Source organism: Streptomyces roseolilacinus (assembly GCF_014649335.1).
GTDB lineage: Bacteria > Actinomycetota > Actinomycetes > Streptomycetales > Streptomycetaceae > Streptomyces > Streptomyces roseolilacinus.
This window is the reverse complement of sequence record NZ_BMSV01000006.1, coordinates 170935-284478: the sequence shown is the minus strand read 5'-3', so window position 1 is coordinate 284478 and position 113544 is coordinate 170935. Positions and strand designations below refer to the sequence as shown.

The window sequence follows — 113544 nt, the reverse complement described above, 5'->3', positions numbered from 1 at the left end:
TCAACGCGTCTTCCATGGCCGCGAGGTGCCCGTTCATCTGGTCGACCAGACCGGTGGCACCCATCTGCCGGTCCATGGTCCGCAGTAGTTCGGTCTGGTCGAAGAACGACTGGACCATGGACTTGCTCAGGCTCCCCGCCAAGTCGATTCGGCTCAGCAGGTCTTCGTACCCGTCCGCCTGCGGGGGCGTCGGCTCGGCCCCGCCCCGTAGCTCGGTGTCCGTGACGCCGAGAAGGGGTCGGAGGATCCCGGCGTACCGGTCAGTGATCGTGCGGCGCCCGTTCTCCCACTCGGAGATGTAGGTCTTCAGGCTCGCCGCCGAAGCGATGTCGAGCAGCCGCTGTTCTGCGAACCGCCCCATCTCGTAGACCAATCGGTCCTGCGACCAACCCCGCGCCGTCCTGGCTGCCCTTAACCCTGTCGCCACGCCGCCTCCATAAAGCCGCAGGTGAGAGCCGGTTAACACCCTTGAGGTTAACCCCCGTTGGCTACCGGAGCACCCCACTTCGGCCGTTCTCTGGACATGCACGCCGGCACCAGTCGCACCGAAGGGGTTGCATCTGGTGCGCACCAGATGCCATCCTTCTGGTGCGCACCAGATGGATCCCTCGGATCCGACCGGTGAGCTCTACAGGACGACGCCCATCAGCACTCGGTGAGTCTCGTCTCGACGGGAGCCCCCAGGGTTACCGCGCTCATTGAGTAGCTGCCGGTCATTGAGAACTGAACAGTGGACACAGGCATCTGCGACAAGCCGTAGGCCCTGCCGTGCGAGCAGCACGCACCTTCTCCCAGGCCGCCCTTGCGGGGCGGACAAGCGATCCATGCGCGCGGTGAAACAAGGGCAAAGATCGCGGGCCCCGCTGGGCCACAGAACGCTTCGCCATCCCCGCAGCTCTTGGCTGCGGCCGGTTGCCTCCTCCGCCCGTCCGGCCCCTCTCGCGGGGGCACCGTACGGGCGGGGTCGAGGGGAACCGGAGATCGGTTCCAACGGCGAGAGGCCCCGGTGCGGACACACCGGGGCCTCGGCTGGGCCGTTCCTGTCAGAGAGGAACACACCCAATGAAGTCCATCGAAGCACGTTCCGCGGCTGTTACGGCCGTGTCGTTCGACGGTGAGCCGTCGGCGGCGGACCTGGAGGCGATCGAGCAGGAGCTCCCGCTGATCCTGGCGGAGGTCGACCTGCTGGACGCCCAGATCATGGTCTTGGACCGGCCGGTCACGGAGCTGGACACCCGCCGGATCCGCCGGGCCCGCCACCGCGTCCTGACCGCCCGCCGCGACGCGGCCAACCGCGCCAGCGTGGCACAGGCGGGCGGTGCCGCGTGAGCACCCTGACCCTGGCGGAGCTGAACACGCCGCTGCTCGCGCTGCGCCTGTTCAGTGCCGAGTTCGCGCACCTGCCGGCGCCCTGCGTGTCGGTGTCGACGGTCTACCCGGACCGCCTGGACCTGACCTTCCACGACAACCTCGCCGCCTTCGAGGCGTGGCGCGCCGCGCTGGGCATCGCCCCGGAGGCGGTGAGCTACCGCGAGCAGGGCGACCACACCCGCGTCCTGACGACGGACACCACCTACGCCGGCGCCCACCTGCACCTGGTCGGCTTCGGACGCCTCACACCCGCCCCCGTGGACGGTGCGTGATGAGGAACCTCCGCCGCCGCCTGGCGCTGGCCGCGCACCACCTGGCCACCAGCGGCGAGACGCCCGCGTACCTGGCCGTCGCGGCGCTGGTCGCCGTCGCCTCCCGGCTCCTGGTCGTCGCCGTCGTGGTCGGCGCGCTCGCCCTGGTGCTGCTCGCCGCGCTGGCCACTGTCTCCCCGGCCCCGACCGGACAGGGGTGCCCGCTGTGCGCCCGCACCGTGCGGAAGGCGGCGGGCCGGTGAGCGACTACCGCGCAGAGCGCCGCCGGGACGCCGCGGCTGCGGCCCGGCAGCGCCGCCAGGACGCCGCCGCGGCCGAGGAGCTGCGGGCCGCCCGGCAGCGGGAGGCCGACGAACGCGCCGCCCGGCTGCGCGAACAGCAGCGCGCCGAAGCCGAGCAGCGCCGGCAGGACAAGGTACGGCTCCGTGCCGAGCGGGCCGCCCGCCGGGCAGAGACTCTGACCGCCGGGCGGGTGTACCGGACCGGGACGCTGGGCCTGGTCGGTTCGTCGGCCGCCGCTTCCCTGCCCGCGCAGATTCTCCACTTCGGTGCGATCCACCCGCTTCTCCTGCCGGTGCCGCTCGCCATCGAGGGCGCCGCGTGGGTGATGGCGGCCGGTGTCGCCTACGCCGACGAGCGCGGGCTGCCCGGGTGGGTGCGGTGGCTGCTGCGCGCCCTGGTCGCCACCTGCGCCGCGTTCGCCGCCGCCATCAACTGGAGCTACGGCCGCCACCTTGAGGGTTTGTCGGACGCGGACGCGACTGTGGCCGGGGCGGGGCTCGCTGCCGTGTCACTGCTGGGGCCGCTGGTCTTCGAGATCCGGCAGTGGGTGTCGACCCTGTCGGCCGCGACCGGGGACGAGCAGCAGGCGGAGCGCCGGCGTCACGCCCGGCGGCGCCGCCGGGACCACCGCAAGGTCGCCCAGCTCGCGGACCGACTCGTCTCCGCCGCGCCGTTCGGGACGCTGGACGCCGAGGAGGCGTGGGCGCGGGCGTGGGAGATCGTGCACGGCGCCGCCGAGCCCGGCATGACCCCGGATCTGCACCGCCGCGCGGTCCGCTCCACCACGGCGCTGGCCGCCGCCCGCCGGCCCACCGCCGCCGAGCTGCGCGAGCGCATCACCGCCGGTCTGCGGGCACAGGAGTGGGTGCTGCCCACCGGCGGTGACGTGGTGCCGATCCGGCGCGCATCGCCGCAGGTCGCGAACCAAATGCCCCCCACCTCCGGCACGCCGAAGAAGGCGCCGAAGAAGCGGCCCGCGCCGCCGCGCCGCCGCAAGGGCGACACCCCCCGCTACAGCACCGCCGCGCGGACTGCGGCCGCCGAAACCGCCCGCCGCACCACCGTCACCGCGATGGTCGGGAGCGCCCGGTGAGCACCATCCCCACCTACCGATGGCGCCTCGCCCCGGAAGGGCTGGCCACCCGCCGCCAACTGCGCGCCCGCGGTCTGCGGCCGGGCGGCCAGCCGGTGGCGGCGCAGCTTGAACGGCCGCGCCGCCGGCAGGGGCCGCTGGTCGCCTACCTCTACCGCATCGACCTCGCCGCGCCCGTTCGCCCGATGACGCCCGGCCGCGCCGCCGCCCTCAACCGGGCCATGGCGGCGCGGCGGACCTGCCCGTCCTGTAGGCGGGATGCCGGGTACTGCATCCCGCGGTCGCTCGGCATGTGCGTGCCCTGCGCCTACCCCAGTGAGGAGACCCCGTGATCCCCCAGCCCCATCCCGTCGACCGCGCGGCCGTCGAAGCTGCGGCCGCCGCCGAGCAGTCCGAGACCTACGCGCTGGTGCTCGCCGCGGTGCAGGCCGCCCAGCTCGCCCAGCAGCAGCCGCCGGCGGCGGCGCATGTCTGCCAGCACGTCCCGCGGCCGACCGTCCACCCCGGCCGGTGGCTGGCGCTGGGGGTGGGCGGCGGCTTCCTGGCCGTCTCGCTCGCCGTGTCGATCGCCGCCGTGGCCGTCTCCGCCGTGGCTCTGGTCGTGGCCCTGCTCGTCCTGCGCTCCGTCTGGCAGAGCACCGTCAGGAAGGGGGCCTGACATGTCCTTCCAGGCTGGTGACAAGGTCCTGATCGTGGCGTGTGAGGACGACCCGCGCGCGGTCGGCCGCACGGGCCGGATCGTGGATGAGGTCCCGCCCGGGCCGCTCACCGGCGGCCGGTGGACCGTCAACGGGATCAGTTGGCTGATCGCCCCCGTGCTGTGCCACCTGTGGGAGCTGCGGCCCGCCTGACGGCTGCCCGATCCGCCCCCGCCCGTCGGGGGTGGTGAGGGGAGCCGGACAGTCCGGCCCCGCCACGGAAAGGGGTCTGCATGACCCGCAAGCAGCAGCTCGCCGCCCTCGCCGTCCGCGCCGGACAGGACATGGTCCGCCTCGGCGCCGAGCACGGCATCGGCTCCGACGTCGCCCGGCAGGCCGCCCAGCTCGCGGACCGCGCGGCGGCCGCGGCGGAGGCCGCCGGGTGCACGGCCGCCGACTACGACCACGCCCGCCGCACCCACTGACCACCCACATCCGAAGGGACCCCGTGATGGGCCTGTTCTCCCGCAAGCAGAAGGCCGAGGCCACCGACACCGTGCTGATCACCGGCGCGGAGCTGGACCACGCCGCCCGCGCGCTGAACGCCGGCGACGACGGCCCCGCCAACGCCCTGGTCGACCGCGGCGACGACAAGACGACGCGCCAACTGATCACCATGCGCATCCTCGGCGCGTCCATCAACCAGCAGTGAGTTCGCCCCGGGGCGGCCGACACCCGGCCAAGGACCGCCGGCCGCCCCGGGCCCCCTTATCCGCCTGTGCAGACAGGAGAGTCCCAGCATGACGGACACGACCAGTCCGCCGACACACCTTCGCCCCGTACCCGCCCCGGCCGCCGACGCCCCCGACCCGGACGAGGTTCCGGCCGCGCCGCCGCCGGTCGACAATCCCGCCTTGCCCGCACCGGGTGTGGTCAGTGAGAAGCGCAAGCCGGTGCTGGCCGGGTGGCTGACCAACCGCCACGACTTCACCGCCACCGCCCGCCACACCGCCGCGAACATCGGCTACGCCGCCCTCTACCACGGCGTCCGCATCCCGGTGTACGCCGGACGGCTGGCCGTGATGGCGCCGCGCGGTGCGTGCCGGTTCGTCGCCTCTACCCACCGGTGGGTGTGGGATCGGGAGGCGGCCCCGCTGCGGGCGCACGCGGTGGCCCAGCAGGACGTCGAGGAGTACATGCGCCTGGCCAAGCTCCGGGCCGGCCGTGTCCGCCTGCGGGGTCTGGTGACCTTGGTGGCGGCCGTGTTCGGGGTGGGCTTCGCCCTGTGGCTGTACGTCCTGGCCCCGGCCTACCTGTACGCGTTCGCCGCGGGCGGGGTGCTGCTGCTCGGCCTCGCCGGGCAGCAGCCCGACGCGCCGGTTGTGGGTCCGGCGGTGCTGAAGACGGAGGTGCAGAAGCTCACCGGGTCGATCGTGCTGCGCGGTCTGGACTCGATCGGGAACGCGAAGATCTCCGCCGCCATCAAGAAGGGCGGCGACATGAACGGGCTGCGGTTCGTCTCGGAGATCGTGCGCGACGGGCCCGGCTACCGCGCCGACCTGGACCTTCCCTACGGCGTGACCCCCGAGGACATCATGGAGGCCCGCAAGCCGCTCGCCTCCGGTCTGCGCCGGAAGGTCGGCTGCGTGTGGCCCTCCCCCGACCCCGCCGAGCATGAGGGGCGGCTGGTGCTGTGGGTGGGGGACAAGCCGATGAACGAGACCACCAAACCGGCCTGGCCGCTGCTGAAGTCGGGCACGGTCGACCTGTTCAAGCCGGTCGTCTTCGGCAACGACCAGCGCATGCGCGACGTCGCGGTGACGCTGATGTTCGCCTCCGTCGTCGTCGGGTCCATCCCCCGCATGGGCAAGACCTTCCTCATGCGGCTGCTGCTGCTCATCGCCGCCCTCGACCCGCGCGCGGAGATCCACGCGTTCGACTTCAAGGGCACCGGAGACTTCGGCGCCCTGGAACCGGTCTGCCACCGCTACCGGGCCGGGGAGGAAGACGACGACATCGGATACGTGCTGGACGCGCTGCGGGAGCTGAAGGAGGAACTGCGGCGCCGCGCGAAGGTCATCAAGGGCCTGCCGGCGAGCCGCTGCCCGGAATCCAAAGTCACCCCCGAACTCGCCAGCGACAAGAGCCTGGGGCTGCATCCGATCGTGGTCGGCTTCGACGAGTGCCAGGTCCCCTTCGAGCACTCCGAACACGGCGGGGAGATCGAAGCGATCTGCACCGACCTGGTCAAGCGCGGCCCCGCACTCGGCATCGTCGCCCTCTTCGGCACCCAGCGCCCCGACGCCAAGTCCCTGCCCACCGGCATCAGCGCGAACGCGGTCCTGCGGTTCTGCCTGAAGGTCATGGGCCAGCCCGCCAACGACATGGTGCTGGGCACCTCGATGTACAAGTCCGGCTACCGGGCCACCATGTTCTCCCGCTCCGACCGCGGCATCTGCTGGATGGCCGGCGAGGGCGACGACCCCCGCATCGTGGCGTCGGCGTTCGTGGACGCGGTCGCTGCCCAGCAGGTCGTCGCCCGCGCCCGCCAGCTGCGCGAGGAGTACGGCAACGTCACCGGCCACGCCATCGGCAAGGGCCCCGACAAGACAAGCGGGTCGGACATCCTCGCGGACATCCTCGATGTGATCGCGGACGGCGAGAAGGCCGTGTGGTGCGAGCGGATCGCCACCCGCCTCACCGCCGCACACCCCCAGACGTACGCGGGGTGGCAAGGCGAGAACGTCACCGCCGCCCTCAAGCCCTGGGGCATCAAGCCGGGCCAGGTCTGGGGGCAGACCGACACCGGCGAAGGCGCCAACCGGCGCGGCATCAAACGCGCCGACGTGACCGCCGCCATCACACGCCGTAACGCCGACCGGGCCGCCGCCTGACCCGAGCAGGCTTGCTAGACCTAGCACCCGCGCCCGCTAGGTCTAGCAACCCCACTAGCGCCCTATAGGGCCGCTGATCAGCGAACTAGCGACTAGCGGCCCACCTGCGCAAACCCCCGAAACCCGCCCTGCGAAGGGATGTGAGCCCCGGTGGCTCTCGCTAGCCTCACCCTCCTGCTGATCCTCGCCGGTTACGCACTGTTGTGCGCGGCCTCCCCGTTCGGCATCTGCCGCAAGTGCCGCGGCTTCGGCTTCGCCACCCACACCGACCGCAAAGGCCGCCCCACCCGCGGCAAGCGCTGCCGCCGCTGCAAAGGCCACGGCAAGCGCGTCCGCGCCGGCCGCCGCCTGCTCACCACCGCCCGCGCCACCCACCACACCGGCACCCGCTGACCCCGGACGCAAAGCGGCCGACGGCACCCGTCATGAGACGTACCCCGCTCCTAGCTGGAGCCAGGCGGACGCGCCGTCGGCCATCCCCCGGGCTTGTCAGCACCCGAGGTGCCCGCAGCCTAACCAGCCGCCCCGGCCCACCGTCAAAGGAGTTCCCGCCATGGCCGTGACCATCTCCCTGGTCGCCCTCTTCGGCCTCGCCCTGTTCTTCCTCCTGCGCTCCAACAGCCTCAGCTACGGCTCCGCGTTCACCGCCGCCGGATTCGGGTTCTTCCTCGCCTCCACCGGCGCCGCCGAACCCATCAACCAGCTCACCGCCGCCATCGTCCAAGCCATCCCCGCCCTGTGAGCCGCACGAGCCCCGTGTTCGAGATCCGCATCATCTGCGCCCCCGACGACACCGACCGCATCCGCGCCGCGCTCGCGAAGGCGTTCACCGTCGGCCCGGCCCGCCAGTACCCCACCCGCACCCCCGGCCGCGTCCGGCTCTACCTCACCGCCACCCACCGCACCACCGACCAGTAGCAGCACGAGGGCGGCCCCTCTCACGCCAATGAATCGGGCCGCCCTCATCTCCCAGTCCGCTACAGACCTACGGAGGTCTTCCAGCATGACTCAACACGCCGACGCTCGTCGAGCGTCGCTGCTGAACGCCGCCCTGGACGCCGCCGCCCGCGGCTGGCACGTCTTCCCCCTCCGCCCCGGCAGCAAGCGCCCCGCCCTCCACGGCGAGACTGCCTGCCCCGGCACCGGCGCCTGCGCGGGCGGGCACGTGAAGTGGGAGCAGCGCGCCACCACCGACCCCGACCGCATCCGCGCCGCCTGGTCGGCCGGGGCGTTCAACATCGGGCTGGCCACCGGCCCGTCCGGGCTGGTCGTCGTCGACCTGGACGTGCCCAAGGGCAATGGGGACGCGCCTGGCGGCGCGGCGACTTTCGCAGCGCTCTGCGAGCGCGCCGGGCAGACCGTCCCGGCCACCCACCGGGTGCGGACTCCCAGTGGTGGTGAGCACCTGTACTTCACCGCCCCCACCGGGGTGCGGCTGGGCAACACCGCCGGGACCCTCGCCCCACTGATCGACACCCGCGCACGGGGCGGATACGTCGTCGCCGCGGGCAGCATCACCCCCGCCGGACGGTACGAGGCTCTGTGCGCCCCTGTGGCGGCCCCGGTGCCCGGATGGCTGCAAAGCATCCTGCGCCCGGCCCCCAAGCCCGCACAGCCAACCACAGGGCCCGTAGCGGGGCGATCCCGTCGATATGCGGATGTAGCTCTCGTCAACGAGGCCCGGAACGTGGCCACCGCTGCCGACGGCACCCGCAACGCCACCCTCCTGCGGGCCGCCCGCGCCCTGGGGCGCCTCGTCGCGTCGGGCGACCTGACCCGCGTTCAGGTTGAGCAGGCTCTTAGTGGGGCGGCGGCCGGGAACGCCACGCAGTCGCAGCGCTACTACGACGACGTGATCCGGCGCGGCCTGGACTGGTCTATCGCCCACAACCCGTCCCGGGGCAGGGCGGCATGACCAACCCCCCACCCTCTAAGAGCCTCACCCGCACCCCGGCCGACCCGCACCCCGCCAAACCGGCCCCCGCCCGCGGCGGCAGTGGTGCGCCGAAAGTCGCCGCCGAAGGCGTCCTCTTCAACTCTGGCCCGCGCCCGTCCACCGGGCCCCGCGTCGTCGGCATGCTCCACATCACGGCCCCCACATGGCGGGGCGGTGATCCGTCGGCCGTCTCGTTCTGTGCCTGCGGCCGGTACGAGACCGCCCGCGGCGAGCACGCGGTGGTCGCGTTGGCCGCGGCCCACACCGCTCACCGCGCCGCCTGCCTCCTCCAGGCCGAGGGGAGGGTGGCCGCGTGACCGGCATGGAGGAGATGCCCGCCCCGTCCAACCCGCTCGCCGTCGCCCGGCGCCTCGTCCCCGACTGGACCACCCAGGACGGGCACCTGCGGTTGCGGCGCTGGCGCGGGTCGTGGATGTGGTGGAACGGCACGTGCTGGCGCGAGCTGGACGAGCAGCAGATGCGTGCCGGTCTGTACAAGCGTCTGGAGCACGCCACCTTCACCGCGGGTGAGGGCAAGGACGGCGGGGTGGAGGCGCGGGAATGGGCACCGACGAAGACGAAGATCAGCAACCTGCTCGACGCGCTGGGGGCGATCACGCTGCTGCCGTCGGACGTGGACGCCCCGGCGTGGATTGACCACGAACGCGGCCGGCACGACGCCAGCCCGATCGTCGCGTGCGAGAACGGGCTGCTGCGGATCCGGGACCGCGAGCTGCTGCCGCACGGGCCCGGGTTCTTCAACCTCGTCTCCGTCCCCTACGCCTACGACCCCGGCGCCACCGCCCCCACCTGGGAGACCTTCCTCAACCAGGTGTGGCCGGACGATCCGGAAGCCATCGCCGCGTTGCAGGAGTGGTTCGGCTACGTCCTGTCCGGCCGGACCGACCAGCAAAAGATCCTGCTCATGGCCGGGCCCTCCCGCTCGGGGAAGGGCACCATCGCCCGCGTGCTCAAGGCGCTGGTCGGCAAGGAGAACCTGGCCGGCCCCACCCTGGCCGGGCTGGGCACGAACTTCGGGCTGTCCACGCTGATCGGCAAGCCGCTCGCCGTCATCGCTGACGCGCGTCTGTCCAGCAAGGACGGCGGCGGACAGGTCGTCGAGCGGCTGCTGACCATCTCGGGTGAGGACACCATCGACATCGACCGCAAGTACCGCGAGCCCTGGACGGGCAAGCTGCCCACCCGGTTGATGATCCTCAGCAACGAGTTGCCGAACTTCGGGGACTCCTCCGGCGTCATCGCCCGCCGGTTCATCGTGCTGAACATGACCGTCTCGTGGCTCGGCAAGGAAGACCCCGCCCTGCTCGACAAACTCCTCGCGGAGATGCCCGGCATCATCAACTGGGCCCTGGACGGACTCGCCCGCCTGGAGGTCACCGGCCGGATCACCGAACCCACCTCCAGCCGTGAAGCGGTCCTCACCATGCAGGACACCGCCTCCCCCACCAGCGCGTTCATCCGCGAGCGCTGCACCACCGGACCCACCCGCGAAGTCCCGGTGGACACCCTGTGGGCCGCGTGGCGGGAGTGGGCCGAGGACAACGGCGTGCGCGCCATCGGCACCAAACAGGTCTTCGGCCGCAACCTCCTCTCCGTCGTCCCCCAGCTCCGCCGCACCCGCCCCCGCGACGCCTACGGCCGACAGGTCGCCACCTACACAGGCATCACCCTCAACCTGTCCGACCCACATTCGTAAGAGACGCGACTCATCGCGACTCAAGCCCCCACAGCGGCCTCTGAGTCGCGATGAGTCACGACTCACAGCAATGTGCAGCCACCCGCCAGCGCCACCTCAGGAGTGCCATGGCCAGCGCCAAAATGCTCAAGCTCCCCGAAGTCCTCGAAGAGATCGGCATGAGCCGCGCCGCCTTCTACCGCCTGCGCGCCCACGGCAAGGCTCCCAAGCTCATCAAGCTCCCGAACGGCCAGCTCCGGTGCCGCCGCAGCGACCTGGACGCATGGATCGCTCGGTACGAGACCACCCAGACCGCCTGACCCGTCCAGCCTGACGGGGGGTCGCCTTCCGGTGGCCCCCCGTCGTCATGAAGGAGACAACACTGCTCACGTACGACGTGCGGATCTGGGGCATCCGCAGCCGCAACAGCAAGAAGGCCCCGTTCCAGCTCCGATGGGTGGTCGGTGGCGTACGGCACCAGCAGCCGTTCCTCACCAAGCCCCTGGCCGATGGGCGTCGCTCCCAGCTCATGGGCGCGGTGCGCGACGGCGAGCAGTTCGACACCGAAACCGGGCTTCCCGTCTCGGAGCTGCGGCTGATGAACAGCCCCACCTGGTATCAGCACGCGTGTGAGTACGCGCTGATGAAGTGGCCGAAGGCCGCGGCGAAGCACCGGGTGGGGATCGCTGAAGCGCTGGCCAACATCACTCCGGTGCTCGTCTCCTCCTCCACCAGCAAACCGGACCCCGAGGTGCTGCGGCTGGCGCTTCGCTCGTGGGCCTTTCAGGTGGTCCGGACGGATGACGGCGAGTACAAGGCCCGTAAGGATGCGGAGGCGCCGCCGGCCGACGTGGTGGAGGCGCTGGAGTGGGTCGCCAAGTACTCCATCAAGGTTACGGACGTGGCCGACTCCGCGCGGCTCCGTCTAGCTCTCACCGCTCTGTCGCGGAAGCTGGACGGGCGCCCCGCCGCCGACAACACGTTCCGGCGCAAGCGCACGGTGCTGAGCAACGCCCTGCGCTACGCCGTCGAACGCGGCCTGTTGCCGGCGAATCCCCTCCCGAGCGTCGACTGGGATCCTCCGGCGACGGACGACGAAGTGGACTTCGAGTTCGTCCCCGGGCCGGACCAGGCGCGCCGGTTGCTGGACGCGGTCCGCGCGCAAGGCACTCGTGGGGAACACCTGCACGCCTTCTTCGCCTGCATGTACTACGCCGCCATGCGGCCGTCGGAGGTGGCGGCGCTGATGAAGAGGCACTGCAAGCTGTCGGCCGCGGGCTGGGGGGAGCTGGTCCTTCGGAGCAGCCGTCCGGAGGTCGGCGCGGGTTGGACGGACGACGGGAAGTCCTACGAGGAGCGGGGCCTGAAGCGGCGGGCCCGGCGTGCGACGCGCCCGGTTCCCATCCCGCCGGTTCTCGTGGGCATCCTGCGCGCCCATGTGGAGCAGTTCGGCACGGCGCCGGACGGGCGCCTGTTCCGGGCCGTACAGGGCGGGCGGGTGCGGTCGACCGAGTACACGGAGGTCTGGCAGGAGGCCCGGGGGAAGGCCCTCGCCCCGGAGGAGGTCGACACGCCCCTCGCTGAGAAGCCCTACTCACTCAGGCACGCCGGCGTATCTCTGTGGATCAAGGCTGGGGTGGACCCCGTGGAGGTCGCCCGTCGGGCCGGTCACAGCCCGGCCGTGCTGTGGAAGTTCTACGCGAAGATCCTTCGGGGCCAGCAGCAGGCATCCAACCAGCTCATCGACAACGCCCTCGCCGCGTCGGAAGCGCCCGCCGAGCCGTGACGGGTTGGCCGCAGCTTGGCCACACACGCTGGTCACCAGCGGGATAGGTCCGGAACGAGGTGAGACAGGGTGAACGGGAAAGGGGCGCCCGATCTGATGGGCGCCCCTTCTCACCTGGTCTTTCGTGACCTGCAAGCGGTGGGTGTGGGATTTGAACCCACGGTGACTCGCGCCACGACGGTTTTCAAGACCGTTCCCTTAGGCCGCTCGGGCAACCCACCCGCGCTCCGGCCCGCCCGGGGCGGAGCGGGTACAGACTACCGGCCCCCGGCCGCGCCGTGGGGTGGTGGCCCGCAGGCCGTTCACGGGGATCCGCCGGCGACGTGCGGCGCCACGGCTCCCGGCGGCCGACCCGGTACCACGTCCCCGGGCCGTGGAGGTGCCGTCGTGGGGCGTTGCGGGGCGGGCACACGGGGCGATGCACACGTACGGGGTGGCGGCACACGAAGTAACATCACGCGTACGGGTGAGTGTCGAGTCCGGACGTCAGGGTACGGCCCTGCCGCCCCGGGAGCCGGGGGAAGCCGGGACCGGTGACGGCCCGAGGGACGAAAAGGCCCTGTGGCAAAGGCGTTTCCGAAAGGAAGCGGTTGCACGGAGGGCGTCTGCGGTTGTCTTCGGCCGGCAGCGTGCGCGTGTCTACGCCGGGGTAAACGTCCCGATTGTTCAGAATGTTGCTAACTGCCCCAGTTGAAACTACGAAGTTTCGTTGCCGAGGAGCATGACATGCAGGTTCGCAGGTGGCTCCCAGACCAGCCCACCCGTATCGGCCGGCACGACTGGCCGGACGAGGGGGACAACGGAACGCACATGCGACTGCGGGCCGGCTCCATCGTGGTACTCGACCGTCAGGCGTGGCGGATCCTGGAGATCAACGGCTATACGGGCGACCGGTGGCCGGACTCCTACGAGAAGGCGTGGCGCGACCACGTGGAGCTGTGGTGGCACGCCAACGAACTGCGGCGGGCCAACAACCAGGCGGTCAAACCGGCTCCCGAGCGGGCCGAGTTCTACAAGCGCCCGGTGGTCCTGGTCCTGCGCAACGAGAACCTGCCCCGGTCCACGCCGAAGCACTGGTGCGCCCCCGCCAGCCACGACTGGCAGGTCCTCCCCGAGCACTACGCCGTCTGCCGCGCCTGCGGCGAACTGCCGCCCTGCCGCCACGGGGAGTACCGCTGGGAGGGCGGCCCCCGCTGGCCGGAGCAGAACGGCGGCATCCCGCTCATGGTGCCGGAGGGCTGCTGCATGGGGTGCGCCGAGCCGATCGGGCCGCGGATGCGGACCGTGCGCTTCCCGGGCCCGAACCTCTGGTACCCGGACCTGGGGGAGGACACGGCCGTCTTCCACGCCCGCACCGCCTGCGCCGACCAGGTCGACTGCTACCGCATGCAGTGGCAGACCGAGTACCACCCGCGTTCCTCCACGCACTCCGCCACCCTGGCGTTCCCGGGCTTCGAGCACTTCGTGCTGCCCCGCACGCGCAACGCGCCGGACCTGACCCCGCACGTCCAGCCGACCGGTGCGGCCCCCGCCGGCCCGCCGTCCCCGGCCGCTCCCGAGCCGGCGCACCAGCCGGCCCCGGCGGCCCCCACGGCTCCCACGGCCCCCACGGCCTCCGGCGCGCCCGGTGCGCCCGTCGCGGACCCGGTCGTCCCGGTCCGGCCCGCCACGCCGGGGCCCGCCCCCGCGGCCGAGGCGCCCGCCACCGCACCGCCGCACCCCGTCGAGGGGGCCGGGATGGCCCTCCGGGCGGCGGAGGAACTGGGCCTGACCCTCGCCGAGCGCCCGGCCTTCCACAACGCGGAGCAGGCGGCCCGGGTGATCGAGGAACTCACCGCCGCGGTCCGGAACATCGCGCTCTGCCTGAATGATCCGGCCGCCCGCGCGCGCTCCTGATCCGCGGAGGGCCGGGCCCCGCGCCCCCGCCCGACCGGCCCCTGTCCGGCCGGACCCAGCCCGACCGGCCCCCGTCCGGGCCGGCCCGGTGCGCCCGCGGCGGTGGCGGGGGCCGCGGGCCGGTCCGCGGCCCCCGCCACCGCCGCGGGCGACGCCCCTTCCCCCGCCCCGCGGAGAGCCCCTCTCCGCCCGCGCACGCGAAGGGCCCCCTCCGCCGGCGGTGGACCGCGGGGCGGAGGGGGCCGGAGCGGGGGTCAGTCGCCCTTGCGCTCGCCGAGGGTGACCTGGACCTGCTTCTCCTGGGTGCCGCGCTTGTACGTCAGGGTGACCGTGTCGCCGGGCTGGTGGGTCCAGATCTCGCTGATCAGCGTCGGACCGCTGTCGATGATGCGGTCGCCGAAGCGGGTGATCACGTCGCCCGGGCGCAGGCCGGCCTTGGCCGCGGGGCCGTTCGGGGTGATGGTCGGCGTGCCGCCCGTGCCCTCCTCGACGATCGTGGCGCCCTCGCCCTCCTCCGACATGTTCACCGTCGCGCCGATCATCGGGTAGACCGGCTCGCCCGTCTTGATGAGCTGCTCGGCGACGTTCTTCGCCTGGTTGACCGGGATCGCGAAGCCGAGGCCCACCGACCCCGCCTGGGACTGGCCGAGGCCGCCCGAACCGGGGGACTGGATGGCGGAGTTGATGCCGATCACCGCGCCGCGGCCGTCGAGGAGGGGGCCACCGGAGTTGCCGGGGTTGATCGACGCGTCCGTCTGGAGGGCGCTCATGTACGAGTTCTTGCCGCCCGAGCCGTCGCTGGACGCGACCGGGCGGTTCTTCGCGCTGATGATGCCGGTCGTCACCGTGTTGGACAGGCCGAACGGGGCGCCGATCGCGATCGTCGAGTCGCCCACGAGCACCTTGTCGGAGTCGCCCAGCGGCAGGGGCGTCAGGCCCGAGGGGGCGTTGCGGAGCTTCAGCACGGCCACGTCGTAGCCCTGGGCCCGGCCGACCACCTCGGCGTCGAACTTCCTGCCGTCCGAGAAGGTCGCCGTGACCGTGCCGTTCTCGGCCGCCGACGCCACCACGTGGTTGTTGGTGAGGATGTGGCCTTCCTTGTCGTACACGAAGCCCGTGCCCGTGCCGCCCTCGCCGTCCGAGCCGCCGGACTTCGCCTCGATCGTGACGACGCTCGGCAGGGCCTTGGAGGCGACCGCCGCGACCGTGCCGGGGTCGCGCTTGAAGTCGGCGGGCGTGTCGCCGACGGAGACCGTCGTCGAGGTGGTCGCGCCGTCGTTGCGCTCCGCCGCCCAGTACCCGATGCCGCCGCCGACGCCTCCGGCCGCGAGGGCCGCGACCAGCACCGCCGCGACGAGCCCGCCGGAGCGCCTGCGCGGCGTCGGCGCGGGCGCCGCCGGGTGCACGCCCCACGGGTCACCGGGGCCGCCGCCCGCCGGGCCGTGGGCGTACGCCTGGGTGGCGTGGGCGCCGCCCGGCGCCCCGTACGGCGGGTAGGCGGGCGGCGCGGCCGGGGGCGGGGGCGCCACGGGGTGGACGGCCCCGGGTGCCGGGGCCGGGGCGGGCGCCGGCGCGGCGTGGTCCTGCTCCCCCGTCCCGTGCGGTGCCTCCTGCGGCGTCCGCCCCGCGGGTCCGGCAGGGGGCGTGGACGCCGTGGGCTCCGCCGGGACGCCCTCCGGAGCGGACGCGGACGGGGCGTCGGGGGCGGACGGAACCGCGGTGCCCTCGTTCTCGGTGCTCACAGTTCGTTCTCCTCGGTATCCACGTCGTCGTATCGGCGCGAGTCCGCCGTGCAGTCTGCGCACCCAGCTTTTCCTACCGCTCGTCAGGCCACTGTAAGCGGGACCTGTGCGTCCGCCACTCCTTCTTTATCTCCGACAATCAGGACACGCCTCGACGCGGCCGAAGTGCACCGGCCGGGCTCCGCCCACCGGGCGAACGGTGGCACCATGACGCGGTGACCCACGCACGCCAGCACACCATCCAAGTCGTCGCCCACCGGGGTGCCTCCGAGGACGCGCCCGAGCACACCCTCGCCGCGTACGTGAAGGCGATCGAGGACGGGGCGGACGCCCTGGAGTGCGACGTACGGCTCACCGCGGACGGCCATCTGGTCTGCGTGCACGGCCGCCGGGTGAACCGCACCTCCAACGGGCGCGGCGCCGTCTCGACGCTGGAGCTGGCCGACCTGGCCGCCCTGGACTTCGGGTCCTGGAAGGACAGCCACGAGAGCCCGGACTGGAGCGACCGGGAGTACACCTCGGTCCTCACCCTGGAGCGGCTGCTGGAGCTCGTCGCCGACGCGGGCCGCCGCGTCGAGCTCGCCGTCGAGACGAAGCACCCCACCCGCTGGGCGGGCCAGGTGGAGGAGCGGCTGGTCCGGCTGCTGCGCCGGTTCGGCCTCGCGGACCCGCCGACGCCCGCCGAGTCGGCCGTGCGGATCATGAGCTTCTCGCCCCGGTCGCTGCAGCGGGCCGCGGCGGCCGTGCCCACCGTCCCGACCGTCTACCTCACGCAGTTCGTCGCGCCCCGGCTGCGCGAGGGCCGTCTCCCGGCCGGCGCCCGGATCGCCGGGCCCTCGATCCGGATCATCCGGAACCACCCCGCGTACGTCGAGCGCCTCCACGAGGCCGGTCTCCAGGTCCACGTGTGGACGGTCGACGCGCCCGAGGACGTCGATCTCTGCGTCCGCCTCGGAGTGGACGCCATCATCACGAACCGCCCCAAACAGGTCCTGTCCCAGTTGGGCCGTACACCCCGGTAGTCACGGGGAGTGCTCCGGCGCGTTCACTCCGTGGCGGCCCGTGTCGAATGCGTCACTGTATGTGGACTGGCCGGTTTCCGGCCCAGGCCAGGAGGGCATCCACTCCGTGGCGTGGGGCGAAGGAGGTCTCGGGGGTGGCGTTGGTGGTGGCACAGGAGGTGCCGACGTCGTCGAGCATGGCCGTACCCCACGGCCCTGCGGGCGTGGGCACGGCGAGGCGCCGCATGCGGGAGCAGCTGCGACGCGGCGGTGTCCCGGATCCGGTCGTCGACGACGCCGTACTGATCCTTTCCGAACTGCTCAGCAACTCCTGCCGGCACGGCAGGCCGCTGGACGCCGCAGAGATCGGCGAGGGCGCCGTCCGGGCGGCCTGGCGGGTCGACGCCCACGGCGCCCTGACCGTCGAGGTGACGGACGGCGGGGGTCCCACCCGACCGGTTCCGTCCACGCCCTCGGTCACCGCGCGCGGCGGTCGGGGGCTCAACATCATCAGCACGCTCGCCCAGGACTGGGGGGTGCGCGACAGCACGTCCGGCGAGGTCACGGTGTGGGTCCTCGTCGCGGGGGCGCCGCCGTGCCACGAGGGCGGCACGGCCCGCGTCACCGGCCGGCGCGACGACCCGGCCGGCCCGTCCCTCCCCCGCGTGAACGGCGCACGCCACGCGCGGGTGGCCGGGGCGGGCTCCCGGCCGGGCGCCGGCGCGGCACCGCTGATGGGCGATCCGGGATTCCTCGACGCGTACGAGGACGTGGACTGACGCCCGCCGCCCTCCCGTACGGCTAGGCTCGCGGCCGACAGAGGACCGCGTTCCAACGGGAGACCCACGCATGGCCAAGAAGCGCCCCCAGAAGAAGGCCGCCGGCGCACCGCAGGTGACGAACGGGGAAGTGCCGGTCGTCGGCGCCCGTGAGCCCTGCCCGTGCGGTTCGGGCCGCCGCTACAAGGCCTGCCACGGCCGGGCCGCCGCGCACGCGGTGACCGAACTCGTCCAGCGCCCGTTCGAGGGCCTGGCCGGCGAGTGCGACTGGGTCGCGCTGCGCGAACTGGTGCCGGCGGCGACGGTGCCGCTGCACCCGAAGGGCGGGCTGCCCGAGGGCGTGCCGTCCGTCACGCTCGCGACCGTCCTGCCGATGGCGTGGCCCGCGCTGCGCCGCGACGACGGCTCGGTGCTGCTGGCGCTGCAGAACGACACGTCCTCCGGCGACCTGAGCCGCGACCTGGCGGACACCCTCCAGCGCGCGCTGGAGGCCGAGCCGGGCACGCCGGTCGCCGCGCGCCGGGTGCCGGTGGAGGGGCCGCGGCTCCAGGACCTCCTCGACCCGGAGGCGGGCTTCGAGCCGGTCGTCCACACGGGCTTCGAGTTCTGGGTGCCGGAGTCCGCGGAGGGCCCGTCGCCCGAGGTCGCCGCGTCCCTGGAGCGGGCCAACGCCGCCGCCATCCCGACGGTGAAGCTGCCGGGCGTGGAGGCCGCGTACTGGTGCGAGACGCCGGAGAAGAACCACCTGCGCTGGGTCATGCCGCACCCGGAGGAGAAGCTGCTCGACGCGCTCGCCCGGCTGCACGCCGCCGGGACGTCGTCGCTCGGCGAGGGCACGCGCCTGGTCGGGTCGTTCCGGGCCCACGGCCTGGTCGTCCCGGTGTGGGACCTGCCGAGCGCCATGACGGCGGAGGACTGCGAGAAGCCGGCCGCCGCGTTCGCGGAGCGGCTCGCGGGCGCGCTGGCCTCCGAGGCGCCGCTGACGGCGGAGGAGCGGCGGGCGCGCGGCGGGCTCACCAACCGTCAGGTCACCCTCAGCTGAGGCCGCCGCGGACGGCGGTACGGCCTCCGACGGGCCCCGAAGGTGGGTCCTGGCGCGCACGAGGCCGGATCCTTACCGAATCCTTACTGATCGGTAAATGGCTGTCCGAATAAGAGAGATCGAATTTGCGAACCGCCGATCTCTTGTTACCGTTCTAGAAGCCCGGTCGCTGGTGCATCCCCCGTCGCCAGCGACCGGGTTCTTGCATTTCCGCGGAATCGGATCTTCCACCGCTCCTCCCGGGCCCGCCGCCAACCCGCCCGTCACTGCTGGTGGTTGCTGCCCGCCCTCAGCAGGAGCGGGCTCCCCGGGTCGTCGCCCGCCGCGAACTCCGCGACCGCCGTGCGGTCTCCGATCCCCCCGGCACCCCCGTCACGTGGGGTTTCGCAGGTGCCGGGCTCGCCGCCCACCGGTACGACGCAGTGCGCGCGTACGGTACGGCCGGCCGGCCCCATGAGGCTGAGGGAGACGCGCAGCTCCGCGCCGCCGGTGTTGCGGTGGTACGTCCGCGCCCACATGCCGGCTCCGTCGGCGAGGACACACGTCTGCGCCTCGACCCCGTCCGGCGCGACGAGGGCGGGGCCGCAGCGCGCGACGAGGCCGGCGGCACCGGTGTCCGAGGGGCCGTCGGTTTCGGCCAGAAGCCCGACGGGGGCGGATTTCCGGTCGGAGGCGGGGGCCGTGCGGGCGGCGTCGCCGACGGTGGACGGGCCGGGCCCGGGGACGCGGCCGTCGTCGGTGAGGGCGTGCGCCGGGGCCTCGGGGTGGTCCGCCGGTCCCGCGAGCGCCACCATCGGCAGCAGTGTGGAGGCGACCGCGACGACGCCGAGCCCGATCATGCGGAGGTTCATGGTTGTCCCACCCGGCCTGGACGGCCTTCCGGTGCTGCCTGACGGTGGGGGACCCTATCGGTGCGGGGCGCGCGCCTTCGGGGCCGCGCGCCCGTTTCCCGTACAAGTGGCGGGGCTTCGCACTCGTACGAGTGACCCGCCCGGGCGGTGCACCGGCCTCGGAGCCTCAGGCGGTGCGCCCGCCCCGGTGCCGCGACGGGAGCGGACCCGGGCGGGGCCGCTCGCGCCGCGGCCCTCAGTACCGCAGCCGGCTGCCGCCGTCCGGGGCGCCCGTGCTCGCCTCGACCAGCGCGTCCAGGACCGTCTCCACGTCCGGGAGCCGCGGCGCGCCCGGCGCGGGCGGCCGCTCCCAGCGCACCCGGCCCGTGCCGGTCTCCGAGGGCGGCAGCACCAGGTAGCCGCCCTCGCCGTGGAACCGGAGCGAACTCGGCACGCAGTCCTTCACGTACAGCAGTTCGCCGAGCCGTTCCAGGGAGTACGGGGCCACCAGCAGCGACCAGCGCGTCGGTGTCGCCACCACGGGGCCGAGCCGCAGACCGCGCCGGTCCAGCACGGCCAGGGCGCGTGCCGCCGCGACGGCCGGGAGGCTCACCGCGCACGGGGCGCGGCCGCCCGTGGCGAGCAGGACGGGCGCGTCGGGCCGGTTCGTCCACCACCAGCGCACCATCCGCGGGTCGGTGGTGGCCGCGAGCAGCCCGGGGTCGAAGGGGTGGGCGCCGGGGACGACGCAGTCGGGATCGGGGCAGGCGCAGGCGCGGGCCCCTCGGCCGGGGTCGTCCGCCGCCCCGCTCGTCCTGGCCGCCCTGCTCGTCTTCGTCGCCTTCGTCGTCTTGCTCGTCTTCGTCGTCTTGCTCGCCTTGGTCGCCTTGAGCCCCACGCCGGGGAGTACGGGCCAGTGCCACTCGGTGGCGCAGTGCAGCGCCGCGTCGAGGAGGGCGGGCGCCTTCCTGCGCCCGAACCGGAGCCTGCGTCGCATTCCGAGGATCTCGCGCATGAGCGCTCGTCCCTTTCCGTTGAACGCCGAGGTCCACATCACAACACGTGTGCGTTACTTCACTGTGCGTACGGGGCGGCGAACCGCCGCCCGGGCCGTCGGCGGGATGCCGAGCGGTCGGACAACACCGTCGGGGGGCTGTCGTCAGCTGAGTCCGATGGAACGCGTGGCGAGGAGCGGCGCGCGCGGGGCGCTATCCGCACCGCCGAGGCGGGTGCGCCCTCGATGGAGAGGACGCTCGGGCTTCCCGCGGGGTTCCGGGCCTGCCCCAACTTCCCCTGGCCTCCACCGATTACGTACCCCGCCCGCTCGGAATGACGCAGCCCCCGAGTCCGCTGGGTGTCGCCTCGGGTGGTGCCCCTTGTCGAACGCGCTCAGTCGACCGCAAAACCTTCCCATCGGGGCCATTTTTTGGCCAAGTTCAGGATCGCACAGACACCACGCGCCCCGCTGGACAATGCTGGACATCCCCTCACGTGTACGTGTACATGTGGATGCAGTGATAGCGGCGCAGCATGACATGCGGATTGACATGGGGGTTTGCGATGCTATTGAGCGATGAGAAGCAGCCGGAAAGCCGGTTGCCATGAGCACCCCTCACCCGCCGAAAGTGGCCGGAATCGATCCGACGGTTCCTTCCCCTGCTCACACTGCGACGCCTCTTTCGGGTATCCCCGCTGCGGCTTCCGAACCCGGCACCTTGATCCAGGACCGGCTGGCGGGCTGGGTCTCCGACCTGACCACCCTTCACGAACTCACCGAGCGCCTCGCCCGTACGAGCACCCTCGACGAGGCCCTCCGCGAACTGCTGAGCGCCGGTGCCGCCCTCGTCGGGGCCCGCCGCGGCATGGCCGTCCTCGAACCGGCCGACGGGCAGGGCCCCACCGCCACCATCGGGCTCGGCCTCGCCCACGCCGACCTCGGGGCCATCGAGACCGTCCCCCGCAGCGCCACCCCCTACGGGTGCATCCTCGACGGCCTGCCCGGCAGTCCCCTCCCCGACCCCCGGCCGTCCCCCGCGGACCACCACGCCCCGCCCGGCCGCGGCGCCGAGGGCGGGACCGCGTTCCCGGCCGCCGCACCCGGCGCGGCCCCCGTGCCGGGAACGGCCCCTGTGCCGGGCGCGGTTCCGGTACCCGGTGCGGTCGCCGTCCCCGACATCCCCGGCGACGAGCACCTGGACCCCCGTCACCGCGAGGTCGCCGCCCGCCTCGGCTTCGCCGCCAGCTACGCCGTCCCGCTCAGCACCGAGGGGGACGGCCGGCTGGGCGCCGCCGTCTGGCTGTACGACGAGCCGGCCGAGCCCGACGGGCACCGCCGCCACCTCGTCGGCCTGTACGGGCGGTACGCCTCCGAGCACCTGGGCCGGCTCCTGGAGCTGGAACGCGGGCGCGCCGAGATCGCCACCCTCACCGAGGAGCTGCTGCCCACCCGGCTGCCGCGCGTCCCGGGCGTCCGGCTGGCCGCGCGGCACGTCACCGGGGCGCGGGGCGGCGGCCACTGGTACGACGCCCTGCCCCTGCCGGAGGGCGCGCTGGGCCTGGCGGTGGGGTCGGTGTCCGGTACCGGGCCGAGCGCCCTGGCCGCGACGGGGCGGCTGCGCGCCTCCCTGCGCGCGTACGCCGTGATGGAGGGCGAGGACCCGGTCGCCGTGCTGTCCGACCTGGAGCTGCTGCTGCGGCTCACCGAGCCGGCGAGGTCCGCCACGGCGCTGTTCGCGTACGCGGAGCCGGCGCGGCGGAGGATCGTCCTCGCCGGTGCGGGGCACGCGCCGCCGCTGGTCGTCGGGGACCGGCGCACCGAGTACGTCGAGACGTCCCTGTCGGCGCCGCTGGGCATGCTCGCCTGCTGGGAGGCGCCGAGCGTGGACCTCGACGTGCGGCCGGGGGAGACGGTCCTCCTCTATACGGACGGCCTGCTGCGCCGCATCGGCGGCCCCGTCGACCGCGCCTCCGTCCTGCTGCACGCGGCGGCGGCGAGCGTCCCGAGGGCCGATCGGGCCGATCCGGGGGCGGTCGCCGACCACGTGCTGCGCCTCGTGCTCGGCACGCCCGCGGGGGGCGGGGGCCCGGGCGGGCGGGGTGACGACGAGGACGTGGTGATGCTCGCGGCCCGCTTCGACTAGGACGGCCCCGCCCCGGGCCGCCGGCGGCCCGGGGCGGGGCGTCCCCCTTTCGGCCGGGTGCGGGCGGGCGGGCGCTCGCCCCTGGGCCTTCCTCCGCACGCCCGTACGATGGTGGGCGTACCCGGGTTCCCGATCCGGGGCAGGGGTTCAGTGTCGTACCTGAAGGAGGCGGACCCGTGGCCGATGAGCTCACTCCGGAGACCCCGGACAGCGAGGAAGAGCCGCTCAAGCAGCGCAAGAACGGCCTGTACCCGGGCGTCTCCGACGAACTCGCCGAGAACATGAAGTCGGGCTGGGCCGACACCGAGCTGCGGGACCTGCAGCCGATCGCCCAGGCCGCCCACACGGCCGCGCGCCGCGCCGCCCTGTCGGCCCGCTTCCCCGGCGAGCGCCTGGTGGTCCCCGCGGGCAACCTGAAGACGCGCGCGAACGACACGGAGTACAGCTTCCGCGCCGCCAGCGAGTACGCCTACCTCACCGGCAACCAGACCGAGGACGGCGTCCTGGTCCTGGAGCCGAAGGCGGACGGCGAGGGCCACGACGCGACGCTGTACCTGCTGCCGCGCTCCGACCGGGAGAACGGCGAGTTCTGGCTGTCCGGCCAGGGCGAGCTGTGGGTGGGCCGCCGCCACTCGCTGAGCGAGGCCGCCACCCTGTACGGCATCCCCACCGGCGACGTGCGCGAGCTGCCCGGCAAGCTGAGCGGGGCCACCGGCCCGGTCCGCGTCGTGCGCGGCTACGACGCGGGCGTCGAGAAGGCGCTCACCGACAAGGTCACCGCCGAGCGGGACGAGGAGCTGCGGGTCTTCCTCTCCGAGGCGCGGCTGGTCAAGGACGACTTCGAGATCGCCGAGCTGGAGAAGGCGTGCGCCTCCACGGCGCGCGGCTTCGAGGACGTCGTCAAGGTCCTCGACAAGGCCGAGGCGACCTCCGAGCGCTACATCGAGGGCACGTTCTTCCTGCGCGCCCGCGTCGAGGGCAACGACGTCGGCTACGGCTCCATCTGTGCCGCCGGCCCGCACGCCTGCACCCTCCACTGGGTCCGCAACGACGGCCCGGTCCGCCCCGGCGACCTGCTCCTGCTCGACGCGGGCGTCGAGACCCGCGAGCTGTACACCGCGGACGTCACCCGGACGCTGCCGATCTCCGGCACGTTCACCGATCTCCAGCGGAAGATCTACGACGCCGTGTACGAGGCGCAGGAGGCGGGCATCGCGGCGGTCAAGCCGGGCGCCGCGTTCCGCGACTTCCACGACGCCGCGCAGCGCGTCCTCGCCGAGAAGCTCGTCGAGTGGGGCCTGCTGGAGGGTCCGGTCGAGCGCGTCCTGGAGCTGGGCCTCCAGCGCCGCTGGACCCTGCACGGCACGGGCCACATGCTCGGCATGGACGTCCACGACTGCGCGGCGGCGCGCACCGAGGCGTACGTCGGCGGCACGCTGGAGCCGGGCATGTGCCTGACGGTCGAGCCGGGCCTGTACTTCCAGACGGACGACCTGACCGTGCCGGAGGAGTACCGGGGCATCGGCGTGCGGATCGAGGACGACATCCTGGTGACCGAGGACGGCAACCGGAACCTGTCGGACGGGCTTCCGCGCCGGTCCGACGAGGTCGAGGCGTGGATGGCGGGCCTGAAGGGCTGACGCCACCGCGGAAGGACCATGGGGCATCCCCCTGCCGGACCGGCTCCGGCAGGGGGATGTTTCACGTGGAACGGTCCGTGTTTCACGTGAAACACGCACCACGGCGCCGCCGGTTCAGGTCGTCAGCGCGAGGGGCGCGTCCGCCCGCCACTTCACGATCTTGTCGAAGGAGACGATGGCGCCGCCCCGGCCCGCCCGGTTCCCGAAGTGGACGTGGTCGGCGAGCTCCTCGATCAGGCGCAGGCCGCGACCGCTCTCGGCGTCGAGGGAGAGGGAGTTGCGGGCGATGACGCGCGCCACCTCCCGGGGGAAGCCCGGCCCCGAGTCGGCCACTTCGATACGGCACTTCTCACCGTCCAGGTACGCCGTCACCCGGAACTCGGCGGACCCCTCCCCGGCGTGCTCCACCGCGTTGGCGCAGGCCTCGCCGAGGGCCAGCGACAGGTCATAGGAGGTGTCCGGGTCGACACCCGCGGTCTCCATGGTGCCGAGCAGGAGCCGTCGGGCGAGCGGGACGCTCGCAGCCTCGCGCCGCAAGTGGAGAGACCACCAGATGCTCATGCTTCAGCCTCCTGGCTGCGGCTCGACGTACCCATTACGTATTGCCCCGTATTCGGTGTGTAAGCGCGGTGTCGCCCCTCGATCCCTCGATCAGCGGATGCGCCTGCTCCGGACGCCGGGGTATGAGGGAGGGGGTGTCTTTCGGGATACCGGCGCCAAAGGCGACGTACCGGACCTGCCGTGGGGGGTGCCGGGGCGTGGTGGGATGATGGCCCGGCCATGTCTGTCCCCCTTGGTCCACGGCTGCTCAGGGCCGCGGTGTTCACCGCGGTCTGCGTCGTGCTGTCCGCGCTGGGGCACTCCCTCGCCGCGGGCCAGGCCGTTCCCTGGTGGACGCTGAGCGTCGGCTTCGCCGGGATCCTCGTCCTCGCCCTGCCGTTCACCGGACGCGAGCGCTCGCTGCCGTCGATCACGACGGCCCTGGCGAGCGGGCAGCTGGCCCTCCACATGGTCTTCGGGGTGGGACAGGAGCACGCCGCCCCGGCCGGCACCGGCGGCCCCGCCGGCGACGCGCTGGTCCGGGCCGCCGCCCGGCTGATGTGTGGCGGGGCGACCACGAAGCAGATCACCCCCGGTGAGGCGCACCGGATCGTGACGACGGCGGGCCTCGACCCGGCCGCCGCCGCGGCCGCCGTCGGACCGGCCCCGGTCTCCACCGCCCCCGTCGACCAGCTGGTCCTGCCGAGCCTGTCGATGGTCCTGGCCCACCTGCTGGCAGCGCTCCCCGCCGGCTGGCTGCTGCGCCGCGGCGACCTCGCGCTGCTGCGGCTGTCCCGGCTGGCCGGGCTCACGGCACGGGGCGCCGTCGAGGCCGCCGAGGAGACGCTCGTACGGGCGCTGCGCGCGGCGCTCGTCCTCGTACGCCTCCTGCTCGCCGGGGTGCGGTCGCTGCTCGCGGCGGGGCCGCGGGCGGTGCGCGCCGGGGAGGACCGCCCGCCGGCCCCGGTGGCCGGGGCACTCCAGCACACGGTGATCAGGCGCGGCCCGCCGGCCCGTGTCGTCCTCGCGGCCTGAAGCCCACCGGCCGGGCCCGTCCCTCCTCCCCCGCCCGAAGCGGCCCACACCGGCGCACCCCGCCCTCGACGACGCGACGCACCCGCGTGCGCGGCGTACTCCGACGTGCTCGACGTTCACGACCCTCGGCGTACCCGACGTGCCCGGCCCGACGACGTGTCCGAGGGGGCGCACCCGCGACCGGAACGGTGCCGCCGCGCCGTACACGCCCACCTGCGCGTGGCGGCGTCCCCACGCCCCCTGTGGAGTGTTCCGACATGAACGTCACCCGTCCGTCCGCGCGTCTCGCCCTCGCCGGCGCCGCCGCCGTCTCCTCCGTCCTGCTGCTCTCCCCGGCCGCCCACGCCCATGTGACCGTCCAGCCGCTGGGCCAAGCCGCCAAGGGCGGCTACGCCACGGTCAACTTCAAGGTGCCCAACGAACGGGACGGCGCCTCCACCGTGAAGCTGGAGGTCACGCTGGACCAGGGCCACCCGCTGGCGTCCGTGATGCCGCAGCCCGTCCCCGGCTGGACCGTCAAGGTGGAGAAGGCGAAGCTCGCCACCCCACTGGACCTGCACGGCAAGAAGATCACCGAAGCCCCCTCCAGGATCACCTGGACGGCGAGCGGATCGAAGATCGGACCCGGCCAGTTCCAGCAGTTCCCGGTGTCGCTCGGCCGCCTGCCCGAGGACGTCGACCGGCTCGTCTTCAAGGCCCTCCAGACGTACGACAACAAGGAGGTCGTGCGCTGGATCGAGGAGGCGAAGGAGGGCGCCGCCGAGCCCGACTCCCCCGCGCCCGTACTGGAGCTCACGGCCGCCGAGGGCGAGGGCGGGACGGGAGCCGCGGGCGCGCCCGACGCCTCCGACAGGAGCGGGGCGAAGACCGAGGCGGCCTCCGCCGACGTGAGCGACACCACCGCCCGCGTCCTGGGCGTCGTCGGCATCCTGGTCGGAGCCGCCGGCATCGCCTACGGCGCCCTGGCCGGCCGCCGCCGCTCCGCCTGAGACCCGACGCCCCCACCCTCCGCCCTCCTAGTGATGTGAGAGAACACGTGATGCGTAACGTCCTCAACGCCGCGCGGCCCCGTCGGGCGGCCCGGCGCACCCAGCTGGCCGCCGCGGCGCTCGCCGCCGCGTCCGCCCTGGTCCTGTCCGCGTGCAGCACCGGCTCGGACACGGGCAACAGCCCCGTCGCCGACGTGTCGGTGGCGCCCGACGCCGGGAAGCCCGGCACGATCCTGGACCGGCCGTTCGAGAAGCCGGACCTCGTCCTCACGGACACCACGGGCAAGCCGTACGACCTGCGCGAGCGCACCAAGGGCAAGCCGACCCTCGTCTACTTCGGCTACACGCACTGCCCCGACGTGTGCCCGTTGACCATGAGCAACCTCGCCGACGCGATGAAGCAGCTGCCCAAGGCCGACCGCGACAAGCTGGAGGTCGTCTTCGTCACCACCGACCCCGAGCGCGACACCCCCGCCGAGCTCGCCAAGTGGCTGCCGTCCGCGGGCGACCCCGGCTTCGTCGGCCTCAGCGGCGAGTTCCCGAAGATCCAGGCCGGCGCCCGCCAGCTCGGCATCGGCATCGACCCGCCGTCCAAGGACGCGGACGGGAAGATCGTCTCCATGCACGGCGCGCAGGTGATGGCGTTCTCGCCGAAGAACGACCGCGGCTACGTCGTCTACGGCGAGAACACCACCGTCGAGGAGTACGCCAAGGACCTGCCGAAGCTCATCCGTGGAGAGAACCCGTGATCCGCAGCACCACCACCGCCGCCCTCCCCGCCGCGCTCGCGCTCGTCGCGGGCCTGGCGCTGGGCGGCTGCTCGTCCGCCGGCCCGGCGGACGGCGCACCGCGGCCGGAGGTCAGCGGAGCTTTCATCCCGGAGCCGGTGAACGCCGACATGGCGGGCGGCTTCCTCACCGTCACCAACGCCGGCGGCGCCGGGGACACGCTCACGTCCGTCACCAGCGACCTCTCCGACGACGTGCAGATGCACGAGACGAAGGACCGGAAGATGCGGCAGGTCGAGTCCTTCGACCTGCCCGCGCACGGCGAGCTGAGGCTGGAGCGCGGTGGCAGCCACCTGATGTTCATGGAGCTGAAGCGCACGGTGAAGCAGGGCGACAAGGTCAGGATCGAGCTGCACTTCGAGAAGTCCGATCCGATCGAGGTCGAGGTCCCGGTCGAGGCCAGGACCCACAACCCGCAGCGGTCCGGCGAGCACAGCGGACACGACGCCCACGGGCAGCCGCCGCAGCACGACGGCACGCGGCACTGAGCGACGAGGACCCACCATGACGGCCAACGCCCCCCACCCCGGAGCCGCCGCGCACCCGGCGCTCCGGCCGCCGGCCCGACCGACCCCGGCGCACCGGCTGCTGGCACTGCTGCTGCTCACCGCGGCGCTGCTCGGCACCGCGCTGTCCGGCACGGCGTCGGCGCACTCCACGCTGACCGGCAGCGACCCGGTGGACGGGGCGGTGGCCGCCACCGCACCGCAGCGCGTCACGCTGACCTTCTCCGAGCAGGTCGCCCTCGGCGACGACAGCATCCGCGTGCTCGAACCGAGCGGCAGGCGCGCCGACACCGGGGAGCTGCGCGACCTGTGCAGCGGCTCGGTCGTCCGGTACGGCGTCGATCTGCGCGACGGGCTGCCGGAGGGCACGTACGTCGTGGCGTGGCAGGCCGTCTCCGCGGACAGCCACCCGATCTCCGGGGCGTTCAGCTTCTCCATCGGCAAACCGTCCGCCACGAAGGTCGTCCTGCCGCGGCAGGAGCCGGGCGGCGGGCTCGTCGGCCGGCTGTACGACATCGGGCGGTACGTGTCGTACGCGGGCTTCGTCGTGCTGGTGGGCGGTTGCGCGTTCGTCCTGGCCTGCTGGCCGCGCGGCGCGTCCGCGCGGCCGGTGCAGCGGCTCGTCGCGTACGGCTGGGTGGCGTTCACCGCCGCCACGCTGGCGCTGCTGATGCTGCGCGGGCCGTACACGGGGTCGGGGAGGCTGGGCGACGCCTTCGACCTCGGCGTGCTGCAGGGGGTGCTGGACACCGGGACCGGCGCCGCCCTCACCTCCCGGCTGCTGCTCGCCGGGGCGTCGGCGCTGTTCGTCGCGGTGCTCTTCGGGCCGTACGCACGGCGGGAGGGGCCGGGGGACCGGCGGGACCTGGTGTACGGGCTGGCGGTCGGCGGGACGATCGTCGCGGCCGGGATCGCCGGGACGTGGGCGCTGTCGGAGCACGCGTCGACCGGGGTGCAGCCCGCGCTCGCCATGCCGCTGGACGTGCTGCACCTGCTCGCCGTCGCGGGCTGGCTGGGCGGTCTCGCGACGCTGGTCGTCGCGCTGTACCGGGTGCCGTCCATCGAGGGGGCCGCCGTCCGGCGGTACTCGCGGCTCGCGTTCGGCGCCGTGGCGGTGCTGGCCGCGACCGGCCTGTACCAGTCGTGGCGGCAGGTCGGTACGTGGACGGCGCTGACCGGCACCGCGTACGGGCGGCTGCTGCTGGTGAAGGTGGGGCTCGTCGCCGTCCTGCTGGGCGTCGGCTGGGTCTCCCGCCGCTGGACGCGGCAGCTCACGGAGACGACGCGCGGCCCGGCGTACGGGAAGGACGCGGAGGACCCGGAGGCGGCCGAGGACGCGGACGGGGCGCAGGACGGCGGCGCGGGTCGCGGGGACGCGGGCGCGGCCCCCGGGGCCGTCGCCGATCCGGTACGCGCCGCCCAGCTCGCGCGGCAGCGGGCCGCCGTCGCGGTCGCCCGCAAGCGGCGGGTGCGGGACGCCGACCCGGCGCGGGCCGGGCTGCGCCGCTCCGTGCTCGCCGAGACGGCCGTCGTCGTGGTGCTCCTCGGGGTGACCACCGCCCTCACCACGACCGAGCCGGGCCGTACGCAGGAGCAGGCCGACCGGATGCAGGCCGCCACCGCGACCGCCGTACCGGACCGGCCGGTCGACGTCAGCCTGCCGTTCGACACGGGCGGCCCGAACGGCACCGGCACCGTGCGGCTGAACCTCGACCCCGGACGGTCCGGGGGCAACACGCTCCGGGTCGCCGTCGAGGGGGCGGACGGGCGGCCGCGCGACGTGGCCGAGCTGAAGGTGTCGTTCACGCTCGACGCGCAGGAGATCGGGCCGCTCCCGGTCGTGCTCGACCGGGACGCCGCGGGCCGGTGGACCGCCCGCGAGGCGCGGCTCCCCATGCCGGGGGACTGGCGCATCCGGGTGACGGTGCGGACGTCCGACATCGACCAGACCACCATCGACGAGAACGTGAAGATCGGTTGACCTGACTATGAGCGACAACCTGGAGATTTCGAGGCGCCGGCTCCTCGGCACCGTGGGCGCGGCCGGGGCGACGGGGCTCGCGCTCGGCGCGGCCGGCGGCGCCGCGGGACACGCGGTCCTCGGCGACGGCGACGGCGGAGGGCCGGCACTGGCGACGGTGGGTTCGGCGCGGGTGCCGTTCCGCGGCGCCCACCAGGCGGGGATCGTGCAGCCCGCTCAGGCGCGCGGCCACCTGGTGGCGTTCGACCTGGCGCCGGGCGCGGGCCGCAAGGAGGCCGTCGCGCTGATGCGCCGCTGGTCGGCGGCGGCCGAACCGCTGATGGCGGGCGAGCCGGCGGGCAGCGCGGACAGCGGGGTCGCGGGGGACGCGGGACCGTGCTCCCTGACGATCACGTTCGGGTTCGGCGCGTCCTTCTTCGACCGCACGGGGCTGGTGGCGCGGCGGCCGCAGCAGCTGGAGCCGCTGCCGGTGTTCTCCTCCGACCAGCTCGACCCGAAGCGGTCCGGCGGCGACCTGTGGGTGCAGGTCGGCGCCGACGACGCGCTGGTCGCGTTCCACGCGCTGCGCACCCTCCAGCGGGAGGCGGGCGCGGCGGCGAGGGTGCGCTGGCAGATGAACGGCTTCAACCGCTCGCCCGGCGCGACCGCGCACCCCAGGACGGCCCGCAACCTGATGGGGCAGATCGACGGCACGGGCAACCCGAAGCCGACCGACCCCGGTTTCGACGGGCACGTCTTCGTCGCACCCGGTGGGGCGCAGCCGTGGATGACCGGCGGGTCCTACGCGGTGGTGCGGCGGATCCGGATGCTGCTCGACGACTGGGAGAAGCTGCGGCTGAAGGACCAGGAGGCGGTCATAGGCCGGCGCAAGTCCGACGGCGCCCCGCTCACGGGCGGCACGGAGACGACGGAGCCGGACCTGGACAAGCTGGGGCCGGACGACAGGCCGGTGATCCCGGCCGACGCGCACGCGCGGATCTCGGCGCCCGAGCAGAACGGCGGGGCGACGATGCTGCGCCGCCCCTTCTCGTACCACGACGGGATCGGCCCGGACGGCACGCCGGACGCGGGGCTGCTGTTCGTCTGCTGGCAGGCCGACCCGCGGAAGGGGTTCGTGCCGGTGCAGCGGAAGCTGGACCGGGGTGACGCGCTGTCCCCGTTCATCCGGCACGAGTCGAGCGCCCTCTTCGCGGTGCCGGGCGGTCCGGCGGACGGGGAGTACGTGGGGCAGCGACTGCTGGAGGCGTGATCGCACGGGCGTCCGGATCACGGCGGAGGGATGGTCCGGAAGCGTGAGCGGCGCGGGGGCGGGCGCATTAGGGTGACCGGTATGTCGGCCACGCGATTCACCTATCTCGGCCCCGAGGGAACCTTCACCGAGGCGGCGCTGCGCACCCTCCCGGAAGCCGCGACGCGCGAGCTGGTGCCGATGGTGTCGGTACCAGCCGCCCTGGACGCCGTGCGCAACGGGGAGGCGGCCGCCGCCCTCGTGCCGATCGAGAACTCGGTGGAGGGCGGGGTCACCGCGACCCTCGACGAGCTGGCGTCGGGCCGGCCGCTGATGATCTACCGCGAGGTGCTGCTGCCCATCGCGTTCGCCCTGCTGGTGCGGCCGGGCACGAAGCAGGCCGACATCAAGACGGTGACCGGCCACCCGGTGGCGCAGCCGCAGGTGCGCAACTGGCTGCGCGCCCACCTGCCGGACGCGGTGTGGGAGTCGGCCGCGTCGAACGCGGACGGGGCGCGGCTGGTGCAGGAGGGCCGGTACGACGCGGCGTTCGCGGGGGAGTTCGCGGCGGCGACGTACGGGCTGGAGGCGCTGGTCACGGAGATCCACGACGCGGAGAACGCCGAGACGCGGTTCGTGCTGGTGGGCCGGCCGGCGCGGCCGGCGGCGCCGACGGGCGCGGACAAGACGTCGATGGTGATCTGGCTGCGGGACGACCATCCGGGCGCCCTGCTGGAGCTCCTCCAGGAGTTCGCGGTGCGCGGCGTCAACCTGATGCTGATCCAGTCGCGTCCCACGGGCGCGGGAATCGGGAACTACTGCTTCGCGGTGGACGCCGAGGGGCACATCGCGGACCGGCGGGTGGGCGAGGCGCTGATGGGACTGAAGCGGATCTGCCCGAACGTGCGTTTCCTGGGGTCGTATCCGCGGGCGGGTGTCGGGGTCGACGAGGTGCGGGCGCTGCGGCCCGGGACGTCGGACGCCGACTTCACCACGGCGGCGGACTGGCTGGCGCGTTGCCAGGACGGCCGGGGCGCCTGACCCTCCCCACCGGGACCAGAGTTATCCACAGACCGGGGAGGCCGCCTGGGGACAAGTCGATATCCCGGCCCTCCCCAACTCCTCCCGGAACCGGACAAGGTCGATAAATCCGCTGAGCGACTGTGTGGACATCCACAGTCCGCTTTATCCCTTCGCGTCACCCCAATTCCTCTGATCGACCCTTTAGAGCGAAGAATTCCCACTCGAATGAGCGTCTGAGGCGGGTTTGAGTGACGAAACCAGGGCTCTGTGCACTTCTTCCGGAGTGACTGGTTCCGAAGTCCACACCTCTTCCACACAGCCTGTGGATAACATTTCCCCCCGGCCGCCTCTGTGGACAAGTTACGCGCGTGGAACTCCCCTAACCCGAGAAAGAGTAATTTTTCACCGCGATAGCCACCAAACCTGTCAATTGGGACAGAACGACATGCTCGGGCGGAGGCGATACGCGGTGGGGTGCGGCCGGTGCACACCGGTAGCCTGGAGGGGTGATTGACCTTCGCCTGCTCCGTGAGGACCCCGACCGTGTTCGCGCCTCCCAGCGCGCCCGTGGAGAGGACGTCGACCTCGTCGACGCCCTGCTCTCCGCCGATGAGCGGCGCAGGTCGTCCGGCGTCCGCTTCGACGAGCTCCGCTCCGAACAGAAGTCGCTCGGCAAGCTGATCCCCAAGGCGTCCGCCGAGGAGAAGGCCGAGCTGCTCAAGCGGGCCGAACAGCTGAAGGCCGACGTCAAGGCCGCCGACGCCGAGCAGCACGAGGCCGACGAGGAGACCCGTCGCCTGCTGCTCCAGCTCGGCAACATCGTCCACCCGGACGTCCCGGTCGGCGGCGAGGAGGACTTCGTCGTCCTGGAGACGCACGGCACGATCCGCGACTTCGCCGCCGAGGGCTTCGAGCCGAAGGACCACCTGGAGCTCGGCGAGGCGCTGGGCGCCATCGACGTCGAGCGCGGCGCCAAGGTGTCCGGCTCGCGCTTCTACTACCTGACGGGCGTCGGCGCGCTGCTGGAACTCGCCCTGGTCAACGCGGCGATCGCGCAGGCCACGGAGGCCGGGTTCATCCCGATGCTCACGCCGACGCTGGTCCGCCCGCGCGCCATGGAGGGCACCGGCTTCCTCGGCCAGGCCGCGGAGAACGTCTACCACCTGGAGAAGGACGACTACTACCTGGTCGGCACCTCCGAGGTGCCGCTCGCCGCGTACCACATGGACGAGATCGTCGACGCCGACAAGCTGCCGCTGCGGTACGCGGGCTTCTCCCCCTGCTACCGCCGCGAGGCCGGCACGTACGGCAAGGACACCCGCGGCATCTTCCGCGTCCACCAGTTCGACAAGGTCGAGATGTTCTCGTACGTCGCGCCGGAGGAGGCCGAGGCCGAGCACAAGCGGCTGCTGGAGTGGGAGAAGCAGTGGCTGACCGCGCTGGAACTGCCGTTCCAGGTGATCGACGTGGCCAGCGGTGACCTGGGCGCGTCCGCGTCGCGCAAGTACGACTGCGAGGCGTGGATCCCGACGCAGGGCAAGTACCGCGAGCTGACCTCCGCGTCGAACTGCGACAGCTTCCAGGCTCGCCGCCTGTCCGTGCGCATGCGCGACGGCAAGAAGGTCCAGCCCCTCTCCACGCTGAACGGCACGCTGTGCGCCGTGCCGCGCACGATCGTGGCGATCCTGGAGAACCACCAGCTGGCCGACGGCTCGGTCCGCGTCCCCGAGGTCCTGCGGCCGTACCTCGGCGGGCGGGAACTGCTGGAGCCCGTGGCCAAGTGAGCTCCCTCCCCTACCGGCTCGTCGCGACGGACCTCGACGGGACGCTGCTGCGCTCCGACGACACGGTGTCGCAGCGCACGCGTGACGCGCTCGCCGCCGCCGCGGCGGCGGGCGCCGCGCACATCGTGGTCACCGGCCGGTCCGTGCCCTGGACCCGCCACATCCTCGACGAACTCGGCTACGAGGGACTCGCGGTGTGCGGCCAGGGCGCGCAGGTCTACCACGCGGGCGAGCACCGGCTGCTGACGTCGGTGACCCTGGACCGGCAGCTGGCGGGAATCGCCCTGGCGAAGCTGGAGGCCGAGGTGGGCCCGCTGGCGCTGGCCGCGAGCCGCGACGGCCTGGACGGCGAGGTGCTGGTCGGCTCCGGCTACCGGCTGCAGGACGGCCCGCTGCCGTACCTGCCGCTGGAGGACCCGGCGGACCTGTGGTCGGCGCCGCTGAACAAGCTGTACGTCCAGCACCCGGACCTGGACGACGACGCCCTGGCGAGCACCGCGCGCCAGGTGGTCGGCGGGCTCGTGGACGTCGTGGTGGCGGGCGCGGGCATAGTGGAGATCCTGCCGCTGGGCCTCAGCAAGGCGACCGGCCTCTCCCTGGCGGCCCGCCGCCTGGGCGTGAAGGCGGCGGACACGATCGCGTTCGGCGACATGCCCAACGACATCCCCATGTTCGCCTGGGCCCGGCACGGCGTCGCCATGGCCAACGCCCACGGCGACCTGAAGGCCGTGGCCGACGAGGTCACGGAGACCAACGACGCGGACGGCATCGCCGTGGTCCTGGAGCGGCTGCTCTCCCGCTGAGGTCCGAGCGGCTCCCCGGGCGGGGCGGCCCCGCCCGGGGAGCCGCCCCCGCCCGGAGTCCGGGCGCGGTGGGCCGATCAGAAGTTGATCATGTGTCCGGCGAGGCCGTGCACGGCCTCCTTCACCGCCTCGCCCAGCGTCGGGTGGGCGTGGACGTTGCGCGCCACCTCGTGGACCGTGAGGTCCCACTGCTGGGCCAGCGTCAGCTCGGGCAGCAGCTCCGTGACGTCGGGGCCGATCAGGTGGGCGCCGATGATCTCCCCGTACTTCGCGTCGCTGATCAGCTTCACGAAGCCCGTCGCGTCACCGAGGCCGTGCGCCTTGCCGTTCGCCGTGAAGGGGAACTTGGCGACCTTGACGTCGAAGCCCTTCTCCCGCGCCTGCTCCTCCGTCCAGCCGAAGCTGGCGATCTGCGGCTGGCAGTACGTCGCGCGCGGGATCATCGGGTAGTCGAGCTCCATCGTCTCGGCGCCCGCGATCGTCTCGGCGGCCACGACGCCCATGGACTCGGCCGTGTGCGCCAGCATCAGCTTCGCGGTCACGTCGCCGATGGCGTAGATGTGCGGCACCGACGTGCGGCAGTGGCCGTCCACGTCGATGGCGCCGCGCTCCGTGAGCCGTACGCCCGTCGCCTCCAGGCCGTAGCCCGTGACGTTCGGCGCGAAGCCGATCGCCTGGAGGACCTTGTCGGCCTCCAGCACCTGCTGCGCGCCGTCCTTGCCGGTGACCGTGACGCGGACCTGCGGACCGGACTCGTCGATCGACTCCACGCGCGTGGAGGTCAGGATGTCGACGCCCAGCTTGCGGTACTGCTTGGCGAGCTCGGCCGAGACGTCCTTGTCCTCCAGCGGCGCGATCCGGTCGAGGAACTCGACGATCGTGACCTTCACGCCGTAGTTGTGCATCACGTACGCGAACTCGATGCCGATCGCGCCGGCGCCCGCGATGACGACGGAGCCCGGCAGGTCCTCGGTGACGATCAGCTCCTCGTACGTGACGACCCGGTCGCTGCGGCGCGTGCCGGGCAGCAGGCGCGGCGTGGCGCCGGTCGCGATGATGCAGTGGTCGAACGAGACCGTGGCGGTCGAGCCGTCCGCCTGGGCCACCTGGAGCGTGTTCGCGTCGAGGAACGTGCCCCGGCCGGTGAACTCGGTGATCTTGTTCTTCTTCATGAGGAAGTGGACGCCCTTGACCCGGCCGTCCGCGACCCGGCGGCTGCGCCGGAACGCCTCGCCGTAGTCGAAGGAGACCTGGCCGTCGACCTTGATGCCGAACGTCTTCGCCTCGTGGGTGAAGAGGTGCGCCAGCTCGGCGTTGCGCAGCAGCGCCTTGGTCGGGATGCAGCCGACGTTCAGGCAGACGCCGCCCCAGTACTTCTCCTCGACCACCGCGACACGCTTGCCCAGCTGGGCCGCGCGGATCGCGGCGACGTAACCGCCGGGGCCTGCTCCGAGCACGACGACGTCGAAGCGGTCTGACATGGCTTGCTCCCCAGAGTGTGAGTGCGGGTCGTACGGGCCGTGCGGGTCGCGCCCGGGGCCCACAGTAATCCCGCTCGGCCCCGGCCGCTGCGGGGCCGTCCCCACCGGGACGGCCCGCGCCGGCCCCTACTCCTCCCCCGCCAGCGTCAGGGTCCGCAGCTTCCACCCGGCGAACCAGGTGGCGGCGACGGTCACCACGGCCAGCAGCACCGCCGCGACCGGCAGCGACACGTCGGAGGAGACGAGCCCCTCGCCCTGGGTCACCTTGTCGGCGACCGCGAGGGCCCACTGCTGGACGCTCAGCGTCCGCGCCCCGGAGATGATGCTGCCGAACAGGCTCTCCCAGACCAGCACGTAGACGAGGCCGAAGACGACCGCGTGCCGGCTGACCGTGCCGAAGAGGAGGAAGAGGGCGCTGTAGGCGATCGACGCGACGAGCGCGGCGACGGTGTACGCGACCGCGACCTGCTGGCCGTTGCCGTTGAGGACCAGACCGGCGATCAGGGTCGGGACGGCCGAGAAGACCATGGTCACGCCGATGGCGACGATCAGCTTGGTGAAGATGATCGTGGGGCGCTTCACCGGCTTGGCGAGGAGGTAGACGATCGAGCCGTCGTCGATCTCCGGGCCGATCGCGCCCGTGCCCGCGATGACGCCGATCAGCGGCACCATCGTGGCGAGCGCGAACCCGCCGAGGAGGTCGGCGGCGACCTGGTCGTCGGCGCCGTTGAAGAGGCGGACGGCGGCCGAGATGGCGACGAGGAGGACGGGCAGGACGAAGAGGATGGCGGCGCGGCGGCGGCCGAGGAGGCCGCGGTAGGTGAGCCGGGCGACGGTGGGGTGGTACATGGTCGAGGGCTCCCTTCAGGCCGCGACGAGATAGGAGAAGACCGACTCGAGGGACTCGTCCGAGGGCGAGACCGTCAGCAGTCGGATGGAGTGCTCCCGGGCGACCCGCGGCAGCAGCTCCGTGAACCGGCCGAAGTCCACCGCCTGCACCCGCAGGACGCCCTCGCGCACGTCCACCTCGATGCCGGCGGTGGACGGGTCGGCGATGAGCGCGGCGGCCAGGGCCCGGTCGTCGCTGGAGCGCACCAGGTAGCGGTGCGGGCGGTCGGTCATCAGGCGGCGGATGCGGCGGAAGTCGCCGCTGGCCGCGTGCCGTCCGGCGACGATGACCTCGATGTGGGAGGCGAGCTGCTCGACCTCCTCCAGGATGTGCGACGAGAACAGGACGGTGCGGCCGTCCGCGCCCATGCGCCGCAGCAGGTCCATCAGCTGCATGCGCTGGCGCGGGTCCATGCCGTTGAACGGCTCGTCGAGGAGGAGCACGGACGGGTCGTGGACGAGGGCCGAGGCCATCTTCACGCGCTGCCGCATGCCCTTGCTGTACGTGCCGATCTTCCGGTCCTGCGCGTCCTCCATCTCGACGGTGGCGAGCGCGCGCTGCGCCTCCGCCGCGCCGAGGCCGTGCAGTTCGGCGTTGGCGACGACGAACTCGCGGCCGGTGAGGAAGTCGTACATCGCCTCCCGCTCCGGCACGACGCCGATGTGGCCGTAGACGGACTCGTTGCGCCAGATCGGCCGGCCGTCGAGGGTGACGGTGCCGGTGGAGGGGGCGAGGAAGCCGCCCATCATGTTGATGAGGGTGGACTTCCCGGCGCCGTTCGGGCCGAGGAGGCCGGTCACGCCGGGGCCGATGGTCATGGTGACGTCGTTGACGGCGACGACGTTGCCGAACCAGCGGGACGCGTGGTCGATGTGGAGGGTGGTCACAGCCCGACCTTTCGGTAGCGGCGCATCAGGACGGCGTACGAGCCGGCGATGAGCGCGAGGACGACCAGGAGGTAGACCGTGCCGGCGCCGGCGCCGGGTCCCGCCTCGCCCGGGAAGGAGGTGGAGGCGCCGAGGAAGGCGGTCTGCACGCCGTCGATGAGGGTGATCGGCGAGAACAGGCCGAGCCAGGTCACGGCTTGCAGGTTGTCCGTGCTCCAGGCGATGGCCTGGACGGTGACGACGGCGCCGTACGAGATGAAGAGCGCGGCGATCACCGCCGCGACGCCGAAGCCGCGGCGGGGCGTCAGGGCGGCCAGGACCAGGCCGATCCCGCCGAAGAGGAGGGACAGCAGCGCCACCGACACCAGCCCCTGCCCGAAGCCCTTCGTCTGGTCGCCGAAGTCCATCTTCGCCAGCAGCGAGCCCACGTAGAGGATGAGCAGCGGCGAGGCGGTCAGGATGAACAGGGCGGACGCCATCGCGCCGTACTTGGCGAGGACGTAGTCGCCCCGCTCGATCGGACGGGAGAAGTACAGCGGGACGCTGCGGAAGCGCAGGTCGCGCGAGACGGACTGCGGGGCCTGGGAGGCCACGTACAGGGCGATGACCAGCTGCATGACGATGGCGTAGCGGGTGTAGTCGATCAGCAGGGTCTCGGACTTGGCGATCACGGCGACCGCGACGACGATCAGCGCCAGGGCGCACATGATGCCGAAGAGGATCATCGGCAGCACCTTCGACTTGGCGCTGCGGCCGAGTCCGTACGCCCCGCGCAGGGACTGCACGTACAGGGACCTGCGCGCGTAGGCGCGGCCGAGGCGGGGACCGTCGTACTTGCGGTACCCGATGTTGTGGATCTGCGTCTCGGCACTCATCGGGCCTGCACCTCCGGGGACTGGTCGGCCGCGGTGCCGGGGCGGAACACCTCGGCTATGTGGTGGCGGCGCTGTTCCATGCGGACGAGGCCGAGCCCCAGGTCGGCGACGGTGTCGCGCACCGTGTCGTAGGTCTCCTCGCCGGTGGCCTCCAGCAGGAGGACGTGGCCGGCGCCGGGCAGGCCCTCCTCCACGCGCGCGTGGAGGGTGACTCCGGCGGCGGTGAGCGCCGCGCGGAGGGCCGCCGTGCCGTCGGGGTGGGTGTCGGAGTCGGTGACCTCGACGGCGACGGTGGTGGTGGTCTGGGTGAAGTCGCTGGTGGAGCTGGAGCGCAGGAGGCGCCCGCCGTCGATGACGACGACGTGGTCGCAGGTCCGCTCCAGTTCGCCGAGCAGGTGCGACGTGACCAGCACCGAGATGCCGAAGTCCGTCCAGACGCGGCGGATGAGGCCCAGCATCTCGTCGCGGCCGACCGGGTCGAGGCCGTTCGTCGGCTCGTCGAGGAGGACCAGCTGCGGGTCGTGGACCAGCGCCTGGGCGAGCTTCACGCGCTGCTTCATGCCGGTGGAGTAGCCGCCCATGGGGCGGTACCGCTCCTCGTACAGGCCGACGTGGCGCAGCGTGTCGGCGGTGCGCTCGCGGGCCGCCGCGGGTGGGAGGCCCGACATGCGGGCCATGTGGACGACGAACTCGGTGGCCGAGACGTCCGGCGGCAGGCAGTCGTGCTCCGGCATGTAGCCGACGCGCTCGCGGATGGCGGGCCCGTCCGTCACCACGTCGAGGCCGAGGACCTCGGCGCGGCCCTCGGTGGCGGGGGACAGACCCAGCAGGATCTTGATCATTGTCGACTTGCCGGCTCCGTTGGCACCCACAAGTCCGGTCACACCGGGCCCGATGTCCAGGGAGAGCCGGTCGAGAGCGGTCACCCGGGGGAACCGCTTGCTGAGGCTTTCGGTGGCGATCACAGTCACGCTTCGACCGTAGTGGCGGGTACCGCGGTCCACGTCAGCCCTGACGGTTGGATCCTTGTCCGACTCCAGGCGTACGACCCCGTACGGGAGGGGCAGCCGCGCCGGGTCGTCCACAGGCGGATCACGCACCCTTGACGCCGCCGCCGGGCATGGTCACATTCGTTGGTGTCAACGTGACGGAGCGCGCGCCGCGTGCGGGCGCCTACGGGACGGGGGAAGTGGCATGGGTCTGCTGAGGGGCGCCCGCGAGCGCTGGATCCGCACGGGCGGGATCGAGCTGTGCGTCGCCGAGACGGGTGACCCGCAGCGGCCGACCGTGGTGCTGGTGCACGGCTACCCGGACTCGAAGGAGGTGTGGTCCGAGGTCGCCCTGCGGCTGGCCGACCGGTTCCACGTCGTCCTGTACGACGTGCGGGGGCACGGCCGGTCGACGGCTCCGGTGCCGCTGCGCGGCGGTTTCACGCTGGAGAAGCTGACGGACGACTTCCTGGCGGTCGCGGACGCGGTCAGCCCGGACCGCCCGGTGCACCTGGTGGGGCACGACTGGGGGTCGGTGCAGGGGTGGGAGTTCGCCACGGTCAGGCGGACCGAGGGCCGGATCGCCTCGTTCACGTCGGTGTCGGGGCCGTCCCTGGACCACTTCGGCCACTGGATCAAGGAGCGGGTGGGGCGCCCGACACCGCGCCGGGTGGGCCAGCTGCTCGGGCAGGGCGCCCGGTCCTGGTACGTCTACCTGCTGCACACGCCCGTGCTGCCGGAGCTCGCCTGGCGCGGGCCCCTCGGCAGGCGGTGGCCGGACCTCCTGCGCCGGGTCGAGAAGGTGTCCGTGGAGGGGTACCCGACCGGGTCCCTGCCGTCGGACGCGGCGCACGGCGCGTGGCTGTACCGGGACAACGTCCGCTCCCGGATGCGGCGTCCCCGCCCGGACGCGCACGCGCACGTGCCGGTGCAGCTGATCACGCCGACCGGGGACGCGTTCCTGTCGGAGCGGCTGTACGACGACCTGCCCCGGTGGGCGCCGCGGCTGGTGCGGCGCACGCTGCCGGCGAAGCACTGGGTGCCGCGCACGCGTCCGGACCAGCTGTCCGCGTGGATCGCCGAGTTCGTGACGGCGCACGAGGGGGAGGGCGCCGGGGTGCCGCCCGCCGTGGTGTCGGGGCGGCGGTACGCCGACCGGTTCGGCGGGCAGCTGGTGCTGGTGACGGGTGCGGCGAGCGGCATCGGGCGGGCGACGGCCCTGGCGTTCGCCGAGGTCGGGGCACGGGTGGTGGCCGTCGACCGGGACGCGGAGGGCGCGGCGCGCACGGCGGAGCGGGCGCTGCGGCTCGGGGCGCCCGGCGCGTGGCCGGAGGCGGTGGACGTGAGCGACGAGCAGGCGATGGAGAAGCTCGCCGCGCGGGTCGCCGCCGCGCACGGCACGGTGGACGTGCTGGTGAACAACGCCGGGATCGGCCTGTCGGGGTCGTTCTTCGACACCACGGCGGACGACTGGCGGAAGGTCCTCGACGTCAACCTGTGGGGCGTCATCCACGGCTGTCGGGTCTTCGGGCGGCAGATGGTGGAGCGCGGGCAGGGCGGCCACATCGTGAACACGGCGTCGGCGGCCGCGTTCCAGCCCACCAGGCTGCTGCCCGCGTACGGCACGTCGAAGGCGGCGGTGCTGATGCTCAGCGAGTCCCTGCGGGCCGAGCTGGCCGGGCGGGGCGTCGGCGTCACGGCGGTCTGCCCCGGCTTCGTGAACACGGGCATCACGTCGACGGCGCGCTTCACCGGGGTGTCGCAGGCGGAGGAGGGCCGGCTGCGCGAGCGCACGGCGCGGAGGTACGCGCTGCGGAACTACCCGCCGGAGAAGGTCGCCGCCGCGATCCTGCGGGCGGTCGTGGAGAACCGGGCGATGGTGCCGGTGACCCCGGAGGCCCGGGTCGCGCACCTGCTGTCCCGCGTCGCGCCGGGCGCGCTGCGGGCCGTGGCCAGGGTGTCGCCGCCGCTGTGAGCGGGCCGGCGCCGCGGCCGTACCATCCCTGGCGGGACGGCCCGGGGCAGTGGGGAGCGAACGTGTCCGAGCAGCCGGCCGGCCGGAGCCCGGCGGTCGAGTACCGGATCGAGGACCTGGCGCACCTCAGCGGCGCCACGGTCCGGACGATCCGCGCCTACCAGGACCGCGGCCTGCTGCCGCGACCCGAGCGGCGCGGCCGGTCCAACGTGTACGGGGAAGCGCACCTGGCGCGGCTGCGGCAGATCGCCGACCTGCTCGACCGGGGCTACACCCTGGCCTCCATCAAGGAACTGCTGGAGGCCTGGGACACCGGCCGGGGCCTGGGCGGCGTGCTGGGCCTGGTCGCCGAGGTGGCCGGGCCGTGGACCGACGAGCAGGCCGACCGCGTCACGCGCGCGCAGCTGGACGCCGCGTTCGGCGGCACCCCCGACGAGCGGGCCGTGGAGGAGGCCGTCGAGCTGGGCGTACTGGAACGGGTGCCGGGCAGGGACGACGAGTTCCTGGTGCCGAGCCCGCAGGAGCTGGCGGTGGCGGTGGAGCTGTACGCGGCGGGGGTGCCGCTGCTCGCCGTCGCCGGTCACCTGCGGGAGCTGCGGACCCAGGTGGAGCACATCGCCTCGCGGTTCCTGGAGTTCACCACCGAGCACGTCTTCGCCCGCTACCTCGGCCACCGGCCGCCGACGGACGCGGACGCGGCCGGGGCGGCGGTCCTGGTACGGCGGCTGCGCCCGCTCGCCCGGCAGGCGGTGGACGCCGAACTCGCCCGCGCCATGCGGATCCTCGCCGACCGCCACCTGCGGCGGCACCTCTCCCCGGGCGGCCCGCAGGAGCGGGGCGAGGAGCCGCGCGCGGTCGTCCTGCCCGCCGCGACGGTCCGGGCGGTGCACGGTCTGGTCGGCACGGAGAACGCGTCGGCGTTCATCGCGGCGGCCGCCGAACGGGAGGTGCGGGCGAGGACGTTGGACGCGCTCACCGCCCAGGCCCGGGAGGGCTCCGCGGGCGTCCCGGAAGCCTGAGGGGAGCGCCGGGGAGCCCGCATGGGGGCGGCGACGCCCGGGGGGAGGGCCCAGGGGGTCCGGAGAGGAAGACCCAAGGCGCCCGGAGGGCGGGCCGGTTGTCCACAGAATCGTCAAAAACCCTGTGGATAAGTGCAGTTGGTTGTGGACCAAACCTGCTCCGCCGTTTTTCTGTGGCAGGACGGGCGTGATCCCTGCCACGCTCTCCCCATGGACGAAAGACGCACCGTGAAGGTGTCGAAGTACCTCTCACGGCATCTGCGCCACCAGCCCGAGCGGATCGGCCTCGTCCTCGACCCGCAGGGCTGGGTCGCCGTCGACGAGCTGCTGCGGGCCATGGACCGGCACGGCATGCCGGTCAGCCGCGCCGAGCTGGAGCACGTCGTCGCGACGAACGACAAGCGGCGCTTCGCCGTCGACGGCGACCGCATCCGGGCGAGCCAGGGCCACACCGTCGACGTGGACCTCGGCCTGCCGCCCGCCACCCCGCCCGCGCACCTCCACCACGGCACCGTCGCCCCGTGCCTGGGCGCGATCCGGGCCGAGGGCCTGCGCCCCATGAACCGCCACCACGTCCACCTCTCCCCCGACCGGGAGACCGCGTCGCGGGTCGGGGCCCGGCGGGGCCGGCCGGTCGTCCTCACCGTGGAGGCCGGCGCCATGCACGACGACGGCCACGTCTTCCACGTCAGCGCCAACGGCGTCTGGCTCACGGACGCCGTACCCCCGCGCTACCTGCGGTTCCCGGGGTGATCACGGCGACCCGCGTTCGGCCGGGGCCGTAGGCTCGGGGCATGAGTCTGCGCCTGAGCACCGTGGTCCTGCCCGTCCGCCGCTGGCACGAAGGGGGCCGCGACCAGTGGACGCGCGCCGAGGAGCTGGGCTTCCACGCCGCGTACACGTACGACCACCTGTCCTGGCGGACCTTCCGCGACGGACCCTGGTTCGGCGCGGTGCCGACGCTGACGGCCGCGGCGGCGGCCACCCGCCGGATGCGCCTGGGCACGCTGGTCACCTCGCCGAACTTCCGCCACCCGGTCACCCTCGCCAAGGAGCTGATCTCCCTGGACGACGTCTCCGGCGGCCGGATCACCCTCGGCATCGGCGCGGGCGGCAACGGCTTCGACGCGACGGCGCTCGGGCAGGAGGCGTGGACGCCGCGGGAGCGGGCGGACCGGTTCGCCGAGTTCGTGCCGCTGCTCGACCGGCTCCTCACCGAGGGGGCCGTCACCCACGAGGGCACCCACTACTCGGCGCACGAGGCGCGCAACGTCCCGGGCTGCGTCCAGCGCCCGCGGCTGCCGTTCGCCGTGGCGGCGACCGGCCCGCGCGGGATGCGGCTCGCCGCCCGGCACGGCCAGGCGTGGGTCACCACGGGGGACCCGAAGCTGTTCGAGACGGGCACGCCCGAGCAGTCCCTGGCGGCGCTCCGCGAGCAGCTCGGGAAGCTGGGCAAGGCGTGCGCCGAGGCCGGCCGGGACGCGGGGGAACCGGACAAGATCCTGCTGACCGGGTTCACCCCGGAGGCGAACGGCCTCCTGGAGTCCGTGGACGCCTTCGTGGACTTCGCCGGACGCCACGCCGAACTGGGTTTCGACGAGATCGTGGTGCACGCGCCCGTTCCCGATTCGGTGTTCGCCGCCGACGAGGCCGTCTTCGAGCGGATCGCCACCGAGGGGATCGCCCAGCTGGAGCGGTGAGCGGCAGCCCGGCCGGGTCATAGGTATCCCCCGTTTCCCCCGTTTCGCCTGGCGGTGGTCGAACGGCTCAAATGTGCGGCGTTTCGCACGTCCGTGCGCCGCGGGAGCGGCTCATCCGGGACAATGGGTACGTGACCTCACCGACGACCTTCCCCCACAGCCGTCCGATGTCGCAGCAGCGCCCGCGGATGATCGCCACCGATCTTGACGGAACGCTTCTGCGAGATGACAAGACCGTTTCGGACCGGACGGTCGCGGCGCTCGCCGCCGCCGAGGAGGCCGGGATCGAGGTCTTCTTCGTCACCGGGCGGCCCGCCCGCTGGATGGACGTCGTCAGCGAGCACGTCCACGGACACGGCCTGGCGATCTGCTCCAACGGGGCGGCCGTCGTCGACCTGCACGCCGGGCGGAGGATCGTCGAGGTGCGGCCGCTGGATCGGCGGACCGCGCGTGACGTCGTCGAGACCCTGCGCCGGGAGGCCCCCGGCACGGCCTTCGCGATGGAGTTCGCCGACGGCATCCGCCACGAGCCGGACTACCCGCCCCTCCACCTGGACGCCGCCGTCGCGGTCGGTCCCGCCGAGAAGCTGCTCCACGAGGACGTGCCCGGCTCCGGGACGCCGCTGCTGAAGCTGCTGGCCCTCCACCGCGACCTCACGCCCGACGGCTTCCTCGCCCTGGCCCGTACGGCCGCCGGGCACCGCGCCACCATCACGCGCTCCAGCCCCACCGCGCTGCTGGAGGTGAGCGGCCTCGGGGTCTCCAAGGCCAGCACGCTCGCCCTGTGCTGCGCCGAGCGCGGCATCTCGGCCGACGAGGTGGTGGCGTTCGGCGACATGCCCAACGACATCGAGATGCTCACCTGGGCGGGCAGGTCCTACGCCATGGGCAACGCCCACCCGGACGTCGTCGCCGCCGCCTCCGGCCGGACCGTCGCCAACGAGGAGGACGGCGTCGCCGCCGTGATCGAGGCCATCCTCGCCGACCGCTGAGTCACCGGGCCGACCCCGCGCGCCGCCGGGTCACCGCCTCGACCGGCCGCCCAGTTCGACGCCGTGTTCGCGCAGCCAGGGCAGCGGGTCGACGCCCGAGCCGAGGTGCGGGGTCAGGCGCACCTCGAAGTGCAGGTGGGGGCCGGTCGAGTTGCCGGTCGTCCCCGCCTGGCCGACCCACTGGCCGGCGGCGACCGGCTGGCCCGGCCCCACGGCGGTCGACGCCAGGTGCGCGTACTGCGAGTACCAGCCGTTCGTGTGCCGGACGACCACCTCGATCCCGAAGGCGCCCCCGCACGACACCGCGTGGACCCGCCCCGCCCCGATCGACCGCACGGGCGTACCGACGCCCACGGCGAAGTCCTGCCCCGTGTGCCGGTGCGCCCAGTACTTCCCCGTGCTGTCGAAACCGGCGGACAGCTCGTACCCGTCCGCCTCGGACACCGGCGCCACCCACGGCGCTCCCGCACCCCGCGCGCCGCCCGGCCGCTCCGGCCCCACCGCACCCCGCGCGCCGCCCGGCTGCTCCAGCCGCGCCGCGCCCCGGCAGCTGCCCGCCGCCACGCTCCGGTCCGCCACCGCCTGCAACCGCCACCGGGCCCGCTCCAGCCGCGCCTCCAGGTCCCGCTTCACCGCCGCGAGCCGCGCGTGGCGCGCCTCCAGGTCCCGCCAGGCCGTCCGGGCCCGGGCCACCGCCGCCTCCAGCAGCCGCTCGGCCCGGTCCGTGCGCCGCACCAGCCGGTCCACGGCCTGCCCCGCCTGCCGCGCCATCCGCGCGGCGCGCAGCGCGTCCTCCGGGTCGTCGGCGAGCAGCAGCCCCGCGGCCGGCGGCAGCGAACCGCCCGTCCGGTACTGGGCGCGGGCCACCTCCCCCGCCCGTCCGTGCAGGACGGCCAGGTGGCGCCGCTTGTCGTCCAGCTCCCCCTGGAGCCGAAGGGCACTGACCCGCTGCGCGGCCGCGGCGTGCCTTCCCCGTTCGTACGCCTCCGTGACCCGCGACGCCTCCGTGAGCAGCCGGGCCACCTCGGTGCTCACGGCCGGCACGTCCGGTCCGGCGGCCGGGACCGCGGCGGCGGGCAGCGAAAGGGCGATCAGGACGGCCGGCGCGAACAGCACCGACCCGGGCAGTGACCGTCGGCCGTGGGGGAGGCGCATCCTGGGATGGTGGCCCTTCGGCCCCGCCTTCCCCGGGATCTCGCCGCTCCGCCCGCCGCCGTACCGCCGACCGGTCTACGGCCGTACCGCCGACTGGCCCACGCCGTCCGCCGACCGGCCGACACCGGCACGGGGCCCTCCCCCGCGCCCGCACCGCGCCGTCCTACGCGCTCCTCGGCGCGGGCGGGTCCGCCGGTGCGCCGAGGTGGAGGTCCGCCGCGCGCTCCCGTTCCCGCATCCGCCGCAGCGGTCCCTCCGCGGCCACCAGCTCCGCGTAGGGGCCCCGCTGGACGACCCGGCCGCCCGCCAGGACCACGACCTCGTCGACGGCGTCGAGCCCGTGCAGCCGGTGCGTGATGAGGACCGTGGTGCGGCCGCGCGTCGCCCGCAGCAGGTCCTCGGTGAGCGCGTCGGCCGTGACCAGGTCGAGGTGCTCGGCGGGTTCGTCGAGGACGAGGACCGGGAAGTCCGCGAGGAGGGCACGGGCCAGGGCGAGCCGCTGCCGCTGCCCGCCGGAGAGCCTCGCGCCGTGCTCGCCGACCAGGGTGTCCAGGCCGTCCGGCAGCGCGTCGACCCAGTCCAGGAGCCGTGCCTCGGCCAGCGCCCGGCGCATCTCGTCGTCACCCGCCCCGGTCCTGGCCAGCCGCAGGTTCTCGCGGACGGTGCTGTCGAAGAGGTGGGCGTCCTGGGCGCACAGCCCGACGAACCGGCGTACGTCGTCCCCGTCGAGCGCCGTCGCGTCGGTGCCGCCGAGGCGGTACGTGCCGGCCCCGACCTCCACGAACCGCAGCAGCACCTGCGCCAGCGTCGTCTTGCCGGCCCCCGACGTGCCGACGACGGCGACCCGCCGCCCGGCCTCCAGGCGCAGGTCGAGCGAGACGAGGGCGTCCCGGTCCTGTCCGGGGTGCCGGGCCGTCACCCCGGACAGCTCCAGCGGGAACGGGCTCCCGGGCGCCGGGGCGGGCCGCTCCGGCTCCGTCACGGGGACGGGCGCGTCGAGCACCTCGAAGACCCGCTCGGCGCTGCGCCGCACCCGCTGGCGGTACTGCACGGCCGACGGCATCCCCGTCACGGCTTCGAACGCGGCGAGCGGGGTGAGCACGACGACCGCCAGGGCGACCCCGTCGAGCCGCCCCTCCCGCACCGCCTGGACCCCGACCAGCGCGGCCGCGGCCACGGTCAGCCCGGTGGCCAGCGCGATGAGCCCGCCGCCGAGCGCCGTCGCGGCGGACTGGCGCGCGGCGATCCGGGTGAGCACCCCGTCCGCCTCCCTGACCCGACCGACACGGTCACGCAGCGCACCGGCCACCGTCAGTTCGGCGCAACCGCGCAGCAGGTCGGTCACCCGGCCGGCGAGGACGCCGCGGGCGGGGGCGAGCCGCCGCTCGGCACGGCGGGCGACGGCACCGCCGAGCGCCGGAACGGCGACACCCGCCACGAGCAGGCCGACCGCGAGGACGGCACCCGACTCGGGCAGCAACCACGCCGTGAACCCGGCGGCGCCGGCACCGACCAGCAGCGCCGTACCGGCGGGCAGCAGCCAGCGGAGCCAGTAGTCCTGGAGGGCGTCCACGTCGGAGACGAGCCGCGACAGCAGGTCGCCGCGGTGGGTGCGGCGCAGCCCGGCCGGCGCGATGCGCTCCAGGCGCCGGTAGGCGGCCACCCGCAGATCGGCCAGCATGCGCAGGACGGCGTCGTGCGACACGAGCCGCTCGGCGTACCGGAACACCGCCCGGCCGATGCCGAAGGCCCGGGTCGCGGTGACGGCGACCATCAGGTGGAGGATCGGAGGCTGTTCGGAGGCCCGGGAGATCAGCCAGCCGGACACGGCCATGAGGCCGACGGCCGACGCGAGGGCGAGGCTGCCGAGCAGCAGCGCCAGTGCGAGGCGGCCGCGCAGCTCACCGGCCATCGCCCGGACCCGGGTGAGAGCGCGCCGCCCCGGCTCCGGTGTGGCGGGACCGGTCACGGTGTGCCCAGGCCGGGCCGCGGACTGGCCGCCGTACAGGCCGCCGACGACTCCGAAGGCGTCGTCGACCATGTCGGTGCCCGCGTCGATCACCGCCGGCCCCGCCACCGCGTCCCCGGCCTCCGTCCCCGCGCCGGTTCCCGGTACGGCCGGCGGGACCTTCGCCCCGGGGCGCAGCGCGACCACCCGGTCCGCCACGGCGAGCAGCGCGGGCCGGTGCACGACCAGGAGCACCGTCCGGCCGACGGCGAGCCGGCGCACCGCCTCCACGACGGCGGCCTCGGTCGCGCCGTCCAGCGCGGCGGTCGGCTCGTCGAGGAGCACCACCGGCCGGTCGGCGAGGAACGCCCGGGCCAGGGCGAGCCGCTGCCGCTGCCCGGCCGACAGGCCGGCGCCGTCCTCGCCGAGCACCGTGCCGACGCCGTCCGGCAGATCGGCGACGAAGTCGGCGCCCGCCTCCCGCAGCGCGCCCCGCACGGCGTCCTCGTCCGCGTCCGGCCTGGCCAGGCGCACGTTCTCGGCGATCGTCCCGGCGAACAGGTACGGCCGCTGCGGCACCCAGGCGACCCGTTCCCGCCACCGCTCCGGGTCCAGCGCCGCGACGTCCACGCCGCCCGCCCGTACGGTGCCCTCGTCCGGCGCGGTGAAGCCCAGCACCACGTCCAGCACCGTGGACTTGCCGACGCCGCTCGGCCCGACCAGGGCGACCGTCTCGCCCGGTTCGACCACGAGCGACGCCCGGTCCAGCGACGGCCCGGTGCGCCCCGCGTGCCGTACGGTCACCTCGTCCAGCTCGATCCGCGCCGGGCCTTCGGGCAGCACCTCCGTCCCGGCCTCCCGCACCGGGGCCTCCAGTACCGCGAAGACCTCCTCGGCGGCCGACAGCCCCTCCGCCGCGGCGTGGTACTGCGTGCCGACCTGGCGCAGCGGCAGGTACGCCTCGGGCGCGAGGATCAGGATGACCAGGCCGGTGTACAGGTCGAGGGTGCCGTGGACCAGGCGCGTGCCGATGCCGACGGCCACCAGCGCCACCGACAGGGTCGACAGCAGTTCCAGCGCGAAGGACGACAGGAAGGCGACCCGCAGGGTCCGGAGCGTCGCCCGCCGGTACTGCGCGGTGATGGAGCGGATCGACTCCGCCTGCGCCTTCGCCCGGCCGAACACCTTCAGGGTCGGCAGTCCGGCCACCACGTCGAGGAAGTGTCCCGACAGCCGGGACAGCAGCTTCCACTGGCGGTCCATGCGCGCCTGCGTGGCCCAGCCGATGAGGACCATGAAGATCGGGATCAGCGGCAGGGTGACCACGATGACGGCCGCCGACACCCAGTCCTCGGTGACGATGCGCGCGAGGACGGCCACCGGGACGACGACGGCGAGGCCCAGCTGGGGGAGGTAGCGGGCGAAGTAGTCGTCCAGCGCGTCCACGCCCCGTGTGGCCAGCGCCACCAGGGAGCCGGTCCGCCGGCCGCTCAGCCAGCCCGGCCCGAGCGCGGCCGCCCGCTCCAGCAGCCGGCCGCGCAGTTCGGACTTGACCGCCGCGCTCGCGCGGTGGGCGGCCAGTTCGGTCAGCCAGGACACCAGCCCGCGGCCCACGGCGACCGCGGCGAGCGACAGGAGCGGCGCGGAGAGGTCGTCGACGGCCATGCCGTGCCGGAAGGCGCCGACGACGACCTCGGCGACGAGCATCGCCTGGGCGACCACCAGCGCCGCTCCGACCAGGCCGAGGAGGACCACGGCCAGCAGGAAGACGCGGGTGGCGCGGGCGTGGCGGAGCAGTCGCGGGTCGATCGGTTTCACGTGAAACATCCCCTGCCGGTGGTACCTAGTGGGCGTCGGCGATGTGCTGCGTGCCGATGCGCTTGCGGAACACCCAGTAGGTCCAGCCCTGGTAGAGGAGGACGAGCGGGGTGGCGACCGCCGCGCACCAGGTCATGATCTTCAGGGTGTACGGGCTGGAGGACGCGTTGGTGACGGTCAGGCTCCAGTCCGGGTCCAGCGAGGACGGCATGACGTTCGGGAAGAGCGTCAGGAAGAGCATCGCGACCGTCGCGGCGATCGTGACGCCGGACAGCGCGAACGACCAGCCCTCGCGCCCCGCCCTGATGGCTCCGACCGCCCCGACGAGCGCGGCCGCGGCGACGGCCCCCGCGACCAGGCTCGTCCCGTCGCCGCGCGCCGACTGCGTCCAGACCAGGAAGCCGAGGGCGACGGCGGCGGTGACCAGGCCCAGGGTCCACGCCAGCTTCCTGGCCCGCACCCGGATGTCGCCGACGGTCTTGAGAGCGGTGAACACCGCCCCGTGGAAGGTGAAGAGGGCCAGGGTGGTCAGCCCGCCGAGCAGCGCGTACGGGTTGAACAGGTCGAAGAGGGTGCCGACGTACTCCTTCGACGCGTCGATCTCGACGCCCCGCACGATGTTGCCGAAGGCCACGCCCCACAGCGCCGCGGGGATGAGGGAGGTCCAGAAGATGGCCTGCTCCCAGTTGTGCTGCCAGCGGTGTTCGGGCCGCTTGGCCCGGTACTCGAAGGCGACGCCGCGCACGATCAGGCAGAGCAGGATGACGAGGAGCGGCAGGTAGAAGCCGGAGAAGAGGGTGGCGTACCAGTCCGGGAAGGCGGCGAAGGTGGCGCCGCCCGCGGTGAGCAGCCACACCTCGTTGCCGTCCCAGACGGGGCCGATGGTGTTGATGAGGACGCGCTTCTCGACCCGGTCGCGGGCGAGCAGCTTGGTGAGGACGCCGACGCCGAAGTCGAAGCCCTCCAGGAAGAAGTAGCCGGTCCACAGGACGGCGATGAGTACGAACCAGACGGTGTGGAGTTCCATGCCTCGCTCCCCTTCCTCAGTACGAGAAGGCCATGGGGCGGTCGGCGTCGCGGTCGTGGCCGCCGATCCTGGTGGGCGGGTTGAGATCGGCCTCGGTGAGCTCCGGGGGGCCGGCCTTGACGTACTTCACGAGCAGCTTGAACTCGATCACGGCGAGCACCGCGTAGAGCAGGGTGAAGGCGGTCATCGAGATCAGGACCTCGATCTGGGAGACGCCGGGGGAGACGGCGTCGCTGGTGCGGAAGACGCCGTACACGACCCAGGGCTGGCGGCCCGTCTCGGTGAAGATCCAGCCCCAGGAGTTGGCTATCAGCGGGAAGGCCAGCGTCCACAGGGCGACGAGCCAGTACAGCTTGGTCAGCCGGGGGCTGAGGGGCTTCTTCAGGAGGACGAGGTGCGGCACCTCTTCGTCGCCGACGCGCAGGGCCCGGGGCAGGAGGAACTTCTTGCGGGTCAGCCAGAGCCCGAGGAGGCCGAGCCCGAAGGAGGCCATGCCGAAGCCGATCATCCAGCGGAACGACCAGTAGGCGACGGGGATGTTGGGCCGGTAGTCGCCGGGGCCGTGCTTCTCCTGCTCGGCCTTGTTGGTGTCGTTGATGCCGGGTACGTACGAGGAGAAGTCGTCGTTGGCCAGGAAGGACAGCAGGCCCGGGATCTCGACGGCGACCTTGTTGTGGCCCTCGTCGACGTCGCCGTAGGCGAAGACGGAGAACGGGGCGGGGCCCTCGCCGTTCCACAGCGCCTCGGCGGCGGCCATCTTCATGGGCTGCTGCTTGAACATGACCTTGCCGAGCAGGTCGCCGCTGATCGCGGTCAGCATGCCCGCGACCACCACGGTGACCAGGCCGAGCCGCAGCGAGGTCTTCATCACCGGGACGTGCTTCCGCCGGGCCAGGTGGAAGGCGGCGATGCCGACCATGAACGCGCCGCCGGTCAGGAAGGCCGCGGTCATCGTGTGGAAGACCTGGGTGAGGGTGGTGTTCTGGCTCAGGACGGCCCAGAAGTCGGTCAGCTCGGCGCGCCCCGACTCCTTGTCGATCCGGTAACCGACCGGGTGCTGCATCCAGGAGTTGGCGGCCAGGATGAAGTAGGCGGAGAGGATGGTGCCCATCGACACCATCCATATGCAGGCGAGGTGGATGCGCTTCGGCAGCTTGTCCCAGCCGAAGATCCACAGCCCGATGAAGGTCGACTCGAAGAAGAACGCGATCAGCGCCTCGAAGGCGAGGGGCGCGCCGAAGACGTCACCGACGAACCGCGAGTAGTCCGACCAGTTCATCCCGAACTGGAACTCCTGCACGATGCCGGTGACCACACCCATCGCGATGTTGATCAGGAAGAGCTTGCCCCAGAACTTGGTGGCCCGGAGGTACTTCTCCTTGTCGGTGCGCACCCACGCGGTCTGGAGACCGGCGGTGAGCGCGGCGAGTGAGATGGTCAGGGGGACGAAGAGGAAGTGGTAGACGGTGGTGATCCCGAACTGCCACCGCGCCAGCGTCTCTGGCGCCAGAGCCAGGTCCACGACGATCTTCTCCTTACGGCCTAGCAGCCCTGCGGCCTCACAGCCCCACGGCCTTCCGTTCGCCCGCCGAATCCGGTTGATCTTGGGAGGAACCCGGCGCGCTTGTGAATGCGTTCACAATCACAAACATTATGACTCAGACGGAATCCGTAGCTTGACGCGGGGGGTCTCTCTCCCCCGAAACCTCAACACCCTGTTGAGTCCCAGCCATGCGGCACGCGTCTCCGGCGCGTCGGCCGAACGGCTCTGACCAGCGAGAACCCCCGCGAGCACGCGCCCGCGGGGGTTCTCCCGTCCTTCTCCACCACTCGTATCGAGCGGGAATGTCTCCTTCGCCACACCCGCCGACACCACACCGGAGGCCCGGCGTCCACCGGGTCGTCGGGCCCGGCGCGCGGCCTCCGGGTGGAGGGCGGCGCGCCGGCCCCGCCGTACGGGCCGGCGCCCCCGGCCCTGACCGGTATCGGTCCCCGGCCCGGACGCCGGTCGGCGCCGGGTCCGGTCAGCGACGGTCGGAACCGGTCAGAACTTCTCCTTGTAGAACGTCTCGGCCGTCCGCAGGAAGATGTCGTTCGCCTCGACCTCGCCGATCGTGACCCGGACCCCGTCGGGCGCGAACGGCCGCACGACCACGCCCGCCGCCTCGCAGGCGGCGGCGAACTCGCCGGAGAGCTCGCCGAGCGGCAGCCACACGAAGTTGGCCTGCGTCACGGGCAGCCGCCAGCCCTGGGCCGCCAGCGCCTCGACCACCCGCGTGCGCTCGCACACCAGCGAGCCGACCCGGCCCAGCAGCTCGTCCTCGGCGCGCAGCGAGGCCACCGCCGCGTCCTGCGCGATCTGCGTGACGCCGAACGGCACGGCCGTCTTCCGCAGGGCCGCCGCCACCGGCTCGTGGGCGATCGCGAAACCGATCCGCATGCCCGCCAGGCCGTACGCCTTGGAAAAGGTGCGCAGCACCGCGACGTTCGGCCGGTCCCGGTAGAGCTCGATGCCGTCGGGCACCTCCTTGTCCCGGATGAACTCGATGTACGCCTCGTCGAGGACGATCAGGATGTCCGACGGCACCCGGTCCAGGAACCGCTCCAGCTCCGCCCGGCGCACCACCGTGCCCGTGGGGTTGTTGGGGTTGCAGACGAAGATCAGGCGCGTGCGCTCGGTGATCGCCTCGGCCATCGCGTCCAGGTCGTGCACGCCCTCCTCGGTGAGGGGGACCAGGACCGGCGTGGCACCCGCGATCTGCGTGACGATGGGGTACGCCTCGAAGGACCGCCAGGCGAACATCACCTCGTCGCCGGGGCCGGCCGTGGACTGCACCAGGGACTGGGCGATCCCGACGGAGCCCGTGCCGGTCGCCAGGTGGGTCACCGGCACCCCGAAGCGCTCGGACAGCTCGTTCATCAGGGCGGTGCACGCCAGGTCCGGGTAGCGGTTGAGGTCCGCCGCCGCGGCCAGCGCCTTCTCCATGACGCCCGGGAGCGGCGGGTAGGGGTTCTCGTTGGAGGACAGCTTGTACGCAACGCGGCCCTCGGCGGCGGTGGCCGGCTTCCCCGGCTTGTAGGTGGGGATGTTGTCCAGCACGGCGCGCAGCTTGGGGCTTGTCTCGCTCACTGTGGTCCTCCTCGACCGTATGTGCACCATGGATACTGCACACCTTATGAGGATTCCGCGTCCCTGCGAATGGCCGAACGACGCCAATGCGCGGGAGGCCGCGAAGGAGGGGCCGGATCCTGTGCCCCAGCGCCGTGGGGGCGCGCGGCGCACTGGCGCGAGCGGGTGGCTCGCGCCGTAGCGCGCGTCCCCCGTAGAGGTGAGTTGCACGCTTCCCGCCACCTCGCCCAGCGGCCTGGCCTATGCGCGTGGACAACCGGCCACTCGCCGAAAAACCCGCCAACATCCTTGAGTTTCAATGCTGTTGGTCGCTTTCGACCTTGCAGAAACGTGCCTGTCAACGCCGGATCACCGGACCGCCGCAGCCCGCCGCCATCCCCCTACTATCGGCACGCCATGACAGCAGCAGGGAAGCACCAGGTGAGCCGGGCACAGACCCGGGGGAACCGGCAGGGGCGCGCGGGCATCCGGGACGTGGCCGCCGCGGCCGGCGTCTCCATCACGACTGTCTCCGACGCGCTCAACGGCAAGGGCCGGCTCCCGGACGCCACCCGCCGCCACGTCCGCGAGGTGGCCGACCGGCTGGGCTACCGGCCCTCCGCGGCCGCCCGCACGCTCCGTACCGGCAAGTCGGGCCTCATCGGCCTGACCGTGACGACCTACGGGGATGAACCTTTCACCTTCACCGAGTTCGCGTACTTCGCCGAGATGGCCAGAGCGGCCACCTCCGCCGCGCTCGCCCGCGGCTACGCCCTCGTCATCCTGCCCGCCACCTCACGCCGCAGCCCGGCCGACATCTGGTCGAACGTGGCCCTCGACGGCACGGTCGTGATCGACCCGTCCGACCACGACCCCGTCGTCACCGAGCTCGTCCGCCAGGGCCTGCCCGTCGTCTCGGACGGCCGCCCCGCCGGCTCGCTCCCGGTGACCGCCTGGGTCGACAACGACCACGAGGCGGCCGTCCTCGGTCTCCTCGATCACCTCGCCGAGGCCGGCGCCCGCCGGATCGGCCTGCTCACCGGCACCACCACCGACACGTACACGCGGCTGTCCACCACCGCGTACCTCGACTGGTGCACGCGCGTCGGCCAGGACCCCGTGTACGAGGCGTACCCGGCCCACGACCCGTGCGCCGGCGCCATCGCCGCCGACCGGCTGCTGGCCCGCCCCGACCGCCCGGACGCCGTGTACGGGTTGTTCGACCCGAACGGTACGGACCTGCTGGCCGCGGCACGGCGGTACGGGCTGCGCGTTCCCGAGGACCTGCTGCTCGTCTGCTGCAGCGAGTCGACCGTGTACGCCACGACCGAGCCGCCGATCACCACCCTGTCGCTCAAGCCGCGCCGCATCGGCACCGCCGTCGTCCAGTTGCTCATCGACGCGATCGAGGGGATCGAACACGACCGGCCGGTCGGACAGGTCATACCGACGGAACTCATCGTCCGGACGTCGTCGCAGCGCAGGCCGCCGCGCACGACGGTCAGTCCGCCACGCCAACCGCGCCAGGAGTAGGACACCTCCGGCCGGTCCCGGACAGAACCGGGCAGAAACCCACGAGGGGCCGGCGGAATCCCGGCAACGCCCTGACGGGAAGCCGGCTTTCCCCGGTCCAGACCTTCACAATTGGGGCGAAACCTCCGGCGAACCGGGCGTGCTCCCTGATTCACCACCCCTGGTGCGTCACACAGCACAAGCCTCATTCCTATGATGGGCGCACGACAGCGCGGGCCGCCCCGACCAGGCCGGTCCGCGATGTGAGGGCGTCGCGACGGTGGTGGAGGGGTCGATGACTCAGGGGGCCGGTCAGGGACCCGTGGTGCGGACGGCGACGTTGCGTGACTTCCGCGTACCGCCGTACGCCCAGGTGCCCGTACAGGGTCATTCCGAACATCCGCAGCCGCAGCAGCCCCGGCAGCCCGCTCCGCGGCATCCGGCACAGCCGCAGCAGCCGCCGCAGGCATCCGAGCCGCGCGTCCCCCAGCAGGCGCACCCGCACCAGGCGCAGCCCCCGCTCCCCCCGGTGCCGGCGTCCCAGCCCCCGGCGGCGCACCTGCCGCACCCGGGCAACGCGTTCCCCGACGACGAGTACCCGGACGGGTACACGCCGACCGAGCGCGACCTGCCGGTGATCAACCGGGGTGACACGCTCCAGGTCTCCGTCACCGCGCCGCCCGACCCGGCCTCCGCGGCGCCGCTCGTCGGGCAGGGCCCCGGCCCCGGCCCGCTGTACGTCGTGGGCGACGTCCACGGCTACCTCGACGAACTCCTGGTCGCCCTGCGCGAGCAGGGTCTCGTCGACGCGGACGGCCGCTGGGCGGCCGGCAACACCCGCCTGTGGTTCCTCGGCGACTTCACGGACCGCGGTCCGGACGGCATCGGCGTCATCGACCTCGTCATGCGGCTCTCCGCGGAGGCGGCGGCCGCGGGCGGCTACTGCAAGGCCCTGATGGGCAACCACGAACTGCTGCTGCTCGGCGCGAAGCGGTTCGGCGACACACCCGTGAACTCCGGGGCCGGAACGGCCACCTTCCAGGCCGCCTGGCTGCTCAACGGCGGCCAGAAGAGCGACATGGACCGCCTCCAGGACGTCCACCTCCAGTGGATGTCCCGCCTCGACGCGATCGTCGAGCAGGACGACCACCTGCTGCTGCACTCCGACACCACGGCGTACCTGGAGTACGGCGACACGATCGAGGACGTGAACGACACCGTCCACGAGATCCTCACCCGCAACGACGCCGACGAGTGCTGGGACCTGTTCCGCAAGTTCACCAAGCGGTTCGCGTTCCGCGACGAGGGCGGCGCCAACGCCGCACGCGAACTGCTCGCGACGTACGGCGGCCGGCGCGTCGTCCACGGTCACAGCCCCATTCCGTACCTGCTGGGCGAGGTCGGCACCGAGGACGCGGACGGCGAGAGCACCGGCCCCGTCGTCGAAGGCCCCCACGTGTACGCGGACGGCCTCGCCATCGCCATGGACGGTGGCGTGACCATGGCCGGGAAGCTGCTCGTCCAGCAGCTACCGCTACCTCACTGAGCGCATCCGAAACAGGCGAATTCCGGAAACCCCTGTCACCCCTCGGTGTGCCGGCTCTACCATCGGCGTTCCCAACTGCCGTTTCTCCGCGGGCTTCCACGCCCCACGGGAGTATCGGGGGACGCACCATGAAGAGGGCTCCGCACCTGCTGCCCGAGGACCGCGCCGACTACGAGCGCCTCCTCGACGAGGCGCTGCGCACCGTGCACGACCGACCGGACCTGGTGGCCGTCGGCCGTCGGCTCGACACCCACCAGCTCCGCACCATGGCCCTCGGCGCCGCGGCCCTGATCAGCGCGGCCGCCGCGACCGAGTACGAGCACTTCGTGCGCGTGCGGGAGGAGCGGCGCAGACCCCCGGGGGCGTCCGTGATGGCCTCCGTCCTCGGCGGCCCCGGCGACGAGACCACGCCCGGCGCCGGGCTGGGCGTCGTCGTCACCGTCCTGACGCCGGTCCTGGCCGGCACCGCGGCGCTCGTCCTCCTGCTCACGGGGTACGTGCTGAAGATGCTCGACCCGCCGCCGGACGTCACCGACCCGCTGCTCACCGCCGGCTGGTTCTTCGCCGCCGTCGCCGCCGTCGGCCTCCTGGTGGCGGCCGCCGGGCTGCTGGTCACCGCCCTGCGCAACCGCCCCGTGGAGACGCCCGGGCCGCGGGGACCTGGCGGGGACCCGCCCGACGAGGTCTCCCGCGCGCGGGAGGCCTGGCGCCGCGCCCTGCTGGAACGCGGCATCCTGCCCTTCCTGCGTGAAGCGCTGGCCGAACCGGGCGGCGCGTCCGCATCCGCCCCCGAGCCACCGCGCTCGCTCCCCCCGTCACCGCGCCCCCGGCCGCCGGGCGCCGACCTCACCGGCCCCGGCCTCGCCCGGCCGGAGCCCGGCACGGAATGACCGGCCGCTCCGGCCCGCGGCTCCCGGGGAGCCGCGGGCCGGAGCGGCCGGCGACCGGATCGGCGGGCTCCCCGGTCAGTCCGCCAGCGGCAGGTAGACGCGGTTGCCCGCGGCGGCGAACTCCTTGGACTTCTCCTCCATCCCGGCCTGGATCTCCTCCTGCCGGAGATCGCCGCCGTGCTCCCGCCGGATGTCCTGGGAGATCTTCATCGAGCAGAACTTCGGCCCGCACATCGAGCAGAAGTGCGCGGTCTTGGCGGGCTCCGCCGGCAGCGTCTCGTCGTGGAACTCGCGCGCCGTGTCCGGGTCGAGGGCCAGGTTGAACTGGTCCTCCCAGCGGAACTCGAACCGCGCGTCCGACAGCGCGTCGTCCCACTCCTGCGCACCCGGGTGGCCCTTGGCCAGGTCCGCCGCGTGCGCCGCGATCTTGTACGTGATGACACCGGTCTTCACGTCGTCGCGGTTCGGCAGGCCCAGGTGCTCCTTGGGCGTGACGTAGCAGAGCATCGCGGTGCCCCACCAGGCGATCATCGCCGCGCCGATGCCGGAGGTGATGTGGTCGTACGCCGGTGCCACGTCCGTGGTCAGCGGGCCGAGCGTGTAGAACGGCGCCTCCTCGCAGATCTCCTGCTGGAGGTCGATGTTCTCCTTGATCTTGTGCATCGGGACGTGGCCCGGGCCTTCGATCATCGTCTGCACGTCGTGCGCCTTGGCGATCCGGTTGAGCTCGCCCAGCGTGCGCAGCTCCGCGAACTGCGCCTCGTCGTTGGCGTCGGCGATCGAACCGGGCCGCAGGCCGTCACCGAGCGAGAACGTCACGTCGTACGCGGCGAGGATCTCGCAGAGCTCCTCGAAGTTCTCGTACAGGAAGGACTCCTTGTGGTGCGCCAGGCACCACGCGGCCATGATCGAGCCGCCGCGCGAGACGATGCCGGTCTTGCGGCGGGCCGTCAGGGGCACGTACCGCAGCAGCACGCCCGCGTGGACGGTCATGTAGTCGACGCCCTGCTCGGCCTGCTCGATGACGGTGTCCTTGTAGATCTCCCAGGTCAGCTCCTCGGCCTTGCCGTCGACCTTCTCCAGCGCCTGGTAGAGCGGCACGGTGCCGATCGGCACGGGGGAGTTGCGCAGCACCCACTCGCGGGTGGTGTGGATGTTGCGGCCCGTGGAGAGGTCCATGACCGTGTCGGCACCCCAGCGGGTCGCCCAGGTCATCTTCTCCACCTCCTCCTCGATGGAGGAGGTGACCGCGGAGTTGCCGATGTTCGCGTTGACCTTCACCAGGAACCGCTTGCCGATGATCATCGGCTCGATCTCCGGGTGGTTGACGTTGGCGGGCAGTACGGCCCGGCCCGCCGCGATCTCCTCCCGCACGACCTCCGGTGACACGTTCTCGCGGACCGCGACGTACTCCATCTCCGGCGTGACCTCGCCCCGGCGGGCGTACGCGAGCTGCGTCACCGCCTGCCCGTCCCGGCCGCGCCGCGGCAGGCGCGGGCGTCCGGGGAAGACGGCGTCGAGGTTGCGCAGCCCCCCGCGCGGCGAGGTGTGCTTGATGCCGTCGTCCTCCGGGCGGACGGGGCGGCCGGTGTACTCCTCGGTGTCGCCGCGCGCGATGATCCAGTTCTCCCGGAGGGCCGGGAGTCCGCGGCGTACGTCGGTCTCGACGTTCGGGTCGGTGTACGGCCCGGACGTGTCGTACAGGGTGACGTCCTTGCCGTTGGTGAGATGCACCTTCCGGACCGGCACCCGGATGTCGGGGCGCGAGCCCTCGACGTATCCCTTGTGCCAGCCGATGGACTTCCCGCTCTCCTCGGTGCTGGAGGCAGGCGTGCGTGCGTCCTGAACGGTCATCCTGACCTACTCCCTACGCCGGCATTACCCGGTAACAGGTTCGGCGGTCGACGCAGCGGCTTCCGTCGGCGATGTTTCACATGAAACATCGCGGGGACGGAGGTCAGCGCCCTCTCAGCCCGGTGCTCCGAGCTCCCGCGTGTGCAAAGGTGCCACCACGCTAGCGTCCTTCCGGCCACGCTGAACAGAGGGCCCCTGTCGTTCTTGCGATGATCGGTCGGTGACTTCCTCGCATCAGCACCCGGAAAACGGGTCGGGACACGGCCCCCAGCACGGTCCCGGGCACCACCCGGACCCCGAAGCGCTCGCTCATGTCCACGCACATGCCCACGGGCCGGCCGCGCCCGTCTCCAAGCATCTGCGCAAGGTCATCGCCGCAGTGCTGATCCCCTTCGCCACGGCGGTACTCGTCGGCCTCGCGGTGCTGTGGCCGGGCGGCGCCCCGGCGCACGAACGCACCGGCGTCGGCTTCGACCGGCAGACCGAGACGGGCCAGGTCGTCCGCGTCGAGCAGGTCGACTGCAAGGACGTGAACGCCGCCCAGGTCCCGCCCACCGGTGACACCAGCACGCCGCAGGGACGGGAGGCGGTCAACGCCCAGCAGGGGCAGTGCAAGCGCGCGACCATCGAGGTGACCAGCGGTCAGAACAAGGGGCGGCGGTTCACCGAGATCGTCCAGCCGGACGCGCCGCGGCAGTTGGAGCAGGGCCAGGGCGTGGTCGTGGCGTACGCGCCGGACGCCCCGGAGGACCTCCAGTACTCGGTGACGGACGTCGACCGGAAGTTCCCGCTGCTGCTGCTGTCGGTGGTCTTCGCCCTGGCGGTGGTGGCGGTGGGCCGGCTGCGCGGCATGATGGCGCTGATCGCGCTCGGCACCAGTTTCGTCTTCCTGACCTTCTTCATCCTGCCGGCGATCCTCCAGGGGTCGAACCCGCTGGTCGTGGCGGTGGTCGGGTCGAGCGCGATCATGCTCATCGCGCTGTACCTGAGCCACGGGCTGAGCGCCCGCACGTCGGTCGCGGTACTCGGCACCCTGATCTCACTGCTGATCATCGGCCTGCTCGGCTCGCTGTTCATCGGCTGGGCGCGGCTGAGCGGCAACACCGACGACTACACGGGCCTGATCCACGGGCTGTACCCGGCCATCGACATGTCCGGCCTGCTGCTCGCCGGCGTCATCATCGGTTCGCTCGGTGTGCTCGACGACGTGACGGTCACCCAGACGTCGGCCGTGTGGGAGCTGCACCAGGCGGATCCGACGATGGGGCCGCGCGCGCTGTACCGGGCGGGCATCCGGATCGGGCGGGACCACATCGCCTCGGTGGTGAACACCCTGGTGCTGGCGTACGCGGGCGCGGCGCTGCCCTTGCTGCTGCTGTTCTCGATCGCGCAGAGCAGCGTGGGGACGGTGGCCAACAGCGAACTGGTGGCCCAGGAGATCGTCCGTACGCTGGTCGGCTCGATCGGGCTGGTGGCGTCGGTGCCGGTGACGACGGGTCTGGCGGCGCTGGTCGTCTCGGCGGACCGGCCCTCGACGGCGTCGGCCCCGGCGCGTGGGGGCCGGGGGCGCCGCCGCAAGAAGTAGCGGCGGACGGCCGCCGTCGGCAGGACGCGACGGACGGCCGCTCACCCGTCCGGGCCCGGCCTCCCCTCCCCCGGGGAGCCGGGCCCGCTCGTTCCACCGCACCGCTGACGTCTCCTCATCCGGCGTTCTCGTCGGCGAGGATGCGGCCGAGCACCTCGTCCAGACCCTCGTCGAAGTCCCCGAGCGAGCACTCCTGGCCCAGGGGCACCAGTTTGTCGGTGCGGTCGAGGAAGGCGACGAGAGGCGGCGCGCTGGCCCGGAACAGCGCCTGATCGACGCCGACGCGCAGCCGGATGTGGACGTCGGAGAGCTCCTCGGCCTCGGACGGCTCGATCCGCACATCCCCGTCACCGGTGGCGCCGTTGATCCCGTCGACGAGCAGCTCACGCCCGAAGGTCCAGGTCACCGGCGCGTCACCGGGCAGGTGGAACGTCATCCGGACCGCGAAGGGGTCCCTGGTCTCGTACCCGAGCTCGACCGGGATCCTGAAGGAGAGCTCCTCCGAGACGATGAAGCTCATCAGGACCTCGGCCTGAACCGACTCGCGCATCACGTACCCCGCTGTAGATGAATGTCTCGATGCAGTTCTGAAAGCAGTAGCCACGACAAAACTGGCCAGGATTGATCCGTCCTGGCCCTCTTGACGTAATGCTCCTGTACGCGCTATCAGATCACAAGGAGTGATTTTTCAGATACTGATAGAGATGGCGAGCGACCGGAGGAACTCCCCGATCTCATTGCGCAGTCGCTCCACTTCGGGAAGCACGTTTTCATCCCGCACCAGGGATACGGAAATGGCCGTGGCAAGGGATTTTCCCGGGTGGTCGGCCCACTCGTCGAGGGTGGGGGCGGTCATCGCGGCGGGGTGGTCGGAGACGGCCACGACTTCGATCGCGCCGTCCCGGTAGACGGCGAAGCAGACGGGGACGCCGAGCGTGTCCCGCCAGCGCGCCAGGGATTCCTCGATCTTGCTGCGACGATTCTGCAGCGAGCTCGCCGCGGCCAGCCGCCTGGCGGCCTCGCCCAGGGTGAACAGCCCTTTCTCCCGCACCAGATAGCCCTCGTGGGTGAGGGTGCGCAGCAGGTGGTAGGCCGTGGCCAGCGGCAGCCCGGTCTCGCGCGCGAGCTGCTTGGCCGGGGCCCCGCCCTCGTGGGAGCCGACGGCCTCCAGCAGTCGGAGAGCCCGCTGCACCGAGCCGATCAGAGTCGGGACAGTGGAAGTCGAAGCCATGACCGAAGGTCACCCCCAGGGCATGTTGCCCACGAGCGGTCGCCGCTGGCACCGCCGTATGCATCTGCGTGTTCGCATAACACGCGGCATACAGTCGCAACAGTCGTACAAACCGCTGGTAAGGCGTTCAGTCAGCCCCTGGATAAAAGGGGCGCGGAAGCTCTGCCACTCTAATGGCAGACTCCGTTCGGGGGTGGATTCCGCCGGGGCCGTTCCCCCGGCCGGGCTAATGGCCGGGCCGGATCACCAGCCGTCGTGTGCGGACGGCGACGATCCCTTGAACTTCCGCACGGCGTACACCAGCCCGCCGACGAGGGCGACGAAGACCAGCGCCTTGAACAGCAGGCTGACCACGAAGTAGACCGCGGTCGCGATCAGGCTGCCGAAGACGACGACGGCGATCACGGGTATCGCCACCCACTTCACCCACCACGGCAGTCCCGTCAGAAGTCCCCTTACCGCCATCGCCCTGCCTCGTCTCTCTGCGTCGCAACGGTGAACGCCTCCGATGCTAGGGGCGTGGAGGTTCCCGGCGGAGTCTCCGCGCCCCCCGGACTCCCCTGAACCTCCCCCTAGGGAGTGTCTTCGAAGTGGCGTCGTTCGCCCGCTCGGCAGACGGGACTTTGAAGACACGATCTGGGGAGAGCCGGACCGGCCCGGGGCCCCGGGCCGGTCCTCCGGCGGAGGGGACGTCACCCCTCGGGCGGGGAGAACACCACCATGACCCGCAGGTCCTCGGTGATGTGGTGGAACCTGTGCGGCACCCCCGCCGGCACGTACACGACGCTGCCGCGCCCCACCTGGGTGGTCTCCGCCCCGACCGTGATCGAGCCGCGGCCGCTGACGACGAAGTAGACCTCGTCCTCCTTGTGCGGCTGCTGCGGGTCCAGCTGTCCGGCGTCGAGCGCGTACAGCCCCACGGACATGTTCCGCTCGCGCAGGAACTGGAGGTACGCGCCGTCGTTGGCGACGCGCTCCGCTTCGAGTTCGTCCAGTCGGAATGCCTTCATCGCCCGCTCGTCCCCACCTCGGTCCGATCATGTCTGCCACGATCAGACACATGATGAATTTCGTAGTCAAGACGCTCGCGAACGCGGGTGCCCTGGCGGTGGCGATCTGGCTGCTGCAGGACATCACGCTCACCGGTGAGAGCACCGGCCGCAAGGCGCTGACGCTGGTCCTCGTCGCCCTGGTCTTCGGCGTGGTCAACATCCTCGTCAAGCCCCTCGTGAAGCTGTTCACGCTCCCGCTGTTCGTCCTCACGCTCGGCCTGTTCACGCTGGTCGTGAACGCCCTGATGCTGCTGCTGACCTCGTGGCTCGCCGAGAAGCTGGACCTCGGCTTCCACGTCGAGGGGTTCTGGACCGCCGTCCTGGGCGGCCTGATCATCTCGATCGTGTCGTGGGCGCTGAACGTCGTCCTCCCGGACGGGCGCGACTGATGGAGGCGGCACCTGACTGGGGCGACGGCACCCGCGCGGTGCGGGCCGGCCTGCCGGAACCCCTCAAGTACGAACCGACGCTTCCGGGGCCGGTCTTCGCCGCGCACTTCCACCTGCCCGGTGAGCCCACCGGCCCGTACACGTACGGGCGCGACGAGAACCCGACCTGGACGCTGCTGGAGCGGGCCATCGGCGAGCTGGAGGCGCCCGGGGACGGCACGGTGGAGACCGTGGTCTTCGCCTCCGGCATGGCCGCGATCTCCTCGGTCCTGTTCTCGCAGCTCAGCGCCGGTGACGCCGTGGTCCTCCCGTCGGACGGCTACCAGGCCCTGCCACTCGTGCGCGAGCAGTTGGAGGCGTACGGGATCGAGGTGCGCGTCGCGCCGACGGGCGGCGACGCCCAGCTGTCCGTCCTGGACGGTGCGAAGCTGCTGTGGCTGGAGACCCCGTCCAACCCCGGTCTCGACGTGTGCGACGTCAGGCGGATGGTGGCGGCGGCCCGCGCCGCCGGCGCCCTGGTCGCCGTGGACAACACCCTCGCCACGCCCCTGGGCCAGCGGCCCCTGGCCCTCGGCGCGGACTTCTCGGTGGCCAGCGACACCAAGGGCATGACCGGGCACGGCGACATCCTGCTCGGCCACGTCGCCTGCGGCGACGCGGGTCTCGCCGCCGGCGTACGGCGCTGGCGGAAGATCGTCGGCGCGATCCCGGGTCCGATGGAGGCGTGGCTCGCCCACCGCTCCCTCGCCACGCTCCAGCTGCGGGTCGACCGGCAGTGCGCCAACGCCCTGACGCTGGCCGAGGCGCTGGCGACGCGCGACGACGTGACGGGCCTGCGCTACCCGGGGCTCCCGGGCGACCCGTCGCACGAGGTGGCGGCCGGGCAGATGCGCCGCTTCGGGTCGGTCGTGTCGTTCGTCCTGGCCGACCGGGAGCGCGCGGAGCGGTTCCTGGAGGCGCTGCGGCTGGTGGACGACGCGACCAGTTTCGGCGGCGTGCGGTCGACGGCCGAGCGCCGCGGCCGGTGGGGCGGCGACGCCGTGCCGCCCGGCTTCGTCCGCTTCTCGGTCGGCGCGGAGGACCCCGACGACCTCGTGGCGGACGTGCTGCGCGCGCTGGACGCGGCGGCCGGGCACGGCTGACGGCTCGGCGCGCACCGCGACGGCCGGGTGGAACGGACGGTCCGAGCCTCCCCCCTCGTGGCTCGGACCGTCCTGCCTGTGTGCCCGAATCCGGCCTCAACCAGGCTAGTTGACTCTACGTCAGTGTCCAATCACGCTGGCGACAGGAGCCTATCGATTTATTTATAGTTGTACGGATCCGGGGGGAGGCGCCGACCAGGAAGAGGAAGGGCATGGATCTGAGCCTGCTGCGGACCTTCGTCACGGTGCACCGGGCCGGCTCCTTCACCCGCGCCGCGGCCCTCCTCGGCCTCTCCCAGCCCGCCGTGACCAGCCAGATCCGCACGTTGGAGCGGCAGCTCGGCCGACCGCTCTTCCTGCGGCAGGCCCGCGGTGTCACCCCCACGACGGTCGGCGACGAGCTCGCCCACCGGGCCGCCCCGCACCTGGACGCGCTCATGGAGATCACCGAGGTCGGGCTGCACGGGCTCGGAACCCGCACCCTCCATCTCGCCGGCCCGCCCGAGCTCGTCTCGCTGCGGGCGTTACCCGCGCTGACGCCCCTGGTGGCCGAGGGCCTCACCCTGCGGACCTCGCTGTTCGCCGCCTCCGAGGACAGCCTCGACGGGCTGGCCGCCGGGCGGCACGACCTGGTCCTCTCCACGGCGCGACCGCGGGGCGGGCTGCTGACGGCGACGCCGCTGTGCGACGAGGAGCACGTGCTGGTGGCCGCGCCCCGCTGGGCCGCCCGACTGGCGCCGGACGTGCTGCTGAGCAAGGGCTCCGTGGTCCTGGAGCAGTTACCGGTGATCGAGGTCCACGAGTCGCTGCCGTTCGTGGCCCGGTACTGGTCCGCCGTCTTCGAGTCAAAACCCGCCGCGTCCGCCACGGTCGTCGTTCCCGACCTGCGGGCCGCGCTGGAAAGCGCCGCCGCGGGCGCGGGCCTCGCCGTCCTCCCGCGCTACCTGTGCGAGGACGCCCTGGAGAGCGGCCGTCTCGTCACGCTGCTGGAACCGCCGATCCCCCCTCTGCGGACGTACTTCCTCGTCGTCCGCGCCGGCGCCCTGACCCTGACCCACATCGCCCGGGCCCATGAGACGCTGCTGCGGGCGGCGGCCGGATGGTGACCCTCGGCAGTCACGGCCCCGCGGGCGTTTCAAGCGGAACGCCACGGGCCATTTTCATGCCATGACCGAACGTCCAGTGGTCAAGCGCACCGCACGGGCCGTCCTCCTCGACGGTGACGACCTGATCTTGATCAAGCGCACCAAGCCTGGGATGGACCCTTACTGGGTCACGCCGGGCGGAGGCGTCGAGCCGAGTGACGCGACCGTCGTGGACGCCCTGCACCGGGAGGTCCACGAAGAGCTCGGTGCGAAGATCACGGACGTGGTGCCCTGCTTCGTCGACACCGTCGAGCACATCGAGGACGGCGGCGTCTCCGGAGTGAAGGTGCAGCACTTCTTCGTCTGCCGCCTGGAGTCCATGGATCCGGGCGTGCGGCACGGTCCGGAGGTGGACGAGCCGATCGGGGAGTACGAGATCGTCCGTGTGCCGTTCAGCCGGGTCGGCATCGCCGCCGTGCACCTCGTCCCCCTGTCGCTGCGCCACTACCTGGACGGCAACATCGAGGGCGTGCGCGCCATGCACGCCCCTGACCTGGGCTGACCGGCCCGCCCTCCGGACACGGCCGCGGGCTCGTCCCCGGGTCGCACCCGACGCGCTCGCACGGAAATCCGGTGGCCCGCGCCTTCCCTCGGGGGCCGTGAGCACGTGTACGCCGACACGAGTAGCCGCGGTCACTCCCTGCGTCAGACGCGGGCGGCGGGGGGCGGGGCGGTGTTTCACGTGAAACCACTCAAGCGTCCGCGCCCCGCACCCTTCTTGTCGTGCATGTGCCGCGTCCGCCGGCCGGGGCTGTCGCTCGGGTTGCCGGCGCTCGGCATCACCGCCCGTGCCGCCGCCGTCGTGTCGCTGACCGCGGCGGCCTACCGCGCGATGCGCGTGTCCGCCGACTGGCTGCTCCTCCCCGTCGCGGCCACCACGCCGGCCGGCGGTCTCGTCCTGTCCCTGGGCACGGCCTGGGGACCGGCCCGTCAGCTCCGTGCGGGGGCGGGCGGCGCTTCGTTCGTGAGCGCGGGCTCCGCCGTGGAGCCGGTGACGATCCGGCTCGCACCGCGCCGGTCGCGGCGCTCCAGGGCTCCGGACAGCACGGCCAGTCCCAGCGCCGAGGCGGCGAGCAGGGCGCCGACCCAGTTGGGGGCCGTGATGCCGAGGCCGGCCGCGATGACGAGGCCACCCAGCCAGGCGGCCAGGGCGTTGCCGAGGTTGAAGGCCCCGATGTTCACGGCGGAGGCCAGGGTCGGCGCACCGGACGCCTGGTCCAGCACCCGCTTCTGCAGGGGCGGTACGGTCGCGAAGCCGAGTGCGCCGATCAGGGTGAGGGTGACGGCCGCGGCGGCCTTGTGGTGCGCGGTGAACGTGAACAGGGCGAGCACCAGGGCGAGGGCGCCCAGCGACACGTACAGCATCGGCATCAGCGCGCGGTCGGCGAAGCGACCGCCGACCAGGTTGCCACCCACCATGCCCAGCCCGAAGAGGACCAGCAGCCAGGTGACGGATGCGTCGGCGAATCCGGCGGCCCCGGTCATCATCGGCGTGATGTAGGTGATCGCGGCGAAGACCCCGCCGAAGCCGAGCACGGTCATCGCCATGGCGAGCAGCACCTGCACGTTGCGGAAGGCCGCCAGTTCGTGGCGCAGTCGGACGCCTTCGGGCCGGGGCTGCTCGGGAACGAGCCTGGCGATGCCCAGCAGGCCCAGGACGCCCAGGGCGGCGACGATCAGGAAGGTGGCCCGCCAGCCGGTGCTCTGCCCGATGAAGGTGCCGAGCGGCACGCCGACGACGTTGGCGACGGTCAGACCGGTGAACATCATCGCGATGGCTCCGGCCTTCTTCTCCGGTGCGACCAGACCGGCTGCGACGACGGAGCCGATGCCGAAGAAGGCGCCGTGGGCGAGGGACGCCACGATCCGCCCCAGCAGCATCAGCCCGAAGGCGGGGGCGAGCGCGGACAGCACGTTGCCCGCGATGAACAGGACCATCAGCAGCATGAGCATCCGCTTCCGGGAGACCCGGGTGCCGAGCACGGTCATGAGCGGGGCACCGAGGACGACGCCCAGGGCGTAGCCCGTGACGAGGTGGCCGGCGGTGGGGATGGAGACGCCGTAGTCGGCCGCGACCTCGGGAAGCAATCCCATGATCACGAACTCCGTCGTGCCGATCCCGAAGGCCCCGATGGCCAGGGCGAGGAGCGCGAGCGGCATGGGTTGCCCCTTCCTGAGATTGCATCTGCGCTTTACAAGCGTAAACAATAATTGCAGGCGCGGTTTAATTGCAAGCGCGGGCTATTGCATCGCTCGTCTACCCTGGTGGCATGGCCGTCCGGGAGCCCCGTTCGCACGGGAGAGAGGCAGAGCGATGACAGCGACCGACTCGTCACCGACCGCCCCCGCGCAGGGCTGGTGCGCCCTCTCACTGCTGCACGGCAGGATCGAGAGCCATGTCGAGCGCGCACTGGAGTCCCGGCACGGGCTGAGCGTGCGGGAGTACTCGTTGCTCGATGTCCTCAGCCGCCAGCACAGCGGGCCCGGCGGGCACCTGCAGATGAAGCAGGTCGCCGACGCCGTCGTCCTCAGCCAGAGCGCCACCACACGGCTGGTCACCCGTCTCGAGGACCGGGGGCTGCTCACCCGGTACCTCTGCGCGACGGACCGGCGCGGGATCTACACCGATGTCACGGAAACCGGTCAGAAGCTCCTGGCCGAGGCCCGCCCCACCCATGACGCGGCCCTCCGCGAGGCGCTCGACGAGGCGGCCAAGAAGCCGGAACTGGCCCCGCTGGTGAAGGCGTTGGAAGAAATCGACGCCCCGGCGTGACCGGCCCGGTAGCGTCCGTCCCATGAACGATCTCGACATCAGGCGCGCGACGGCGGCCGACGTCCCCGCCATCGTGGCGATGCTCGCCGACGACCCGCTCGGCGCCCAGCGGGAGTCACCCGACGACCTCGCCCCCTACCTCGCCGCCTTCGAGCGGGTGGCCGCGGACCCGAACCAGCACCTGGTGGTCGCCGTCCGCGGCGGTCGGGTCATCGGCACGCTCCACCTGACCGTCATACCGGGACTGTCCCGGCGCGGCGCCACCCGTTCCCTCATCGAGGCGGTACGGGTGCACGCCGACGCGCGGGGCAGCGGACTCGGCACATGGCTGATCGAGTGGGCCATCGCGGAGTCGCGCCGCCAGGGCTGCGTACTGGTCCAGCTCACGTCGGACGCCTCCCGCACCGATGCCCACCGCTTCTACGACCGCCTGGGCTTCACCGCCTCACACGTCGGCTTCAAGCTGGCCCTCTGAGCGCTGTTTCACGTGAAACGTCAGCGCGTTCCCCGCCAGCCGTCCTCGTCCACGCCTCCCGGGACGGCGTCCCCCGGCTCGTAGGGCTCACGCGTGAACGCGAACGACCCCAGGTCCAGGTGGCTCACCGACCCGTCCCGGCGGCGGACCACCCGGAGCACCTCCCCGTCGTAGTAGCCGTCGAGTCCGATCCAGGTGCCGTCCGGCAGCGACCGGAACCGGGAACCGCGACCGGCACCACGCAGGGGCTGCAGCTCCACGTCACCGCCCGCGAGCGCCTTCAGCCCGTACGCGTACGTCCCCCAGTACCAGGGGCCGGTCAGGGAAAGCGGCGGAGCGTCGGTCTCCGGCAGGGGACGCCACGTCTCCGGGATCCGGGGTTCCGCCTCGGCGACGATCCGCACGAGGTCGGCGGCGAGCACACCGGTCTGCGGTCCGGACGTCGCGTTGGCCAGGACGACCGCGGCGACGTCGTCGTCCACGCTCAGCCACAGGCCGGCGACGAAGCCCGGCAGCGACCCGGTGTGACCGACGAGGGTGCGGCCGTCCCGCCGGGCCAGTTGCACACCGAGCCCGTAACCGCCGTCCCAGTCCGCCGTGGTGGGTGGCGCGGCGGGGGTGCGCATCTCGCGCACGGACCGCGCGGCCAGCACCCGGTCGTCCCCTCCGGCGAGGAACGAGGCGAACCGGCAGAGGTCGCCGGCGGTCGACCACAGCTGCCCGGCCGGGGCCATCAGTCCCAGGTCCTCGGCCGGCTCCGGCAGCAGCACATCCGCCCAGGGGTGGACGGCCCACCCCTGGGCGTGCGGCGCCACCGGTTGCGAGGTCGTCCGTCCCATGCCGAGCGGCTCCAGGACCTCGGTGCGCAACGCCTCCTCCCACGGGACGCCGCGCACCGCGGACACCAGTGAACCCAGCAGGGTGTAACCGGTGTTGGAGTAGTGGTGGCCCCGCCCCGGCGGATGGGCGAGCGGCCGTTCCCCGAGGACGTCGGCGAGGTCGGGGCGCAGCGCGCCCGGCGTCCGCTCCCACCAGGGAGCCGGGGGCTCGGCCGACAGGCCGGCGGTGTGGCTCAGGAGCTGGGCGACGGTCACGCCTCCCACCCCCGTACCCGGCAGGTGCTTCTCCAGAGAGTCGTCCAGACCGAGCAGGCCCTCGTCCCGCAGCCGCATCACCAGGACGGCGGTGAAGGTCTTGGTGATCGAACCGATCCGGTACTGCGTGTCGGCGGCGGACACGACGTCGCCCCGTCCCCCCGCCCACACCAGCCGGCCCTCCCGGGCGACCGCCCCGACGAGTGAAGGCGTCCGTCCTTCGGACTGGCCGACGGCGATCCGGTGGAGCAGCGAGCGCTCGGTGGAGGGCAGGAGCGGTACGGAAGATGAGGTCATGGGCCCAGGTGTACCGTACGGCGCGGAACCCACGGGCCCCGGCCGGCGTCATCGTCAGTGACCGTGATGACCGAGGGGAGCCGCGTGTGTCCGTGACGCTGGGCGAGGAAGTCATGCTGCTGTCACTGGACGACGAGTCCGGTGTCGCGAAGGACCGGGCCTCCGCGGGCTGGGCCGTGGCGGGCGGCATCCTGCTGGAACTGGCCATGCGGCACCGGATCCAGGTCACGTCCGGCCGGGTGGGCATCACCGACACCTCGACCACGGGCGACGAACTGCTCGACGAGCGGTTGCGTCGCCTCGCCGACTGGGTCCACCGCAACCGCTCCGGGAAGATCACCGACTGGCTGACGAAGGACCAGGCGACCGCCGTGCGGGCGACGGTGCGGAGCCTGTGCGAACGCGGCCTGGTCGCCGAGGAGCGGCACCGGACACTGGGTCTCTTCCCGGTACGGCGCTACCCGGAGGCGGACGGCACCGTGGAGCGCGAGCTCCGCGACCGGCTGGCGCGCGTCGTCCTGCAGGGTGCCCGGCCCGACAACCGCACGTCCGCGCTCGTCGCGCTCCTGCACGGTGCCCGGTTGCACGGCATCGCCTTCCCCGGCGTCCCCCGCAAAGAGGTCGAACCCCGCATGGCCACGATCGCGGAGGGCCAGTGGGCGGCCGACAGCGTGCGCAGGGCGATCCGTGACATGCAGGCGACGATGGCCGCGGTCACCGCCGTGACCGTCATCGCCTGCACATGACCGGTGGTCAGGCAGCCAACGCAGGCAGGTGACCGGTGAGACCGGTGATCAGGGCGCTGGACACCAAGGCGGTGGCCGGCCTCCCCCGAGCGCCCGTCAGCGCCCGTCCGAGCAGCGCTCCACCGCCCGCGAGGAGCAGGTGCCGGCCGGCGGACGCGGCGGCGGCGAACACAGTCTGCTCCGCGGTGCCCGTCCGCCCCGCCGACCCGCCGCCCAGGACGAGGACGGGGCACGGTTCGCGCCGGCCCCGGCCGACCGGCCGACGAGTGCGTTGCGGGCTTCGGACCGCGCACCGATGGGTTTCCCGCGCCGCGCCGGTCGGTACGTGTGAGACCGACTCACGGAAGGCCGGCGCCATGCGGAAACTGATCTACGGCATGAACCTGTCCCTGGACGGCTACATCGCCGCGCCCGGCGACGACATCGGCTGGAGCGTGCCGAGCGACGAGCTGTTCCGGTTCTGGTCCGACCGGTTGCAGGCGACCGACCTGTCGCTGTACGGGCGCAAGCTGTGGCAGACGATGAGCTCCTACTGGCCGACCGGCGACCAGCGGCCCGACGCCACCCCGGCGGAGATCGAGTTCGCGCGCCGCTGGCGGGACATGTCGAAGGTGGTGTTCTCCTCGACGATCGACGAGGTCGACTGGAACACCCGCCTGGTCACCGGCGACGCGGTCGCCGAGATCACCCGGCTCAAGGCCGAGGACGGCGGCCCGATGGACATCGGCGGCGCGACGCTCGCCGGGGCGGCCATGCGGGCCGGGCTGATCGACGAGTACGTGCTGGCCACCGCGCCGGTCCTGGTGGGCGGTGGCACGCCGTTCTTCACCGCGCTGGACGGCTGGGTGGACCTGAACCTGGTGGAGACCCGGACGTTTCCCTGCGGCGTGGTCCTGACCAGGTACGAGACGAGGCGCTGAGCGCCCGGCACACGACCCGACCGCCGGCCGGGTCCACGCGAACGCGGACGCCACCACCGGGATGGGCAACCGGCGGTGCGGCTTCGCGTCCACCCCTACCGGATCCTGCTCCGGGGTCGGGAGGTGCTCCGGGACGCGCTCGCGGGCCCAGCCGGCCCGGTCAGGTCTGGGCCATGTCGACGAAGCGGGAGTAGTGGCCCTGGAAGGCGACCGTGATGGTGGCCGTGGGGCCGTTACGGTGCTTGGCCACGATGAGGTCCGCCTCGCCCGCGCGCGGGGACTCCTTCTCGTAGGCGTCCTCGCGGTGGAGCAGGATCACCATGTCGGCGTCCTGCTCGATCGAGCCGGACTCTCGCAGGTCGGACACCATGGGCTTCTTGTCCGTGCGCTGCTCGGGGCCTCGGTTCAGCTGGGACAGGGCGATGACCGGTACCTCCAGCTCCTTCGCGAGGAGCTTGAGGTTACGGGACATGTCCGAGACCTCCTGCTGGCGGCTCTCGGCGCGGCGGGACCCGCCGGACTGCATCAGCTGGAGGTAGTCGATGACCACGAGCTTGAGGTTGTTCCGCTGCTTCAGGCGGCGGCACTTGGCGCGGATCTCCATCATCGACAGGTTCGGGGAGTCGTCGATGTAGAGCGGGGCCTGCGAGACGTCCGGCATGCGCCGGGCCAGCCGGGTCCAGTCCTCGTCCGTCATCGTCCCGGACCGCATGTGGTGCAGGGCCACCCGGGCCTCGGCGGACAGCAGGCGCATCGCGATCTCGTTGCGGCCCATCTCCAGGGAGAAGATGACGCTCGGCAGGTTGTGCTTGATCGAACAGGCGCGGGCGAAGTCCAGCGCCAGCGTCGACTTGCCCATGGCGGGACGGGCCGCGATGACGATCATCTGGCCGGGGTGGAGACCGTTGGTGAGGGAGTCGAAGTCCGTGAAGCCGGTCGGGACGCCGGTCATCTCGCCGCTGCGGGAGCCGATCGCCTCGATCTCGTCGAGGGCGCCCTCCATGATGTCGCTGAGCGGGAGGTAGTCCTCGCTGGTGCGCTGCTCCGTGACGGCGTAGATCTCCGCCTGGGCCTGGTTGACGATCTCGTCGACGTCGCCGTCCGCCGCGTACCCCATCTGCGTGATCTTGGTACCGGCCTCCACGAGGCGGCGCAGCACCGCACGTTCGTGGACGATCTCCGCGTAGTACGAGGCGTTGGCCGCGGTCGGCACGGACTGCACCAGGGTGTGCAGGTACGACGCGCCGCCCACCCGGTTGATCTCGCCGCGCTTGGTGAGTTCGGCGCCCACGGTGATGGGGTCGGCCGGCTCGCCCTTGGCGTAGAGGTCGAGGATCGCCTGGTAGATCGTCTCGTGTGCCGGACGGTAGAAGTCGTGGCCCTTGAGGATCTCCACCACGTCGGCGATGGCGTCCTTGGAGAGGAGCATGCCGCCGAGTACGGACTGCTCGGCGTCGAGGTCCTGCGGGGGGACGCGCTCGAAGCCGCCGGCGCCGCTGTCCCAGGGACCGCTCTCGGAGCCCCGCTCGTGCTGCTCCTCGCGCCCCCGGCCGCGACCCCCGCCCCGGCCGCCGACGGGTGCCTCGGCTCCGCGCTGGCGGGAGACGGGCAGGCGGTCGCTCGGTCCGCTGTCGGTCCAGGGGTCGTCCAAGTGCTCCGGAATGGTCACCGGCCACCTCCTCCCGTCCGCACCGCGGACCTTGGCGTGTCACTCTTTCTACGCCACGGCTCTGACAAACAAGAGGCACCAACTCCACCTCGCGGCACGTCGGGCGCCGGACCACGGTAGGCCCGCGGGCACCGTCAGCCAATCTGGTTATCCACAGGGACTGTGGATGAACGCCCTGATGCTGTGGAGAACTCGCCGGATCCTGTGCACGGACCGGGGGACAGCCGTGTGGACAAACTCATAGCGGCATCCACAGACCTGCGCTGACCTGGTCTTTTTCCATCCACCGGCTGTGGGGGAGAAAAACTTTCCCCAGGGATTCAAGATCCGCACAAACAGCGCAGGCGCCCGCCGCCGAAGCCGGAGCAAGTAAGGACTGCAAAGGGTTTGTGTCTCTTACCTGTGGACGATTACATTGAACGCATGACCCAGGCTTCCCCGGCTCCCGAGAACACCCGTCGGTCCCACGACAGAGAGATCCTCGCCCTGGCCGTTCCGGCCTTCGGAGCTCTCGTCGCCGAGCCCCTGTTCGTCCTCGTCGACAGCGCCGTCATCGGTCATCTCGGCACCTCCCAGTTGGCCGGCCTGGGTGTCGCGGCCGCCCTGCTGTCGACGGCCGTCAGCGTCTTCGTCTTCCTCGCCTACGCCACGACGGCGGCGGTCGCCCGGCGCGTCGGCGCGGGCGACCTCCCGGCGGCGATCCGCCAGGGCATGGACGGCATCTGGCTCGCCCTCCTGCTCGGGCTGGCGGTCGTCGCCGTCACCCTGCCGACCGCCTCCTGGGTCGTCGAGGCGTTCGGCGCCTCCACCACCGCCGCTCCGCATGCCGCGACGTATCTCAGGATCTCCAGCCTCGGCATCCCCGCGATGCTCGTCGTGCTCGCCGCCACCGGCGTCCTGCGCGGCCTCCAGGACACCAGGACCCCCCTGTACGTCGCGATCGCCGGCTTCGGCGTCAACGCCGTCCTGAACGTGGTGCTGGTCTACGGCGCCGGACTCGGGATCGCCGGCTCCGCCTGGGGGACCGTGATCGCACAGGGCGGCATGGCCGTCGCCTACCTCACCGTCGTCGTGCGCGGGGCGCGGCGCCACGGCGCCTCGCTCCGGCCGGACGCGGCCGGGATCCGGGCCAGTGCCCAGGCCGGTGTCCCGCTCCTCGTCCGTACGCTCTCCCTGCGCGCCGTACTGATGATCGCGACCGCCATCGCCGCCCGGCTGGGAGACGTCCCGGTGGCCGCGCACCAGATCATCCTGTCGCTGTGGAGCCTGATGGCCTTCGCGCTCGACGCCATCGCCATCGCGGGCCAGGCCATCATCGGCCGCTACCTGGGCGCGGGGGACACCGAGGGCGCTCGCGCCGTCTGCCGCCGCATGGTGCGGTGGGGCGTCGTGTCGGGCGTGGTCCTCGGCATCCTCGTCGTGGCCGCCCGCCCGCTGTTCATCCCGCTCTTCACGGGCGATGACGCCGTGCGGGACACCCTGCTGCCCGCGCTGCTGGTCGTGGCGCTCTCCCAGCCGATCGCCGGGGTCGTCTTCGTTCTGGACGGGGTCCTGATGGGTGCCGGGGACGGCCCGTACCTGGCGGGTGCGATGGTGGTCACGCTGGTGGTCTTCACCCCGGTCGCCCTGCTCGTCCCGGTGTTCGGGGGCGGGCTGACGGCCCTGTGGTGGGCGATGTCCCTGATGATGGCCACCCGGATGGTGACGCTGTGGCTGCGGATGCGCTCCGGTCGCTGGCTGGTCACCGGCGCCACCCGCTGACGCACCCGCGGTGTTTCACGTGAAACACACCGTTTCACGTGAAACACGACGAAGGGCCGCACCCGAGCGGGTGCGGCCCTTCAGTGCTCAGCCCTGCAAAGGCAGTCTCAGGCAGCGACGACCTCGACACCGAGGTTCGCGGCGACCTCGGGGTGCAGGCGCACGGACACCTGGTGCGAGCCCAGGGTCTTGATCGGCGCACCGAGCTCGACACGGCGCTTGTCGACGTCCGGGCCACCGGCGGACTTGATCGCCGAGGCGATGTCAGCCGGGGTGACGGAGCCGAACAGACGGCCGGCGTCGCCGGAGCGAACGGCCAGGCGCACCTTGACGGACTCGAGCTGGGCCTTGATCTGGTTGGCCTGCTCGATGGTCGCGATCTCGTGGATCTTGCGGGCGCGACGGATCTGCGCCACGTCCTTCTCGCCACCCTTGGTCCAGCGGATCGCGAAACCGCGCGGGACCAGGTAGTTGCGAGCGTAGCCGTCCTTGACGTCGACGACGTCGCCGGCCGCACCGAGGCCGGAGACCTCGTGGGTAAGGATGATCTTCATCAGTAGGTCACCCTTCCTTATCGCGCGGTGGACGTGTAGGGCAGCAGCGCCATCTCACGGCTGTTCTTGACGGCCGTGGCGACGTCACGCTGGTGCTGCGTGCAGTTGCCGGTCACGCGACGGGCACGGATCTTGCCGCGGTCGGAAATGAACTTCCGCAGCATGTTCGTGTCCTTGTAGTCCACGTACGCGGTCTTGTCCTTGCAGAACGCGCAGACCTTCTTCTTAGGCTTGCGCACAGGCGGCTTCGCCATGGTGTTTCTCCTGTGTGATCAAGAAGTGGGGTACGAGCCCGGCCCTAGAAGGGGGGCTCGTCCGAGTAGCCGCCGCCGGAGCTTCCGCCCCAGCCGCCCTGGCCGCCCTGCTGGCCGCCGGCCGGCGCACCGCCGGCCCAGGGGTCGTCGGCGGGAGCGCCGCCGCCCTGCTGGCCGCCCGGGGCACCGCCCCAGCCGCCCTGGCCACCCTGGCCGCCCTGCTGGCCGCCGCCGTAGCCGCCCTGACCACCGCGACCGGTGGTCTTGGTGACCTTGGCCGTGGCGTTCTTGAGGCTCGGACCGACTTCCTCGACGTCCAGCTCGAAGACCGTGCGCTTGACGCCCTCGCGGTCCTCGTAGGACCGCTGCTTCAGCCGGCCCTGCACGATGACGCGCATGCCTCGCTGGAGCGACTCGGCGACGTTCTCCGCCGCCTGGCGCCAGACCGAGCAGGTCAGGAACAGGCTCTCGCCGTCCTTCCACTCATTGGTCTGACGATCGAAGGTGCGGGGGGTGGACGCGACACGGAACTTCGCGACCGCCGCACCGGAAGGGGTGAAGCGCAGCTCGGGGTCGTCGACAAGATTGCCGACGACCGTGATGACGGTCTCGCCTGCCATGGGGAACCTCTCGGCGGGTTTGCTTCTGGCTGCTTGCTGCTGCTACTCGGACCCGATGACCAGTGAGCGGAAAGCTCAGTGGGTCTCGGGGCGGAGGACCTTGGTCCGGAGGACCGACTCGTTCAGGTTCATCTGGCGGTCGAGCTCCTTGACGACCGCAGGCTCGGCCTGCAGGTCGATGACCGAGTAGATGCCCTCGGGCTTCTTCTTGATCTCGTAAGCGAGACGACGACGGCCCCAGGTGTCGACCTTCTCGACCTTTCCGTTGCCCTCACGGACGACGGAGAGGAAGTTCTCGATCAGCGGGGAGACAGCGCGCTCCTCGAGATCGGGGTCGAGGATGACCATCACCTCGTAGTGACGCATGTGGAACCCACCTCCTTTGGACTCAGCGGCCACGGTCGTTCCGTGGCAGGAGGGTCGTGATGCGTGCGCAACGGTAGCCGTGCCCACTGACAACGCCCACAGACGACGGCCAAGGGACTGGCGCGTTTCTGGGCATGGGCAGACACCGGTGCAGACCGTACAGAGTACCCGCACGGCGGCTTCCGGTTGAAATCCGGTGGTCAGGGGACGCAATCTGTACACATCGGGTGCGGGCGGCGCCACAGCGCGCCGCCCTCCGGCAAGCCAGGAGGTGCCTCATGGCTCAGGTCTTCCACCGTCATCCCTCCTCTTCCCTCCTCGCCACGGACGGCAGGCCCCATCCGCTCCAGGACACCCTGATGGTCGTGACCCTGGTGCTGGGTGCGCTCGCCTTCGTCACGGCGCAGTTCCACAGCCTCCACCTGCTCAGTTCGTGGGCCGGCCTCATCGGCATCGTCACGGGCGCCTACGGCCAGTACGTCTCCGAGACGACCCGGCAACGGACGTTCCTGATCATCGGGCTGGGCGCGGCGGCGGTCGGTTTCTTCCTCGGGATGGCCCGCGGAGGGCTGTTCGGCGGCCTGGTCGGCTAGCCCCTCCCGGTGTAGGCCCATTCGGGGCGCTCCCCCGTGCCAGTAGGCTTCGGCGCGAGAGCTGGAACCCCTGTACCGATGGGGGACATACCTGCCGAGGAGCGCCCCGCATGAGCCTGACCCTGAGGACCATCAGCCGAGAGCAGCATCTGGCGTACATCCAGAGCCTTCCGGCGGCGAGTCACTGCCAGGTTCCGGCATGGGCCGACGTCAAGACCGAGTGGCGCTCGGAGAACCTGGGCTGGTTCGACGGGAACGGCGAACTGGTCGGTGCGGGGCTGGTGCTGTACCGCCAGCTCCCGAAGATCAAGCGGTACCTCGCCTACCTGCCCGAGGGCCCGGTGATCAACTGGTACGCGCCGAACCTGGACGACTGGATGCGGCCGATGCTCCAGCACCTCAAGAACCAGGGTGCGTTCTCGGTCAAGATGGGCCCGCCGGTCGTGATCCGCCGCTGGGACGCCGCGGCGATCAAGGCAGGCATCCAGGACCCCGAGGTCAAGCGCCTGCGCGACATCGAGGCGACGCACATCGAGCCGCGCGCCTTCGAGGTGTCGGACCGGCTGCGCAAGATGGGCTGGCAGCAGGGCGAGGACGGCGGCGCCGGCTTCGGCGACGTCCAGCCCCGCTACGTCTTCCAGGTGCCGCTGGCCAACCGCTCCCTGGACGACGTCCTCAAGGGCTTCAACCAGCTGTGGCGGCGGAACATCAAGAAGGCCGAGAAGGCCGGCGTCGAGGTCGTCCAGGGCGGCTACGACGACCTGGCCGAGTGGCAGCGGCTGTACGAGATCACGGCCGTCCGGGACCGCTTCCGCCCGCGCCCCCTGTCGTACTTCCAGCGCATGTGGACCGTCCTCAACAACGAGGACCCCAACCGCATGCGCCTCTACTTCGCGCGGCACAACGGCGTGAACCTCTCCGCCGCGACGATGCTCGTGGTCGGCGGGCACGTCTGGTACTCGTACGGCGCCTCCGACAACATCGGCCGCGAGGTCCGCCCGTCGAACGCCATGCAGTGGCGCATGCTGCGCGACGCCTACGCCATGGGCGCGACCGTCTACGACCTGCGCGGCATCTCGGACTCGCTCGACGAGACCGACCACCTCTTCGGCCTGATCCAGTTCAAGGTGGGCACGGGCGGCGAGGCCGTCGAGTACATCGGCGAATGGGACTTCCCGCTGAACAAGCTGCTGCACAAGGCGCTGGACATCTACATGTCGCGCCGCTGACACCGCCGCGCTTCCGTACGCTCATACACGTCCCGCACACCTCACTCACCCGACACCCACAGCCCCAGAAAGGGTCCGGACCGGCCATGGCGCTCACCCTGTACGTCGACACCGCTCGCTGGCGGGCGCACCAGAAGTCCGTGATCGACCAGTTCCCCGGACTCATCCCGGTCTGCAAGGGCAACGGCTACGGTTTCGGCCACGAGCGCCTCGCGGAAGAGGTGAACCGCTTCGGCGCCGACATGCTCGCCGTCGGCACCACCTACGAGGCGGCCCGGATGAAGGACTGGTTCGGCGGCGACCTGCTGGTGCTGACACCGTTCCGGCGGGGCGAGGAGCCGGTGCCGCTGCCGGACCGGGTGATCCGCTCCGTGTCGTCCGTGGACGGCGTGCACGCCCTGGTGGGCGCGCGCGTCGTCATCGAGTGCATGAGCTCGATGAAGCGGCACGGCATCGGCGAGCACGAGCTGGGCCAGCTGCACGCGGCCATCGAGGACGTCCGCCTGGAGGGCTTCGCCCTGCACCTGCCGCTGGACCGCACGGACGGCTCGGACGCCGTCGAGGAGGTCATCGGCTGGATGGACCGGCTGCGGGCCGCCCGGCTGCCGCTCCACACGATGTTCGTCAGCCACCTGCGGGCGGAGGAGCTGGCCCGCCTCCAGCAGCAGTTCCCGCAGACCCGGTTCCGCGCCCGCATCGGCACCCGGCTGTGGCTGGGCGACCACGAGGCGACGGAGTACCGGGGCGCCGTCCTGGACGTCACCCGCGTCACCAAGGGCGACCGTTTCGGCTACCGGCAGCAGCGGGTGGCGTCCGACGGCTGGCTGGTGGTCGTCGCCGGAGGCACCTCGCACGGCGTGGGCCTGGAGGCGCCGAAGGCCATGCACGGCGTGATGCCGCGCGCCAAGGGCGTGGCCCGGGCGGGCCTCGCCACGGTCAACCGGAACCTCTCCCCGTTCGTGTGGGCGGGCAAGCAGCGCTGGTTCGCGGAGCCGCCGCACATGCAGGTCTCGATCCTGTTCGTCCCGGCGGACGCGCAGGAGCCGCAGGTCGGCGACGAGCTGGTCGCCCACCTGCGGCACACCACGACCCAGTACGACCGGCTCGTCGACCGCTAGGACGCCGTACGGGCGGGTCCGCCGGCCGCTAGGCGGCGGCGCCCGCCCGGTCCTCCCGCCGGGCGGCCCGGCCGACCGTGAAGACGTCCTCGGCGCCGTCCAGGACGCCCCCGGACGGGTCGTCCGAGCCGTCCTGCCGGACGGGGTCCCGCTCGGGCCGCAGGGCGTCGCGCACGATCAGGGCGCACAGGTACAGCGTCCCGGCCAGGTGCAGGACGATCGCGAAGTGGTAGCCGTCGGACGGCAGGCCCTGCTTGTGCTCGGTGGTGACGTACACGAGGTACATCCAGATGCCGAGGAAGTACGCCACCTCGCACGCCTGCCACACGAGGAAGCTCCGCCAGCGCGGCCGGGCCAGCGCGGCCAGCGGGATCAGCCACAGCACGTACTGCGGTGAGTAGACCTTGTTGGTCAGGATGAACGCCGCCACGACCAGGAAGGCGAGCTGCGCGAAGCGGGGACGGCGCGGCGCGGTCAGCGCCAGCACGGCGATGCCGGCGCACGCCAGGAGCATCAGCACGCTCGCTGACGTGTTGACCGTCTCGATCCGCAGGTCCAGCTCGAAGCGCTGCTTGAGGACCAGCCAGAACGAGCCGAAGTCGATGTTCCTCTCCTGGCTGAAGACGTAGAACCGCTTCCAGCCCTCCGGCGCGAGCACCATGACGGGCAGGTTCACCACGAGCCACGCGCCCGCGGAGCCCAGCAGGGCTACCGCGAACTCCCGCCACTTCCCGGCCCGCCAGCACAGCAGCAGGAGCGGTCCGAGCAGCAGGAACGGGTAGAGCTTCGCGGCCGTGGCGAGGCCGAGCAGCACCCCGAAGGCCAGGGCGCGGCCCCGGCTCCACATGAGCATCGCCGCGGCGGTCAGGGCGATGGCGAGCAGGTCCCAGTTGATGGTGGCGGTCAGTGCGAAGGCCGGCGCGAGGGCGACCAGCAGGGCGTCCCACGGGCGCCGCCGGTGCGTCCTCGCGACGCACACGGCGATCACCGCGGCGCAGACGAGCAACATGCCCGCGTTGACCATCCAGTACATCTGCTCCCGGTACTGCAGGTCGCCGCCGCGGGGCGTGAACCAGGCCGCGACCTGCATGAAGAGGCCGGTGAGCACCGGGTACTCCAGGTACTGCATGTCGCCGGAGAACCGGTCGAAGTACGGGATGAGCCCGTCGGAGAAGCCCCGCGCCACGAACAGGTGCGGGATGTCGGAGTAGCAGGCGTGGGTGTACTGGGAGGCGGCCCCGCGGAACCAGGCCCAGTTGTAGCAGGGCAGCTTCTGCACCATGCCGAGCGCGAACGTGCCGATCGCGACGAGCGCGACGACCCGCACGGGGGTGAGGACGTCCACGCCGAGCCGGGCGCGGCGGCCGACGGGGCCGCCGATCACCTCGCTGCCCGCGGTGGCGACCTCGTCCTGGCGCGTGGGGCACACGACGGGCCGCCGGTCGTGGGGGACGCGCGTCTTCTGTGGGCTCGGCATGGGGGACATCCTGCCGTACCGGCCCGGGAACGCGGCGAGGGCCGCCGCACCCGGTGTACGCGCGCGTGGTGCGCGTACGGGGTGCGGCGGCCCTCGCCGGGGGCTCGCTCCGGAGGCCGGGCGGGAGGGGCGGCGCTAGCCGTCCACCCCGCCGAACCAGGCGCCTCCGCTGTTGCCTCCGCTGCTGTTGCCGTTGCCGCCGTTGCCGTTGGTCGGCGGTGACTGGCTCGTCTCGCCGCCTTCCGTGGTCCCGCCCTCGGTGACGCTGCCGTCGCCTCCGGTCATGCCGCCGTTGTCGGTGCCGTCCGTCGTACCGCCCTCGGTGGTGCCACCCGTCTCGGGGTCGCAGTCCCAGTCGAACGGACCGCAGGACTTGGTCGGCTTCTCGGGCTCCCTGGACGGGCTCGTCGACGGCGTCGGGGACGGCGACTTCGACGGCGACGGGGACTCCGACGGCTTCTCGCTCGGCGTCGGCTTGGGGCTCTCGGCGCCGCCGCCGTACACGGGCCGGGCGTCCAGGTCCTCGGGGGCGGGGAACTGCTTCACCGGCAGGCCCTTGTGGGCCTCGGTCATGTACGCCTTCCAGATCTCGGAAGGGAACGACGAGCCGTGGACCTTCTTACGGCCACCGGTGCCGAACATCTCCTCGAACTTGCGGTTCTTGTTGGAGGCGTCGTCGTCCAGGCGGTACATGTCGATCGCCGTCGCGAGCTGCGGGGTGTACCCGACGAACCAGGCGGACTTGTTGCCGTCCGTGGTACCGGTCTTGCCGGCCGCGGGGCGGTCCGGGAGGCGGGCCTTCTTGCCGGTGCCCTTCTCCACGACGTCGACGAGCACGTCGGTGATGTTGCTGCTGATGGCGGACGAGAAGGCGGACTTCGGCTTGTCCTCGTGCTTGTAGATGACGGCGCCGTTCTTCCTCACCTCGGTGACGGAGTACGGGTCCCGCTGCTCACCGTTGGCGGCGAAGGTCGCGTAGGCGGAGGCCATGCGGATGGCGCTCGGGTCGGAGATGCCGATGGAGAACGACGGCACGTCGCCCTTGGCGAGGCTGCTCTCCAGGAGGCCGGCCTCGACGGCCGTCTTCCTGACCTCCGGGATGCCGATGTCCATGCCGAGCTGCACGAAGGGCGAGTTGGCCGAGTGGATCATCGCCTCGCGGAGGTCGATGTCGGGGTAGTCCGTGTCGTCGTCGTTGACCTGGAGCCACTCCTTGCCGTTCTCGTCCTTCCAGATGCTGCGGTCGTACTCGCGGATCTTCAGCTTGTTCTTGCCGCTGTAGATCGCCGTGTCGGGGTCGATCAGCGTGCGGTCCTCGGGGCCCTGCTCCTCGCCCTTGCCGGGGTCCCGGACGCCGTACTTCATGCCCGCGGCGAGGACGAACGGCTTGAACGTCGAGCCGACCTGGGCGCCGGTCTGGTCGGCGTTGTTGGTGAAGTGCTTCGTCGCGTCGGTGCCGCCGTAGATGGCGACGATGGCGCCCGACTTCGGGTCGACCGAGGCGCCGCCGAACTGGACGTGCGTGTCCGTGTCAGGGCGCTTCCCCGGGTCGATGCTCTCCTCGTAGACCTTCTTGATGGTCTTGTCGAGGGCCTCGACCCTCTCCTTTTCGAAGGTGGTCTTGATCTCGTAGCCGCCCTTGGACAGGTCCTCGGCGGTGATCCCCTGGTCGTTGTTGTTGATGAAGTACGCCTTGGCGAGGTCGACGAGGTAGCCGATCTGGCCGCCGAGCTTCGCCTGCTTCTGCGGCGGCTTCGGGTGCGGGAAGCCCTTGGCCTTGAACCTCGCCCGGTCGGCGGGGGACAGCTTGCCGTCCTTCACCATCTCGTCGAGGATCCAGCTCCAGCGCTTCGTCGCACGGTCGGTGTTGGCCTCGGCGGTCGCCTTGGGGTCGATCTCGGGCGCGCCGGCCGGGTCGTAGTACGTGGAGCCCTTGAGCAGCGCGGCGAGGAACGCGCACTCGCTCTCGTTGAGCTCCTTGGCGTCCTTGTCGTAGTACGTGCGGGCGGCCGCCTGGATGCCGTAGGCGCCCCGTCCGAAGTACGAGGTGTTCAGGTAGCCGGCCATGATGTCCTTCTTGGACAACTCGGTGTTGACCTTGATGGAGATGAACAGCTCCTTGAACTTCCGGTCCAGCGTCTGGGACTGGTTGTTGAGCCGGTTGTTCTTGACGTACTGCTGGGTGATGGTCGAGCCGCCCTGCGTCTCGCCGCCGGTGGCCATGTTGAACAGGGCGCGGCCGATGCCCATCGGGTCGATGCCGGCGTCCGTCCAGAAGGTCTTGTTCTCGGCGGAGACCACGGCGTTCTGGATCCCCATGGGGATCTCGCTGTAGCCGATGATCTGCCGGTTGACCTCACCGCCGGTGGCGGCCATCTGCGTGTCGTCCGCCCAGTAGTAGACGTTGTTCTGGGCGGTGGCGGCCTTGTCCGGGTCCGGCAGCCCCACCATCGCGTAGGAGAGGGTCGCGACGCCCATCATCAGGGCGATGAAGGTGAGGCAGAACCCCGTCGCGAGCTTCCAGGACGGCACCCAGCGGCGCCAGCCGTACTTGTCGTGACGGGGGTAGTCGATCAGCCGCTTCTTCCCCGGCCGGCCGTCCCCGGGACCCCGCCCCCCGTGGCCGCCGCCACCGGTGCCGCGGCGTCCACCGCCGTGACCGCCGGCACCGCCCGCGCCCTCGGCGGGGCGCCGCCGGCCACCGCGCTGGGCGGCCCGCCGCGCCTCGGCACGACCGCCGTAGGGCCGCGCCTCGCCGTACGGGTCGGCAGGAGATCCTGTACTGACATCCCGCGCCGGGGCCGGCCGGCGGCCAGGCGGCTGGGCAGCGCGCCGGGCCGCGGCGCGGCCGCCACCCTGCGGCTGCGGCGGTTTACGACGGTGCTCGCTCATCGAACGACTACTCCTCGGGCAGGCAGTTACGCCTGGAAGCGGCAGCTGAGTTCCGGTCCCCCCGAAATGGATCGGACGAGCCCGCCGGGCCCGCCCGCCATGCACCCACGACGATGACGTTCCCCCGTCGTCACGTGGTTCCCGGTGGTATGCATGCCGCACAGACTACGCACGGCCAAAACCCCTCTTGAGCCGAAGTTCACCCCAAATCAGGCAACTCGCCTACAGCGAATTGTGATGTGACGCCGTTCACGATCGCCCCACTTGTCGGCACCGGGCCGCCGTTCTATCGTCAGGATGTATCGAACCGATACATCAGGGCGGCATAAAGAGCGACACGGAGGAGGCGGAGACCGATGAGCAGGCGCTCCGGCATCCTGGAGTTCGCCGTCCTCGGCCTGCTCCGGGAAGCGCCGATGCACGGCTACGAGCTGCGCAAGCGGCTCAACACCTCGCTGGGCATCTTCCGCGCCTTCAGCTACGGCACCCTCTACCCCTGCCTCAAGACCCTGGTCGCAAACGGCTGGTTGGCCGAGGAGCCGGGCAGCGCCCCGGAGGACGCTCTCGCCGCCTCCCTCGCAGGACGACGCGCGAAGATCGTCTACCGGTTGACCGCCGAAGGTAAGGAGCACTTCGAGGAGCTCCTGTCCCACACGGGACCGGACTCCTGGGAGGACGAGCACTTCGCGGCCCGCTTCGCCTTCTTCGGGCAGACGGAGCGTGAAGTGCGGATGCGGGTGCTGGAAGGCCGCCGCAGCCGTCTCGAGGAGCGGCTGGAGAAGATGCGCGCCTCCCTGGCGCGCACCCGCGAGCGTCTGGACGACTACACGCTCGAACTCCAGCGGCACGGCATGGAGTCCGTGGAGCGCGAGGTCCGCTGGCTGAACGAGCTCATCGAGAGCGAGCGGGCGGGCCGGGATCAGCGACGCTCCGGCTCGGAGGCGTCAGCGGGCCCCGCGGAGCAGGACAAGACATCTGGAGAGACGGGCGGCCTGCCCCGGCACGGGGGCAGTACCCGGCCGGATCCGTCCGACGACACCACCAAGTGAAGCCCTGCGCACCGCAGGGTTTCGTCGAGAACAAACAGGGAGCAACCGGAATGGGTTCGGTTCGCGTAGCCATCGTCGGCGTGGGCAACTGCGCCGCCTCGCTGGTGCAGGGCGTCGAGTACTACAAGGACGCCGACCCGGCGGGCAAGGTGCCGGGGCTGATGCACGTCCAGTTCGGCGACTACCACGTGCGGGACATCGAGTTCGTCGCGGCCTTCGACGTGGACGCGAAGAAGGTGGGTCTCGACCTCGCCGACGCCATCGGCGCCAGCGAGAACAACACCATCAAGATCTGCGACGTGCCGAACAGCGGCGTGACGGTCCAGCGCGGCCACACCCTGGACGGTCTCGGCAAGTACTACCGCCAGACCATCGAGGAGTCCGCCGAGGAGCCGGTCGACGTCGTCCAGGTCCTCAAGGACAAGCAGGTGGACGTCCTCGTCTGCTACCTGCCGGTCGGTTCCGAGGACGCCGCGAAGTTCTACGCACAGTGCGCCATCGACGCCAAGGTCGCCTTCGTCAACGCCCTCCCGGTGTTCATCGCCGGCACCAAGGAGTGGGCCGACAAGTTCACCGAGGCCGGTGTGCCGATCGTCGGCGACGACATCAAGTCGCAGGTCGGCGCCACCATCACGCACCGCGTCATGGCGAAGCTGTTCGAGGACCGGGGCGTCATCCTGGACCGCACGATGCAGCTGAACGTCGGCGGCAACATGGACTTCAAGAACATGCTCGAGCGTGAGCGGCTGGAGTCCAAGAAGATCTCCAAGACGCAGGCCGTCACCTCGCAGATCCCCGACCGGGACATGGGCGAGCGCAACGTCCACATCGGTCCCTCCGACTACGTCGCGTGGCTCGACGACCGCAAGTGGGCCTACGTCCGCCTCGAGGGCCGTGCCTTCGGTGACGTGCCGCTGAACCTCGAGTACAAGCTCGAGGTGTGGGACTCCCCGAACTCGGCCGGTGTCATCATCGACGCCCTGCGTGCCGCGAAGATCGCCAAGGACCGCGGCATCGGCGGCCCGATCCTCTCCGCGTCCTCGTACTTCATGAAGTCCCCGCCGGTCCAGTACTTCGACGACGAGGCCCGCGAGAGCGTCGAGAAGTTCATCCAGGGCGAGGTCGAGCGCTAAGACCCCCAAGGGAGGCCCGTCCTCCAGGTGTTGAGGCCCCCGTGGCGCATGCCCGGGGGCCTCACCCGTGTGTGAGGCTTGCTGCCATGCCTGCCGTACGTGATCTGCGCGTACTCCTGCGCCTGACGAACTTCCGCCGTCTCCTCGCCGTACGCCTCCTCTCCCAGGGTGCCGACGGCGTCTACCAGGTCGCGCTGGCCACGTACGTGGTCTTCTCACCGGAGCGGCAGGCGTCACCCGCCGCGATCGCCTCCGCCATGGCGGTCCTGCTGCTCCCGTACTCCCTGGTCGGCCCGTTCGCCGGTGTGCTGCTCGACCGCTGGCGCCGCCGCCAGGTCCTGCTGTACGGCAACCTCCTGCGCGCGCTCCTCGCCGCGGGAACCGCACTGCTGATCCTGGCGTCGGTACCCGACTGGGTCTTCTACGCCTCCGCCCTCTCCGTGACCGCCGTCAACCGCTTCGTCCTGGCCGGGCTCTCCGCCTCCCTGCCGCGCGTCGTCGACGGGGACCGCTTGGTGGTCGCCAACTCCCTGTCCCCGACCGCGGGCACCCTGGCCGCCACCGCCGGGGGAGGGCTGGCCTTCCTGGTGCGGCTGGTGGCCGCGGGCTCCGACTCCGCCGTCGTCCTCCTGGGAGCCGCCCTCTACCTGGCGTCGGCGCTGGCCTCCCTCCGCATGGGCCGCGATCTGCTCGGCCCGGACCCGCACGCCACCGTGCCGCGGATCGGTGCGGCGCTGGCCTCGACCGCCCGGGGGCTGTGGAGCGGTCTACGGCACCTGTCGGAGCGCCGGCCCGCCGCGCGGGCACTGGCCGCGATGGCCCTCGCACGGTTCTGCTACGGGGCGCTGACCGTGATGGTGCTGATACTCAGCCGGTACGCCTGGACGTCGGGGGAAGCCGAGGGACTGGCTCTGCTGGGGCTCGCGGTCGCCGTCTCCGGTGCGGGGTTCTTCGCCGCGGCGGTGGCCACCCCCTGGGCGACGGCCAGGTGGGGCGTGGACGGCTGGATGGCCCTGTGCGCCGGGGCGGCGGCGGTTCTGGAGCCGGCCCTGGGGCTTCCGTTCGCTCCGGCGACCACCATGATCGCCGCCTTCGTGCTCGGCTTCACCACCCAGGGGATCAAGATCTCCACGGACACGGTCGTCCAGAGGACGGTGGACGACACGTATCGCGGGCGGATCTTCGCCCTCTACGACATGCTCTTCAACGTCGCCTTCGTCGCCGCTGCCGGCGTGGCTTCCCTCCTGCTGCCGCCGGACGGACGCGCCCCGCTGCTGGTCCTCCTCGTCGCCGGGCTGTACACGCTCTGCGCCGTGGCGCTCGCCCGCCGGCGACACGCATGACCGAGGGGCGGTGTTTCACGTGAAACACCGCCCCTCGTACCGGCTCCCGTCGCCATGTTTCACGTGAAACGTGACGGGTCGGAGATCAGGCCCGGGCGGCCCACCACTCCTGGAGGGCGGCCGCGGCGGCGTCGTGCCCCATCGGGCCGTTCTCCAGCCGGAGCTCCAGGAGGAACTTGTACGCCTGTCCCACCACGGGGCCCGGCGGGACGCCGAGGACTTCCTGGATCTGGTTGCCGTCGAGGTCCGGACGGATCGCGTCCAGCTCCTCCTGCTCCTGGAGCTGCTCGATGCGCTGCTCCAGCCCGTCGTAGGCCCGGGACAGCGCGCCCGCCTTGCGCTTGTTGCGGGTCGTGCAGTCGGACCGGGTCAGCTTGTGCAGCCGGTTCAGCAGGGGCCCCGCGTCGCGGACGTAACGCCGGACGGCGGAGTCGGTCCACTCGCCGGTGCCGTAGCCGTGGAACCGCAGGTGCAGCTCCACCAGCCGCGAGACGTCCTTGATCATCTCGTTGGAGTACTTCAGCGCGGTCAGGCGCTTCTTGGTCATCTTCGCTCCCACCACCTCGTGGTGGTGGAAGGAGACCCGCCCGTCCGGCTCGAAGCGCCGTGTACGCGGCTTGCCGATGTCGTGCAGGAGCGCCGCCAGCCTCAGCACGAGGTCGGGGCCCTCGTCCTCCAGGTCGATCGCCTGCTCCAGCACGATCAACGAGTGCTCGTACACGTCCTTGTGCCGGTGGTGCTCATCGCTCTCCAGGCGCAGCGCGGGCAGCTCGGGCAGCACCCGGTCGGCGAGACCGGTGTCGACGAGCAGCGTCAGGCCCTTGCGGGGGCAGGAGGAGAGGACCAGCTTGTTCAGCTCGTCCCGCACCCGCTCCGCGGAGACGATGTCGAGCCGTTCGGCCATCCCCATCATCGCGGCGACGACCTCGGGAGCCACCTCGAAGTCCAGCTGGGCGGCGAAGCGGGCCGCGCGCATCATCCGCAGCGGGTCGTCGGAGAAGGACTCCTCCGGGGTGCCCGGGGTGCGCAGCACCCGCTCGGCGAGGTCCTCCAGCCCGCCGTACGGGTCGATGAACTCCTTCTCGGGCAGGGCGACGGCCATGGCGTTGACGGTGAAGTCACGACGTACGAGGTCCTGCTCGATCGAGTCGCCGTAGGACACCTCGGGCTTGCGCGAGGTGCGGTCGTACGCCTCGGAGCGGTACGTCGTCACCTCGATCTGGTAGCCGTCCTTCTGCGCTCCCACGGTGCCGAACGCGATCCCGACCTCCCAGACCGCCTCGGCCCAGGGCCGGACGATCTTCAGTACGTCCTCGGGACGGGCGTCGGTGGTGAAGTCGAGATCGTTGCCGAGCCTGCCGAGCAGAGCGTCCCGCACCGAGCCACCGACCAGGGCGAGGCGGAACCCCGCATCCTGGAAACGGCGGGCGAGGTCGTCGGCGACCGGTGACACGCGCAGCAGCTCACTGACCGCGCGGCGTTGCACCTGGCTCAGGGCAGTCGGGTTGTCTTCGTTGGCGTTCGGCACAACAGAACAGGGTACGTGGCCCCGTCACGGGCGGCCTCCTTGATTTCACGCGCTCCGCCGCCCTTCCCGGACGATCTCGCGGGCCACTCCGCAGCACTGTGCCGTGCCGCATCTCGTTACCATGCGTGGACGCAAGGACCGACATGGACCGACGGCACCAGACGACGAGGGACGGACGAGCGCGTGGCCGAGGCGGCAGACTTCCAGGGCACCGATCCCTTCCCTGCCCGCCGCTGGCTGCGGCGGGCGGTGGCGGCCGCCGCCGCGGTCCCCCTCCTGGCCGGGTTCGTGCAGCTGCCCGTCGCCGCCGCGGTGGTGCCGGCCGCGACCGTGGCGGCGGCGAAGGACTCCCGCACCGTCGCTGTGTCTCTGGACACACTCACACCGAGTGCGCCGGTGAAGGGGGACACCCTCACACTGAGCGGCACGGTGACCAACACGGGCAAGGAGACGGTGACCCAGGCGCAGGTCGACGTGCGCCTCGGTGCTCGTCTCTCCAGCCGCGGCGCGATCGAGGACGCCGCGCGGCGCACCGGCCTCTCCCAGGGCAGGGACGGGAAGCCCCTGGGCGGCGCGTACCTCGTGAGGATCCCGGAGATCCCGTCCGGCACCAGCCGCGAGTTCACCCTGGCCGTTCCGGTCGACAAGCTCGGCCTCGACGACGCCGGCGTGTACCAGCTGGCCGTCTCCCTGTCCGGGCGCACGCCGAGCGAGCCGTACGACCAGCCGATGGGTGTCGACCGGACCTTCCTGCCCTGGCAGCCGGCCGCCACGAAGAGCAAGACGCAGGTCACCGTCCTGTGGCCGCTGATCTCCTCGTCCCACCTCTCCGCCGAGACGGGGTCCGACGACCAGCAGACGCCGGTGTTCGAGAGCGACGACCTCGCGGCGGAGCTGGCGCCCGGGGGCCGGCTGGAACGGATGGTCACCCTCGGCGCCGAACTGCCCGTCACCTGGGTCGTCGACCCGGACCTGCTGGCCACCGTCGAGGCGATGACCCGCGACTACCAGGTCAGGAGCGAGGACACCGCCGTCGCGGGCAGGAACCAGGCCGTCGCGAAGCAGTGGCTGAACTCCCTGGACAAGGCCGTGCAGGGCGACAAGGTGGTCGCGCTGCCGTACGGCGACCCGGACCTGGCGTCGCTCGCCCACCGGGGCAAGCGCGTCTCGGGCTCCCTGAGCCACCTGCGGCCGGCGACGGAGCTGGCCGAGTCGACGGTGGAGACGATCCTCCACGTGAAGCCGTCCGTCGAGTACGCCTGGCCCGTGAGCGGGGCCGTCGATCCGTCGATCGTCGATGTGGCGACCTCGGCCGGCGCGGACAAGGTGATCACCCGCAGCGACAGCATGCGGGAACACCTCTCGTACACGCCGAACGCGGCCCGGCCGATCGGCGGCGGGACGACCGCGGTCGTCTCCGACATGGTCCTGTCCACCGCCTTCGAGGGCGACATGTCCCGCGCGGGCGACTCCACGGCGGCGGTCCAGAGGTTCCTCGCGCACACGCTCGCCGTCACCCACGAGCGGCCGGGCACCGCCCGCAGCATCGTCGTCGCCCCCCAGCGCATGCCGACGGTCTCCCAGGCGGAGTCCATGGCGAGCGCCTTGCGGGTCCTGGGCTCCGAGCGCTGGTCGCAGGCCTCGGACCTGGTCACCGCCACGGCCGCCAAGCCCGACTCCAAGGCGACGACCATCGTGCCGCCCGCCGGGAAGTACCCCAGGGCGCTCAGTCGGCGCGAGTTGCCGGAGGCGGTGTTCCAGCAGGTCCGCAGGACGCAGGGCGACCTGGAGAACTTCCAGGTCATCCTCACCGCCGCGGACCGCGTCGTCACGCCGTTCGGCAACGCGATCAAGCGGGAGATGTCCACGTCGTGGCGCGGCCGCCCCCAGGAGGCCGCCGAGTACGGCAAGGGAGTGCAGGCCCACCTGGAGAGCCTCGCCGACGAGGTGAAGCTGATCGACAAGTCGGACCTGACGCTCTCGGGGCGCAGCGCCACGATCCCGGTGACCGTGCAGAACAAGCTGGTGCAGGGCGTCGAGCACCTGGTGCTGAGACTGGAGTCGAGCAAGCCGACCCGTCTGAAGCTCAACGGCGGTGAGGCCGTCGCCGAGCTCCCGGTCCGGATCGAAGGCGGCCACAGCCAGTCCGTGAAGTTCACGGCCTCCGCCAACGCCAACGGCCCCGTGCCCCTCGAGGCGCAGCTGTACACGGAGGACGGCCGGCCCTACGGCCCCAGCATGAAGTTCACCGTCAAGGTCTCCGAGATCACCTCGACGGTGATGCTCGTCATCGCCGGAGGCGTGCTGCTTCTGGTCCTCGCCGGTGTCAGGATGTACAGCCAGCGCAAGCGCGCCGCGGCACGGGCCGACGACGCCGACGCGGCTGGCACAGCCGAAGAGGGCGAAGAGGCCGCAGAGGCCGATCCCGCCCCACCGGTCGCGGAGAGCGACGATCCGGTGCAGCCGAGTGACCCCGCGACGGACACCGGACCGCAAAGCACCGACCCGTCGGGCCCGGGTGAGAAAGTGGAGCATTGAGCGATGTCGTGGCCGGCCGGCCGGGGACGATGAGGTGGGGTAACCATGAACGCGCCGTACGACGGTGACCGCGGCCAGGGCGCGGGCGGCGGCAGTACGCCTCCGGGCGGCACCCCGGCCACCCCGGCACCGGGACAGGTGCCGCCCGCCGACTCGTCGACCCCGCACCCCCCCTACGCGCAGGACCCCTACGCACAGGACCCCTACGTCCAGGACGCCTACGCCCACGACCCGTACCGCTCCTACGACCTCTCCTCGCAGGACCCGGTCGACGAGGTCCTGTACGACCGGGCCGCGCACCCGCCGCCCCCGCCCGGCACCTACGAGGAGCCCGGCCCGCTCTACCAGCAGCCCGCCGCCCCGCAGTACGCCCCCGACCCCCGGGTGTGGGCGCAGACGCCGCCGCCGGAACCCGCCGGCCCGTCCCGCCACCTCCCGTACGGCGACGACGCCCGGACCGTGCAGTTCACCGGCGTCGACGACCTGGTGACCCACGCCGCGGAGGAGAAGCCGGCCCCCGACGCCTTCGCGCACCTGTACCGGGACCAGCAGCCCCAGGGCCAGTCGGTGGCGACCGCGCCGGTCCCCGAGCCGGTGGAGCCGGAGGTGCCCGCGGAGCCGGTGGCGCCCCCGCCGCCGAAGAAGTCGGGCGGAAAGGCCTCCGGACTGCTGAAGTCCAGTGCCGTGATGGCGGCCGGCACCCTGGTGTCGCGGCTCACCGGCTTCCTGCGGAGCCTGGTGATCACCGGTGCCCTGGGAGCGGCGACGCTCGGTGACGCGTTCACCGTCGCCTCCACGCTCCCGACGATGATCTACATCCTGACCGTGGGCGGCGGACTCAACTCGGTCTTCGTACCGCAGCTCGTCCGCTCGATGAAGAACGACGAGGACGGCGGCGAGGCGTACGCCAACCGGCTGCTCACCCTGGTGATGGTCGCCCTCGCCGTGATCGTGGGCATCGCCGTGTTCCTGGCGCCCCTGCTCGTCCACGCGATGTCGCCCACCATCGCCGACGACCCGGACGCCAACAGCGTCGCCGTCACCTTCGCCCGGTTCTGCCTGCCCACCATCTTCTTCATGGGCGTTCACGTGGTGATGGGTCAGGTGCTCAACGCCCGCGGCAGGTTCGGCGCGATGATGTGGACGCCGGTCCTCAACAACATCGTCGTCATCTTCACGTTCGGCCTCTTCATCTGGGTGTACGGCGCCTACTCCGAGACGAAGATGGGCGCCGACGTCATCCCCGACGAGGGCGTCCGCCTGCTCGGCGTCGGCATGCTGCTGGGCCTCGTCGTCCAGTCGCTGGCGATGATCCCCTACCTGCGCGAGGCGGGTTTCCGCTTCCGGCCGCGCTTCGACTGGAAGGGCCAGGGCCTCGGCAAGACGATCAGGCTGGCCAAGTGGACGGTCCTGTTCGTCCTCGCCAACCAGGCCGGCGTCGTCGTCGTCACGCAGCTCGCCACGGCCGCCGGAAAGGCGTCCGGCGCGGACGGCGCGGGCATCCTCGCCTACTCCAACGCCCAGCTGATCTGGGGCATGCCGCAGGCCATCATCACGGTCTCCGTCATGGCCGCGCTGCTGCCCCGCATCTCGCGTGCCGCCCACGACAACGACCCCGGCGCCGTCCGGGACGACATCTCGCACGGCCTGCGCAACTCGGCCGTCGCGATCGTCCCGGTCTCCTTCGGCTTCCTCGCGCTGGGCGTGCCGCTGTGCACCCTGCTCTACGCCTCCAGCGGCACGGAGGCGGCCACCGGCATGGGCTTCATGCTGATGGCGTTCGGCCTGGGCCTGATCCCGTACTCCGTCCAGTACGTCGTCCTGCGGGGCTTCTACGCGTACGAGGACACCCGCACGCCCTTCTACAACACCGTCATCGTGGCGATCGTCAACGCCGCCGCCTCCGCCGTCTGCTACTTCGTGCTCCCCGCCCGGTGGGCCGTCGTCGGCATGGCCGCCAGCTACGGCATCGCCTACATGGTCGGTGTGGGCGTCGCCTGGCGGCGGCTGCGCAACCGGCTGGGCGGCGACCTCGACGGGGCCCACGTCGTACGGACGTACGCGCGCCTCTCCATGGCGTCGGTCCCCGCGGCGCTGGCTGCGGGTGCGGTCGCGTGGGGCCTCCTCACCCTGCTCGGGATGGACGCGCTGGGCTCCCTCGTGGCGCTCGTGTCCGGTGGAGTCGTACTGATCGGCGTGTTCTACGTGGCGGCCCGCAAGATGCGCATCGAGGAGCTCAACGCCATGGTGGGCATGGTCCGGGGCCGTCTCGGCCGCTAGAACACGGAACTGCCGCACAACCATCGCCGCCCGCCGCGTGTCGTGCATGGCGGTGGACTGTGGGCACAATTGGCATGGCTGTTGGATATGGCGCATCGAATGGGGAGGCAGGAACGACGGTGGCGGAACGTAGCACGGCTGCCGTCGACGTGGCCGACAACAGCGGCGACGACCCGCTGACCGCCAAGGCGGACAGGACCACGGCCGACGGGGCGGAAGCGCAGGACGCGACGGACATGTCTTCCCTGAACACGAACGGCGGCCAGGAAGCCGGCGACGATCCCGCCATCAAGTCCCCGGAGCTGCACAGCGGGCACAAACTCGCCCGCCGCTACCGGCTCGAGGAGTGCGTCACCCGACTGGACGGTTTCAGCAGCTGGCGGGCCGTCGACGAGAAGCTGCGGCGCGCCGTCGGCGTGCACGTCCTGCCCGCCGACCACCCGAGGGCCCGGTCGGTCCTGGCGGCGGCACGCTCCTCCGCGCTGCTCGGCGACCCCCGGTTCGTCCAGGTCCTCGACGCCGTCGAGGAGAACGACCTCGTCTACGTCGTGCACGAGTGGCTGCCGGACGCCACCGAGTTGACCACCCTGCTCGCCGCCGGCCCCCTGGAGCCGTACGACGCCTACCAGCTCGTCAGCCAGGTCTCCCAGGCGATGGCCGCCGCGCACCGCGAGGGCCTGGCCCACCTGAGGCTCACGCCGAGCGCCGTGCTGCGCACCTCCACCGGCCAGTACCGGATCCGCGGCCTCGCCGTGAACGCGGCGCTGCGGGGCATCAGCGTCGACCGCCCGCAGCGCACCGACACCGAGGCGATCGGCGCGCTCCTCTACGCCGCGCTGACCCAGCGGTGGCCGTACGAGAACGACGCCCACGGCCTGTCCGGGCTGCCCAAGGGCATGGGTCTGATCGCGCCCGACCAGGTACGGGCGGGGGTCCACCGGGGTCTGTCCGACCTCGCCATGCGCGCCCTCGTCAACGACGGCGCGACCGCGTCCCGCCAGGAACCCCCCTGCACGACACCCGACGAGCTCGCCAAGGCCGTCGCGGCCATGCCCCGTATCCGCCCTCCGGAGCCCGCCTTCCCGCCCGTGCCGGAGTACCAGCACACCACCTACCAGCAGGGCACGTACGGCCAGCACCAGAGCGCCGCCGCCACACAGCCGGTGCTCGTGGCGCCCGCGCCCCTGGAGAGCCGCACCGGCAAGGCGCTGAAGTGGGCCGTCTCCGCGCTGCTGATCGCCGCGCTGGGCCTCGGCAGCTGGCAGGTCGCCGACCGCCTCCTCGACCAGGGCGGCACGAACAACGGGCCGGGGGCGACACAGCCGTCCCCCGGCGCCTCGATGGACGACAAGCCGGCCCGTCCGCTGCAGCCGCTGAAGATCTCCGATGCCCGGGAGTTCACGCCTGGAGGATCCGGTATACAGCTCGACCAGGTGGAGAACGCCGTCGACGGTGACTCCCAGTCGGCGTGGATCACTCCCGAGTACCACGGCTACGCCAACTTCGGAAACCTGCCGAACCGCCAGGGCGGCAGTGGCATCGTGGTCGACCTCGGCAGCGAGCAGAGCATCTCCCAGGTCCGTGTCGGCCTGTACCGGAGCGGCCAGAAGGTGCAGCTCCGCGCCGCGGGGGAGGGAGCCATGGGGTCCAGTTCGCTGTCGGACTTCCCCCGGCAGCTGTCTCCGCTGAAACAGGTCGACGGGAACCTGGACGTGAAGCTGGACAAGCCCGTTCGTGCTCGCTACGTGCTGGTCCACATCACAGAACTCCCCACGGACGGCTCGCCCGGGAGGTTCCGCGGCGGTATTTCCGAAGTCCAGGTCCTGGGCTGACCGCCGCCCCGCACGAGGATCGTCGTGCCGTCGGCGCTCGAGCAATCGGAGGGAGGTCGCATGGGATCGGGTTCGGGGCAGGAGCTTGGTGACGCGGACCTGCTCGCTCGGCATGTCGCGGGTGACCCCGACGCCTTCGGCGAGCTGGTACGGCGCCATCGCGATCGGCTCTGGGCAGTGGCGCTGCGCACGCTCGGCGACCGCGAGGAGGCCGCCGACGCCGTCCAGGACGCCCTCGTCTCGGCGTTCCGGGCGGCCCACACCTTCCGCGGTCAGTCCGCTGTCACCACCTGGCTGCACCGCATCACGGTCAACGCCTGCCTGGACCGGGCTCGCAAGGCCGCGTCGCGCCGGACGGCACCCCTGAACGACACGGAACGGCTGGAGCAGCTCCTGGAGCCCCATGAGTCGGCCGAGGAACCCGCCGAGCGACACGACCTGCATCGTCAGTTGCTGGCCGCCCTGGCGACGCTTCCCACCGACCAACGCGCCGCCCTGGTCCTCGTCGACATGCAGGGCTACGCGGTGGCCGAGGCGGCCGAGATCCTCGGAGTGCCCACCGGAACCGTGAAGAGCCGCTGCGCACGGGGCCGTGCCCGTCTCGCCCCCGTACTCACTCATCTGCGCGGTGATCCCGTGGATAACACCGGTACCGGCGGGGGAAGGAACCGGACGCCGGGGACATCCGTCCCACCGGCGTCGGGACCAACGGATCCAGGACCGAGCGGTCCTGCTGCTGTGAAGGGCGGAGGTGGACGCGCGTGACACCCACCGCCGACACGACTCGACACCCGGACGTCTCGGAGATCTCCGATCTCACGGAAGGCATCCTCCCGCCGTCCCGTACCGCGGACGTACGTCGCCATCTCGACCGCTGCGACCTCTGCGCCGACGTCCGCAGCTCCCTGGAGGAGATCCGCGGCCTTCTCGGCACGCTGCCGGGCCCCGCCCGCATGCCGGTGGACGTGGCGGAGCGTATCGACGCCGCGCTGGCCGCCGAGGCGCTCCTCGACGCGACCGCCCCGGACGGCGCCGCGCCCGTTTCACGTGAAACCAGGCAGAAGACCACCGAGCCGGACCCCGCCAGGCCCAGGAAGCCGGAACGCCCCGCGTCCGCGCCGGCCGGTCGGCCCTCGGGTTCCACCGGCCCCGGACGCATCCCCGCCCGCCGCCGCCGGGGTGCGGTGGTGAGCGCCGCCTGCAGCCTGGCGGCGGTCGGCCTGGGCGTCCTGTTCCTCCAGGCTGCGAACCAGAACGGCGACGCACCCGGCGCCTCCTACGCCGACAACACCACGGCCTCCGGTGACACCCGCTTCTCCGGATCCACGCTCACGGACAAGGTGCGGTCCCTGCTCGCCTCCCCCAAGCGGTCCTACGTCGCCACGTCCCCGCGTCTCCAGACGGAGGGCGAGCCCCCGGCCACCGCCAACCCCATGATCGAAAGAGCGGTTCCCCCGCTCCCCTCCTGCGTACGGCAGGGGATCGCCCGGAACGAGCAGCCGCTCGCGGCGGAGCGGGGCGACTACCAGGGACGGTCCGCCTATCTCGTGGTGCTTCCGCACCCCCGTACCGAGACACAGGTCGACGTCTACGTCGTGGACGCTTTCTGCGTGACGGCGAAGAACGCCTCCGACCCTGCGGACGTGCTGCTCAAGCAGTCCCAGCCCCGTCCCTGACGGACGCGCCTGAAGCCACACGGTTCCACGGGAATGCGCGCCCCGTAGGATCCGTTGGGTGGGGTGAGAGTCTTGACCCGGCCCCCGTAGGCAGTAGGCAGTCTGCAGAGACGAGGAAGAAACCCGTGAGCGACGTCCGAAACGTGATCATCATCGGCTCCGGGCCCGCCGGTTACACGGCAGCGCTCTACACCGCACGCGCGTCGCTGAAGCCGCTGGTCTTCGAGGGCGCCGTCACCTCTGGTGGCGCCCTGATGAACACGACCGACGTGGAGAACTTCCCCGGGTTCCGTGACGGCATCATGGGCCCCGAGCTCATGGACAACATGCGGGCCCAGGCCGAGCGCTTCGGCGCGGAGCTCATTCCGGACGACATCGTCGCCGTCGACCTGTCCGACGACATCAAGACCGTGACGGACACCGCTGGCACGGTGCACCGCGCCAAGGCGATCATCGTGGCCACCGGCTCCCAGCACCGCAAGCTCGGTCTGCCGAACGAGGACGCCCTCTCCGGCCGCGGCGTCTCGTGGTGTGCCACCTGTGACGGGTTCTTTTTCAAGGACCACGACATCGCCGTCGTCGGCGGTGGTGACACGGCGATGGAGGAGGCGACCTTCCTCTCCCGCTTCGCGAAGTCGGTCACGGTCGTGCACCGCCGGGACACCCTGCGCGCCTCCAAGGCGATGCAGGAGCGTGCCTTCGCCGATCCGAAGATCAAGTTCGCCTGGGACAGCGAGGTCGCGGAGATCCACGGCGACCAGAAGCTCAGCAGCCTCACCCTGCGCAACACCAAGTCGGGTGAGACCTCGGAGCTGCCGGTGACGGGCCTGTTCATCGCCGTCGGCCACGACCCGCGCACGGAGCTGTTCAAGGGACAGCTGGAGCTGGACGACGAGGGCTACCTGAAGGTGGACGCGCCGTCGACCCGCACCAACGTGAAGGGCGTCTTCGCCGCCGGTGACGTCGTCGACCACACCTACCGCCAGGCCATCACGGCCGCAGGTACGGGTTGCTCCGCCGCGCTGGACGCCGAGCGCTTCCTCGCCGCCCTCGCCGACACGGAGAAGCTGGCCGAGCCGGAGAAGACCCCCGCGGTCTGACCCTCGATCCCCCACCCACACCCCGCACAGCGAAGGAGGCCACCGTGGCCGACCTCAAGGAAGTGACCGACGCCTCGTTCGAGGAGGCCGTCCTCAAGAGCGAGAAGCCCGTACTGGTGGACTTCTGGGCCGCCTGGTGCGGTCCGTGCCGCCAGATCGCCCCGTCCCTGAAGGCGATCGCCGATGAGTACGGCGACCAGATCGAGGTCGTCAAGCTGAACATCGACGAGAACCCGGCGACTGCCGCGAAGTACGGCGTCATGTCGATCCCGACCCTGAACGTCTACCAGGGTGGCGAGGTCGCCAAGACGATCGTCGGTGCCAAGCCGAAGGCCGCGATCGTCCGCGACCTGGCCGACTTCATCGGCGACGAGGCCACCAAGGCGTGACTCCGCCTCTGTTTCACGTGGAGCGCCGTTTCACGTGAAACACGAACGGCCCATCCCTTCGGGGGTGGGCCGTTGTCGTGGGAGGGGTCAGAGCGGGCGCAGCGCCGGCTCCTTCTGGACGGCACCGAGCAGACGGTCCAGAGCCAGCTCCACGTCCTCCTTCCACGACAGGGTGCTGCGCAGTTCGAGCCGCAGCCGCGGATAGGCCGGGTGGGGGCGTACGGTCTTGAAGCCCACGGACAACAGGTGTTCGGCGGGCAGGACGCAGGCCGGTTCCTTCCAGCGGGCGTCCCCGAACGCCTCGATGGCCCTGACCCCGCGCCGCAGGAGGTCCTTGGCCACCGTCTGCACCATCACCCGCCCCAGCCCCTGACCTTGGTAGCCCGGAGTGATCCAGGCCGTCATCAGCTGGACGGCGTCGGAGGACACGGGGCTGGTCGGGAAGGCCGTGGAGCGCGGCACATAGGCGGGTGGCGCGTACATCACGTACCCCACGGGGACCTCGTCCACGTAGACGACGCGGCCGCAGGAGCCCCAGTCGAGGAGGACGGCGGAGATCCAGGCTTCCTTCTCGAGTTCCGGTCTCCCGGCCTTGACGGCGGCTTCGCCGCTGACGGGGTCGAGTTCCCAGAAGACGCAGGTACGGCAGCGCTTGGGGAGGTCCGGAAGGTTGTCCAACGTGAGCGGTACGAGCCGACGTCCCATGAAGGTTGTCCCTCACTTCCTTCGCCTGCCGCGCCACGGGCGGCGGATGCGCATACCTGAACGCATCGTATCGATCGGGTGATGACTCACATACGGGAAAAGACCAAAGGGCGGACCTCGCTCCGGTGAAATCCGGAGCGAGCCCGCCCTCCGTGTTCTGCCCTGCGGTGCGGGTCAGCCCTCGCTGTCCGCGTCCGACTCCTCGGAGAGCCCCTTGTCGAGGACCCGTCCCTCACCGGGGGCGAGGGTGCCAAGGATCCGGTTCAGATCCTCCATCGAGGCGAACTCGACGACGATCTTGCCCTTCTTCTGACCGAGGTCCACCTTCACCCGGGTCTCGAAGCGGTCCGAGAGCCGCGTGGCGAGTTCACTCAGCGCCGGAGAGACCCGGGCGCCGGCACGAGGCCCCTTCGCCTTGGCGGCCTTGCGGGGCTCGGAGGCCATCAGTGTGACGATCTCTTCGACCGTGCGGACGGAGAGTCCCTCGGTGACGATGCGGTGCGCCAGCTTGTCCTGCTCCTCCGGGTCCTCCACGGACAGGAGGGCCCGCGCGTGACCGGCCGACAGCACTCCCGCGGCGACCCGGCGCTGCACCGGAGGCGAGAGCCGGAGCAGACGCAGCGTGTTGGTGACCTGGGGGCGCGACCGACCGATGCGGTCCGCCAGCTGGTCGTGCGTGCAGCTGAAGTCCTTCAGCAACTGGTCGTAGGCAGCCGCCTCTTCCAAGGGGTTGAGCTGCGCCCGGTGCAGGTTCTCCAGCAGGGCGTCCAGCAGCAGCTTCTCGTCCTCGGTCTCACGGACGATCGCCGCGACGCGCTCCAGGCCCGCCTCACGGCAGGCCCGCCAGCGGCGTTCACCCATGATCAGCTCGTACCGCTCCGGGGCGACCCGACGGACGACGACGGGCTGGAGCAGACCCACCTCCTGGATGGAGGTCACCAGTTCGGTGAGGGCGTCCTCGTCGAAGACCTGCCGGGGCTGACGCGGGTTGGGCGTGATGGAGTCCAGCGGCAGCTCGGCGAAGTGGACGCCGGCCGGCATCTCCGCCGCAGGACCGCCCTCGGCCTGCTCCGGCAGCGCGACACCGCTGTCGGCGGACGTCGCCTGGGGCAGGGTCGCCACCTTGGCGGCGGCGATGCCCCGTTCCGTTCCCAGCGGCGGGATGGCGGTGGGCGAAGTGGACGCCGTTCCGACCGAAGTGGTCTGTCTCTCCTGCGGAGCAGCGGGGATCAGTGCGCCGAGCCCACGTCCCAGCCCCCTACGTCGCTCACTCACTGGTTCCCCTCCGACATGCTGTGCTGACTGTGCTGATACTGCTGGCCGCCCGTGTGGGCGTGCTGGGCGTCATAGTGGACGCCCACCCCCCGGAGGGCGATCTCGCGGGCGGCTTCCAGGTAGGAGAGCGCGCCGCTGGAACCCGGGTCGTACGTGAGGACCGTCTGCCCGTAGCTCGGGGCCTCCGAGATGCGGACCGAGCGCGGGATGCTGGTGCGCAGCACCTCGTCACCGAAGTGGTTGCGCACCTCCTCCGCGACCTGTGAGGCGAGCCTGGTCCGGCCGTCGTACATGGTGAGCAGGATCGTCGACACGTGGAGGTCCGGGTTGAGGTGGCCCCGCACCAGGTCGACGTTGCGCAGAAGCTGCCCCAGGCCCTCCAGCGCGTAGTACTCGCACTGGATGGGGATCAGCACCTCCGCGCCGGCCACCATGGCGTTGACGGTGAGCAGACCCAGCGACGGCGGGCAGTCGATGAGGATGTAGTCCAACGGCTGCTCGTACGCCTGGATCGCCCGCTGAAGCCGACTCTCCCGCGCCACCAGCGACACCAGCTCGATCTCCGCACCGGCGAGATCGATGGTGGCCGGGGCGCAGAAGAGGCCTTCGACGTCCTGGACCGGCTGCACCACATCGGAGAGCGGCCTGCTGTCCACGAGGACGTCATAGATCGAGGGCACCTCCGCGTGGTGGTCGATCCCCAGCGCGGTGGACGCGTTGCCCTGCGGGTCGAGGTCGATCACGAGGACGCGCGCGCCGTGCAGCGCGAGGGACGCGGCGAGGTTGACCGTCGTGGTGGTCTTCCCCACACCGCCCTTCTGGTTGGCGACGACCATGATGCGGGTCTGCTCCGGCCGGGGAAGGCCCTCACCGGCCCGCCCCAGCGCCTGGACGGCCAGCGGGGCGGCGGATCCCATGGAGGTGTCATCCAGCGGGGGATACGTTTCACGTGAAACGTCGTCCCCGGACGATTCGGTACGGGGACCGGGGACCGGGTCGGTCATCGGTCCCGCGATGTTGGCGTCGGACCGCAAGGATTCACTCTCCTCGGCTTCAGGCTCGCGATGAACAGAGCCTGCCATGGTTTCGGGGTGGTGAACCAGCGAGGCCCGGCGTTCTGTGGAGGAACCCACTCCTGTGGACAACTCTGTCGCCCCGTGGAGGGGCCTATGGCGTCGTGGCGTGGCAGCCTCATGGCCACGGCTGAAGATTCCCTGCAGCAGTGAGCGACGTTTCACGTGAAACACGATGCACGCGCCGCAGGGTCAGAGCGCCACGACACTCTGAAACAGGCCGTATGAGGACCAAAGCACCCTCAGCGACGACGTCGCGAGGGCCTCGCGGCCTTCGCTCGCTTGGCGGCGAAGCGGACACCGCCGGGGCTCTCCCCGACCTCGACACGGACCACGGTGGACATCGGGTCGACGACGCCCTCCCCGACCTGCAGCACGGACGTACGGACGACCCCCAGTTTGCTGAGGGCGGCGCGGGCGCTCTGGATCTCTTCCTCGGCCGTGTCCCCCTTCAGCGCGAGCATCTCGCCGTAGGGACGCAGCAGAGGCACGCCCCAGCCCGCCAGGCGGTCCAGCGGAGCGACGGCGCGGGCCGTGACCACGTGGACCGGGGGGAGCTTGCCCAGCATCTCCTCGGCACGACCGCGCACGACGGTCACGTGGTCCAGCCCCAGCAGCTCGACGATCTCCTGGAGGAAGTTCGTCCGGCGGAGCAGGGGCTCCAGCAGCGTGATCTTGAGATCGGGCCGTACGAGTGCGAGCGGAATGCCGGGCAGGCCGGCCCCGGAGCCCACGTCGCAGACGGTGACCCCTTCGGGCACCACCTCGGAGAGCACCGCGCAGTTCAGCAGGTGCCTCTCCCATAGCCTCGGCACCTCACGGGGGCCGATGAGGCCGCGCTTCACTCCCGCGTCCGCGAGCAACTCCGCGTACCGGACCGCTTCCGGGAAGAACTCACCGAAGACCGTGTGCGCCTCCTGGGGCGCAGGGGGAAGTTCCTCTGCCTCGGACACGGGAACCGTCCTTCCTACCGCACTGGGTGGCTGACTATCAGGCTGACAAAGATCGGCCCCGCCTGCGAACAGACGGGGCCGACACTACGAGGGGGTCAGGCGGGGAGCACGACGACGAAGCGCTGCGGCTCCTCGCCCTCGGACTCACTGCGCAGGCCGGCGGCGGCGACCGCGTCGTGGACGACCTTGCGCTCGAAGGGGCTCATCGGCTTCAGCTTCACGGGCTCGCCGGTGTTCTTGGCCTCGTCCGCGGCCTTGACACCCAGCTCGGTCAGCTCGGCACGCTTCTTGGCGCGGAAGCCGGCGATGTCCAGCATGAGCCGGCTGCGGTCACCGGTCTCGCGGTGGACCGCGAGACGCGTGAGCTCCTGCAGCGCCTCCAGCACCTCACCGTCACGGCCCACGAGCTTCTGCAGATCGCGGCTGCTCGTGTCGCTGATGATCGAGACCGCGGCGCGATCCCCCTCGACGTCCATGTCGATGTCGCCGTCAAGGTCGGCGATGTCGAGCAGGCCCTCGAGGTAGTCAGCCGCGATCTCGCCTTCCTGCTCCAGGCGGGTCAGGGTGTCGCCACCCTGGGCGGCGGACGTGGTGCCTTCCGTCACGGATGGACTCCTTCTTACTTCTTCGACGACGGGTGCTTGGGCCGCTGCTGGCCCTTGCGCTGTCCGGACTTGGCTTGACGTGCGGGGGTGGCCTTGCCCGGCTGGGACTCCTCGGGCTCCGCCTGGTCCGCCTTCTTCTCCAGGGAGGTCTTGGCGGTGCCGGGCTGCGCGGGAGCGGCCTGGCGCTTCGCCTTCGTCTGGCGCTTGGGCTGCTGGCGGCGCACCGCCGCGGCCTCCGCCTCGGCCTCGGCCGGGTCGACCTTCCGCACCGTGCCGTCGGCCTGGGCGGTGAAGCCGGCCTTGGCGAGGCTGCCGATGAAGCTGCGCTCGTTGTCGTTGCGGTCCGGGCCCTTGGCGACGATGGCCTGGATGACGTTGCGCTTGCGGCGGCCGCGCACCTCGCCGTGCTGGGTGATGCTCTTGAGGAGCCGCTGCAGGTAGTGGTCCTGGGCCTTGCTGCCCGGCGTCGGGTTCTGGTTGATCACGTACATCTGCTGGCCCATGGTCCACACGTTGGTGGTCAGCCAGTAGACGAGGACGCCGACGGGGAAGTTGATGCCCATCACGGCGAAGATGATCGGGAAGATGTACATCAGCATCTTCTGCTGCTGCATGTACGGGGTCTTCACCGTCAGGTCGACGTTCTTCTGCATCAGCTGGCGCTGGGTGAAGAACTGCGACGCCGACATCATCACGATCATGATCGCGGTGACGACGCGGACGTCGAGCAGCGACGCGTTGAGAGCCTGGACCGTACCCGGGTCGTCCATGAACTTCGCGGCGATCGGGGCGCCGAAGATGTGGGCCTCGCGGGCGCTGTCGACCAGCTGCTGGTTGAGGCTGCCGATCGTGTCACCCGACGCGATCTTGCTGAGCACGTGGTAGAGCGCGAAGAAGAACGGCGACTGCAGGAGGATGGGGAGGCACGAGGAGAGCGGGTTGGTACCCGTCTCCTTGTACAGCTTCATCATCTCTTCCGACTGGCGCTGCCGGTCGTTCTTGTAGCGCTCCTGGATGGCCTTCATCTTCGGCTGGAGCGCCTGCATGTTCCGCATCGACTTGATCTGCTTCACGAAGAGCGGGATCAGGCAGATGCGGATGACGATCACCAGGGACACGATGGACAGACCCCAGGCCCACCCCGTGTCAGGCCCGAAGATCGCCCCATACAGCTTGTGGAACTGGACGATGATCCACGAGACAGGTCCGGTGATGAAGCTGAACAGATTTCCAATCGTGTCCACTAATCAGGCTCCTTGAGCATTGGGCGAGGTCTCTGCGGCCGGGCTCGTCCCGTCGGAGTGCCCGCCCTCGTCGCCGCGCAGCCGTGCGCGCAGCAGTTCGTGCCAGCGGGGACGCTTGCGCGGCGGCACGTGGTCCACCCCGCCGGGCGACCAGGGGTTGCAGCGCAGGATGCGCCAGGCGGTGAGGGCCGTGCCCTTGATGGCGCCGTGCCGGTCGATTGCGGTGTATCCGTAGTGGGAACACGAGGGGTAGTACCTGCAGACGGGGCCCAGCAGTGGGCTGATCGTCCACTGGTAGAGCTTGATCAGGGCCAGCAGCGGGTACTTCATCGCGCGCCCCCTCCCAGGAGCCGCTGCAGGGCGGCGTCCAGGTCTCGGGCCAGCTGTGCAGGGTCGGCGTCGCCCGCGCCGGGCAGCGCTCGTACTACCACCAGGCTACCGGGGGGCAGCGCGGCGAGCCGCTCCCGCATCAGGTGCCGCAGTCTGCGCTTCACCTGGTTGCGGACGACTGCCCCGCCGACGGCCTTGCTGACGACGAAACCCGCACGCGTCGGGGGAGCGCTCTCCCCAGGCGCGTGCGGGTCCGTTGCACCACTGCGTAGATGGACGACGAGGCTCGGGCGGCCTGCCCGGCGTCCTCGCCGTACCGCGGTCGCGAAGTCCTCGCGCCGCCTCAGCCGATTCTCGGAAGGCAGCACGTCATGACCTGGCCGCGATCAGGCGGACAGGCGGGCGCGACCCTTGCTGCGGCGGGTCGCGAGGATCGCGCGGCCGGCACGCGTACGCATGCGCAGGCGGAAGCCGTGGGTCTTGGCGCGACGACGGTTGTTCGGCTGGAAGGTGCGCTTGCTCACTCGGGGGCTCCAGAAATGATTCGTGGGGTGGCGGGGTATCGCTTGGCTGTCACCGTGCGCCCACGAGTAGCTCGCAATACGCCCGAGTGCACCGCTACACGGTCACATGGTGTGACCTTTGCCCATCGGAGGCAGGCGGCAGCAGCCATCGACAACTCGACCTGGTTACGGTACGCGCGGCTACGCCATCCGGTCAAACCAGCGGCATGGCGGCTCCCCCTATGCACAGGCTGTGGACAACAACTTGAACCACGCGAGCTGCCACGACTACCGTGGCTGAACTCGAATTCCTTTCCTGCCTGTCCTTCCCATCCCGTCCCGAGAAGCACACATTCGCGGGACCTGTGAGAGAGCGTGCCCCGTGGCTGATGTACCTGCTGATCTTGCCGCAGTGTGGCCACGAGTGCTGGAGCAGCTCCTCGGCGAGGGGCAGCAGGGCATCGAGCCGAAGGACAAGCAGTGGATCGAGCGCTGCCAGCCGCTCGCGCTGGTGGCCGACACCGCACTCCTCGCCGTCCCCAACGAATGGGGCAAGCGCGTCCTGGAGGGCCGGCTGGCCCCGCTGATCAGCGACACGCTCAGCCGTGAGTGCGGCCGCCCGATCCGGATCGCGATCACCGTCGACGACTCCGCGGGCGACCAGTCGCCGCCGGCCGCCCCGGAGCGGCACCAGCCGGAACGCCCCCGCTACGAGGAGCGCGGCCAGGGGTACGAGGAGCGCGGCCAGGGCTACGACGAGCGGGGCCAGGGCGAGCCGTACGACGCGTACGGGCGGCCCATGGCGGACGACGGGCTGCCGTCCGTACGGCCCGCCTACCCCGACTACCAGCAGCAGCGCCCGGAACCCGGCGCGTGGCCGCGCACCCAGGAGGACCTGACCTGGCAGCAGCCGCGCCTCGGCGGCTTCCAGGACCGCGACCCGTACGCGACGGCCCGTCCGCAGCAGCCCCACCACGACTACGGCACCCCGCAGGGCTCCGACCACGGCGGGTACGAGCCCCCGCGCACGGAGCGGCGCGAGCTGCCCGACACGCCCGACCGGCACCGGCCGGGCGGTCCCGCGGGCTCCGGCGGGCCGGCCGTCCGCGGTGGGGCCGGGGGCCGCGGCGTGCCGGGTGCCGGTCCGATGGGCGGTCCCGGGTCCATGGGCGGTGCGGGCGGCACGGGCCAGGGCGGCACGGGCGGCCCGGGGGAGCAGCACGCGCGGCTGAACCCGAAGTACCTGTTCGACACGTTCGTCATCGGCTCGTCCAACCGTTTCGCCCACGCCGCGGCGGTCGCGGTCGCCGAGGCGCCGGCCAAGGCGTACAACCCCCTCTTCATCTACGGGGAGTCGGGGCTCGGCAAGACCCATCTGCTGCACGCGATCGGGCACTACGCGCGCAACCTCTACCCGGGGACGCGGGTGCGGTACGTGAGCTCGGAGGAGTTCACCAACGAGTTCATCAACTCCATCCGCGACGGCAAGGGCGATACGTTCCGCAAGCGCTACCGCGACGTGGACATCCTGCTCGTGGACGACATCCAGTTCCTGGCGAGCAAGGAGTCGACGCAGGAGGAGTTCTTCCACACCTTCAACACGCTCCACAACGCCAACAAGCAGATCGTGCTCTCCTCCGACCGGCCGCCCAAGCAGCTGGTGACGCTGGAGGACCGGCTGCGCAACCGCTTCGAGTGGGGCCTCACCACGGACGTCCAGCCGCCGGAGCTGGAGACCCGCATCGCGATCCTCCGGAAGAAGGCGGTGCAGGAACAGCTCAACGCCCCGCCGGAGGTGCTGGAGTTCATCGCCTCGCGGATCTCGCGGAACATCCGTGAGCTGGAGGGCGCGCTGATCCGGGTGACGGCGTTCGCGAGCCTCAACCGCCAGCCGGTGGACCTGGTGCTCACCGAGAGCGTGCTGAAGGACCTGATCCCGGGCGGCGAGGACACCGCGCCCGAGATCACCGCGGGCGCGATCATGGCGGCGACGGCGGACTACTTCGGGCTGACGGTCGAGGACCTGTGCGGCTCGTCGCGCAGCAGGGTGCTGGTGACGGCCCGGCAGATCGCCATGTACCTGTGCCGGGAGCTGACCGATCTGTCGCTGCCGAAGATCGGCGCGCAGTTCGGCGGGCGGGACCACACGACGGTCATGCACGCGGACCGGAAGATCCGCGCGCTGATGGCGGAGCGGCGCTCCATCTACAACCAGGTGACCGAGCTGACGAACCGCATCAAGAACGGCTGACGGCGCGCGGTGCGGCGCTCGAGGGCGCCCCGGGACGGTTCCGGGGCGCCCTTCGCCGTCCCCGGGGCAGGCCCGGACGGTTCGGCGGGGGACCCCCCGGAGGGCGGCGCTGGGCACGGCGCGGGAGACGCCCGGACGGCTCCGCGGAGGGCGGCGCGAGGGGCGGTCCGGGGACGGCGCGGAGGCCGGCGCGGGCGTCGACGCGGGGGACACGCGGGCGTCAGCGCGGGAGCAGCGGCAGCCGGACCGTTCGAATAGATGCGGCGGTCACGCCGTTCTCCACAGATTCGGGGGCGATCGCCCGTCCACAGGCTGGGGACTGGGAAGTTATCCGAATCTCGTCCACAGAGGGCAGGGGCGCGAGACAATCCCCCCAGGTCAGAGACTTGTGGATTTGTGGCCGACCGTAATCCACAGCCTGTGGAAAGTTTGCTCGTCCACAGGCTGTGATCGACGTTGTCCACCGGCGTCCCACAGGCGTGACCTCACGGTCCACAGCTTCTCCACACCGCTGTCCACTGTTCGGCAACGAAACACCCCCGGTCACCGCGACGAGTGAAAGCCGTCACACCCGGGAGCCGGATTGGGCTGTGGGGAACGTGGGTAAAGCTGGGGACGGCACTGGGGAGAAGTCAGCCCTGCCTGTGTATCGGGTGTGCAGAACTTTGCCGCGTCCACAGCGGACCCCGGTTGTCCACCGCTGCCACCCACAGGGCCAGTGGACAAAATTTGGGCTGTGACCTGCGCAGACGGGGTTATCCACGGTTTCCACAACCCCTACTACTACTCCCACACAGAGTTAGCGTGGATTTCGCTTGGAAGCGGGGCCTGTGCACAACTCGGCGCCGAAGCTCCGACCGCGGCTCGACGCGACTTGACCCCGAGCAGCGCCGAGTGTCGGCGGCGTACGTCAGACTGGTCCCCGGCATCCCGACCTGCCGCTGCGGCGGTGGACGGACCGGATGCCGGACGAGGAAGGCCAGCAGGGCGAGCCAGCAACAGCAGGAGGCGGCTTACGGTGAAGATCCGGGTGGAGCGCGATGTACTCGCGGAGGCGGTGGCCTGGGTGGCCCGCAGCCTCCCGGCCCGTCCGCCCGCGCCCGTGCTCGCGGGCCTTCTGCTGAAGGCCGAGGACGGTGCGCTGAGCTTCTCCAGCTTCGACTACGAGGTCTCCGCGCGGGTCTCGGTCGAGGCCGAGGTCGAGGAGGACGGCACGGTCCTGGTGTCCGGGCGGCTGCTCGCCGACATCTGCCGCGCTCTCCCCAACCGCCCGGTGGAGATTTCCACAGACGGTGTACGGGCGACGGTGGTCTGCGGGTCGTCCCGCTTCACCCTCCACACACTGCCTGTGGAGGAGTACCCGGCGCTGCCGCAGATGCCGACCGCCACCGGCACGGTGCCCGGCGAGGTCTTCGCCTCCGCCGCCGCGCAGGTCGCCATCGCCGCGGGCCGCGACGACACGCTGCCCGTCCTCACGGGTGTGCGCATCGAGATCGAGGGCGACAGGGTCACGCTGGCCTCCACCGACCGCTACCGCTTCGCGGTCCGCGAGTTCCTGTGGAAGCCGGAGTCCCCGGACGCCTCGGCCGTCGCCCTGGTGCCCGCCAAGACGCTGCTGGACACGGCCAAGGCGCTGACCAGCGGTGACACGGTGACGCTCGCGCTGGCCGGCTCCGGCGCGGGTGAGGGCCTGATCGGTTTCGAGGGCGCCGGGCGCCGCACCACCACCCGGCTGCTCGAAGGCGACCTGCCGAAGTACCGGACGCTGTTCCCGACGGAGTTCAACTCGGTCGCGACGATCGAGACGGCCCCCTTCGTGGAGGCCGTGAAGCGCGTGGCGCTGGTCGCCGAGCGGAACACCCCGGTGCGGCTCAGCTTCGAGCAGGGCGTGCTCATCCTCGAGGCGGGCTCCAGCGACGACGCACAGGCTGTGGAGCGCGTCGACGCGCAGCTGGAGGGCGACGACATCTCGATCGCCTTCAACCCGACGTTCCTGCTCGACGGACTCAGCGCCATCGACGCGCCGGTCGCCCAGCTCTCCTTCACCACGTCCACCAAGCCCGCGCTGCTGAGCGGCAAGCCGGCCGTGGACGCGGAGGCGGACGAGGCCTACAAGTACCTGATCATGCCGGTTCGGCTCAGTGGCTGACTGAGCGGCTGACCCCACAGGTGTGCACCCGTGTCCGGGCGTAGTCTCGGACACGGGTACGAACTCGCACACAACGCGTAAGGAAGATCTGATGGAGCTCGGTCTCATCGGCCTCGGCAAGATGGGCGGCAACATGCGCGAGCGCATCCGCCGCGCGGGCCACACCGTCGTCGGGTACGACCGCAACCCGGACCTCGCCGATGTCCACAGCCTCGAGGAGCTCGTGGGCAAGCTGAAGGGCCCGCGCGTCGTGTGGGTCATGGTCCCGGCCGGCGAGGCCACGCAGACCACCATCGACCAGCTCGCCGAGCTGCTCTCCCCCGGCGACGTCGTCGTCGACGGCGGCAACTCCCGCTGGACGGACGACGAGAAGCACGCCGAGGAGCTGGCCGCCAAGGGCATCGGCTTCGTCGACTGCGGCGTCTCCGGCGGTGTGTGGGGCCTGGAGAACGGCTACGCGCTCATGTACGGCGGCGACGCCGAGCACGTCGCGAAGGTCCAGCCGGTCTTCGACGCGCTGAAGCCGGAGGGCGAGTTCGGCTCCGTCCACGCGGGCAAGGTCGGCGCCGGCCACTTCGCGAAGATGGTCCACAACGGCATCGAGTACGCGATGATGCAGGCCTTCGCCGAGGGCTGGGAGCTGCTGGAGGCCGTGGACTCCGTCACGGACGTCCGCGAGGTCTTCCGCTCCTGGCAGGAGGGCACGGTCATCCGCTCCTGGCTCCTGGACCTGGCCGTCCGCGCGCTCGACGACGACGAGCACCTGGAGTCGCTGCGGGGCTACGCCGCGGACTCCGGCGAGGGCCGCTGGACGGTCGAGGCCGCCATCGACAACGCGGTGCCGCTGCCCGCGATCACCGCGTCGCTGTTCGCGCGGTTCGCGTCGCGCCAGGACGACTCGCCGCAGATGAAGATGATCGCCGCCCTGCGCAACCAGTTCGGCGGACACGCGGTCGAGAGCAAGTAACAGCACAGCCGGGAGAGGTCGGCGCACACCATGCACGTCACGCATCTGTCGCTGGCCGACTTCCGTTCGTACGCCCGGGCCGAGGTCCCGCTCGACCCGGGCGTCAGTGTTTTCGTGGGGGCCAACGGGCAGGGCAAGACGAACCTGGTCGAGGCGGTCGGCTACCTCGCGACGCTCGGCAGCCACCGGGTGTCGTCCGACGCGCCCCTGGTGCGGATCGGCGCCGAGCGCGCCGTGATCCGGGCGGCCGTCCGGCAGGGCGAGCGGCAGCAGCTCGTCGAGCTGGAGCTCAACCCCGGCAGGGCCAACCGCGCCCGAGTCAACAGGTCCTCGCAGGTCAGACCGCGTGACGTGCTGGGCATCATACGGACCGTGCTGTTCGCGCCCGAGGACCTCGCCCTGGTGAAGGGCGATCCCGGCGAGCGGCGGCGGTTCCTCGACGAGCTGATCACCGCCCGGTCCCCGCGCATGGCCGGCGTCCGCTCCGACTACGACCGCGTGCTCAAGCAGCGCAACACCCTCCTGAAGACCGCCGCCATGGCCCGGCGGCACGGCGGCCGCTCCATGGACCTGTCCACCCTCGACGTGTGGGACCAGCACCTCGCGCGGGCCGGCGCCGAACTGCTCGCGCAGCGGCTCGACCTCGTCGCCACGCTCCAGCCGCTCGCCGTCAAGGCGTACGAGCAACTGGCGCCCGGCGGCGGGCCCGTCACCCTGGAGTACCGCGGTTCGGCGGGCGGCGACGCCCAGGGGCCGGCCGGCCGGGAGGAGCTGTGCGAGTGGCTGCTCGCCGCGCTCGCCGACGTGCGCAAGCAGGAGATCGACCGCGGCGTCACCCTCGTCGGACCGCACCGCGAC

General features: G+C 71.8%; 107 protein-coding genes and 1 tRNA gene (2 of these 108 cut by a window edge). 68 read left to right on the top strand and 40 right to left on the bottom strand.

Going from position 1 to position 113544, the window contains the following annotated elements:
• Positions 1–427, bottom strand: partial view of a helix-turn-helix domain-containing protein gene (locus IE106_RS16540; RefSeq protein ID WP_189534633.1) — the beginning only. Its footprint begins 707 nt before the window's first position; 427 of the gene's 1134 nt are visible here — the first part of the coding sequence; the start codon lies at positions 425–427; the stop codon falls past the left edge of the window.
• Between the two features lie 635 nt (positions 428–1062).
• Between IE106_RS16540 and IE106_RS16535 the strand changes: the two genes are divergently transcribed.
• From IE106_RS16535 to IE106_RS16450, 18 genes are all read left to right on the top strand, one after another.
• Complete coding sequence (locus IE106_RS16535; protein ID WP_189534631.1) at positions 1063–1329, top strand: DUF6284 family protein; 267 nt, start codon at positions 1063–1065, stop codon at positions 1327–1329.
• Positions 1326–1643: a hypothetical protein gene (locus IE106_RS16530; protein WP_189534630.1), complete on the top strand. Its 318-nt coding sequence runs from the start codon at positions 1326–1328 to the stop codon at positions 1641–1643. Before IE106_RS16535 ends, IE106_RS16530 begins: the two co-directional genes overlap by 4 nt.
• The gene (locus IE106_RS16525) at positions 1643–1885 is read left to right on the top strand and encodes a hypothetical protein (RefSeq protein ID WP_189534627.1); all 243 of its coding nucleotides are present in this window, start codon (positions 1643–1645) and stop codon (positions 1883–1885) included. The genes IE106_RS16530 and IE106_RS16525 overlap by 1 nt, the downstream gene beginning before the upstream one ends.
• Entirely contained in the window at positions 1882–3018 is a 1137-nt protein-coding gene (locus IE106_RS16520; RefSeq protein ID WP_189534625.1) for a hypothetical protein, read from the top strand. The genes IE106_RS16525 and IE106_RS16520 overlap by 4 nt, the downstream gene beginning before the upstream one ends.
• On the top strand, positions 3015–3350 hold the full coding sequence (locus IE106_RS16515) for an RRQRL motif-containing zinc-binding protein (RefSeq protein ID WP_189534623.1): 336 nt from the start codon (positions 3015–3017) through the stop codon (positions 3348–3350). The genes IE106_RS16520 and IE106_RS16515 overlap by 4 nt, the downstream gene beginning before the upstream one ends.
• Entirely contained in the window at positions 3347–3676 is a 330-nt protein-coding gene (locus IE106_RS16510; protein ID WP_189534621.1) for a hypothetical protein, read from the top strand. The genes IE106_RS16515 and IE106_RS16510 overlap by 4 nt, the downstream gene beginning before the upstream one ends.
• Before the next feature lies 1 nt (position 3677).
• The gene (locus tag IE106_RS16505) at positions 3678–3869 is read left to right on the top strand and encodes a hypothetical protein (RefSeq protein WP_189534619.1); all 192 of its coding nucleotides are present in this window, start codon (positions 3678–3680) and stop codon (positions 3867–3869) included.
• 80 nt (positions 3870–3949) lie between these two features.
• Positions 3950–4141, top strand: a complete 192-nt coding sequence (locus IE106_RS16500) for a hypothetical protein (protein ID WP_189534617.1) — start codon at positions 3950–3952, stop codon at positions 4139–4141.
• A 26-nt stretch (positions 4142–4167) separates the two neighbouring features.
• Positions 4168–4368, top strand: coding sequence for a hypothetical protein (locus IE106_RS16495; protein ID WP_189534616.1), 201 nt, complete (start codon positions 4168–4170; stop codon positions 4366–4368).
• An 88-nt stretch (positions 4369–4456) separates the two neighbouring features.
• A complete protein-coding gene (locus IE106_RS16490) occupies positions 4457–6550 on the top strand; it encodes a cell division protein FtsK (protein WP_189534614.1) in 2094 nt (697 codons plus the stop codon).
• 150 nt (positions 6551–6700) lie between these two features.
• Complete coding sequence (locus IE106_RS16485) at positions 6701–6943, top strand: hypothetical protein (RefSeq protein ID WP_189534612.1); 243 nt, start codon at positions 6701–6703, stop codon at positions 6941–6943.
• Positions 6944–7103: 160 nt separating this feature from the next.
• Positions 7104–7292 carry a hypothetical protein gene (locus IE106_RS16480; RefSeq protein WP_189534610.1) on the top strand — a complete coding sequence of 63 codons (189 nt, stop codon included), beginning with the start codon at positions 7104–7106 and terminating at the stop codon, positions 7290–7292.
• Positions 7289–7468: a hypothetical protein gene (locus tag IE106_RS16475; RefSeq protein ID WP_189535114.1), complete on the top strand. Its 180-nt coding sequence runs from the start codon at positions 7289–7291 to the stop codon at positions 7466–7468. Before IE106_RS16480 ends, IE106_RS16475 begins: the two co-directional genes overlap by 4 nt.
• 85 nt (positions 7469–7553) lie before the next feature.
• A complete protein-coding gene (locus IE106_RS16470) occupies positions 7554–8465 on the top strand; it encodes a bifunctional DNA primase/polymerase (protein WP_189534608.1) in 912 nt (303 codons plus the stop codon).
• On the top strand, positions 8462–8803 hold the full coding sequence (locus tag IE106_RS16465; RefSeq protein ID WP_189534606.1) for a hypothetical protein: 342 nt from the start codon (positions 8462–8464) through the stop codon (positions 8801–8803). The genes IE106_RS16470 and IE106_RS16465 overlap by 4 nt, the downstream gene beginning before the upstream one ends.
• 5 nt (positions 8804–8808) lie before the next feature.
• Positions 8809–10203, top strand: coding sequence for a DNA primase family protein (locus IE106_RS16460; RefSeq protein WP_189535064.1), 1395 nt, complete (start codon positions 8809–8811; stop codon positions 10201–10203).
• A gap of 107 nt (positions 10204–10310) precedes the next feature.
• Positions 10311–10502 (top strand): helix-turn-helix transcriptional regulator, encoded by a 192-nt coding sequence (locus IE106_RS16455; RefSeq protein WP_189534605.1) that lies wholly within the window; start codon positions 10311–10313, stop codon positions 10500–10502.
• Between the two features lie 47 nt (positions 10503–10549).
• The gene (locus IE106_RS16450; RefSeq protein WP_229840496.1) at positions 10550–11968 is read left to right on the top strand and encodes a tyrosine-type recombinase/integrase; all 1419 of its coding nucleotides are present in this window, start codon (positions 10550–10552) and stop codon (positions 11966–11968) included.
• Positions 11969–12104: 136 nt separating this feature from the next.
• Here IE106_RS16450 and IE106_RS16445 read toward each other — a convergent pair.
• A tRNA-Ser gene (locus IE106_RS16445) sits at positions 12105–12189 on the bottom strand.
• Between the two features lie 505 nt (positions 12190–12694).
• Between IE106_RS16445 and IE106_RS16440 the strand changes: the two genes are divergently transcribed.
• Positions 12695–13864, top strand: coding sequence for a hypothetical protein (locus IE106_RS16440; protein ID WP_189534603.1), 1170 nt, complete (start codon positions 12695–12697; stop codon positions 13862–13864).
• Positions 13865–14118: 254 nt separating this feature from the next.
• Here IE106_RS16440 and IE106_RS16435 read toward each other — a convergent pair whose 3' ends face one another.
• The gene (locus tag IE106_RS16435) at positions 14119–15606 is read right to left on the bottom strand and encodes a S1C family serine protease (RefSeq protein ID WP_189534601.1); all 1488 of its coding nucleotides are present in this window, start codon (positions 15604–15606) and stop codon (positions 14119–14121) included.
• A gap of 215 nt (positions 15607–15821) precedes the next feature.
• On the opposite strand from IE106_RS16435, the gene IE106_RS16430 reads away from it, so the two are divergent.
• The 3 genes from IE106_RS16430 to IE106_RS16420 all read left to right on the top strand — a co-directional run bounded on the left by IE106_RS16430 (position 15822) and on the right by IE106_RS16420 (position 18428).
• On the top strand, positions 15822–16628 hold the full coding sequence (locus IE106_RS16430; protein ID WP_189534598.1) for a glycerophosphodiester phosphodiesterase: 807 nt from the start codon (positions 15822–15824) through the stop codon (positions 16626–16628).
• Between the two features lie 47 nt (positions 16629–16675).
• The gene (locus IE106_RS16425) at positions 16676–17386 is read left to right on the top strand and encodes an ATP-binding protein (protein ID WP_229840494.1); all 711 of its coding nucleotides are present in this window, start codon (positions 16676–16678) and stop codon (positions 17384–17386) included.
• A gap of 70 nt (positions 17387–17456) precedes the next feature.
• Positions 17457–18428 (top strand): DUF5926 family protein, encoded by a 972-nt coding sequence (locus IE106_RS16420; protein ID WP_189534596.1) that lies wholly within the window; start codon positions 17457–17459, stop codon positions 18426–18428.
• Between the two features lie 263 nt (positions 18429–18691).
• Here IE106_RS16420 and IE106_RS16415 read toward each other — a convergent pair whose 3' ends face one another.
• Positions 18692–19279 carry a hypothetical protein gene (locus IE106_RS16415; protein ID WP_189534594.1) on the bottom strand — a complete coding sequence of 196 codons (588 nt, stop codon included), beginning with the start codon at positions 19277–19279 and terminating at the stop codon, positions 18692–18694.
• Between the two features lie 235 nt (positions 19280–19514).
• Entirely contained in the window at positions 19515–20273 is a 759-nt protein-coding gene (locus tag IE106_RS16410) for a bifunctional DNA primase/polymerase (protein WP_189534592.1), read from the bottom strand.
• A 586-nt stretch (positions 20274–20859) separates the two neighbouring features.
• On the opposite strand from IE106_RS16410, the gene IE106_RS16405 reads away from it, so the two are divergent.
• Entirely contained in the window at positions 20860–22398 is a 1539-nt protein-coding gene (locus IE106_RS16405; RefSeq protein ID WP_229840493.1) for a PP2C family protein-serine/threonine phosphatase, read from the top strand.
• Positions 22399–22574: 176 nt separating this feature from the next.
• On the top strand, positions 22575–24038 hold the full coding sequence (locus IE106_RS16400) for an aminopeptidase P family protein (RefSeq protein WP_189534590.1): 1464 nt from the start codon (positions 22575–22577) through the stop codon (positions 24036–24038).
• Positions 24039–24152: 114 nt separating this feature from the next.
• Here the strand turns inward: IE106_RS16400 and IE106_RS16395 are convergent, their stop codons facing one another.
• Complete coding sequence (locus IE106_RS16395) at positions 24153–24599, bottom strand: ATP-binding protein (protein ID WP_189534588.1); 447 nt, start codon at positions 24597–24599, stop codon at positions 24153–24155.
• A gap of 219 nt (positions 24600–24818) precedes the next feature.
• Here IE106_RS16395 and IE106_RS16390 point away from each other — a divergent pair, with 219 nt between their 5' ends.
• The 9 genes from IE106_RS16390 to IE106_RS16350 all read left to right on the top strand — a co-directional run bounded on the left by IE106_RS16390 (position 24819) and on the right by IE106_RS16350 (position 34715).
• Positions 24819–25613: a hypothetical protein gene (locus IE106_RS16390; RefSeq protein WP_189534586.1), complete on the top strand. Its 795-nt coding sequence runs from the start codon at positions 24819–24821 to the stop codon at positions 25611–25613.
• Between the two features lie 257 nt (positions 25614–25870).
• Entirely contained in the window at positions 25871–26602 is a 732-nt protein-coding gene (locus IE106_RS16385) for a YcnI family protein (RefSeq protein ID WP_189534584.1), read from the top strand.
• 50 nt (positions 26603–26652) lie between these two features.
• Complete coding sequence (locus tag IE106_RS16380; RefSeq protein ID WP_189534583.1) at positions 26653–27351, top strand: SCO family protein; 699 nt, start codon at positions 26653–26655, stop codon at positions 27349–27351.
• A complete protein-coding gene (locus IE106_RS16375; RefSeq protein ID WP_189534581.1) occupies positions 27348–27878 on the top strand; it encodes a copper chaperone PCu(A)C in 531 nt (176 codons plus the stop codon). Before IE106_RS16380 ends, IE106_RS16375 begins: the two co-directional genes overlap by 4 nt.
• Positions 27879–27894: 16 nt before the next feature.
• Positions 27895–29877 (top strand): copper resistance protein CopC, encoded by a 1983-nt coding sequence (locus IE106_RS16370; RefSeq protein ID WP_189534579.1) that lies wholly within the window; start codon positions 27895–27897, stop codon positions 29875–29877.
• 7 nt (positions 29878–29884) lie between these two features.
• Positions 29885–31126, top strand: coding sequence for an iron uptake transporter deferrochelatase/peroxidase subunit (efeB, locus tag IE106_RS16365; RefSeq protein WP_189534577.1), 1242 nt, complete (start codon positions 29885–29887; stop codon positions 31124–31126).
• An 81-nt stretch (positions 31127–31207) separates the two neighbouring features.
• Positions 31208–32146, top strand: coding sequence for a prephenate dehydratase (pheA, locus tag IE106_RS16360; RefSeq protein WP_189534575.1), 939 nt, complete (start codon positions 31208–31210; stop codon positions 32144–32146).
• 488 nt (positions 32147–32634) lie between these two features.
• Positions 32635–33912 (top strand): serine--tRNA ligase, encoded by a 1278-nt coding sequence (serS, locus tag IE106_RS16355; protein WP_189534573.1) that lies wholly within the window; start codon positions 32635–32637, stop codon positions 33910–33912.
• Positions 33909–34715: an HAD family hydrolase gene (locus tag IE106_RS16350; RefSeq protein ID WP_189534571.1), complete on the top strand. Its 807-nt coding sequence runs from the start codon at positions 33909–33911 to the stop codon at positions 34713–34715. The genes serS and IE106_RS16350 overlap by 4 nt, the downstream gene beginning before the upstream one ends.
• Before the next feature lie 77 nt (positions 34716–34792).
• On the opposite strand, the gene lpdA is transcribed toward IE106_RS16350, so the two are convergent.
• From lpdA to IE106_RS16325, 5 genes are all read right to left on the bottom strand, one after another.
• Positions 34793–36196: a dihydrolipoyl dehydrogenase gene (gene lpdA, locus IE106_RS16345; protein WP_189534569.1), complete on the bottom strand. Its 1404-nt coding sequence runs from the start codon at positions 36194–36196 to the stop codon at positions 34793–34795.
• Between the two features lie 126 nt (positions 36197–36322).
• The gene (locus IE106_RS16340; protein ID WP_189534567.1) at positions 36323–37045 is read right to left on the bottom strand and encodes an ABC transporter permease; all 723 of its coding nucleotides are present in this window, start codon (positions 37043–37045) and stop codon (positions 36323–36325) included.
• Between the two features lie 15 nt (positions 37046–37060).
• Entirely contained in the window at positions 37061–37972 is a 912-nt protein-coding gene (locus tag IE106_RS16335; protein WP_189534565.1) for an ABC transporter ATP-binding protein, read from the bottom strand.
• Entirely contained in the window at positions 37969–38847 is an 879-nt protein-coding gene (locus IE106_RS16330) for an ABC transporter permease (RefSeq protein ID WP_189534563.1), read from the bottom strand. The genes IE106_RS16335 and IE106_RS16330 overlap by 4 nt, the downstream gene beginning before the upstream one ends.
• On the bottom strand, positions 38844–39812 hold the full coding sequence (locus IE106_RS16325; protein ID WP_189535060.1) for an ABC transporter ATP-binding protein: 969 nt from the start codon (positions 39810–39812) through the stop codon (positions 38844–38846). The genes IE106_RS16330 and IE106_RS16325 overlap by 4 nt, the downstream gene beginning before the upstream one ends.
• 229 nt (positions 39813–40041) lie before the next feature.
• Here IE106_RS16325 and IE106_RS16320 point away from each other — a divergent pair, with 229 nt between their 5' ends.
• The 5 genes from IE106_RS16320 to IE106_RS16300 all read left to right on the top strand — a co-directional run bounded on the left by IE106_RS16320 (position 40042) and on the right by IE106_RS16300 (position 45522).
• Positions 40042–41811 carry an SDR family oxidoreductase gene (locus IE106_RS16320; protein WP_189534561.1) on the top strand — a complete coding sequence of 590 codons (1770 nt, stop codon included), beginning with the start codon at positions 40042–40044 and terminating at the stop codon, positions 41809–41811.
• A 62-nt stretch (positions 41812–41873) separates the two neighbouring features.
• Positions 41874–42830 (top strand): MerR family transcriptional regulator, encoded by a 957-nt coding sequence (locus IE106_RS16315; RefSeq protein ID WP_189534558.1) that lies wholly within the window; start codon positions 41874–41876, stop codon positions 42828–42830.
• Between the two features lie 210 nt (positions 42831–43040).
• Positions 43041–43583 carry an RNA 2'-phosphotransferase gene (locus IE106_RS16310; RefSeq protein ID WP_189534556.1) on the top strand — a complete coding sequence of 181 codons (543 nt, stop codon included), beginning with the start codon at positions 43041–43043 and terminating at the stop codon, positions 43581–43583.
• 41 nt (positions 43584–43624) lie between these two features.
• Positions 43625–44530: an LLM class flavin-dependent oxidoreductase gene (locus IE106_RS16305; protein ID WP_189534554.1), complete on the top strand. Its 906-nt coding sequence runs from the start codon at positions 43625–43627 to the stop codon at positions 44528–44530.
• 167 nt (positions 44531–44697) lie between these two features.
• A complete protein-coding gene (locus IE106_RS16300; protein ID WP_189535058.1) occupies positions 44698–45522 on the top strand; it encodes an HAD family hydrolase in 825 nt (274 codons plus the stop codon).
• 30 nt (positions 45523–45552) lie between these two features.
• Here the strand turns inward: IE106_RS16300 and IE106_RS30720 are convergent, their stop codons facing one another.
• The 5 genes from IE106_RS30720 to hisC all read right to left on the bottom strand — a co-directional run bounded on the left by IE106_RS30720 (position 45553) and on the right by hisC (position 54600).
• On the bottom strand, positions 45553–46677 hold the full coding sequence (locus IE106_RS30720) for a murein hydrolase activator EnvC family protein (protein ID WP_189534551.1): 1125 nt from the start codon (positions 46675–46677) through the stop codon (positions 45553–45555).
• A gap of 163 nt (positions 46678–46840) precedes the next feature.
• Entirely contained in the window at positions 46841–50443 is a 3603-nt protein-coding gene (cydD, locus tag IE106_RS16290) for a thiol reductant ABC exporter subunit CydD (RefSeq protein WP_189534549.1), read from the bottom strand.
• Between the two features lie 25 nt (positions 50444–50468).
• Positions 50469–51470 carry a cytochrome d ubiquinol oxidase subunit II gene (gene cydB, locus IE106_RS16285; RefSeq protein ID WP_189534547.1) on the bottom strand — a complete coding sequence of 334 codons (1002 nt, stop codon included), beginning with the start codon at positions 51468–51470 and terminating at the stop codon, positions 50469–50471.
• A 16-nt stretch (positions 51471–51486) separates the two neighbouring features.
• Positions 51487–52992 carry a cytochrome ubiquinol oxidase subunit I gene (locus tag IE106_RS16280; protein ID WP_189534545.1) on the bottom strand — a complete coding sequence of 502 codons (1506 nt, stop codon included), beginning with the start codon at positions 52990–52992 and terminating at the stop codon, positions 51487–51489.
• Between the two features lie 522 nt (positions 52993–53514).
• The gene (gene hisC / locus IE106_RS16275) at positions 53515–54600 is read right to left on the bottom strand and encodes a histidinol-phosphate transaminase (protein ID WP_229840492.1); all 1086 of its coding nucleotides are present in this window, start codon (positions 54598–54600) and stop codon (positions 53515–53517) included.
• A 396-nt stretch (positions 54601–54996) separates the two neighbouring features.
• Between hisC and IE106_RS16270 the strand changes: the two genes are divergently transcribed.
• The 3 genes from IE106_RS16270 to IE106_RS16260 all read left to right on the top strand — a co-directional run bounded on the left by IE106_RS16270 (position 54997) and on the right by IE106_RS16260 (position 58527).
• Positions 54997–56112, top strand: a complete 1116-nt coding sequence (locus tag IE106_RS16270; protein WP_189534540.1) for a LacI family DNA-binding transcriptional regulator — start codon at positions 54997–54999, stop codon at positions 56110–56112.
• A gap of 259 nt (positions 56113–56371) precedes the next feature.
• On the top strand, positions 56372–57637 hold the full coding sequence (locus tag IE106_RS16265; RefSeq protein ID WP_373295949.1) for a metallophosphoesterase: 1266 nt from the start codon (positions 56372–56374) through the stop codon (positions 57635–57637).
• 128 nt (positions 57638–57765) lie between these two features.
• Complete coding sequence (locus IE106_RS16260; RefSeq protein ID WP_189534536.1) at positions 57766–58527, top strand: hypothetical protein; 762 nt, start codon at positions 57766–57768, stop codon at positions 58525–58527.
• Positions 58528–58602: 75 nt separating this feature from the next.
• On the opposite strand, the gene thiC is transcribed toward IE106_RS16260, so the two are convergent.
• A complete protein-coding gene (gene thiC / locus IE106_RS16255; protein WP_229840490.1) occupies positions 58603–60381 on the bottom strand; it encodes a phosphomethylpyrimidine synthase ThiC in 1779 nt (592 codons plus the stop codon).
• A 220-nt stretch (positions 60382–60601) separates the two neighbouring features.
• On the opposite strand from thiC, the gene IE106_RS16250 reads away from it, so the two are divergent.
• Positions 60602–61966: a YibE/F family protein gene (locus IE106_RS16250; protein ID WP_189534534.1), complete on the top strand. Its 1365-nt coding sequence runs from the start codon at positions 60602–60604 to the stop codon at positions 61964–61966.
• A 115-nt stretch (positions 61967–62081) separates the two neighbouring features.
• Here the strand turns inward: IE106_RS16250 and IE106_RS16245 are convergent, their stop codons facing one another.
• The 4 genes from IE106_RS16245 to IE106_RS16230 all read right to left on the bottom strand — a co-directional run bounded on the left by IE106_RS16245 (position 62082) and on the right by IE106_RS16230 (position 64207).
• Complete coding sequence (locus IE106_RS16245) at positions 62082–62516, bottom strand: SsgA family sporulation/cell division regulator (protein WP_189534532.1); 435 nt, start codon at positions 62514–62516, stop codon at positions 62082–62084.
• 138 nt (positions 62517–62654) lie between these two features.
• A complete protein-coding gene (locus IE106_RS16240; RefSeq protein WP_189534530.1) occupies positions 62655–63197 on the bottom strand; it encodes a helix-turn-helix domain-containing protein in 543 nt (180 codons plus the stop codon).
• A 243-nt stretch (positions 63198–63440) separates the two neighbouring features.
• Positions 63441–63662 (bottom strand): DUF5326 family protein, encoded by a 222-nt coding sequence (locus IE106_RS16235; RefSeq protein WP_189534528.1) that lies wholly within the window; start codon positions 63660–63662, stop codon positions 63441–63443.
• A 227-nt stretch (positions 63663–63889) separates the two neighbouring features.
• Positions 63890–64207 carry a cupin domain-containing protein gene (locus IE106_RS16230; RefSeq protein ID WP_189534526.1) on the bottom strand — a complete coding sequence of 106 codons (318 nt, stop codon included), beginning with the start codon at positions 64205–64207 and terminating at the stop codon, positions 63890–63892.
• A gap of 50 nt (positions 64208–64257) precedes the next feature.
• Between IE106_RS16230 and IE106_RS16225 the strand changes: the two genes are divergently transcribed.
• The 4 genes from IE106_RS16225 (at position 64258) to IE106_RS16210 (ending at position 67427) form a co-directional block, all read left to right on the top strand.
• Positions 64258–64638 carry a phage holin family protein gene (locus IE106_RS16225; RefSeq protein WP_189534524.1) on the top strand — a complete coding sequence of 127 codons (381 nt, stop codon included), beginning with the start codon at positions 64258–64260 and terminating at the stop codon, positions 64636–64638.
• A complete protein-coding gene (locus IE106_RS16220; protein WP_189534522.1) occupies positions 64638–65780 on the top strand; it encodes a cystathionine gamma-lyase in 1143 nt (380 codons plus the stop codon). The genes IE106_RS16225 and IE106_RS16220 overlap by 1 nt, the downstream gene beginning before the upstream one ends.
• Positions 65781–65992: 212 nt before the next feature.
• Entirely contained in the window at positions 65993–66886 is an 894-nt protein-coding gene (locus tag IE106_RS16215; protein WP_189534520.1) for a LysR family transcriptional regulator, read from the top strand.
• A gap of 61 nt (positions 66887–66947) precedes the next feature.
• Positions 66948–67427 carry an NUDIX domain-containing protein gene (locus IE106_RS16210; protein WP_189534518.1) on the top strand — a complete coding sequence of 160 codons (480 nt, stop codon included), beginning with the start codon at positions 66948–66950 and terminating at the stop codon, positions 67425–67427.
• A 428-nt stretch (positions 67428–67855) separates the two neighbouring features.
• Here the strand turns inward: IE106_RS16210 and IE106_RS16205 are convergent, their stop codons facing one another.
• Positions 67856–69085: an MFS transporter gene (locus tag IE106_RS16205; protein ID WP_189534517.1), complete on the bottom strand. Its 1230-nt coding sequence runs from the start codon at positions 69083–69085 to the stop codon at positions 67856–67858.
• A 154-nt stretch (positions 69086–69239) separates the two neighbouring features.
• Here IE106_RS16205 and IE106_RS16200 point away from each other — a divergent pair, with 154 nt between their 5' ends.
• Both IE106_RS16200 and IE106_RS16195 read left to right on the top strand, forming a co-directional pair.
• A complete protein-coding gene (locus IE106_RS16200; protein ID WP_189534515.1) occupies positions 69240–69698 on the top strand; it encodes a MarR family winged helix-turn-helix transcriptional regulator in 459 nt (152 codons plus the stop codon).
• A gap of 22 nt (positions 69699–69720) precedes the next feature.
• Positions 69721–70173, top strand: coding sequence for a GNAT family N-acetyltransferase (locus IE106_RS16195; RefSeq protein ID WP_189534512.1), 453 nt, complete (start codon positions 69721–69723; stop codon positions 70171–70173).
• A gap of 20 nt (positions 70174–70193) precedes the next feature.
• On the opposite strand, the gene IE106_RS16190 is transcribed toward IE106_RS16195, so the two are convergent.
• Positions 70194–71564 (bottom strand): serine hydrolase domain-containing protein, encoded by a 1371-nt coding sequence (locus IE106_RS16190; protein ID WP_189534510.1) that lies wholly within the window; start codon positions 71562–71564, stop codon positions 70194–70196.
• Positions 71565–71650: 86 nt separating this feature from the next.
• Here IE106_RS16190 and IE106_RS16185 point away from each other — a divergent pair, with 86 nt between their 5' ends.
• Both IE106_RS16185 and IE106_RS16180 read left to right on the top strand, forming a co-directional pair.
• Complete coding sequence (locus IE106_RS16185; RefSeq protein ID WP_189534508.1) at positions 71651–72310, top strand: GOLPH3/VPS74 family protein; 660 nt, start codon at positions 71651–71653, stop codon at positions 72308–72310.
• Between the two features lie 356 nt (positions 72311–72666).
• On the top strand, positions 72667–73230 hold the full coding sequence (locus IE106_RS16180; protein ID WP_189534506.1) for a dihydrofolate reductase family protein: 564 nt from the start codon (positions 72667–72669) through the stop codon (positions 73228–73230).
• A 160-nt stretch (positions 73231–73390) separates the two neighbouring features.
• Here the strand turns inward: IE106_RS16180 and dnaB are convergent, their stop codons facing one another.
• Complete coding sequence (gene dnaB / locus IE106_RS16175; protein ID WP_189535054.1) at positions 73391–74881, bottom strand: replicative DNA helicase; 1491 nt, start codon at positions 74879–74881, stop codon at positions 73391–73393.
• A gap of 441 nt (positions 74882–75322) precedes the next feature.
• Here dnaB and IE106_RS16170 point away from each other — a divergent pair, with 441 nt between their 5' ends.
• Entirely contained in the window at positions 75323–76660 is a 1338-nt protein-coding gene (locus IE106_RS16170; protein ID WP_189534504.1) for an MATE family efflux transporter, read from the top strand.
• Between the two features lie 107 nt (positions 76661–76767).
• Here the strand turns inward: IE106_RS16170 and rplI are convergent, their stop codons facing one another.
• The 4 genes from rplI to rpsF all read right to left on the bottom strand — a co-directional run bounded on the left by rplI (position 76768) and on the right by rpsF (position 78454).
• Positions 76768–77214 (bottom strand): 50S ribosomal protein L9, encoded by a 447-nt coding sequence (rplI, locus tag IE106_RS16165; protein ID WP_010467849.1) that lies wholly within the window; start codon positions 77212–77214, stop codon positions 76768–76770.
• Positions 77215–77231: 17 nt separating this feature from the next.
• Positions 77232–77468, bottom strand: coding sequence for a 30S ribosomal protein S18 (gene rpsR, locus IE106_RS16160; RefSeq protein WP_005315025.1), 237 nt, complete (start codon positions 77466–77468; stop codon positions 77232–77234).
• A 44-nt stretch (positions 77469–77512) separates the two neighbouring features.
• Complete coding sequence (locus tag IE106_RS16155) at positions 77513–78088, bottom strand: single-stranded DNA-binding protein (RefSeq protein WP_189534502.1); 576 nt, start codon at positions 78086–78088, stop codon at positions 77513–77515.
• A 75-nt stretch (positions 78089–78163) separates the two neighbouring features.
• Positions 78164–78454, bottom strand: a complete 291-nt coding sequence (rpsF, locus tag IE106_RS16150; protein ID WP_004950685.1) for a 30S ribosomal protein S6 — start codon at positions 78452–78454, stop codon at positions 78164–78166.
• Between the two features lie 278 nt (positions 78455–78732).
• Between rpsF and IE106_RS16145 the strand changes: the two genes are divergently transcribed.
• From IE106_RS16145 to IE106_RS16135, 3 genes are all read left to right on the top strand, one after another.
• Complete coding sequence (locus tag IE106_RS16145; protein ID WP_189534499.1) at positions 78733–79047, top strand: hypothetical protein; 315 nt, start codon at positions 78733–78735, stop codon at positions 79045–79047.
• Positions 79048–79157: 110 nt separating this feature from the next.
• Positions 79158–80276 carry a lipid II:glycine glycyltransferase FemX gene (locus IE106_RS16140; RefSeq protein WP_189534497.1) on the top strand — a complete coding sequence of 373 codons (1119 nt, stop codon included), beginning with the start codon at positions 79158–79160 and terminating at the stop codon, positions 80274–80276.
• Positions 80277–80362: 86 nt separating this feature from the next.
• Positions 80363–81394 carry an alanine racemase gene (locus tag IE106_RS16135; protein WP_189534495.1) on the top strand — a complete coding sequence of 344 codons (1032 nt, stop codon included), beginning with the start codon at positions 80363–80365 and terminating at the stop codon, positions 81392–81394.
• Positions 81395–81422: 28 nt separating this feature from the next.
• On the opposite strand, the gene IE106_RS16130 is transcribed toward IE106_RS16135, so the two are convergent.
• Both IE106_RS16130 and IE106_RS16125 read right to left on the bottom strand, forming a co-directional pair.
• The gene (locus IE106_RS16130) at positions 81423–82871 is read right to left on the bottom strand and encodes a glycosyltransferase family 87 protein (RefSeq protein ID WP_189534493.1); all 1449 of its coding nucleotides are present in this window, start codon (positions 82869–82871) and stop codon (positions 81423–81425) included.
• 135 nt (positions 82872–83006) lie between these two features.
• Complete coding sequence (locus tag IE106_RS16125) at positions 83007–85763, bottom strand: transglycosylase domain-containing protein (protein ID WP_189534492.1); 2757 nt, start codon at positions 85761–85763, stop codon at positions 83007–83009.
• Positions 85764–86119: 356 nt separating this feature from the next.
• On the opposite strand from IE106_RS16125, the gene IE106_RS16120 reads away from it, so the two are divergent.
• From IE106_RS16120 to IE106_RS16110, 3 genes are all read left to right on the top strand, one after another.
• A complete protein-coding gene (locus IE106_RS16120) occupies positions 86120–86812 on the top strand; it encodes a PadR family transcriptional regulator (protein WP_189534490.1) in 693 nt (230 codons plus the stop codon).
• A gap of 50 nt (positions 86813–86862) precedes the next feature.
• On the top strand, positions 86863–87945 hold the full coding sequence (locus IE106_RS16115; protein WP_189534487.1) for an inositol-3-phosphate synthase: 1083 nt from the start codon (positions 86863–86865) through the stop codon (positions 87943–87945).
• Between the two features lie 86 nt (positions 87946–88031).
• A complete protein-coding gene (locus IE106_RS16110; protein WP_189534485.1) occupies positions 88032–89288 on the top strand; it encodes an MFS transporter in 1257 nt (418 codons plus the stop codon).
• 85 nt (positions 89289–89373) lie between these two features.
• On the opposite strand, the gene IE106_RS16105 is transcribed toward IE106_RS16110, so the two are convergent.
• Positions 89374–90816: a CCA tRNA nucleotidyltransferase gene (locus tag IE106_RS16105; protein ID WP_189534482.1), complete on the bottom strand. Its 1443-nt coding sequence runs from the start codon at positions 90814–90816 to the stop codon at positions 89374–89376.
• A 183-nt stretch (positions 90817–90999) separates the two neighbouring features.
• Here IE106_RS16105 and IE106_RS16100 point away from each other — a divergent pair, with 183 nt between their 5' ends.
• The 7 genes from IE106_RS16100 to trxA all read left to right on the top strand — a co-directional run bounded on the left by IE106_RS16100 (position 91000) and on the right by trxA (position 100631).
• Positions 91000–93354, top strand: coding sequence for a DUF6049 family protein (locus IE106_RS16100; RefSeq protein ID WP_189534480.1), 2355 nt, complete (start codon positions 91000–91002; stop codon positions 93352–93354).
• A 45-nt stretch (positions 93355–93399) separates the two neighbouring features.
• On the top strand, positions 93400–95634 hold the full coding sequence (murJ, locus tag IE106_RS16095; protein ID WP_189534478.1) for a murein biosynthesis integral membrane protein MurJ: 2235 nt from the start codon (positions 93400–93402) through the stop codon (positions 95632–95634).
• Between the two features lie 119 nt (positions 95635–95753).
• The gene (locus IE106_RS16090; RefSeq protein ID WP_189534476.1) at positions 95754–97466 is read left to right on the top strand and encodes a protein kinase family protein; all 1713 of its coding nucleotides are present in this window, start codon (positions 95754–95756) and stop codon (positions 97464–97466) included.
• A gap of 60 nt (positions 97467–97526) precedes the next feature.
• Positions 97527–98231, top strand: coding sequence for an RNA polymerase sigma factor SigM (gene sigM / locus IE106_RS16085; RefSeq protein WP_189534475.1), 705 nt, complete (start codon positions 97527–97529; stop codon positions 98229–98231).
• A complete protein-coding gene (locus IE106_RS16080) occupies positions 98228–99142 on the top strand; it encodes an RsmA family anti-sigma factor (protein ID WP_189534473.1) in 915 nt (304 codons plus the stop codon). Before sigM ends, IE106_RS16080 begins: the two co-directional genes overlap by 4 nt.
• Positions 99143–99267: 125 nt before the next feature.
• Entirely contained in the window at positions 99268–100242 is a 975-nt protein-coding gene (gene trxB / locus IE106_RS16075; RefSeq protein WP_189534471.1) for a thioredoxin-disulfide reductase, read from the top strand.
• Positions 100243–100286: 44 nt separating this feature from the next.
• Positions 100287–100631: a thioredoxin gene (gene trxA / locus IE106_RS16070; protein ID WP_189534469.1), complete on the top strand. Its 345-nt coding sequence runs from the start codon at positions 100287–100289 to the stop codon at positions 100629–100631.
• A gap of 87 nt (positions 100632–100718) precedes the next feature.
• Here trxA and IE106_RS16065 read toward each other — a convergent pair whose 3' ends face one another.
• From IE106_RS16065 to rpmH, 9 genes are all read right to left on the bottom strand, one after another.
• Entirely contained in the window at positions 100719–101336 is a 618-nt protein-coding gene (locus IE106_RS16065; RefSeq protein WP_189534467.1) for a GNAT family N-acetyltransferase, read from the bottom strand.
• Positions 101337–101510: 174 nt separating this feature from the next.
• Positions 101511–102611, bottom strand: coding sequence for a ParB/RepB/Spo0J family partition protein (locus tag IE106_RS16060; RefSeq protein ID WP_189534465.1), 1101 nt, complete (start codon positions 102609–102611; stop codon positions 101511–101513).
• Positions 102608–103693, bottom strand: coding sequence for a ParA family protein (locus IE106_RS16055; RefSeq protein WP_189534462.1), 1086 nt, complete (start codon positions 103691–103693; stop codon positions 102608–102610). Before IE106_RS16055 ends, IE106_RS16060 begins: the two co-directional genes overlap by 4 nt.
• A 233-nt stretch (positions 103694–103926) precedes the next feature.
• The gene (rsmG, locus tag IE106_RS16050; protein ID WP_189534460.1) at positions 103927–104637 is read right to left on the bottom strand and encodes a 16S rRNA (guanine(527)-N(7))-methyltransferase RsmG; all 711 of its coding nucleotides are present in this window, start codon (positions 104635–104637) and stop codon (positions 103927–103929) included.
• A 95-nt stretch (positions 104638–104732) separates the two neighbouring features.
• A complete protein-coding gene (locus IE106_RS16045) occupies positions 104733–105242 on the bottom strand; it encodes a Jag family protein (protein ID WP_189534458.1) in 510 nt (169 codons plus the stop codon).
• Between the two features lie 14 nt (positions 105243–105256).
• A complete protein-coding gene (gene yidC / locus IE106_RS16040) occupies positions 105257–106486 on the bottom strand; it encodes a membrane protein insertase YidC (RefSeq protein WP_189534456.1) in 1230 nt (409 codons plus the stop codon).
• 3 nt (positions 106487–106489) lie between these two features.
• A complete protein-coding gene (gene yidD / locus IE106_RS16035; protein ID WP_189534455.1) occupies positions 106490–106816 on the bottom strand; it encodes a membrane protein insertion efficiency factor YidD in 327 nt (108 codons plus the stop codon).
• Positions 106813–107184 (bottom strand): ribonuclease P protein component, encoded by a 372-nt coding sequence (rnpA, locus tag IE106_RS16030; protein ID WP_189534452.1) that lies wholly within the window; start codon positions 107182–107184, stop codon positions 106813–106815. The genes yidD and rnpA overlap by 4 nt, the downstream gene beginning before the upstream one ends.
• Before the next feature lie 18 nt (positions 107185–107202).
• On the bottom strand, positions 107203–107340 hold the full coding sequence (gene rpmH / locus IE106_RS16025) for a 50S ribosomal protein L34 (RefSeq protein ID WP_003975051.1): 138 nt from the start codon (positions 107338–107340) through the stop codon (positions 107203–107205).
• Between the two features lie 361 nt (positions 107341–107701).
• On the opposite strand from rpmH, the gene dnaA reads away from it, so the two are divergent.
• From dnaA to recF, 4 genes are all read left to right on the top strand, one after another.
• Complete coding sequence (dnaA, locus tag IE106_RS16020) at positions 107702–109570, top strand: chromosomal replication initiator protein DnaA (protein ID WP_189534450.1); 1869 nt, start codon at positions 107702–107704, stop codon at positions 109568–109570.
• 1018 nt (positions 109571–110588) lie between these two features.
• Complete coding sequence (gene dnaN, locus IE106_RS16015; RefSeq protein WP_189534448.1) at positions 110589–111719, top strand: DNA polymerase III subunit beta; 1131 nt, start codon at positions 110589–110591, stop codon at positions 111717–111719.
• 91 nt (positions 111720–111810) lie between these two features.
• Positions 111811–112686 (top strand): phosphogluconate dehydrogenase (NAD(+)-dependent, decarboxylating), encoded by an 876-nt coding sequence (gene gnd / locus IE106_RS16010; RefSeq protein ID WP_189534445.1) that lies wholly within the window; start codon positions 111811–111813, stop codon positions 112684–112686.
• Positions 112687–112716: 30 nt separating this feature from the next.
• Positions 112717–113544: the 5' portion of a DNA replication/repair protein RecF gene (gene recF / locus IE106_RS16005; RefSeq protein WP_189534443.1), read on the top strand. Its footprint extends 303 nt past the window's final position; 828 of the gene's 1131 nt are visible here — the first part of the coding sequence; it begins with the start codon at positions 112717–112719; its stop codon lies beyond the right edge, outside the window.

Coding starts and splice junctions, on each gene's coding strand:
- IE106_RS16135 (WP_189534495.1), top strand. CDS start 80,363: ATGGCGCTCACCCTGTACGTCGACACCGCTCGCTGGCGGGCGCACCAG.
- IE106_RS16240 (WP_189534530.1), bottom strand. CDS start 63,197: ATGGCTTCGACTTCCACTGTCCCGACTCTGATCGGCTCGGTGCAGCGG.
- IE106_RS16300 (WP_189535058.1), top strand. CDS start 44,698: ATGTCGCAGCAGCGCCCGCGGATGATCGCCACCGATCTTGACGGAACG.
- IE106_RS16145 (WP_189534499.1), top strand. CDS start 78,733: ATGGCTCAGGTCTTCCACCGTCATCCCTCCTCTTCCCTCCTCGCCACG.
- IE106_RS16525 (WP_189534627.1), top strand. CDS start 1,643: ATGAGGAACCTCCGCCGCCGCCTGGCGCTGGCCGCGCACCACCTGGCC.
- rplI (WP_010467849.1), bottom strand. CDS start 77,214: ATGAAGATCATCCTTACCCACGAGGTCTCCGGCCTCGGTGCGGCCGGC.
- IE106_RS16170 (WP_189534504.1), top strand. CDS start 75,323: ATGACCCAGGCTTCCCCGGCTCCCGAGAACACCCGTCGGTCCCACGAC.
- IE106_RS16480 (WP_189534610.1), top strand. CDS start 7,104: ATGGCCGTGACCATCTCCCTGGTCGCCCTCTTCGGCCTCGCCCTGTTC.
- IE106_RS16190 (WP_189534510.1), bottom strand. CDS start 71,564: ATGACCTCATCTTCCGTACCGCTCCTGCCCTCCACCGAGCGCTCGCTG.
- murJ (WP_189534478.1), top strand. CDS start 93,400: ATGAACGCGCCGTACGACGGTGACCGCGGCCAGGGCGCGGGCGGCGGC.
- IE106_RS16420 (WP_189534596.1), top strand. CDS start 17,457: ATGGCCAAGAAGCGCCCCCAGAAGAAGGCCGCCGGCGCACCGCAGGTG.
- IE106_RS16395 (WP_189534588.1), bottom strand. CDS start 24,599: ATGAGCATCTGGTGGTCTCTCCACTTGCGGCGCGAGGCTGCGAGCGTC.
- sigM (WP_189534475.1), top strand. CDS start 97,527: ATGGGATCGGGTTCGGGGCAGGAGCTTGGTGACGCGGACCTGCTCGCT.
- IE106_RS16410 (WP_189534592.1), bottom strand. CDS start 20,273: ATGCGCGAGATCCTCGGAATGCGACGCAGGCTCCGGTTCGGGCGCAGG.
- IE106_RS16500 (WP_189534617.1), top strand. CDS start 3,950: ATGACCCGCAAGCAGCAGCTCGCCGCCCTCGCCGTCCGCGCCGGACAG.
- IE106_RS16065 (WP_189534467.1), bottom strand. CDS start 101,336: ATGGGACGTCGGCTCGTACCGCTCACGTTGGACAACCTTCCGGACCTC.
- IE106_RS16195 (WP_189534512.1), top strand. CDS start 69,721: ATGAACGATCTCGACATCAGGCGCGCGACGGCGGCCGACGTCCCCGCC.
- IE106_RS16415 (WP_189534594.1), bottom strand. CDS start 19,279: ATGAACCTCCGCATGATCGGGCTCGGCGTCGTCGCGGTCGCCTCCACA.
- IE106_RS16505 (WP_189534619.1), top strand. CDS start 3,678: ATGTCCTTCCAGGCTGGTGACAAGGTCCTGATCGTGGCGTGTGAGGAC.
- IE106_RS16220 (WP_189534522.1), top strand. CDS start 64,638: ATGGAGGCGGCACCTGACTGGGGCGACGGCACCCGCGCGGTGCGGGCC.
- IE106_RS16310 (WP_189534556.1), top strand. CDS start 43,041: ATGGACGAAAGACGCACCGTGAAGGTGTCGAAGTACCTCTCACGGCAT.
- IE106_RS16215 (WP_189534520.1), top strand. CDS start 65,993: ATGGATCTGAGCCTGCTGCGGACCTTCGTCACGGTGCACCGGGCCGGC.
- IE106_RS16055 (WP_189534462.1), bottom strand. CDS start 103,693: ATGGCAGGCTCTGTTCATCGCGAGCCTGAAGCCGAGGAGAGTGAATCC.
- IE106_RS16140 (WP_189534497.1), top strand. CDS start 79,158: ATGAGCCTGACCCTGAGGACCATCAGCCGAGAGCAGCATCTGGCGTAC.
- IE106_RS16120 (WP_189534490.1), top strand. CDS start 86,120: ATGAGCAGGCGCTCCGGCATCCTGGAGTTCGCCGTCCTCGGCCTGCTC.
- yidD (WP_189534455.1), bottom strand. CDS start 106,816: ATGAAGTACCCGCTGCTGGCCCTGATCAAGCTCTACCAGTGGACGATC.
- IE106_RS16230 (WP_189534526.1), bottom strand. CDS start 64,207: ATGAAGGCATTCCGACTGGACGAACTCGAAGCGGAGCGCGTCGCCAAC.
- IE106_RS16330 (WP_189534563.1), bottom strand. CDS start 38,847: ATGAGTGCCGAGACGCAGATCCACAACATCGGGTACCGCAAGTACGAC.
- IE106_RS16235 (WP_189534528.1), bottom strand. CDS start 63,662: ATGGCGGTAAGGGGACTTCTGACGGGACTGCCGTGGTGGGTGAAGTGG.
- IE106_RS16245 (WP_189534532.1), bottom strand. CDS start 62,516: ATGCGCGAGTCGGTTCAGGCCGAGGTCCTGATGAGCTTCATCGTCTCG.
- IE106_RS16390 (WP_189534586.1), top strand. CDS start 24,819: ATGTCTGTCCCCCTTGGTCCACGGCTGCTCAGGGCCGCGGTGTTCACC.
- IE106_RS16470 (WP_189534608.1), top strand. CDS start 7,554: ATGACTCAACACGCCGACGCTCGTCGAGCGTCGCTGCTGAACGCCGCC.
- pheA (WP_189534575.1), top strand. CDS start 31,208: ATGTCGGCCACGCGATTCACCTATCTCGGCCCCGAGGGAACCTTCACC.
- IE106_RS16465 (WP_189534606.1), top strand. CDS start 8,462: ATGACCAACCCCCCACCCTCTAAGAGCCTCACCCGCACCCCGGCCGAC.
- IE106_RS16320 (WP_189534561.1), top strand. CDS start 40,042: ATGGGTCTGCTGAGGGGCGCCCGCGAGCGCTGGATCCGCACGGGCGGG.
- lpdA (WP_189534569.1), bottom strand. CDS start 36,196: ATGTCAGACCGCTTCGACGTCGTCGTGCTCGGAGCAGGCCCCGGCGGT.
- IE106_RS16155 (WP_189534502.1), bottom strand. CDS start 78,088: ATGGCAGGCGAGACCGTCATCACGGTCGTCGGCAATCTTGTCGACGAC.
- IE106_RS16130 (WP_189534493.1), bottom strand. CDS start 82,871: ATGCCGAGCCCACAGAAGACGCGCGTCCCCCACGACCGGCGGCCCGTC.
- IE106_RS16340 (WP_189534567.1), bottom strand. CDS start 37,045: ATGTACCACCCCACCGTCGCCCGGCTCACCTACCGCGGCCTCCTCGGC.
- gnd (WP_189534445.1), top strand. CDS start 111,811: ATGGAGCTCGGTCTCATCGGCCTCGGCAAGATGGGCGGCAACATGCGC.
- IE106_RS16455 (WP_189534605.1), top strand. CDS start 10,311: ATGGCCAGCGCCAAAATGCTCAAGCTCCCCGAAGTCCTCGAAGAGATC.
- IE106_RS16535 (WP_189534631.1), top strand. CDS start 1,063: ATGAAGTCCATCGAAGCACGTTCCGCGGCTGTTACGGCCGTGTCGTTC.
- IE106_RS16205 (WP_189534517.1), bottom strand. CDS start 69,085: ATGCCGCTCGCGCTCCTCGCCCTGGCCATCGGGGCCTTCGGGATCGGC.
- IE106_RS16490 (WP_189534614.1), top strand. CDS start 4,457: ATGACGGACACGACCAGTCCGCCGACACACCTTCGCCCCGTACCCGCC.
- IE106_RS16225 (WP_189534524.1), top strand. CDS start 64,258: ATGATGAATTTCGTAGTCAAGACGCTCGCGAACGCGGGTGCCCTGGCG.
- cydB (WP_189534547.1), bottom strand. CDS start 51,470: ATGGAACTCCACACCGTCTGGTTCGTACTCATCGCCGTCCTGTGGACC.
- IE106_RS16200 (WP_189534515.1), top strand. CDS start 69,240: ATGACAGCGACCGACTCGTCACCGACCGCCCCCGCGCAGGGCTGGTGC.
- IE106_RS16440 (WP_189534603.1), top strand. CDS start 12,695: ATGCAGGTTCGCAGGTGGCTCCCAGACCAGCCCACCCGTATCGGCCGG.
- IE106_RS16370 (WP_189534579.1), top strand. CDS start 27,895: ATGACGGCCAACGCCCCCCACCCCGGAGCCGCCGCGCACCCGGCGCTC.
- IE106_RS16125 (WP_189534492.1), bottom strand. CDS start 85,763: ATGAGCGAGCACCGTCGTAAACCGCCGCAGCCGCAGGGTGGCGGCCGC.
- IE106_RS16450 (WP_229840496.1), top strand. CDS start 10,550: ATGAAGGAGACAACACTGCTCACGTACGACGTGCGGATCTGGGGCATC.
- IE106_RS16460 (WP_189535064.1), top strand. CDS start 8,809: ATGGAGGAGATGCCCGCCCCGTCCAACCCGCTCGCCGTCGCCCGGCGC.
- IE106_RS16495 (WP_189534616.1), top strand. CDS start 4,168: ATGGGCCTGTTCTCCCGCAAGCAGAAGGCCGAGGCCACCGACACCGTG.
- IE106_RS30720 (WP_189534551.1), bottom strand. CDS start 46,677: ATGCGCCTCCCCCACGGCCGACGGTCACTGCCCGGGTCGGTGCTGTTC.
- thiC (WP_229840490.1), bottom strand. CDS start 60,381: ATGACCGTTCAGGACGCACGCACGCCTGCCTCCAGCACCGAGGAGAGC.
- IE106_RS16305 (WP_189534554.1), top strand. CDS start 43,625: ATGAGTCTGCGCCTGAGCACCGTGGTCCTGCCCGTCCGCCGCTGGCAC.
- IE106_RS16110 (WP_189534485.1), top strand. CDS start 88,032: ATGCCTGCCGTACGTGATCTGCGCGTACTCCTGCGCCTGACGAACTTC.
- IE106_RS16425 (WP_229840494.1), top strand. CDS start 16,676: ATGCGTCACTGTATGTGGACTGGCCGGTTTCCGGCCCAGGCCAGGAGG.
- efeB (WP_189534577.1), top strand. CDS start 29,885: ATGAGCGACAACCTGGAGATTTCGAGGCGCCGGCTCCTCGGCACCGTG.
- IE106_RS16115 (WP_189534487.1), top strand. CDS start 86,863: ATGGGTTCGGTTCGCGTAGCCATCGTCGGCGTGGGCAACTGCGCCGCC.
- IE106_RS16180 (WP_189534506.1), top strand. CDS start 72,667: ATGCGGAAACTGATCTACGGCATGAACCTGTCCCTGGACGGCTACATC.
- IE106_RS16270 (WP_189534540.1), top strand. CDS start 54,997: ATGACAGCAGCAGGGAAGCACCAGGTGAGCCGGGCACAGACCCGGGGG.
- IE106_RS16260 (WP_189534536.1), top strand. CDS start 57,766: ATGAAGAGGGCTCCGCACCTGCTGCCCGAGGACCGCGCCGACTACGAG.
- IE106_RS16380 (WP_189534583.1), top strand. CDS start 26,653: ATGCGTAACGTCCTCAACGCCGCGCGGCCCCGTCGGGCGGCCCGGCGC.
- IE106_RS16210 (WP_189534518.1), top strand. CDS start 66,948: ATGACCGAACGTCCAGTGGTCAAGCGCACCGCACGGGCCGTCCTCCTC.
- rpsR (WP_005315025.1), bottom strand. CDS start 77,468: ATGGCGAAGCCGCCTGTGCGCAAGCCTAAGAAGAAGGTCTGCGCGTTC.
- IE106_RS16405 (WP_229840493.1), top strand. CDS start 20,860: ATGAGCACCCCTCACCCGCCGAAAGTGGCCGGAATCGATCCGACGGTT.
- rpsF (WP_004950685.1), bottom strand. CDS start 78,454: ATGCGTCACTACGAGGTGATGGTCATCCTCGACCCCGATCTCGAGGAG.
- IE106_RS16385 (WP_189534584.1), top strand. CDS start 25,871: ATGAACGTCACCCGTCCGTCCGCGCGTCTCGCCCTCGCCGGCGCCGCC.